This window comes from Micromonospora sp. NPDC048894 (assembly GCF_040649765.1).
GTDB lineage: Bacteria > Actinomycetota > Actinomycetes > Mycobacteriales > Micromonosporaceae > Micromonospora > Micromonospora antibiotica.
Map to the genome: position 1 here is coordinate 172280 of NZ_JBEZFY010000004.1, position 115343 is coordinate 287622.

Annotated in this window: 100 protein-coding genes, 3 tRNA genes and 1 pseudogene (2 of these 104 running past the window's edge); 43 read left to right on the forward strand and 61 right to left on the reverse strand. The window is 72.5% G+C overall.

The features are described from left to right. Together recG and AB0C22_RS10410 are read right to left on the reverse strand one after the other, a co-directional pair. A protein-coding gene (gene recG, locus AB0C22_RS10405; protein ID WP_219468245.1) for an ATP-dependent DNA helicase RecG crosses the window boundary here: on the reverse strand, positions 1–359 show its 5' portion. 1846 nt of this gene lie to the left of the window's left edge; the window shows 359 of its 2205 coding nt (coding positions 1–359); it begins with the start codon at positions 357–359; its stop codon lies beyond the left edge, outside the window. Beyond that, on the reverse strand, positions 356–1981 hold the full coding sequence (locus AB0C22_RS10410) for a DAK2 domain-containing protein (protein ID WP_219468241.1): 1626 nt from the start codon (positions 1979–1981) through the stop codon (positions 356–358). The genes recG and AB0C22_RS10410 overlap by 4 nt, the downstream gene beginning before the upstream one ends. Before the next feature lie 274 nt (positions 1982–2255). Between AB0C22_RS10410 and rpmB the strand changes: the two genes are divergently transcribed. Together rpmB and AB0C22_RS10420 are read left to right on the forward strand one after the other, a co-directional pair. Continuing rightward, the gene (gene rpmB / locus AB0C22_RS10415) at positions 2256–2447 is read left to right on the forward strand and encodes a 50S ribosomal protein L28 (protein WP_007456456.1); all 192 of its coding nucleotides are present in this window, start codon (positions 2256–2258) and stop codon (positions 2445–2447) included. 110 nt (positions 2448–2557) lie between these two features. Next, positions 2558–3811: an ATP-grasp domain-containing protein gene (locus AB0C22_RS10420; protein WP_357534594.1), complete on the forward strand. Its 1254-nt coding sequence runs from the start codon at positions 2558–2560 to the stop codon at positions 3809–3811. Between the two features lie 63 nt (positions 3812–3874). Here AB0C22_RS10420 and AB0C22_RS10425 read toward each other — a convergent pair whose 3' ends face one another. Both AB0C22_RS10425 and AB0C22_RS10430 read right to left on the reverse strand, forming a co-directional pair. Continuing rightward, positions 3875–4336, reverse strand: coding sequence for a GNAT family N-acetyltransferase (locus AB0C22_RS10425; protein WP_219468236.1), 462 nt, complete (start codon positions 4334–4336; stop codon positions 3875–3877). A 22-nt stretch (positions 4337–4358) separates the two neighbouring features. Next, positions 4359–5297: a thiamine-phosphate kinase gene (locus AB0C22_RS10430; RefSeq protein WP_219468234.1), complete on the reverse strand. Its 939-nt coding sequence runs from the start codon at positions 5295–5297 to the stop codon at positions 4359–4361. A 122-nt stretch (positions 5298–5419) separates the two neighbouring features. Here AB0C22_RS10430 and AB0C22_RS10435 point away from each other — a divergent pair, with 122 nt between their 5' ends. The 11 genes from AB0C22_RS10435 to AB0C22_RS10485 all read left to right on the forward strand — a co-directional run bounded on the left by AB0C22_RS10435 (position 5420) and on the right by AB0C22_RS10485 (position 19281). Beyond that, positions 5420–5653 (forward strand): Lrp/AsnC ligand binding domain-containing protein, encoded by a 234-nt coding sequence (locus tag AB0C22_RS10435; RefSeq protein ID WP_088646044.1) that lies wholly within the window; start codon positions 5420–5422, stop codon positions 5651–5653. A 228-nt stretch (positions 5654–5881) separates the two neighbouring features. Continuing rightward, positions 5882–6418, forward strand: a complete 537-nt coding sequence (locus AB0C22_RS10440; RefSeq protein ID WP_208567446.1) for a DUF3515 family protein — start codon at positions 5882–5884, stop codon at positions 6416–6418. Positions 6419–6631: 213 nt separating this feature from the next. After that, positions 6632–7825, forward strand: a complete 1194-nt coding sequence (locus AB0C22_RS10445) for an MFS transporter (protein ID WP_219468231.1) — start codon at positions 6632–6634, stop codon at positions 7823–7825. Between the two features lie 1055 nt (positions 7826–8880). Next, entirely contained in the window at positions 8881–11016 is a 2136-nt protein-coding gene (locus tag AB0C22_RS10450; RefSeq protein ID WP_357534597.1) for a hypothetical protein, read from the forward strand. 42 nt (positions 11017–11058) lie between these two features. Then, entirely contained in the window at positions 11059–12900 is a 1842-nt protein-coding gene (pelF, locus tag AB0C22_RS10455) for a GT4 family glycosyltransferase PelF (RefSeq protein ID WP_357534599.1), read from the forward strand. Continuing rightward, a complete protein-coding gene (locus tag AB0C22_RS10460; RefSeq protein WP_357534601.1) occupies positions 12900–14429 on the forward strand; it encodes a hypothetical protein in 1530 nt (509 codons plus the stop codon). Before pelF ends, AB0C22_RS10460 begins: the two co-directional genes overlap by 1 nt. Positions 14430–14466: 37 nt before the next feature. Then, on the forward strand, positions 14467–15306 hold the full coding sequence (locus tag AB0C22_RS10465) for a nucleotidyltransferase family protein (protein WP_357534874.1): 840 nt from the start codon (positions 14467–14469) through the stop codon (positions 15304–15306). Further along, the gene (locus AB0C22_RS10470; RefSeq protein WP_219468218.1) at positions 15303–16196 is read left to right on the forward strand and encodes an NAD(P)-dependent oxidoreductase; all 894 of its coding nucleotides are present in this window, start codon (positions 15303–15305) and stop codon (positions 16194–16196) included. The genes AB0C22_RS10465 and AB0C22_RS10470 overlap by 4 nt, the downstream gene beginning before the upstream one ends. Positions 16197–16250: 54 nt before the next feature. Next, positions 16251–17627 (forward strand): nucleotide sugar dehydrogenase, encoded by a 1377-nt coding sequence (locus tag AB0C22_RS10475; RefSeq protein WP_255597918.1) that lies wholly within the window; start codon positions 16251–16253, stop codon positions 17625–17627. Further along, positions 17624–18589 carry an NAD-dependent epimerase/dehydratase family protein gene (locus AB0C22_RS10480; protein ID WP_219468215.1) on the forward strand — a complete coding sequence of 322 codons (966 nt, stop codon included), beginning with the start codon at positions 17624–17626 and terminating at the stop codon, positions 18587–18589. Before AB0C22_RS10475 ends, AB0C22_RS10480 begins: the two co-directional genes overlap by 4 nt. Beyond that, on the forward strand, positions 18589–19281 hold the full coding sequence (locus tag AB0C22_RS10485) for a hypothetical protein (protein WP_244252298.1): 693 nt from the start codon (positions 18589–18591) through the stop codon (positions 19279–19281). Before AB0C22_RS10480 ends, AB0C22_RS10485 begins: the two co-directional genes overlap by 1 nt. 289 nt (positions 19282–19570) lie before the next feature. On the opposite strand, the gene AB0C22_RS10490 is transcribed toward AB0C22_RS10485, so the two are convergent. Beyond that, the gene (locus tag AB0C22_RS10490) at positions 19571–20197 is read right to left on the reverse strand and encodes a TetR/AcrR family transcriptional regulator (RefSeq protein ID WP_357534604.1); all 627 of its coding nucleotides are present in this window, start codon (positions 20195–20197) and stop codon (positions 19571–19573) included. A gap of 106 nt (positions 20198–20303) precedes the next feature. Here AB0C22_RS10490 and AB0C22_RS10495 point away from each other — a divergent pair, with 106 nt between their 5' ends. After that, the gene (locus tag AB0C22_RS10495; protein ID WP_357534606.1) at positions 20304–21380 is read left to right on the forward strand and encodes a hypothetical protein; all 1077 of its coding nucleotides are present in this window, start codon (positions 20304–20306) and stop codon (positions 21378–21380) included. A gap of 38 nt (positions 21381–21418) precedes the next feature. Here the strand turns inward: AB0C22_RS10495 and AB0C22_RS10500 are convergent, their stop codons facing one another. Further along, complete coding sequence (locus AB0C22_RS10500; RefSeq protein ID WP_219468208.1) at positions 21419–22015, reverse strand: TetR/AcrR family transcriptional regulator; 597 nt, start codon at positions 22013–22015, stop codon at positions 21419–21421. A gap of 220 nt (positions 22016–22235) precedes the next feature. Here AB0C22_RS10500 and AB0C22_RS10505 point away from each other — a divergent pair, with 220 nt between their 5' ends. Then, positions 22236–23255: an aldo/keto reductase gene (locus tag AB0C22_RS10505; protein WP_219468204.1), complete on the forward strand. Its 1020-nt coding sequence runs from the start codon at positions 22236–22238 to the stop codon at positions 23253–23255. A gap of 34 nt (positions 23256–23289) precedes the next feature. Here the strand turns inward: AB0C22_RS10505 and AB0C22_RS10510 are convergent, their stop codons facing one another. Together AB0C22_RS10510 and AB0C22_RS10515 are read right to left on the reverse strand one after the other, a co-directional pair. Beyond that, a complete protein-coding gene (locus AB0C22_RS10510) occupies positions 23290–23730 on the reverse strand; it encodes a VOC family protein (protein ID WP_219468202.1) in 441 nt (146 codons plus the stop codon). Positions 23731–23758: 28 nt separating this feature from the next. Continuing rightward, the gene (locus AB0C22_RS10515; protein ID WP_357534609.1) at positions 23759–23971 is read right to left on the reverse strand and encodes a hypothetical protein; all 213 of its coding nucleotides are present in this window, start codon (positions 23969–23971) and stop codon (positions 23759–23761) included. Positions 23972–24139: 168 nt separating this feature from the next. Between AB0C22_RS10515 and AB0C22_RS10520 the strand changes: the two genes are divergently transcribed. Next, on the forward strand, positions 24140–25549 hold the full coding sequence (locus AB0C22_RS10520; protein ID WP_219468196.1) for an alpha/beta fold hydrolase: 1410 nt from the start codon (positions 24140–24142) through the stop codon (positions 25547–25549). A 49-nt stretch (positions 25550–25598) separates the two neighbouring features. Here AB0C22_RS10520 and AB0C22_RS10525 read toward each other — a convergent pair whose 3' ends face one another. Continuing rightward, complete coding sequence (locus AB0C22_RS10525) at positions 25599–26501, reverse strand: oxidoreductase (protein WP_357534611.1); 903 nt, start codon at positions 26499–26501, stop codon at positions 25599–25601. Positions 26502–26568: 67 nt separating this feature from the next. On the opposite strand from AB0C22_RS10525, the gene AB0C22_RS10530 reads away from it, so the two are divergent. Both AB0C22_RS10530 and AB0C22_RS10535 read left to right on the forward strand, forming a co-directional pair. Continuing rightward, the gene (locus tag AB0C22_RS10530) at positions 26569–27150 is read left to right on the forward strand and encodes a TetR/AcrR family transcriptional regulator (protein ID WP_357534613.1); all 582 of its coding nucleotides are present in this window, start codon (positions 26569–26571) and stop codon (positions 27148–27150) included. A 115-nt stretch (positions 27151–27265) separates the two neighbouring features. Beyond that, the gene (locus AB0C22_RS10535; protein ID WP_219468190.1) at positions 27266–27739 is read left to right on the forward strand and encodes a carboxymuconolactone decarboxylase family protein; all 474 of its coding nucleotides are present in this window, start codon (positions 27266–27268) and stop codon (positions 27737–27739) included. Between the two features lie 97 nt (positions 27740–27836). Here the strand turns inward: AB0C22_RS10535 and AB0C22_RS10540 are convergent, their stop codons facing one another. The 3 genes from AB0C22_RS10540 to AB0C22_RS10550 are packed head-to-tail and all read right to left on the reverse strand — an operon-like array spanning position 27837 to position 29083. Continuing rightward, positions 27837–28028: a DUF397 domain-containing protein gene (locus AB0C22_RS10540; protein WP_357534616.1), complete on the reverse strand. Its 192-nt coding sequence runs from the start codon at positions 28026–28028 to the stop codon at positions 27837–27839. Continuing rightward, positions 28021–28215 (reverse strand): DUF397 domain-containing protein, encoded by a 195-nt coding sequence (locus tag AB0C22_RS10545; protein ID WP_357534618.1) that lies wholly within the window; start codon positions 28213–28215, stop codon positions 28021–28023. The genes AB0C22_RS10540 and AB0C22_RS10545 overlap by 8 nt, the downstream gene beginning before the upstream one ends. Continuing rightward, positions 28208–29083: a helix-turn-helix transcriptional regulator gene (locus AB0C22_RS10550; RefSeq protein ID WP_357534620.1), complete on the reverse strand. Its 876-nt coding sequence runs from the start codon at positions 29081–29083 to the stop codon at positions 28208–28210. The genes AB0C22_RS10545 and AB0C22_RS10550 overlap by 8 nt, the downstream gene beginning before the upstream one ends. Before the next feature lie 612 nt (positions 29084–29695). On the opposite strand from AB0C22_RS10550, the gene AB0C22_RS10555 reads away from it, so the two are divergent. Further along, complete coding sequence (locus AB0C22_RS10555; protein WP_219468182.1) at positions 29696–29932, forward strand: hypothetical protein; 237 nt, start codon at positions 29696–29698, stop codon at positions 29930–29932. Beyond that, a complete protein-coding gene (locus tag AB0C22_RS10560) occupies positions 29929–30216 on the forward strand; it encodes a hypothetical protein (protein WP_219468177.1) in 288 nt (95 codons plus the stop codon). Before AB0C22_RS10555 ends, AB0C22_RS10560 begins: the two co-directional genes overlap by 4 nt. A gap of 73 nt (positions 30217–30289) precedes the next feature. Here the strand turns inward: AB0C22_RS10560 and AB0C22_RS10565 are convergent, their stop codons facing one another. From AB0C22_RS10565 to AB0C22_RS10575, 3 genes are all read right to left on the reverse strand, one after another. Then, positions 30290–31267 carry a hypothetical protein gene (locus tag AB0C22_RS10565; RefSeq protein WP_308291045.1) on the reverse strand — a complete coding sequence of 326 codons (978 nt, stop codon included), beginning with the start codon at positions 31265–31267 and terminating at the stop codon, positions 30290–30292. A gap of 350 nt (positions 31268–31617) precedes the next feature. Beyond that, positions 31618–32712, reverse strand: a complete 1095-nt coding sequence (locus tag AB0C22_RS10570) for a D-alanine--D-alanine ligase family protein (RefSeq protein ID WP_357534623.1) — start codon at positions 32710–32712, stop codon at positions 31618–31620. Between the two features lie 150 nt (positions 32713–32862). Then, positions 32863–33096 carry a hypothetical protein gene (locus AB0C22_RS10575; RefSeq protein WP_208567451.1) on the reverse strand — a complete coding sequence of 78 codons (234 nt, stop codon included), beginning with the start codon at positions 33094–33096 and terminating at the stop codon, positions 32863–32865. 256 nt (positions 33097–33352) lie between these two features. Here AB0C22_RS10575 and AB0C22_RS10580 point away from each other — a divergent pair, with 256 nt between their 5' ends. Further along, a complete protein-coding gene (locus AB0C22_RS10580; RefSeq protein WP_208567244.1) occupies positions 33353–34198 on the forward strand; it encodes a helix-turn-helix transcriptional regulator in 846 nt (281 codons plus the stop codon). A 7-nt stretch (positions 34199–34205) separates the two neighbouring features. Further along, the gene (locus AB0C22_RS10585; protein ID WP_219468173.1) at positions 34206–34418 is read left to right on the forward strand and encodes a DUF397 domain-containing protein; all 213 of its coding nucleotides are present in this window, start codon (positions 34206–34208) and stop codon (positions 34416–34418) included. A gap of 43 nt (positions 34419–34461) precedes the next feature. Here AB0C22_RS10585 and AB0C22_RS10590 read toward each other — a convergent pair whose 3' ends face one another. The 5 genes from AB0C22_RS10590 to AB0C22_RS10610 form a co-directional block, all read right to left on the reverse strand. Next, complete coding sequence (locus tag AB0C22_RS10590) at positions 34462–35514, reverse strand: ROK family protein (protein ID WP_208567246.1); 1053 nt, start codon at positions 35512–35514, stop codon at positions 34462–34464. A gap of 169 nt (positions 35515–35683) precedes the next feature. After that, positions 35684–36475 (reverse strand): putative protein N(5)-glutamine methyltransferase, encoded by a 792-nt coding sequence (locus tag AB0C22_RS10595; RefSeq protein ID WP_208567247.1) that lies wholly within the window; start codon positions 36473–36475, stop codon positions 35684–35686. Positions 36476–36611: 136 nt separating this feature from the next. Beyond that, positions 36612–37772 carry a cystathionine gamma-lyase gene (locus tag AB0C22_RS10600; protein WP_219468171.1) on the reverse strand — a complete coding sequence of 387 codons (1161 nt, stop codon included), beginning with the start codon at positions 37770–37772 and terminating at the stop codon, positions 36612–36614. Further along, on the reverse strand, positions 37769–38776 hold the full coding sequence (locus AB0C22_RS10605) for an NAD(P)H-dependent glycerol-3-phosphate dehydrogenase (protein WP_208567249.1): 1008 nt from the start codon (positions 38774–38776) through the stop codon (positions 37769–37771). The genes AB0C22_RS10600 and AB0C22_RS10605 overlap by 4 nt, the downstream gene beginning before the upstream one ends. 108 nt (positions 38777–38884) lie before the next feature. Continuing rightward, positions 38885–39610 (reverse strand): lysophospholipid acyltransferase family protein, encoded by a 726-nt coding sequence (locus tag AB0C22_RS10610; protein WP_208567250.1) that lies wholly within the window; start codon positions 39608–39610, stop codon positions 38885–38887. A 129-nt stretch (positions 39611–39739) separates the two neighbouring features. On the opposite strand from AB0C22_RS10610, the gene cofC reads away from it, so the two are divergent. The 4 genes from cofC (at position 39740) to AB0C22_RS10630 (ending at position 44141) form a co-directional block, all read left to right on the forward strand. Next, the gene (cofC, locus tag AB0C22_RS10615; protein ID WP_357534626.1) at positions 39740–40474 is read left to right on the forward strand and encodes a 2-phospho-L-lactate guanylyltransferase; all 735 of its coding nucleotides are present in this window, start codon (positions 39740–39742) and stop codon (positions 40472–40474) included. A gap of 1 nt (position 40475) precedes the next feature. Further along, entirely contained in the window at positions 40476–40673 is a 198-nt protein-coding gene (locus tag AB0C22_RS10620) for a cold-shock protein (RefSeq protein ID WP_357534628.1), read from the forward strand. A gap of 54 nt (positions 40674–40727) precedes the next feature. Then, entirely contained in the window at positions 40728–43052 is a 2325-nt protein-coding gene (locus tag AB0C22_RS10625) for an RNA degradosome polyphosphate kinase (protein WP_357534630.1), read from the forward strand. A 204-nt stretch (positions 43053–43256) separates the two neighbouring features. Then, on the forward strand, positions 43257–44141 hold the full coding sequence (locus AB0C22_RS10630; RefSeq protein WP_219468161.1) for an NUDIX hydrolase: 885 nt from the start codon (positions 43257–43259) through the stop codon (positions 44139–44141). 243 nt (positions 44142–44384) lie between these two features. On the opposite strand, the gene AB0C22_RS10635 is transcribed toward AB0C22_RS10630, so the two are convergent. From AB0C22_RS10635 to leuC, 3 genes are all read right to left on the reverse strand, one after another. After that, positions 44385–45191: an HU family DNA-binding protein gene (locus AB0C22_RS10635; protein ID WP_357534632.1), complete on the reverse strand. Its 807-nt coding sequence runs from the start codon at positions 45189–45191 to the stop codon at positions 44385–44387. Between the two features lie 172 nt (positions 45192–45363). Beyond that, positions 45364–45951, reverse strand: coding sequence for a 3-isopropylmalate dehydratase small subunit (leuD, locus tag AB0C22_RS10640; RefSeq protein ID WP_219468156.1), 588 nt, complete (start codon positions 45949–45951; stop codon positions 45364–45366). A gap of 15 nt (positions 45952–45966) precedes the next feature. Further along, positions 45967–47409 carry a 3-isopropylmalate dehydratase large subunit gene (gene leuC, locus AB0C22_RS10645; protein ID WP_219468153.1) on the reverse strand — a complete coding sequence of 481 codons (1443 nt, stop codon included), beginning with the start codon at positions 47407–47409 and terminating at the stop codon, positions 45967–45969. A 49-nt stretch (positions 47410–47458) separates the two neighbouring features. Between leuC and AB0C22_RS10650 the strand changes: the two genes are divergently transcribed. Continuing rightward, complete coding sequence (locus AB0C22_RS10650) at positions 47459–48145, forward strand: IclR family transcriptional regulator (RefSeq protein WP_088646078.1); 687 nt, start codon at positions 47459–47461, stop codon at positions 48143–48145. A gap of 282 nt (positions 48146–48427) precedes the next feature. On the opposite strand, the gene AB0C22_RS10655 is transcribed toward AB0C22_RS10650, so the two are convergent. From AB0C22_RS10655 to AB0C22_RS10670, 4 genes are all read right to left on the reverse strand, one after another. Continuing rightward, positions 48428–48503: transfer RNA gene (locus AB0C22_RS10655), tRNA-Glu, on the reverse strand. Positions 48504–48918: 415 nt separating this feature from the next. Beyond that, positions 48919–48991: transfer RNA gene (locus AB0C22_RS10660), tRNA-Glu, on the reverse strand. A 140-nt stretch (positions 48992–49131) separates the two neighbouring features. Then, positions 49132–49203 (reverse strand) — tRNA-Gln (locus tag AB0C22_RS10665). A 108-nt stretch (positions 49204–49311) separates the two neighbouring features. Then, on the reverse strand, positions 49312–50115 hold the full coding sequence (locus tag AB0C22_RS10670; protein WP_208567257.1) for a fumarylacetoacetate hydrolase family protein: 804 nt from the start codon (positions 50113–50115) through the stop codon (positions 49312–49314). A 155-nt stretch (positions 50116–50270) separates the two neighbouring features. Here AB0C22_RS10670 and AB0C22_RS10675 point away from each other — a divergent pair, with 155 nt between their 5' ends. Then, complete coding sequence (locus tag AB0C22_RS10675; protein WP_357534635.1) at positions 50271–51890, forward strand: hypothetical protein; 1620 nt, start codon at positions 50271–50273, stop codon at positions 51888–51890. Positions 51891–51961: 71 nt separating this feature from the next. After that, entirely contained in the window at positions 51962–52846 is an 885-nt protein-coding gene (locus tag AB0C22_RS10680) for a 3-methyladenine DNA glycosylase (protein ID WP_219468150.1), read from the forward strand. Positions 52847–52999: 153 nt separating this feature from the next. Here the strand turns inward: AB0C22_RS10680 and AB0C22_RS10685 are convergent, their stop codons facing one another. From AB0C22_RS10685 to AB0C22_RS10720, 8 genes are all read right to left on the reverse strand, one after another. After that, positions 53000–54154: a cellulose binding domain-containing protein gene (locus AB0C22_RS10685; RefSeq protein ID WP_357534637.1), complete on the reverse strand. Its 1155-nt coding sequence runs from the start codon at positions 54152–54154 to the stop codon at positions 53000–53002. Between the two features lie 89 nt (positions 54155–54243). Next, positions 54244–54642: a DUF4180 domain-containing protein gene (locus AB0C22_RS10690; protein ID WP_219468144.1), complete on the reverse strand. Its 399-nt coding sequence runs from the start codon at positions 54640–54642 to the stop codon at positions 54244–54246. A gap of 75 nt (positions 54643–54717) precedes the next feature. Next, a complete protein-coding gene (gene arfB, locus AB0C22_RS10695; RefSeq protein ID WP_219468141.1) occupies positions 54718–55143 on the reverse strand; it encodes an alternative ribosome rescue aminoacyl-tRNA hydrolase ArfB in 426 nt (141 codons plus the stop codon). A gap of 79 nt (positions 55144–55222) precedes the next feature. Further along, positions 55223–56086, reverse strand: coding sequence for a trypsin-like peptidase domain-containing protein (locus AB0C22_RS10700; RefSeq protein ID WP_219468138.1), 864 nt, complete (start codon positions 56084–56086; stop codon positions 55223–55225). Positions 56087–56143: 57 nt separating this feature from the next. Next, positions 56144–57103 carry a VWA domain-containing protein gene (locus AB0C22_RS10705; protein ID WP_219468135.1) on the reverse strand — a complete coding sequence of 320 codons (960 nt, stop codon included), beginning with the start codon at positions 57101–57103 and terminating at the stop codon, positions 56144–56146. Further along, positions 57100–58101, reverse strand: a complete 1002-nt coding sequence (locus AB0C22_RS10710) for a DUF58 domain-containing protein (protein WP_208567265.1) — start codon at positions 58099–58101, stop codon at positions 57100–57102. Before AB0C22_RS10710 ends, AB0C22_RS10705 begins: the two co-directional genes overlap by 4 nt. Further along, positions 58098–59147 (reverse strand): AAA family ATPase, encoded by a 1050-nt coding sequence (locus tag AB0C22_RS10715; protein ID WP_219468131.1) that lies wholly within the window; start codon positions 59145–59147, stop codon positions 58098–58100. Before AB0C22_RS10715 ends, AB0C22_RS10710 begins: the two co-directional genes overlap by 4 nt. Before the next feature lie 233 nt (positions 59148–59380). Then, positions 59381–59902: a hypothetical protein gene (locus AB0C22_RS10720; protein ID WP_219468129.1), complete on the reverse strand. Its 522-nt coding sequence runs from the start codon at positions 59900–59902 to the stop codon at positions 59381–59383. Between the two features lie 395 nt (positions 59903–60297). On the opposite strand from AB0C22_RS10720, the gene AB0C22_RS10725 reads away from it, so the two are divergent. Continuing rightward, entirely contained in the window at positions 60298–61233 is a 936-nt protein-coding gene (locus AB0C22_RS10725) for an endonuclease/exonuclease/phosphatase family protein (protein ID WP_255599088.1), read from the forward strand. Positions 61234–61248: 15 nt separating this feature from the next. Here AB0C22_RS10725 and cimA read toward each other — a convergent pair whose 3' ends face one another. Further along, complete coding sequence (gene cimA, locus AB0C22_RS10730; protein ID WP_208567269.1) at positions 61249–62832, reverse strand: citramalate synthase; 1584 nt, start codon at positions 62830–62832, stop codon at positions 61249–61251. 287 nt (positions 62833–63119) lie between these two features. Between cimA and AB0C22_RS10735 the strand changes: the two genes are divergently transcribed. Together AB0C22_RS10735 and AB0C22_RS10740 are read left to right on the forward strand one after the other, a co-directional pair. Then, positions 63120–63578 carry a PRC-barrel domain-containing protein gene (locus AB0C22_RS10735; protein ID WP_219468125.1) on the forward strand — a complete coding sequence of 153 codons (459 nt, stop codon included), beginning with the start codon at positions 63120–63122 and terminating at the stop codon, positions 63576–63578. Positions 63579–63690: 112 nt separating this feature from the next. After that, on the forward strand, positions 63691–64446 hold the full coding sequence (locus tag AB0C22_RS10740) for a tyrosine-protein phosphatase (protein ID WP_357534642.1): 756 nt from the start codon (positions 63691–63693) through the stop codon (positions 64444–64446). 20 nt (positions 64447–64466) lie between these two features. On the opposite strand, the gene AB0C22_RS10745 is transcribed toward AB0C22_RS10740, so the two are convergent. After that, complete coding sequence (locus AB0C22_RS10745; protein WP_219468119.1) at positions 64467–65564, reverse strand: branched-chain amino acid aminotransferase; 1098 nt, start codon at positions 65562–65564, stop codon at positions 64467–64469. Between the two features lie 109 nt (positions 65565–65673). Then, entirely contained in the window at positions 65674–66705 is a 1032-nt protein-coding gene (locus tag AB0C22_RS10750) for a 3-isopropylmalate dehydrogenase (protein WP_219468116.1), read from the reverse strand. A gap of 220 nt (positions 66706–66925) precedes the next feature. On the opposite strand from AB0C22_RS10750, the gene AB0C22_RS10755 reads away from it, so the two are divergent. Further along, positions 66926–67801: an FAD:protein FMN transferase gene (locus AB0C22_RS10755; RefSeq protein WP_219468113.1), complete on the forward strand. Its 876-nt coding sequence runs from the start codon at positions 66926–66928 to the stop codon at positions 67799–67801. Between the two features lie 356 nt (positions 67802–68157). Continuing rightward, positions 68158–68514, forward strand: coding sequence for a hypothetical protein (locus AB0C22_RS10760; RefSeq protein ID WP_219468109.1), 357 nt, complete (start codon positions 68158–68160; stop codon positions 68512–68514). A gap of 127 nt (positions 68515–68641) precedes the next feature. Here AB0C22_RS10760 and serA read toward each other — a convergent pair whose 3' ends face one another. The 5 genes from serA to AB0C22_RS10785 all read right to left on the reverse strand — a co-directional run bounded on the left by serA (position 68642) and on the right by AB0C22_RS10785 (position 77268). Next, complete coding sequence (gene serA, locus AB0C22_RS10765; RefSeq protein WP_208567276.1) at positions 68642–70240, reverse strand: phosphoglycerate dehydrogenase; 1599 nt, start codon at positions 70238–70240, stop codon at positions 68642–68644. A gap of 824 nt (positions 70241–71064) precedes the next feature. After that, on the reverse strand, positions 71065–72078 hold the full coding sequence (gene ilvC / locus AB0C22_RS10770; protein ID WP_219468105.1) for a ketol-acid reductoisomerase: 1014 nt from the start codon (positions 72076–72078) through the stop codon (positions 71065–71067). Positions 72079–72148: 70 nt separating this feature from the next. Next, entirely contained in the window at positions 72149–72664 is a 516-nt protein-coding gene (gene ilvN / locus AB0C22_RS10775) for an acetolactate synthase small subunit (protein WP_208567278.1), read from the reverse strand. Positions 72665–72730: 66 nt separating this feature from the next. Then, a complete protein-coding gene (locus AB0C22_RS10780; RefSeq protein WP_219468102.1) occupies positions 72731–74617 on the reverse strand; it encodes an acetolactate synthase large subunit in 1887 nt (628 codons plus the stop codon). A 239-nt stretch (positions 74618–74856) separates the two neighbouring features. Then, the gene (locus AB0C22_RS10785) at positions 74857–77268 is read right to left on the reverse strand and encodes a bifunctional diguanylate cyclase/phosphodiesterase (protein ID WP_357534646.1); all 2412 of its coding nucleotides are present in this window, start codon (positions 77266–77268) and stop codon (positions 74857–74859) included. 110 nt (positions 77269–77378) lie between these two features. Between AB0C22_RS10785 and ilvD the strand changes: the two genes are divergently transcribed. Continuing rightward, the gene (gene ilvD / locus AB0C22_RS10790; protein WP_357534648.1) at positions 77379–79226 is read left to right on the forward strand and encodes a dihydroxy-acid dehydratase; all 1848 of its coding nucleotides are present in this window, start codon (positions 77379–77381) and stop codon (positions 79224–79226) included. A 192-nt stretch (positions 79227–79418) separates the two neighbouring features. Here ilvD and AB0C22_RS10795 read toward each other — a convergent pair whose 3' ends face one another. Beyond that, entirely contained in the window at positions 79419–81350 is a 1932-nt protein-coding gene (locus AB0C22_RS10795) for a hypothetical protein (RefSeq protein WP_357534650.1), read from the reverse strand. After that, positions 81347–81598 (reverse strand): hypothetical protein, encoded by a 252-nt coding sequence (locus AB0C22_RS10800; RefSeq protein ID WP_219468089.1) that lies wholly within the window; start codon positions 81596–81598, stop codon positions 81347–81349. The genes AB0C22_RS10795 and AB0C22_RS10800 overlap by 4 nt, the downstream gene beginning before the upstream one ends. A 263-nt stretch (positions 81599–81861) precedes the next feature. On the opposite strand from AB0C22_RS10800, the gene AB0C22_RS10805 reads away from it, so the two are divergent. Together AB0C22_RS10805 and AB0C22_RS10810 are read left to right on the forward strand one after the other, a co-directional pair. Continuing rightward, entirely contained in the window at positions 81862–82746 is an 885-nt protein-coding gene (locus AB0C22_RS10805) for a helix-turn-helix transcriptional regulator (protein WP_357534652.1), read from the forward strand. Further along, the gene (locus tag AB0C22_RS10810) at positions 82739–82933 is read left to right on the forward strand and encodes a DUF397 domain-containing protein (protein ID WP_219468084.1); all 195 of its coding nucleotides are present in this window, start codon (positions 82739–82741) and stop codon (positions 82931–82933) included. The genes AB0C22_RS10805 and AB0C22_RS10810 overlap by 8 nt, the downstream gene beginning before the upstream one ends. 177 nt (positions 82934–83110) lie before the next feature. Here AB0C22_RS10810 and AB0C22_RS10815 read toward each other — a convergent pair whose 3' ends face one another. The 5 genes from AB0C22_RS10815 to AB0C22_RS10835 all read right to left on the reverse strand — a co-directional run bounded on the left by AB0C22_RS10815 (position 83111) and on the right by AB0C22_RS10835 (position 91516). Further along, entirely contained in the window at positions 83111–86041 is a 2931-nt protein-coding gene (locus tag AB0C22_RS10815; RefSeq protein ID WP_357534655.1) for a type I restriction endonuclease subunit R, read from the reverse strand. Beyond that, complete coding sequence (locus tag AB0C22_RS10820; RefSeq protein ID WP_219468078.1) at positions 86038–87210, reverse strand: restriction endonuclease subunit S; 1173 nt, start codon at positions 87208–87210, stop codon at positions 86038–86040. Before AB0C22_RS10820 ends, AB0C22_RS10815 begins: the two co-directional genes overlap by 4 nt. Continuing rightward, positions 87207–88700 carry a class I SAM-dependent DNA methyltransferase gene (locus AB0C22_RS10825; RefSeq protein WP_357534657.1) on the reverse strand — a complete coding sequence of 498 codons (1494 nt, stop codon included), beginning with the start codon at positions 88698–88700 and terminating at the stop codon, positions 87207–87209. The genes AB0C22_RS10820 and AB0C22_RS10825 overlap by 4 nt, the downstream gene beginning before the upstream one ends. Next, positions 88697–90199, reverse strand: coding sequence for a class I SAM-dependent DNA methyltransferase (locus tag AB0C22_RS10830; protein ID WP_357534659.1), 1503 nt, complete (start codon positions 90197–90199; stop codon positions 88697–88699). The genes AB0C22_RS10825 and AB0C22_RS10830 overlap by 4 nt, the downstream gene beginning before the upstream one ends. 255 nt (positions 90200–90454) lie before the next feature. After that, positions 90455–91516, reverse strand: coding sequence for a helix-turn-helix domain-containing protein (locus AB0C22_RS10835; RefSeq protein ID WP_219468068.1), 1062 nt, complete (start codon positions 91514–91516; stop codon positions 90455–90457). A gap of 140 nt (positions 91517–91656) precedes the next feature. Here AB0C22_RS10835 and AB0C22_RS10840 point away from each other — a divergent pair, with 140 nt between their 5' ends. Continuing rightward, positions 91657–92127, forward strand: a complete 471-nt coding sequence (locus AB0C22_RS10840; protein ID WP_219468063.1) for a DUF2690 domain-containing protein — start codon at positions 91657–91659, stop codon at positions 92125–92127. Between the two features lie 135 nt (positions 92128–92262). Here AB0C22_RS10840 and AB0C22_RS10845 read toward each other — a convergent pair whose 3' ends face one another. The 8 genes and pseudogenes from AB0C22_RS10845 to AB0C22_RS10880 form a co-directional block, all read right to left on the reverse strand. Continuing rightward, a complete protein-coding gene (locus AB0C22_RS10845; protein ID WP_357534662.1) occupies positions 92263–93927 on the reverse strand; it encodes a SulP family inorganic anion transporter in 1665 nt (554 codons plus the stop codon). A 125-nt stretch (positions 93928–94052) separates the two neighbouring features. Then, positions 94053–94373 (reverse strand): annotated as a pseudogene (locus AB0C22_RS10850) (metalloregulator ArsR/SmtB family transcription factor); the annotation flags it as partial. A gap of 184 nt (positions 94374–94557) precedes the next feature. Further along, the gene (locus tag AB0C22_RS10855) at positions 94558–95487 is read right to left on the reverse strand and encodes an acetyltransferase (RefSeq protein ID WP_357534664.1); all 930 of its coding nucleotides are present in this window, start codon (positions 95485–95487) and stop codon (positions 94558–94560) included. Positions 95488–95727: 240 nt separating this feature from the next. Further along, entirely contained in the window at positions 95728–97770 is a 2043-nt protein-coding gene (locus tag AB0C22_RS10860; protein ID WP_357534666.1) for an FAD-dependent oxidoreductase, read from the reverse strand. Between the two features lie 194 nt (positions 97771–97964). Further along, positions 97965–100436 (reverse strand): glycoside hydrolase family 2 protein, encoded by a 2472-nt coding sequence (locus tag AB0C22_RS10865; protein WP_357534668.1) that lies wholly within the window; start codon positions 100434–100436, stop codon positions 97965–97967. Beyond that, positions 100433–101311: a carbohydrate ABC transporter permease gene (locus tag AB0C22_RS10870; RefSeq protein WP_308291043.1), complete on the reverse strand. Its 879-nt coding sequence runs from the start codon at positions 101309–101311 to the stop codon at positions 100433–100435. The genes AB0C22_RS10865 and AB0C22_RS10870 overlap by 4 nt, the downstream gene beginning before the upstream one ends. A gap of 112 nt (positions 101312–101423) precedes the next feature. Then, a complete protein-coding gene (locus AB0C22_RS10875; RefSeq protein ID WP_219470741.1) occupies positions 101424–102323 on the reverse strand; it encodes a sugar ABC transporter permease in 900 nt (299 codons plus the stop codon). A 154-nt stretch (positions 102324–102477) separates the two neighbouring features. Then, positions 102478–103758, reverse strand: coding sequence for an extracellular solute-binding protein (locus AB0C22_RS10880; protein ID WP_357534671.1), 1281 nt, complete (start codon positions 103756–103758; stop codon positions 102478–102480). Positions 103759–104144: 386 nt separating this feature from the next. Here AB0C22_RS10880 and AB0C22_RS10885 point away from each other — a divergent pair, with 386 nt between their 5' ends. Further along, a complete protein-coding gene (locus tag AB0C22_RS10885; RefSeq protein WP_219468045.1) occupies positions 104145–105164 on the forward strand; it encodes a LacI family DNA-binding transcriptional regulator in 1020 nt (339 codons plus the stop codon). Between the two features lie 30 nt (positions 105165–105194). Here AB0C22_RS10885 and AB0C22_RS10890 read toward each other — a convergent pair whose 3' ends face one another. Beyond that, positions 105195–107756: an EAL domain-containing protein gene (locus tag AB0C22_RS10890; protein ID WP_357534673.1), complete on the reverse strand. Its 2562-nt coding sequence runs from the start codon at positions 107754–107756 to the stop codon at positions 105195–105197. Between the two features lie 178 nt (positions 107757–107934). Here AB0C22_RS10890 and AB0C22_RS10895 point away from each other — a divergent pair, with 178 nt between their 5' ends. Beyond that, a complete protein-coding gene (locus AB0C22_RS10895) occupies positions 107935–108309 on the forward strand; it encodes a PH domain-containing protein (protein ID WP_357534675.1) in 375 nt (124 codons plus the stop codon). A 136-nt stretch (positions 108310–108445) separates the two neighbouring features. On the opposite strand, the gene AB0C22_RS10900 is transcribed toward AB0C22_RS10895, so the two are convergent. Beyond that, positions 108446–109372 (reverse strand): 2-hydroxyacid dehydrogenase, encoded by a 927-nt coding sequence (locus AB0C22_RS10900; protein WP_219468040.1) that lies wholly within the window; start codon positions 109370–109372, stop codon positions 108446–108448. A 165-nt stretch (positions 109373–109537) separates the two neighbouring features. Here AB0C22_RS10900 and AB0C22_RS10905 point away from each other — a divergent pair, with 165 nt between their 5' ends. From AB0C22_RS10905 to AB0C22_RS10915, 3 genes are all read left to right on the forward strand, one after another. Beyond that, positions 109538–111343: a SpoIIE family protein phosphatase gene (locus AB0C22_RS10905; protein ID WP_219468038.1), complete on the forward strand. Its 1806-nt coding sequence runs from the start codon at positions 109538–109540 to the stop codon at positions 111341–111343. A gap of 70 nt (positions 111344–111413) precedes the next feature. Next, on the forward strand, positions 111414–112577 hold the full coding sequence (locus AB0C22_RS10910; RefSeq protein WP_357534678.1) for a PQQ-dependent sugar dehydrogenase: 1164 nt from the start codon (positions 111414–111416) through the stop codon (positions 112575–112577). A 101-nt stretch (positions 112578–112678) separates the two neighbouring features. Next, positions 112679–114313 carry a metallophosphoesterase gene (locus tag AB0C22_RS10915; RefSeq protein WP_357534680.1) on the forward strand — a complete coding sequence of 545 codons (1635 nt, stop codon included), beginning with the start codon at positions 112679–112681 and terminating at the stop codon, positions 114311–114313. A 608-nt stretch (positions 114314–114921) separates the two neighbouring features. Here AB0C22_RS10915 and AB0C22_RS10920 read toward each other — a convergent pair. Beyond that, on the reverse strand, positions 114922–115343 hold the 3' portion of the coding sequence (locus tag AB0C22_RS10920) for a transketolase C-terminal domain-containing protein (RefSeq protein ID WP_219468029.1). 1936 nt of this gene lie beyond the right edge of the window; the window shows 422 of its 2358 coding nt (coding positions 1937–2358); the start codon falls outside the window, past its right edge; its stop codon occupies positions 114922–114924.

Sequence of the window (115343 nt, forward strand, 5' to 3'; positions counted from 1 at the left end):
AACAGCCCCCACCGGCCGGGGCGCAGTTCCCGCTCCCGCCACGCCTGGTTGCCGAAGAAGGTGAGCGTCAGCGTCCCGCCGGAGTTGTCGCCGACGGTCACCTCCAGCAGGTTGCCCCGCCGCTGCCGCATGGGGCGGACCGCCGTGCGCTGCACCTGGGCCAGGACGGTGACCTGCTCACCGACGTCCAACGAACGGATGTCGGTGTGCTCGCCGCGCTCGTCGTACCGGCGCGGGAAGTGGTAGATCAGGTCACCGGCGGTGTGCAGGTCGAGGTGACCGGCGAGCGCCTTGGCGGTCTTCTCCCCCACCAGCTTGGTGAGCGCGGTGTCCACCGTGGCCGGCTCGGACGTCGTCATTCGACCCCCACCAGGAGCGGATAGTGCGGTTGCCCACCCGAATACGCCTGCACCTCGACGAAGGGCCAGCGCCGGGTCACGTGCGCCCGGACCGCCTCGGCGAGGCCGGCGGGGGCGTCCGCGCCGGTGAGCAGGGTGACCAGTTCACCGCCGCCGCCGAGCATCCGGTCGACCACGGCGGCGCAGGTGTCGACCAGGTCGCTGCCGATCAGGTGGACCTCCCCCTCGACCAGGGCCAGCACGTCACCGGGGCGGCACGGGCCGGCCACGGTGAGCGCCTCCCGGCTGGCGTGGCACACCTCGGCGTACCGGCAGGCACCGGCGGCCTCGGCCATCGCGATGACGTCGTCGGCGAACCGGCGCTGCGGGTCGCGGACGGCGAGCGCGGCGAGCGCCTGCACCGGCGAGCGGGTCGGCACCACGCTCACCTCCACCCCGAGCCGGTGCGCCTCCCGGGCGGCGGCGTTCGCCACCGCCTGGGTGTTCGGGTCGTTGGGGAGCACCACCACCCGGGCGGCGGCGGTGGCCCGGATCGCGTCCAGCAGCTCGCCGGTGGACGGGTTGCCCGGCACCACCGTCGCGCCCTCCCCGCCGAACAGCTCGGCGATGCCGACGCCGGGCGCGACCACCACGGCCGCCCGGCCGTCGGCGGCGGGGCCGGGTCGCCGGGCCGGCGCGGCCTGGTCGGCGAACCGGGTCACCGATATCCGGTACGGCCGGCCGGCGGCCACCCCGGCCTCGACGGCCGCCCCGACGTCGTTGACGTGGACGTGGACGTTCCAGGTGCCGGACTCCGCCGGCGTACCGGCGTCACCTACCACCACCAGCGAGTCGCCCAGCGTGGCCAGCTCGGCGCGCATCCGGGTCACCGCCTCGTGCGGCGCGTCGAGCAGGAACTGCACCTCGTAGGCGTAGTCGGAGGAGCCGGTCTCCCGGACGGCGGTCAGCGGCCCACGGGCCGGACGGGTCACCGGCGCAGGCCCGGCCGCAGGCTCCCCCGTGACCACCTCGACCAGGGCGTCGAGCAGCAGGCAGAGTCCCCGGCCACCGGCGTCGACCACCCCGGCACGGGCCAGCGCGGGCAACTGGTCGGGGGTACGGGCCAGCGCGCGGGCCGCCTCCCCGGCGGCGGCCCGGACCACCGTGCGCAGGTCGTCGCTGTCGGCCTGCTCGGCGGCGGTCGCGGCGGCGGCGACCACGCTGAGCACCGTGCCCTCGACCGGCTGGGCCACCGCGGCGTAGGCGGCGGTGGTGGCGTCGCGCAGCGCACCGGCCAACGCCCGGCCGGCGACGGTGGGCACACCGCCGAGTGCCTCGGCGAGCCCGCGCAGGAGCTGCGAGAGGATCACCCCGGAGTTGCCCCGGGCACCGAGCAACGCACCCCTGGCCATCAGCCGCAGCGCGTGCCCGTGCGCGGTGTCGCCGTCCTCCGGCAGGGTGCCGAGGCCCACCGACAGCGCCTGCTGGGCCGAGGTGAGGGTGAGCACGAGGTTGGTGCCGGTGTCCCCGTCGGGCACGGGATAGACGTTGAGGTCGTCGATCTCACCCTGGTGCCGGCGCAGCGCGGCGAGACCGCTCGCGCACCAGCGGCGTACCGCGGCGGCGTCGAGGGTGTCCAGCACGGCCAGAAGCCTACTGGCGGCGGCCGACACCCGCCGGGGTCGGCCGGCGTGTCCCTGGGCCGGCCGGCGGCGACGCCTTCCGACGGTGGCCGGCCCGGTCCGCGCGCCGTGCGGGACGGTGACCAGCTGCCCGCCACACGGTGGCCGGCTGGCCGCCACAGGGGGCCGGGACGGGCCGGTTGGGCGGGGCGGGGGTGCATCGGGTAACCTGGCCAGGTTGTCCGGGCAGCGCCTGCCGGCGACCTCATGAACGTATCAATCTCAGGAGTATCCCGTGGCTAGCGTGTGCGACGTCTGTGGCAAGGGGCCGGGCTTCGGCCACAACGTGTCCCACTCGCACCGGCGGACCAACCGCCGCTGGAACCCGAACATCCAGTCGGTGCGTACCCCGGCCGGTGGCGGCAACACCAAGAAGCTCCAGGTCTGCACCTCGTGCATCAAGGCCGGCAAGGTCACCCGCGCCTGACCAGGTAACACCACCACCGCTCCAGCTCCGACAGTACCGGCGGGCCGTCCTGGCCCGCCGGTACTGTCGTGTCCCCGCACCCGGTGGCCGACCCGTACGGAGGACGACCGTTGGACCTTGACCTGGGCCCTGACGAGATGATCGTGGTGGGCGCCTCGATCGGCATGATGCACTGGTTCGCCGAGGAGCTGCCGCCGGGCAGCGTGGTACTCGTCGAGGAGCCGGAGATCATCGCCCGGCGGGCCGTCACCACGACGGTGACCCGCCTGCCGGTGGTCTCGCGCGTGGTGTCCGCCCGCTACCAGACCGGGTTGGACGTCGAGGAGTTGCTCGCCCGCGAGCCGGGGCTGACCACCGCCCGGCTGGTGATGCCCGGCCTGGAGTACGCGGTCGGTGCCGCCGCCCGGCTCGCCGACCGGCTGGGCCTGCCCGGGGCCGGCCCACAGGCCGCCGACGTCTTCTCCGACAAGCACCGGATGCGCCTGCTCGCCGACCGGGCCGGGCTGGCCAATCCGGCGTACGAGCTGGTCGACTCCCCGCAGCGGGCGGCGACGTTCGCGGCCCGGTTCGGTGGCCGCTGCGTGTTGAAGCCGACCCGCCGCTCCGGCAGCCTCGGCGTGCAACTGATCGCCCCCGGTGACGACGTGTCGGCGGCCTGGTCGGCGACCGCCGCCCCGGAGGAACCGGTGGAGGCGGCCAGCGACCTGCCCACCGAGGTGCTGGTCGAGCAGACCCTGGTCGGCCCGGAATACAGCGTCGAGCTGTTGGTCGCCGACGGCGAGGTGTGCTTCGGCAACGTCACCGACAAGCGGGTGCTGCCGGGTCGTCGCCCGGTGGAGACCGGGCACACGGTCCCCTCGGCGCTGCCGGCGGCCGGCCGGGCGGAACTGGTCGAGGCAGCCACCCGGCTGGCGACGGCGGCCGGTTTCCGCACCGGAGTGCTGCACAGCGAGTGGATCGTCGCCGACGGGGTGCCGACGCTTGTGGAGTGCGCCGCCCGGCTGCCCGGAGACATGATCTCCGCGTTGGTCTCGGTGGCGTACGAGTGCGGTTTCATCGACGCCTACCTGCGGACGCTGCGCGGCGAGCGGCCCCGGCTCCCGGCCCGGCCGTCCGGGGCGGCGGCGGTGGAGTTCCTGCTGCCACCGCCGGGGACGCTCACCGCGATCGACGGGCTGCGCGACGCCCGGCGGGTGCCCGGTGTGCTGGCCGTGCAGCTCGACGTGGCGGTCGGCGACCGGGTCGGTGACGTCACCTCGTCGGTGCGGCGCGGCGGGCACGTGCTGGCCTGGGGCGCCGACCCGGCGGAGGCGACCGCCACGGCCCGCGCCGGTGCCGACCGGTTCCGCTTCACCGTCGCCTGACACCGCCGCACCGGCCGGGTGGGTCGGGGATTCACCCGGTGGCACGGCCCTGCGGCGGGCGGGTCAGAGTGGCCGGCCGAACGACAGGCAGCCGGGAGCGTCGGCGTAGTAGCCGAAGTTGGCGATCCGCTCGTACCCCGCCGAGGTGTAGAGGGCGACCGCCTCGGGCTGCCGGTCGCCGCACTCCAGGATGATCCGCCGGCGACCGTGCCGGCGGGCCGACTCCTCGACGGCGGCGAGCAGGGCGCGGGCCGCACCGCGCCCCCGCACGGCCGGCACGGTGTACATCCGCTTCAGCTCCGCGGCGTCGTCGCCGTGGCTGCGCCACCCCGCGCAGCCGACCGGGGCACCGTCGAGGTGGGCGACGAGGAACTCACCGTGCGGTGGGACGAACTCGGTCGGGTCGATGGGGGTGTCGTCGCCGCTGCCGCCGTACCGGACGCCCAGGTCGGCCATGGTCGCCCGGATCAGCGTCTGCGCCACCGGCGAGTCGAAGCCGAGCGGCCGGATCTCGATCTCACTCACGGGTGAAGGGTACGACTGCCCCTTACCGGAAGTGCTCCCAGCCGGCCGGTCCGTCGTACGCGTCACCGTCGACGGTCACCCCGACGCCCTCGACCACCTGGCCCACCGTCCGCCACGACGACGGCAGGGTCACCGCCGGGGGGAAGGTGGCGACCAGGGCGTGATCGTCGCCACCGGCCAGGATCCAGGTGTACGGGTCGACGCCGAGCGCCTGGGCGGCGTCACGCATCTGCGGGGGCACCTCGAAGGCGTCCCGGCGCAGGTCGACCCCGACGCCGCTGGCCTTCGCCAGGTGACCCAGATCGGCCAGCAACCCGTCCGACACGTCGATCATGGCGGTGGCGCCGAGCCGGGCGGCCTCCGGTCCGGCCGGGTACGGCACCTCCGGCCGCCGGTACGCCTCGACCAGCAGGCGCGGGGTCCGGAACCCCCGGGAGAGCACGGTCAGCCCGGCGGCGGCCCACCCGGTCCGGCCGGCCAGCGCCACCACGTCACCCGGCCGGGCACCGGAGCGGACCACCGGTGCCCGGCCGGCCAGGTCGCCGAGGGCGGTCACCGCGATGGTCAGGGTGGGGCTGGCGGACATGTCGCCGCCGACCACGCCCGCGCCGACCAGCGCAGCCTCGGCGGCCAGCCCGTCGGCCAGCTCCTCCGCCCAGGCGGTGTCCAGGTCGGCGGGGATGCACAGGGCCACCAGCAGGGCGGTGGGGGTCGCGCCCATCGCGGCGACGTCGGCGAGGTTGGCCGCCGCCGCCCGGTGCCCGACGTCGCGGGCGCTCGACCAGTCCCGCCGGAAGTGCCGCCCCTCGACCAGCACGTCGGTGGAGGCGACCACCCGCCGGTCGGGGGCGGCCACCACGGCGGCGTCGTCACCCGGCCCGAGCAGGCATGACGCTCCGTACGTCAGCCGGGCGGTCACCCGGTCGATGAGACCGAACTCGCCCACGTCCGCGACACCCATGTCTTCCTTCCGACACGCTCGCTAGCTGCTTGACCTCGACCACCGATAGGGATCGCGCCTGCTCCGTAGGGTATTTTCACCCTTCGGGCCGCCCCTGGGCGGCGACGGACGGAGGTCGAGTCGTGGTACAGGCGTACATCCTCATCCAGACCGAGGTGGGCCGGGCGCGGGACGTGGCCGGTCTGATCGCGGACCTTGCCGGCGTGGTACGCGTCGACGCCGTCACCGGGCCGTACGACGTGGTGGTCCTCACCGAGGCGAACACCGTCGACGAGCTCGGCAAACTGATCGTCAGCAACGTGCAGATGGTGCCCGGCATCACCCGCACCCTCACGTGTTCGGTGGTGCGCCTGTAAGTGGACGAGAAGACTCCCTCCCCCGAGATCCCGACCGACGCCGCGCCCGGCACCGACCGGCCCGCCACCGGCGCACCCACCACCGACCGGCCCAGCACCGACCAGGGCAGCACCGGCCGGCCCAGCACCGACCAGGGCAGCACCGGCCGGCCCAGCACCGGCCAACCCACCAGCGACCGGGACAGCACCGACCGGCCCGCTGCGGACCGGTCGACCCGGCGGGCCGCGTTGTGGGCCACCCTGGTCGCCGTGCCGGTGACGGTGGCCGTGGCGGGGTTCACCTTCGCCAAGCTGTCCCCGGACCCGCCGGTCGCCGCGCCGAGCGCTTCGCCGACCACCCTGCGCCCCCAGTCCAGCGCCCCGGTCGAGATGGCCGCCCCGGCGTTGGCCGAGCGCCCGGGGGTGGTGTGCCGGGCGCTGGTGTCGCAGCTGCCGGCCACCGTCCGGGAACTCGCCCAGCGCCCGGTGACCGCCGGTGCCGAGCAGAACGCCGCCTACGGTGACCCGGCGTTGACCGTCGCCTGCGGTGGCCCCGAGCCGACCGTGGACGCCACCGCCGACGTGTGGACCGTCAACGGGGTCTGCTGGTATGCCGACGAACGGTCGGATGCCACGGTGCTCACCACGCTCGACCGGGAGACGGCGGTCACGGTGACGGTGCCCCGGGCGTACGAGGGGCCGTTGCAGTGGCTCACCCCGGTCTCCGACGCGGTGGTCGCCTCCGTGCCGTCCGGCGGCGACGGCCCGTCCGGGTGCCGACGCTGAGGTCCGGTCCCGGCCTGCGTGCCCGCCCGACCGGTACGTGTCCTTGCCCGCACCGGGCCGTGTGCCCGTGCCCGCATCGGTCGACCGGACCGGGGTGAGGGCGACGCGACGGTCCGGAAAATCGTTTGACGGCACCGATAATCTGATCCTCCGTACCTGCGGCTGACCGTGGGTGGCGAGGGGGCCCTGCCCCCTCACCGCCCAGGAGCCGCCATGCGTCGGACGCCCGCCCTCTCCTTCCTGCTCGTCACCGTCTTCCTGGACATGCTCGGGCTCGGCCTGATCGTGCCGACGGTGCCGGCCCTGTTGACCGCCGTCACCGCCGACGCCGCCGCCGCGGTCCGCTGGTCCGGCCTGCTCGGCTCGCTCTACGGCCTGTTGCAGTTCGTCGTCTCGCCGCTGCTCGGCCAACTCTCCGACCGGTACGGCCGGCGGCCGGTCCTGCTCGTCTCGCTGGGTTGCCTCGGCGTCGACTGGCTGGCCCACGCCAGCTCCCCCGGCCCGTGGACGCTGCTGGTGTTCCACAGCCTCGCCGGCGCCTGCGCGGGCACCTACACCGTGGTCAACGCATACCTGGCGGACGTCACGGCGCCCGAGGACCGGGCCGGTGCGTTCGGGGCGGTGGGTGCCGCGTTCGGGCTGGGTTTCGTGGCCGGGCCGGTCGTCGGCGGCCTGCTCGGCACCGTCGACGTACGCCTGCCGTTCCTCGCCGCCGCCGCGCTGTCCTTCGCCAACGTCGGGTACGGCTGGCTCGTGCTGCCCGAGTCGCGGCCCGGCGACCGCAGCACCCCGTTGACCCTGCGGACGGCGAACCCGGTCAGCGCCATCGTCGTCGTGCTGCGTCGACCGGTGCTCGGGCGGCTCGCGTACGCCCGGTTCTGCGCCGACGTCGCCCGGATGACCCACCAGTCGACCTGGACGTTCTTCCTCACCCACCAGTTCGCCTGGGGCACCGCGCGGGTCGGCGTGGTGCTGGCGGCGGGGGCCCTGGCCGGCGCGCTCTTCCAGGCCAGGGCCGTCGGGCCGATCGTGCGCCGGCTCGGGGACAAGCGGGCCGCGGTGTTCGGCGGCGTGCTCGGCGTCGCCACCCTGGCGGGTACGGCGTTCGTCTCGACGCCCTGGCTGCTCCACGTGCTCCAGGCGGTGGGTGTGCTCGCCACGGTCGGCGGCGTCGCCGCGCAGGCGTGGCTCTCCCGGATCGTGCGGGCCGACGAGCAGGGCACCGTGCAGGGGGCGTTGACCGGGATCGGGGCCGCCGCCGAGTCGGTGGTGCCGGTCCTGGCCGGCGCGGTCTTCGCCTGGTCGCTGTCCCACGCGTCGCCGGGCCTGGTCCTCGCCGGGGCGGCCGGCTGGGCGGCCGGCTCGACGCTCCTGCTGGCCACGACACCCGACCTGCACCGGCCCTGACCTGTCGACGCCGGTGTCACCCACAGGCGTCGGGCCGTCCGGAGCTGCCGGTCGGCCCACGTCGGCGGTGGCACCGGCGGGCAGCCGGGCGGCCGGGCCCGGGAGAAACTGCGCGGCCGATGGTGTCGGGCCCTGTCCACCGAGTCGCCGAGTGGGACCGCGCCGGGGATGCGCCGATCCGGCGTCTGCCGTTTCGTCCCGGCATCACCTTCGGCTCAGGACGCGCACATCTACTCCTGCATTTGCGTCCCGTGGAAGTTCCACGAAACCGATCGGATAGTAAAACGATTTGGCCCGGACGGTGCTGATAGGGGAGACAGTGGACGACTTCCAAAGGATGGGAATGGGCAACTCCTGACGCTGGGAACCGCTTCTGCCGAAACTGGCTGATTCGGCGGTCAGCGCCGTGGTATTCGCCATTTCCGGTCGAGTTCACACACCCGCAGGGTCGAGGAAACTCAACATTCTCCACTATGTGCCGCCGATCAAGCGATTGCCCGACAAAAGGCACGCCCGACCCCACCCGCACCACCGAAACAGGGATTTGAGCTGGGAAAACGTCGATCACTCCAGGTCCCGGCCCGCCGCGTACCGGCCGCACGGTGCACCGTCAACCGAAGGGATGGTCGGGTAATCGGCTGATCGGCGGGCCAGCATGGACTGATCGGCCATTCTTGCCGCACCTCAATTGCCGCAACCCGAGCGAATGGCTGAGGTAAGCCCGGTTCCACGCCCGACCACGGCCCACATTCTGGCCACCGCCGGCTACAGCGGTGTGAAGTGAACGTGAATGAGGTGTTTCGGCTCCTCTGGAAAAGAGCACGTCAGCATGGCTGGCACCGACCGGCAACACCGTCAAGATCAGCAAAAAACGCGTTACCGGAAGTCACGACCGGGTGCCCGGCACTAACACCCGACCCCGCTTGCGTCAATGGTCCACATGCGACAGGATCATGCACGGAATCCGCACCAACAATTGCTAGCCTTCGATGGCAACCCCGTCATCCATACAGGATCGGCGGCATTGTTCACATCTCCTCATCGGAGGTCACCACATGGTCCACACCGGACCTACCCGTCGTCGCGCGAACCGATTCGCCCTCGCCGGGCTGACCGCACTCACGGTCCTGCTCGGCACCCAGACCCCGGGCCTCGCCCAGCCGCCGACCGCGCCGCGCACGCTGGCCCAGCCGCCGAGCGCACCCGGCCTCGGCCAGGTCGCGAGCAAGAAGGAGTCCCGCCCCGGCCCGCTGCCCACCCGGGCCGGCACCGTCAAGGTCGCCCCGTCGTCGTCGGGTGCCCGCAGCGGCGGCGTCGGCACCCAGGCGATCAACGACAAGGTCGCGCTCCGGACGCTGATCCTGGCCACCGACCCGGCGGACTTCGGCGTGGCCACGCTCACCACCACCCTCAACCGCGTCGGCGCGAGCTACGACATCCTCTACACGACCACCCAGACGCTCTCGGCGAGCACGCTCGTCGACGGCAACGGGGTGGGCAAGTACAACGCGGTCATCCTCACCAACAGCATGCAGCTCTACGAGTCGGGCGGTAACTACCTCAGCGGCCTGACCAGCACGGAGTGGAACACCCTCTGGTCCTACGAGCGCAACTTCGAGGTGCGGCAGGTCGCCCTCTACACCAGCTACGGCACCTGGCCGGAGGACTACTGCCTCAACTCCGTCAGTGAGGGCGCGGTCGGCGAGACCCCGCTGCCCGTCTCGCTGACCAGCAGCGGCGCGGCGGTCTTCGACTACCTCAAGAGCACCGCCCAGATCCCGATCACCCAGTCGTACGTCTACCGCACCTCGATCCGGGCCGGCTGCAACGCCGAGGCCCTGATGACCAACGGCTCCGACGTGCTGGCCGTGCGCACCACCTCGACCGACGGCCGGGAGCGGATCGCGCTGACCTTCACCGCCAACCAGTACCTGTTCCACGCGGACCTGCTGGTCTACGGCCTGTTCCGGTGGGCGACCAAGGGCCTGTTCCTCGGTGAGCAGAAGCACCACCTCAACGTCGACATCGACGACTGGTTCGCCGCCTCGGCCCACTACATGGACGACGGCACCGTCGACTACGGCCCCGCGATCCGGGTCACCGGGCACGACGCGGTCAACCTCGACGCGAAGCAGACCGCGCTGCGCACCGCGCACCCGCTGGCCTCGGGCTTCACCTTCAACATCCCCTACAACGGCGCGCAGATCGACCCGTTCGCCGGCAACACGTGCAGCCCCAACGGGGATGCCAACACCCTCACCGCCACCACGAAGTGCCTGAAGAACAACTTCCGGTGGATCAACCACACGTTGAGCCACCCGGCGCTGAACACCACGGACTACGCCACCAACCACGAAGAGATCAGCGAGAACCAGACCGCGGGCACCGCCATCGGGCTGAACCCCCCGGCCACCGTGCTCAAGACCCCCGAGTACTCCGGTCTCGGGGTCTACAACAACTCCAGCGGCGTGCTCACCGACCACGGCCTCACCGCGTCCAACCCGGACCTGATCGAGGCGGCGGCGGATCTCGGCGTCACCACGGTGGCCGGCAACATGTCGTTCGCCAGCCACGTGCCGGCGAACTTCAACGGCTCCACCGCGCACCCGCTGGACCCGAGCATCGTGGTGGTGCCGTGCTGGCCGACGAACATCGCCTACCACACCACCAACCAGGCGGAGGAGGCGCACTTCTACAACTCCTTCTACGGCCCGACCGGCGCCTTCCCGTACTGGCCCACCGACCGCACCTACGCCCAGGTCCTGGACTACGAGTCCACGGTGGGCCTGCAGCACGTGTCGTCCGGCTCGATCTACTCGCACACGTTCCACATCGCCAACGTGCGTGACTACGGCTCGGGCAACACGCTGCTCACCGACTGGGTCGACGCCGTGCTGACCAAGTACGACTCGTTCTACTCGGTGCCGCTGCTCAACTCGGCGTGGACCGACATCGCCGCCTACACCAGGACCCGGACGGCCCACTTCGCGGCGCTGAGCGCCGGGGCGTCCGCGATCTACGACCGGACCACCGGGGAGATCACGGTGACCTCGCCGGCCGCCGGCTCGCTGCAACTCGGTGGCGTGACCGCGGCCACCGCCGGTGCCGGCTCGTACGGCACCGACGTCACCGTCCCGGTGACGCTGGCGGCCAACACCGCCGTGACGTTCAACGCCGCTCCCCGCGCGTAGCGCGGGACGGCTCAGCCAAGCACAGAGAAACGGGGGGAACCGGTGCGGATCGCGCTGGTCTCGGAGGGCACCTACCCGTACGCGATGGGTGGGGTGAGCATCTGGTGCGAGCAGCTCATCCGAGGAATGCCGGACTACCGGTGGGAGGTCGTGGCGCTCACCGTGGACGGCACCGAGGAGCCGGTGTTCGACCGGCCGGCGAACCTCGACCGCGTGCACTCGATCCCGTTGTGGGGCGGCCGGCCGACAGGCCGCCGCCCCCGGCGGGGGGTGCTGGTCCCCTCCGGGCGGCCCGGCGCGGAGTTCATCGAGTCCTACGAGGTGTTCCTGCGGGCGCTGGTCACCCCCCTGGAGTCGACCCGCTCCCAGGCCGGCTCGGTCAACCGCAGCACCTTCCTGCTCGCCCTGCGCGGCATGTTCGAGTACGCCTCCGGTGGCGGCGACCTGGGCGCGGCCCTGCTGTCCAACGAGGCGCTGCGGATGATGCTGGAGGCCTGGCACACCCTGCGGGTCGAGGAGACCGGGCCCGCGCCCACCGTCGCCGACGCGCTGGAGGCGGCCTGGCTCATCTCGCACATGCTGCGGCCGTTGAGCGCGCCACCGGTACGCGCCGACATCGTGCACTCGTCGATGAACGGCCTCGCCACGCTCGTCGGCATGGCGGCCACCTGGACGTACGGCACCCCGCTGGTGCTCTCGGAGCACGGCATCTACCTGCGCGAGCGCTACATCTCCTACCTGCACGACGACGCACCGCACCCGGTCCGGGTGCTGGTGCTGAGCTTCTTCCGCTCGCTGGCCGGCGCGGCCTACCTGATCACCGGCGCGCTCGCACCGCACTCGCAGTACAACCGGCGGTGGCAGCTACACAACGGCGCCGACCCCGAGCGGATGTGGACGATGTACAACGGCGTCGACCCGGACGAGTTCCCACCCGCGGCCGGCGAGCCGGACGTGCCGACCATCTCGTTCATGGGCCGGATCGACCCGCTGAAGGACCTGCACACCCTGATCCGGGCGTTCGCGCTGGTACGGGCCGAGATCCCCGAGGCCCGGCTGCGCATCTTCGGCGGGACGCCGGCCGCCAACAAGGTCTACCACGAGAGCTGCGAGGCGCTGATCGACGAACTCGGGCTCACCGGGCACGCGGTCCTGGAGGGCCGGGTCGGCAGCGCCGTCGAGGCGTACCACGCCGGCAGCCTGGTGGCGCTTACCAGCATCTCCGAGGGTTTTCCCTACACGGTGGTGGAGGCGATGGCGTGCGGCCGGCCGACGGTGTGCACCAACGTCGGCGGGGTCGCCGAGGCGGTCGGTGACACCGGGTTCGTCGTCGCGCCGCGTGACGTACCCGCGATCGCCGCCGCCTGCGTCACGATGCTCAACGACCGGGAGCTGCGGCTGCGCCTCGGGGTGGCCGCCCGGGGCCGGGTGCTGGAGCGGTTCACCCTGCAACGCTCGTTGCAGGCGTACCGCGACATCTACGAGGGACTCGCCGCGCCCCGGACCACCTCCCCCGCGCCGAAGCGGCTGCGCGGTCAGGCCCAGGGCTGGGTACGCGTCCCGAACCGGCCGACCCGCCCCGGGGTGGCGTCCGTCACCGCCCGCCCCGCCGCCGGGTTCGCCGCCCCACCCGAGGTGGCCCCCGTCGCCCGGCCCGAGCCGACGCCCGTCACCGCCCGGCCCGAGCCGACCCCGGTCACCGTCCGGCCCGAGATGTCTCCCGTGGCCGGACGGGTGCCCCGCCAGCGTGGACCCGAGCAGTACTCGTCGGCCGCATACCGGACCCACCACGACCCGAACTCGTCCGGGCCGGAGCTGCCGCAACCGACCACGCCGGGCCCGGACGACGAGCAGACGATCGCCATCCTGCGCGGTGGCCGCTGATGACCGGAGCCAACGACCCGGACGTCACCGACCCGTTGTTCCGCCCCGCCGCCACGATGACCACCGAGCCGGGGCCGTCCGACGGGCGGGCGGACAACCCCGAGCGCACGATCCTGCTGCCCCGGATCTCCACCGACCCGGTCGACGACCTGGTCGAGCGGATCCGGCCCCAGCTGACCCGGGCGGTGGACGCGCTCCAGGTCGCCGCCGCCCTGGAGGCCGACGGGCACACCGACCGGGCCGCCCAGGTCGAGTACGGCTACCGGGACGTCTTCGTCCTGGCCCTGGAGGTGTTCCGGCGGCTGGGGCCGACCCCGGAGATGGTGGACGGGCCGCGCACCACGTCGGCGACCGACCGCGACCGGTGGGCCGACCTGCGGACGATCTCGCACGGCCTGCTGTACGTGCTGCCGAGCGCCGCGTTCCCCGCCGTGTTGTCGGTCGTGGGACGACCGGGCCTGGTGGTCGGCCTGATCCTCGCCGGGACGGTCGGCTGGATCTGGTCGGGGATGGTCGCTTACGCGGCGTTCCGCCTGCTCGGCCTCGGTCGGGCCCGCTCGGCCAGCCGGGTGCTGCGGATCGCCGCGTTGACCGCTCCCCTGCTCGGCCTGACCGCCGGTGCGGTGATGCTGCCCTACGGTGGCCTGCCGCTCGCCGCGATGATGCTCTGTCAACTGACGTACCAGCTGGCCAGCACGTTGCTGATCTTCTACCGGCGGGAGGGCTGGCTGGCCGGGGCGATGGTCCCGGCCGTGCTGGGCAGCGCGGTCTTCCTGAGCACCGGCGGTGCGACCGAGCGGCGCTGGGCGGTGGGCGCGGCGGCCCTCGGCGTGCTGGTCGCCTTCGCCGCCGGGCTCTGGGCCACCCGCTCCGCCGCCCGGTCGACGGAGCCGGCGCCCCGGGACCCGCTCTGGCCACCGGTGTCCACCCTGCTCGGCGTCGCCGGTTACGGGTTCTGCTCGGCGGCGTTGCTCTTCCACGCGCAGGCGCCGTACCTGCTGGGGCAGTGGGACGTCGCGGCGTCGGCGGTGCCGCTGATCCTGTCGATGGGGTTCGTCGAGTGGCGGACCAGCCGGTTCTGGGCAGCCGGGGTGGCGTTGTCCCGGCGGGCCCGGCTCCCGCGCAGCTTCGTCGTGGGGATCTGGCGGGCGATCGGCCGGGAGGTCGCGGCGTGCCTCGCGGTGCCGGCGGCACTGGGGGTGCTGCTGCTCGCCGGGCTGACCCAGCTGGGCGTGCTCTCCACCGCCGGGGTGGTGATGACGGCCGCGCACGTCGCCCTCGCCGGGGCGTACTACCTGGCCTTCCTGCTGGCCGGGCAGGGCCGGTACGGCTGGTTGTGCCTGTCCATGACGGTCGTGGTCGCGCTGCACGTCGGCCTCGGCGCGCTGCTCGGCGTCGCCCCGCTGCTCGGGCAGGGCGGCAGCCCGGTCACCGACACCTCGCTGTACCTGGGCAGCGTGCTGCTGCTCCAGGCACTGTTCGCGCTCGGTCTGATTCCGGTGATCGGGCAGGTTCGGCACTACCGATAGTCCACTCGAGACCTATGGGGAGGTCCGGTTGCACGCGGTGATCCTTGCCGGCGGCAAAGGGGTGCGGCTGAAGCCGTACACCACGACGCTGCCGAAACCCCTGATGCCCATCGGGGACAGCCACTCGATCCTGCAGATCGTGCTCGACCAGCTCGCCTCGCGCGGGTTCACCTCGGTGACCCTGGCGATCAACCATCTCGGCCCGCTGATCCGGGCCTTCGTGGGTGACGGCAACCGGTGGGGCCTGACCATCGACTACATCGAGGAGGACAAGCCGCTGTCCACGGTGGGCCCGCTGTTCGGCCTGAAGGACCGGTTGCCCGACGAGTTCCTGGTGATGAACGGTGACGTCCTCACCGATCTGGACTACGGCGACCTGCTGCGCAGCCACCAGCTCTCCGGCGCCGGCCTGACCCTGGCGACCTCCGAGCGGGTGCACCGGATCGACTTCGGCGTGCTCGACGTGGACGCCGGCCGGGTGGTCGGGTTCCGGGAGAAGCCGGCGCTGCGCTACCCGGTCAGCATGGGCGTCTACGGAATGTCGCTGCGGACCCTGGAGCCCTATCAGGCCGGACTGGCCCTCGGCTTCGACCAACTGGTGCTGGACCTGCTCGCGGGCGGTGACCCGCCGATGACGTACCCGTTCGACGGGTTCTGGCTCGACATCGGCCGGCCGGAGGACTACGACGAGGCGAACCGCTCGTTCCCCCAGCTCAAGCCGATCCTGCTGCCCAGCCGGTCGGGGCCGGTCGAGGTCGCCATCGGCGAGGGGACGACACCGCTGGCCGTTGCCGAGGGGACCGAGCCGCTGGCCGTCGGCGACCTGTCGGGCGTCGCGGACCTGCCGGGCGTCGTGCGGGCCGGGGAGCTGACGTGACCCGGGTGCTGCTGTTCGGGGCGTCCGGCTTCATCGGCGGGCACGCCCGCGACGCGTTGGCCGCGGACCACCGGGTGACCGAGGTGATCTGCCCGGGGCGGGCCGCCCACGACCTGCTCGACGGCACGCCGGCCGCGCTCACCGGATTGCTGCGCGAGGTCGCCCCGGACGCGGTGGTCAACTGCGTGGGCGCCCTCACCGGCACCGCCGCCCAACTGGTCACGGCGAACACGCTGGTCGCGGCGAAGCTGCTGGCGGCGACCGCCGACGCGGTGCCGCAGGCCCGGCTGGTCCGGCTCGGCTCGGCCGGGGAGTACGGGCCGGTGCCGCAGCGGCTCCCGGTCACCGAGGACGCCCCGGCCCGGCCGGTCAGCGCGTACGGCGTCAGTCACCTGGCCGGAACCCGGTTGTTCCAGCTCGCCGGGGAGGCCGGCGAGGTCGACGCGGTCTCGTTGCGGGTGTTCAACCCGATCGGCCCCGGCATGTCGCAGGAGAACCTGCTCGGTCGGGCGGCGGACCGGTTGCGGGCCGCGCTGGCCGACGGGGCCACCGAGATCACCCTGGGGCCACTGTCGGCGTACCGGGACTTCGTCGACGTGCGGGACCTCGCCGCGCTGATCGTCGCGGCGACGCTCGCACCCGAACTGCCGCACCGGGTGGTCAACGCCGGCAGCGGCCGGGCGGTCACCGCCCGGGAGGCGGTCGGGTTGCTGGCCGGCGCGGCGGGCTACGACGGCCGCATCCGCGAGGTGGGCGTCGGACCGCAGCGCTCGCAGGCGGTCGACTGGATCCAGGCCGGCATCGGCCGGGCCGGCGAGCTGGGCTGGTCGCCGGTACGCGACCTGGAGACATCGATCAAGGACATCTGGGCCGCGGGCGCGGCGCGGTGAGCCGCGCCGACCGCTCCCCCGTCACGACACACCCGCACAACTGAGAGGACACGCATGAGCATGAAGATCGGGGTCGTGGGCCTGGGCTACGTGGGGCTCACCCTCACCGCCGCCCTCGCCGACAAGGGCTTCACGGTGTACGGCGCGGACGTCTCACCGGCGGTGCTGGACGCGCTCTCGCACGGCCGGCCACACATCTTCGAACCCGGCATCGACGACGTCTTCGCCGCCCACCTGGGCAAGAACATCCATGTCGCCGCCGACCTGCCGAAGGACACCGTCGACGTGGCGGTGATCAGCGTGTCGACGCCGGTGGACAACATGACCCACCGGCCCAACCTGGCGAACCTCGCCGCCGCCGCCCGGGTGGTGGCCGGCAGTTGCCGCCCGGACACCCTGGTGGTGGTGCGCAGCACCGTGCCGGTCGGCACCAGCCGCCGGGTGGTGCTGCCCGAGTTGCAGGCCGCCTGGGGTGAGCGGGTGAAGCTGGTGATGGCCCCGGAGCGCACCATCCAGGGGCAGGCGCTGCGGGAACTCGTCGAGCTGCCGCAGGTCGTCGGTGGCCTGGACGAGGAGAGCCTCGCCGCCGGGATCGCGTTCTTCAACGGGCTGGCGCGCACCGTCGTCCCGGTGTCCGGGTTGGAGACCGCCGAGCTGGTGAAGCTGTCCAACAACTGCCACACCGACCTGATCTACGCGTTCGGCAACGAGATCGCGCTGATCGCCGAGCGGCACGGCCTCGACCCGTTGGAGGTGATCCGGGCGACGAACGTCGACTACCCGCGCCCGGATCTCGCCAAGCCCGGGTACGTGGGCGGTGGCTGCCTCTCCAAGGACCCGTACATCATGATCGACAGTGCGGGTGACCGCCGGCCGTTCCTCGTCGGCAAGGCCCGCCAGCTCAACGAGTACCTGCCGATCCACGTCGGCGAGACCGTGGTCCGGATGCTGGTCGAGGCGCGGGGGCGCAGTCTCGGCGCCCGGCTGGCGGTGCTGGGGTGGGCCTACAAGGGTTGGCCGGCCACCGATGACATGCGCGGCACCCCGATCGAGCCGATGATGCGGGTCTTCTCCGCCGCCGGGGTCACCGTCCTGGGGCACGACCCGATGGTCACCGACGACGTGATCAGGCAGTACGGCGGCGAGCCGGTCAGCCTGGACAAGGCGTTCACCGAGGCGGACGCCGTGCTGATCATCAACGACCACCCCGACTACCGGGCGCTGCGGGTGCCGGAGGTGCTCGGGGCGACGCCGCCGGCCTTCGTCTACGACTCGTGGCGGGTACTCGACGGCGAAGCGGTCAGGGCTGCCGGGGTCCGCTACGCCGGACTCGGCTACCTGCCTCCCGCGCCGACCGGTCCGGGCGACGGCGGTGCGGCCGGCACTGCCGCCGGTGCGGGCACGTCGGCCGCCGGGGCGGTGTCGGCATGAGGGCCCTGCTGCTCGGCGGCGCCGGCTTCATCGGCCTGCACCTCGCCCGCCGGCTCGTCGCCGACGGTCACCAGGTCACCATCGTGGACGACTTCTCCCGGGGCCGCGACGACGCCGACCTCGACCGGTTGCGCGCCGATCCGGCCGTCCAGGTGATCTCCGGCGATCTGACCAGCCCGGACACCTGGGCCGCCCTGCCCACCGGATGGGACCAGATCTACCTGCTCGCCGCCGTGGTCGGGGTGCGCAACGTGGAGCAGGACCCGGCCCGGGTGATCCGGGTCAACACCCTGTCGGCGCTGCACCTGCTCGACTGGGTGACCCCGGGTGAGCGGGTCTTCTTCGCCTCCACCAGCGAGGTCTACGCCGGGGGCGTGACGGCCGGGGTGGTGCCGGTGCCGACGGCCGAGACGGTGCCGGCGATGATCTCCGACGTCGCGGCCCCCCGCTTCGCGTACGCGGCCAGCAAGCTGCTCGGTGAGGCCGCGTTCCTGCACACGGCCCGCGCCAAGGGCTTCGAGACGGTGGTGGGCCGGTTCCACAACGTGTACGGCCCCCGGATGGGCGCGGACCACGTCATCCCGGAGATGTCCCTGCGCGCCCTGCGGGGGGCCGACCCGTTCCCGGTCCCCGGCGCCGACCAGTACCGGGCGTTCTGCCACGTCGACGACGCGGTCGAGGCGATGCTGCGGCTGATGGGGGCACCGGCCGCCGCCGGTCAGATCGTGCACATCGGCAACGACCGGGAGGAGACCAACATCGGCGACCTGGCCAAGCTGGTCCTGCGGGTGGCCGGGGTGAGCCCCGCCATCGCACCCGAGAGCGCGCCGCCGGGATCGGTCGCCCGCCGCTGCCCGGACCTGTCCCGGCTGCGGGAGCTGACCGGTTACGAGCCGGGTGTCAGCCTGGAGGAGGGCGTCCGCAGCACGTTCGCCTGGTACCGGGAGCACGGGTGGGCGTGATGAGCCGACGTCCCATCTGCTTCTACTACGGCGACGGCCGACTGCCCGAGCTGTCCAGGTACGTGCGGGTGGTCCTGCAACCGGACTTCTACCGGCCGGCCGAACTGCGCTACCTCGCGGCGCAGGACGTGCAGACCCTCGGCTACCTGTCGCTGTCGGAGGACCAGGGGCCACCCGCGCCCTGGCAGCGGCGGGAACGCAACCCGGACTGGGGCGGCGCGTTCGTCCACGTCGACCACCCACTCTGGGTGGCGCACGTGATCGGGCAGGCGAAGCAGGCGATCGCGCAGGGATTCGCGGGGCTCTTCCTGGACACGCTCAACGTCGAGCTGACCTTCCCGGAGGACGTGCCGCACCTGCTCACCCTGGTCGCCGCCATCCGGGAGGAGGCCCGACCGGCGTACCTGCTGGCGAACCGGGGCTTCGGGATGCTGCCCCGGCTGGCCGAGATCGTCGACGGGATCGTCTTCGAGTCGTTCTCGGCCCGGTGGACCGACCAGGGCTACGCGCCGTGGCCGCCCGACGTGCTGGAGTTCCACGCCCAGATCGCCGAGCAGCTGCTCCAGTTGGAGCTGGACCTCTACAGCCTCGACTACGCCGACAGCCAGGGGCTGACCGATTTCGCGGAGCGCCGGGCCCGCCAGTTCGGGCTCCAGTCCTCGGTCAGCGACCGCGCCCTGTCCCGTACCTGATCATCCGGCGGGGGCGTCTGCCCCGCCGGTCCGGGGCCGGTCCGGTCCCACCTCGAACACCCGCCCCCGTCGGGCCGGGACCGGGTCGCGCGTCGGCACCACGCGCGACCGGCTCCGCCCGGTGGGGGCGGGCTCGCGTGACGGCAGCCCGCCCACCGCCACGGCACAGCGGATGTGGCGGTCCGCCCCCGGCGACGGCACGGCGGGTGGCTGCCAGCCACCGCCGAGGGCACAGCGGCGGCGGCCCGGCGGGGCGCGACGTCGCGGCAGGTCAGGGCGTCGCGGCAGGTCAGGGTGTCGCGGCGGCGAGGGCTGGGGTGAGCGGTGCCAGGGCGGCCCGGACGAGGTCCGGCAGCGGCCGGGACGGGACCACGAAACCGACCATCGCCGGCACCTCGTTCGTGCCGTGCAGCCACTGCCGGAGCGCCACTCTGACCGCCGCGCCGACGGCGGCGGCGAGCACCTGGGCGGTCAGCCGGTCGAGGCCAGGGCAGCGGGCGGTCAGCGCCTCGGCGAGCGGCTCCTCGATCGTGGTGACGGCGTCGACGTAGCAGGCTCGCAGCGCGGGACTGGCGGCGATCATCAGCAGCGCGGCTGGCGGGTGGTCGCCGGGGTCGGTGTAGAGACCCACGACGGCGTCGACGACCGTGTCGCCGAGGCTGACCCCGGCGGGCCGGGCGAGCACGGCGGCCGTGACCGCGACCGCGCGGTCCGCGGCGACCCCGGCGACGATCGCCTGCTCCCGGCTGGCGAAGTAGTTGTTGTAGGTCCGGGGCGACACGCCTGCGGCCTGGGCGATCTCCTCGACGCGGACGTTGTCCGGTCCGCGTTCCAGGGCGAGGCGCAGCGCCGCCGACTGGAGCGCCTCTCGGGTGGCCCGTTTCTTCCGTTCCCGCAACGTCGGTGGACCGGTCACGGTGCCACTGTCGCACACACGGTTCGTGCACGCAAAATTGCGCGCACGCAAAATTATGCTACGGTCCCCCCGAACCTCCGCAGCACCACGACGGAAAGGGACCGACATGCGTGCCAGAGGCATGGCCTACGACACCGGCTTCGTCACCGACGGCGTCAGCTCGGTGCCACACTGGGACCCCGAGGTGGTCCGGCGGGAGCTGACGATCATCCGGGACGACCTGCACTGCACCGCCGTCCACCTGGTCGGCGGGGATCCCGGGCGGCTGGAGTCCGCCGCCCGTACCGCCGCCGCGCTCGGCCTGGAGGTCTGGTTCTCGCCGTACCCGCTGGAGCTGGAGCCCGACCTGATCCGCGCCCTGTTCCTCGACTGTGCCGAGCGGGCCGAACGGCTCCGCGCGGCCGGGGCGGAGGTCGTCTTCGTCACCGGTGCCGAGCTGAGCCTCATGAACCGTGGATTCGTCGACGGGGACCGCCTCGCCGACCGCCTCGACCACCTGTTCGCCGACCCGGACGGCCGGGCCGAGCGCATCGCCGAGGCAGGCGTCCGCCTCGACCGGTTCCTACGCGCCACCGTGGCGGCGGTCCGCGAACGCTTCCACGGGCGGGTCACCTACGCCGCGATCCCGTTCGAGGGCGTCGACTGGGACCTGTTCGACGTGGTGACCCTCGAACTCATCCGCTCCGCCGAGGTCGCCGACCAGTTCCGCGCCGGCGTACGCCGGCTGGTCGACCAGGAAAAGCCGGTCGCCGTCACCGGCTTCGGCACCGCGACCTGGCGCGGCGCGGGTGACGTCGCGCCACGCAGCATGGAGATCATCGAGTACGACGCCAGCGGCGCCCCCCACCGGCTGAACGGCAGGTACGAGCGCGACGAGGAGGGGCAGGCCGCCTACCTGCGCGAACTGCTCGACATCTTTGACAGCGAGGGGGTCGACAGCGCTTTCGTCCACCTCTTCGCGCTGCCCAGCCTGCCGCACCGGCCCGACGGCGATCCCCGGTACGACCTCGACCTCGCCAGCCCCGGGATCGTCAAGGTGCTCGACGGCCGCACCGGCGAGACCTACCCCGGGCTGCCCTGGGAGCCGAAGGCCGCGTTCGCCGCCGTCGCCGAGCACTACGCGCGCCGGCCCACCGCCGCCGAGCACCATGCGCGCCGGCCCACCGCCGAGCGGCACGGCTGAGCGGACGCGGTCGCCCGAGGGGTGGCGCGTGCCACCCCTCACCGCAGGCGCAGCCCCGCGACGAGGAGCCCGACCATGCGGCGGGCGTCGTAGTAGGGGGCACGGCCGGCGCAGAGGTTGCCGACGGCGAACAACAACTCCCGGGCGTCGACGCCGGGACGGATCTCGTCGGCCGCGACGGCGGCGTCGAGCAGGCGGGTGCACGCGGGCACCAGGTGGTCGAGGAAGTAGCCGTGCAGCGTGTCGAAGGCGGCGGTGTCGGAGTTCAACGCTCCGGCCAGGCCGTGCTTGGTGACCAGGAAGTCGACGAAGAGGTCGATCCAGGCGGTCAGGGCGGCGTGCGGGGTGCCGCTGGTGGCGAGCAGGGCCGGCGCGGCCGCGGCGCACGCCTGCACCTGGTGCCGGTAGACGGCGACGATCAGGTCCGCCCGGGTCGGGAAGTGGCGGTAGATGGTGCCGACGCCGACGCCGGCCCGGGCGGCGATGTCGCGTACCGGCACGTCGACACCGGCGGCGAGGAAGGCCGCGGCGGCGGCCTCCAGCAGGGTCGCCTCGTTGCGCCGGGCGTCGGCCCGTTTCCGGGGTGCGCCGGTGCGCCCGGGTGGGGTGGGCGGCCCCGGTTCACCGTCGACCATCGCGCCATCACCTCCGGGCACCCTTGGCAAACGGAACAGCGTTCCGTATAGTTCAGAGCGGAACACCGTTCCGCTTGCCCCATGATGCCAGAGCCGGACGGCCGGCCACCAGCCCCGTCCCTCGCCACCAGCCCACGGCGCGTCCGCACGCGCCGTGGTTCCCGGCGGCACCGGCCCACCCGACCGGCCGCCACCCCGTCACCCCGTGGAGGAAACCGTCATGCAGTACCGCACCCTCGGCCGCACCGGCGTCCAGGTCAGCACCCTCGCGCTCGGCGCGATGAACTTCGGCGCCATCGGCCGCACCGGCCAGGCCGAGGCCACCGCGATCATCGACGCCGCCCTGGAGGGCGGGATCAACCTGATCGACACCGCCGACCGGTACAGCCAGGGCGAGTCGGAGGAAATGGTCGGCCTGGCCATCGCCGGCCGCCGCGACGACATCGTGCTGGCCACCAAGGCGACCATGCCGATGGGCGACGAGCGCAACCACCAGGGCAGCTCCCGACGCTGGCTGGTCACCGCGCTCGACGACAGCCTGCGTCGGCTCGGCGTCGACCACATCGACCTCTACCAGATCCACAGGTGGGACCCGACGACCAGCGACGAGGAGACGCTGTCCGCGCTCACCGACCTCCAGCGGGCCGGCAAGATCCGCTACTTCGGCTGCTCGACGTTCCCCGCGTACCGGCTCGTGCAGGCCGAGTGGGCCGCCCGGGAACACCACCTGGGTCGGTACGTCACCGAACAGCCCAGCTATTCGATCCTGCAACGCGGCATCGAGGCCCACGTCCTGCCCGTCACCGCGCAGTACGGCATGGGCGTGCTCGCCTGGAGCCCACTGGCCTCCGGGTGGCTGTCGGGCGCGGTCCGGGCGGGTCGGGAGATCACCACCCACCGCGCCGACGTCCTGCCCGAGCGCTTCGATCTCACCATCGCCGGCAACCGGGCCCGGCTCGACGCCGTCGAGCAGCTGACCAAGGTCGCCGAGGAGGCCGGGCTCACCCTGATCCAGCTCGCGCTCGGCTTCGTCACCGCACACCCCGCCGTGACCAGCGCGATCATCGGCCCCCGTACGCCGGAGCACCTGCACAGCCAACTCGCCGCCGCCGACACCGTGCTCACCGCCGACGTGCTCGACGCCATCGACGCGATCGTCGCCCCCGGCGTCGACCTCGCCCCCGGCGAGAAGCACGACACCCCGCCGGCCCTGCTCGACCCGGCGCTACGCCGCCGCTGAGCGTCGGCGCGCGCACCGGTCGACCGGCCCGGGGTCAGCTCACGCAGAACACGTTGCCCTCCGGGTCGTGCATAGTGACGTAGTAGTAGAGGTCCGCCGGGTCGTCGCCCCGGGTCCGGCGCTGCACGGTCGCGCCCAGGGCGACCAGTTCGGCCACCTTCGCCTCGACGATCTCGATCCGCCGCGCCTGGGGCAGGGCATCGTCCCGACCGGTGGGGTAGAGGTCCAGGTGGAGCCGGTTCTTCCCGGCATGCTCCTGCGGCACCCGCTGGAACCACAGCGGCGGACGCAGCCCGGCCGGGTCGAACAGCCGGTCCTCGAACGCCGCCGCCCCACCCAACCGGCCACGGAAGTGCGCGTTCCAGGTGGTCGACGGCTCGGCCGGCGGCGTCGGCTGGTAACCCAACGCCCGGGCCCAGAACCGGGCCAGCCGGGCCGGGTCGTTCGCGTCGACAGTCAGTTGCCAGAACACCATGGCCCCACCCTAACCACGCGCCGCGCGGTCACCGGGTCGACGCCACCGCTCCCGACCGGCCGGCCCGACCGGAACGCTTGAGCAGCACCGCACCCCCGACGACGAGGACGACACCGAGGACGATCCCGACGACGTTGCCCTGGGTCAGCGAGGCAAGCACCCCCAGCACACCCACCACGACCAGCAGCACACCGAGAACCCGCAGCAGACCACCGACGTTCTTCACCTGTCCGTTCGCCATACCGGCCCTGTTCCCCGGTCGGATCGTCCACAAACGACGAGAGGACTCATCCCCCCGTCGAGGTGGTCGGAGCGCAACCTCAGGGACGAGATCCGGGTTCCTCCGCATATGACTCGGGTCGGCCGGGGGGCCAGGGTGGACGGATAGCCACAGCCCGGGAGGTCCGCCGTGTTCCGTCGTACCGTGACCGTCGTCGTCGCCGTGCTCACCGTCCTCGCCGCTCTCCCGGCGGTGGCTCAGGCGCGTCCCGGGCCACCGCCGGGCCTCACCTGGGGTGAGTGTCCCGACGATCTGCCCGACGTCCCACCCGACCCGCGCGTGCGGTGCGCCCCGCTGCGCCTGCCGGTGGACTGGGCCAGGCCGGACGGGCGCACGTTCACGCTCGTCGTGGCCCGCCGGGCCGCCCGGGTGGCGCAGCAGCGGGTGGGCACGCTGGTGTTCGGACCGGGCGGCCCCGGGGACTCGGGGGTGGAACGCATCCGCCGGGGGGACCGGTTCAGCGACGAACTGCTGGACCGGTTCGACCTGGTCAGCTTCGATCCACGTACGGTGGCCCGCAGCGCCGCCCCGGTCTGCACCCCCGACCCGGAGCTGCGCAGGCCGCCCGTCGTGCTGACCGGCCAGGCCGATTTCGACGCAGCGGTGGCCTACAACCGGGCGCTGTGGAACCGGTGTCGCCCGACCAGCCCGGTGTTCGCGTACGCCGACACGCTCAGCACCGTGCACGACCTGGAGGCGCTGCGGCGTGCGCTGGGTGAGCGGCGGCTGACCTTCCACGGCAGCTCGTACGGCACGCTGCTGGGTCAGCAGTACGCCGAGCGGTATCCCGACCGGGTACGGGCCGTGGTGCTGGAGGGCGTGTTCGACCACAGCCTGGACGTGCGGTCCTTCGTCCGTACCCAGGCGGCGGCGCTCCAGGACGCCTTCGACGAATTCGTGGCCTGGTGCGACAGTTCGCCCGGGTGCGTGCTGCACGGCCGGGACGTCCGGGCGGTGTGGGCTGCGGTGCTGGCCCGCGCCGACAACGACGGGTACGCCCCGCGCACCGCCTTCGACGTCACCGCCGTGGCCCTCGGGATGCTCGCCGGCCCCCGCTTCCCGCAGCTGGCCGAGGCCGTCCGGGACATGGCCGCCGGCATGCCGCCGCCCGAGGTGAAGCTCCCGGTGGCCGTGGCGGTCTTCTGCGCGGACTGGCCGGCCACCGTCCGCGACCACCGCGAGTACGCGGCCCTGGTCAGGGCTGCCGGGGCCGTCGCGCCGGACGTCCGTTACGGTGCCGGCCTGCTGGCCGTGCACACCTGTCTGGGCTGGCAGTCCCCGGTCCGGAATCCACCGCACGAGCCACGGGTGCAGACCCGCACGCCGTTGCTGCTGCTCAATGCCCGGCACGATCCCCGCACCGGCTACGCCTGGGCCACCCACGTCGCGCGGCAACTGGGCCGGCACGGACGCCTGGTCACCTACGAGGGCTCGGGCCACGGGACCTACCTGCGCAACGCGTGCACCGTCGCCGTGGTCGACAGGTACCTCGTCGACCTGACCCTGCCCGGTGTCGACGCCCGCTGCCCCGCAGGGTGAACCGCCCCGTCGGCGACCAGCGGGTCCGGCCCGTGCCGCCGACGGTCACCTACCGGGTGGGCTGGGCGGCGAGCGGGAAGCTGACGCCGGTCAGTTCCTCGGAGACCGTCCACAGCCGACGGGCGACGGCCCCGTCCCGGGCGGCCTTCGACCGGCCGACGAGCTTGGGCGCACCACGCCCCTCGAAGAGGCCGTCCGGCCCGGCGTAGCTGCCGCCCGGCACGTCGGCCACCGCCGCGTAGAGGGTGGGCAGCGCGCCGTCGTCGCCGCTCTGCGCGAAGCGGTGGACCAGGGTCGTCTGGAGCCGGTTCCACAGGGAGCGATCCTCGTCGAGGTGCCCGAGCAGGTTGGTGGCGGCCAGACCGGGGTGGGCGGCGGTCGCCAGCACCGGCGAGCCGACCTCGGTGAGGCGGCGGTGCAGTTCGGCGGTGAACAGCAGGTTCGCCAGCTTCGACTGGGCGTACGCGGGGAACGCCCGGTAGGGCCGGCGCTCCCAGTTCAGGTCGGCGAAGTCGATCTTTCCGCCCCGGTGCGCGGAGGAGGCGACGGTGACCACCCGGCCCCGGATCTGCGGCAGCAGCAGGTTGGTGAGCGCGAAGTGCCCGAGGTGGTTGGTGCCGAACTGGAGCTCGAACCCGTCGGCGGTACGGCCGAGCGGCGGGATCATCAGCCCGGCATTGTTGATCAGCAGGTCGATCGGCCCGGTGTGACCCTCGGCGAACTCCCGCACCGAGGCTAGGTCGGCCAGGTCGAGCCGCCGCACCTCGACGTCGCCGGTCATGCCGGCGGCGGCGGACTGCCCCTTGGCCAGGTCGCGGACGGCGAGGACGACGCGGGCACCCCGGGCGGCGAGCACCCCGGCGGCGACCCGGCCGATGCCGCTGTTCGCGCCGGTGACGATGACGGTACGGCCGGTCATGGTGGGAACCTGGGCACTCCTGAATGTTGTCATGGCCAACAATGTATACGGCGACAACAATGTCGGCAACGACGACATTTTTTCGACTACCATGACCGTCGTGCCCGCGTACCACCATGGAAACCTGCGCTCGACGCTGCTCGCCGCAGCCGAGCGCAGCCTGCGCCAGCACGGCGCCGGCCAGCTCTCGCTGCGCGAACTGGCCCGGGAGGTCGGCGTCAGTCATGCCGCGCCGCGCCGGCACTTCGCCGACCGGCAGGCGCTGCTGGACGCCCTCGCCGAGGCCGGATTCGCCCGGCTGCACGCCGAACTGCACGCGGCGCTCGTCGCCGCCGGGGACGACTTCGCGCCGCGCCTGCACGCCATGGCCGCCGCCTACCTGCGGTTCGCCACCGAGGACGCCGCCCTGCTGGAGCTGATGTTCGCCGCCAAGCACCGCGAGGGGGCCGGCCATCTCGTCGCCGCCGCCGGCCCGTTCGGTCTGATGCACGATCTGATCAGCCAGGGGCAGGCCCAGGGCGTGTTGGCGCCCGGCCCGCCGGAACTCGCCGGCATCGTGCTGTTCGCCACGTTGCAGGGCATCGCCACGCTGGTCAACGGCAACATGGTCGCACCGCAACTGCTCGACGGGATCACCCGGACCGCCGTCGACCAGTTCCTCCGGGGTTCCCGCCCCCGTTAGCGGGCAACGTCAGCCGCCGAGCGGCGAGACGCGGGTCACGTTCAGCTGTGTCACGGGGAGGCGGGCCACCCCGTCCGAGGAGGTGCAGCCACGAACGACCGCAGAGGAGCACACCATGGACGCCCGACTGAACTTCCTCGCCGACCCGACCGCCGGCAAGGCCTTCAAGCACCTGATGTCGGCAGGCAGGGCGCTGAAGGAGTCAGCGCTGCCGGCCCCCACCCAGGAACTGGTGGCGCTGCGCGTGAGCCAGATCAACGGCTGTGCCTTCTGCGTCGACATGCACACCAAGGACGCCGCTGCGGCGGGTGAGACGTCGGTGCGGCTGAACCTGGTCGCGGCATGGCGGGAGGCCACGGTGTTCACCGAGGCCGAACGGGCCGCGTTGGCACTGGCCGAGGAGGGGACCCGGGTGGCGGACGCGGCCGGCGGGGTCAGCGACGAGGTGTGGGCGCACGCCGCGAAGCACTACGACGACGAGCAACTGGTCGCGCTGGTGCTCCTGGTCTCGTTCATGAACCTGGCGAACCGGATGAACATCATCACCCGGCAGCCGGCCGGCACCTACCAGCCCGGACAGTTCCACTGAACGCACCACGCCCACCGGCCCGGGGACCCTCTGGCGGGCCCCGGGCCACCGGGCCGGAGGCCCGGTCCGGCGCGGACGGGTGAGCCGGGTGGGTCGGTCAGTGGTGGCGGTCGATGGTGGCGAGGAAGCTCCGCCACGCCTGAGGGGAGAATGCCAGCACCGGGCCGGCGGCGTCCTTGCTGTCCCGGACTCCCACACCGCCACGCAGACCGTCGGCAACCTCCACGCAGTTACCCTGAGGGCTGCTGCGCCTACTCTTTCGCCAGATCAGTCCATCACACTCAGCCACGGTGATTCTCCTTTATCTCCCGCAGGAAGTTCCGCCAGGACTGGGCGGAGAACACCAGTACCGGCCCGGCCACATCCTTACTGTCCCGCACTCCCACCCCAACAGCCAGACTATCGGCAACCTCCACACACGCGCCCTCGGCACTGCGTGTGCTCTTGCGCCAGCGAGAACTTGCCAGATCATTCATCGTAGGTCTCCTTGATCACACGTCCGATGAGATCCTCGGACTCACGCTCGTCGAGGGCAAGCGCCGAGAGCGCCTGCCAGGCTTCGGAGTAGGTTTCCAACTCGTTCGGGCGGTCCAGGTAGAGACTGCCGGTGAGCGACTCACTGTAGAGAGTGGAGGGTTCGGCAGGGCGGGTGCCGAGGGCCGGAAAATCCAGAATAATGAAGGCGCTCGCGACAAAGACCATGTGCGGACCAGCCGACTGCGGAACGATGCGGACCGACACGTTGGGCGCTTGAGCGGCGTTCACGATATGCGCAAGTTGCCTGCGCCACGCCTCCACGTCGGCGATGGGTCGGCGGATGACCGCCTCGTCGATGATGGCCTCGAAGGTCGGAGCGACCGAGCGGCGTCGAGACAGCAGACGCTGCCGTTCCAGCCGAAGGGACACCTTCCTTGCCACTTCCTGGGGAGCGCGCCCCGGCCTGCTCTCGAACAACGCCGCCATGTACTCCGGAGATTGCAGCAGGCCCGGGATCAGCATCGTCTCGTAGTGACGGATCTGGCGTGCTGCCGCCTCCAACCCCACGTACAGCTCGAACCAGGCAGGGATGACCTCCCCGTAGGCGTGCCACCATCCCTTGCTCTTACTCTCCCGCGCGAGACTGACCAGCACCTCGGTCAGCTCGGCCGACATGCCGTAGTGCTGGCACATGAGAGTCACGTCGTGGGTACGCAGCGAGGTCTGGCCGCCCTCAAGCCGGTACATCTTGGCACGCGACCATTCGAGCGCTTCGGCTGCGGCTTCCAGGTTGATGCCGGCCTCCTCCCGTGCCTGCCGCAGCAACCGCCCGAGCTGCCGGCGGGGAACCGAAGATCCGTCACTCACGTTCCGCTCCCCGTCTCAACACCGTGCGTCACCTGTCTCATCTGGAACAGATTGACGGTCCAGATGAGGCATCGTCAATATCTTTTGCCAAATTTCTCGATGAGACGTTGCATTTCGATCCGTATTGAATCCATCGTGGCTGGCAGAGCGCCTGTCGACGAGCAGTGGAGGTGGCGCGTGGCCCGATGGAAGTGGTTTCAGCGAAAAGATCATCCGATTGATGGCGTGGGCCGTCCGCCCCTTGCCCGACGAACAGACCCGCCTGATCCACCGACCGGAGTGGACGCCTCGGCCGGAGCCGGCCGACCGCGATCTGCGCTGCTGCGAAACAGCGGTATCGCCGCGCCAGGAAACCGCAATATCGCCTCACGTGAGTCGATCACGCCGGACGGCCTGCCCGGCACACGGTGCGGGGAGCCCAGGAAAGGCGGGACGGGACGGCCGGCGCGGAACAGCCCGACGGTGATCTTCGCGCGGGACCGACCACTGATGACCCTGGCCGCGCGGTGGCGGGCCCGGCACGCGGTCGAGGAGCACCGCCGATGAGGCCGTCGCCCCGGCGCACATGGTCGAGCGGGGACGAGGGACGACACGTCCAGCGGGGCACCCGCCATGCTTGAGGGGCGACCCGAACCACCGTTCCGCGTCCTGATGGCCGGCTACGTGGTCGACTTCCACCACCGCAACGCCTGCCCCCGCTGCCAGCCCGACGGCTCCTGCCGCCGCCTCACCGCAGCCGCCGAGACCCTCCGCGCCTGGCGCGACCGGCCCGACCACCCACCTCGCCACCACACCGCCCCCGATGCCGGCCCCGATGCCGGTGAGCAGCAGCGGCCGGCCGCGCCGTGAAGCCCGGTGACCTGCTGCTGATCACCCGGGCGGCCAGCGTGCAGTTCATCCGCCCGATCAGGTGCCGGCTGATCCGTATCGACGACCGGCCGACGTACGACGGGTGGGTCTGGCTGGACGTCTACCAGCTCGACGCCCGGGACCGGGCGGTGGCCCGGCGGAGCATCTTCGTGCAGCGCGCCGGGGTGCGGCCGGCGGACCAGGGGCGGCAACCGCCGCAGCGCGCCACCCCGCGTCAGCCCACCCGCACGACGGCCCGCACCCGGATTACGCCGAGGCCCTGACAATTCGTATTCCGGGGGCCGCACGGCACGACAGCGCCCCGGCCGGTGGCCGGGGCGCTGTCCGGGGAGGGAATTACGCGGGAGAGCCGGCTTCTGCGTAGTCGTAGAGGCTCTTGATGTCGTCGTCGTAGTACGGGCCGTCGAATTGCCCGTTGCCGGGATTGTCGCCGTGGCTGACGGTGCTGTTGATGTAGCCGGCACCGATCGAGTCGTTGTATTCCTGCAACCACGGCCCGCCACTGGAACCGTAGGTCATGTTGCAGTACATCCGGATCTGCTGGCCGCCCGCGTCCCAGGTGGTGCTCTGGCAGTATTGCTGGCTCTCACCGCCGCCGAGGTTGGACGGATAGCCGAGGGCGGTGACCGAGACGCTGTAGCCCCAGTTCCACCGGAGCCCGTTGCCGCCGACGGTGTCGACGACCTTCGCGTTGTAGATGCCGCCGTTGGACATCACCGCGATGCCCATGTCCTCGGCATAGCTCGACGAGCTGGCCCAGGCGCCACGGGTGGAGAGGCTGTAGGCCACGAAGGTGCCGAACGGCCGCACCCCGTTGCGGTACCGGGGGACGAACTGCCAGTTGGTGTACCACTGACCACCGCCGCCCTGGTGCACGCAGTGGCCGGCGGTCACCACGAGCCGCCGCTTGGCGCTGGCGACGGTGCTGGCCGAGCAGGAGGCGGTGCCGCCGCCGGGGACCGTGAAGTAGACCTTGCCGACGGTCACCGCCTCGTTCAGCATCGTCCTGGGGCCACTGGCGACGCTCGGTGCCACCGGCGCGACCGTACCGGCCGGTCCGGTGGGCTTCGGCGCGTGGCTCGACGACGCGGCGGCCCTGCCCGACTTCGGGAAGTCCAGGTCGACGGCGGACGCCATGCGCTGCGGGGTCCAGAAGTCGGCGACCTCCTGCGCGATCTTCTCATTGGTGATCGCCCGGCCGTCCAGGGTACGGGCAATTGCCGTGATGTTTCCCTTCTGGTCGACCGTGGTCGAATTCGCCTCGGCTGCCGGCGCACCGGTCAGGATCAGGGTGAATGCCGCACCGGCACTCACGGACCAACGCAGAGCGGATTTCAAGAGGACCTCCAATTTGCCCCTTGCAGGTATCCGAACTCCGGCAGCATATTGAGTTTTCACTATTGATCACAACGCCGAACAATGGTTGTCAGGAATCCGTGCCACCCCACCAAAATTGCCATAACCACCATCGGATTTATTGCCCGTGGGATATGCCGGTGGATTACTCTCACCCATTGACAGAATGGCCCCGGCCAGGACCGCCCGAATCAGGGACCGACAACATGGTCGACCGGCGTCGGGAGGATGCCCGAACGCCGGTCTGCGGGAGGGCCGGCCGCCGCCGGTACGGAGGGCCGGCACGGAGGTCAGTGCCGGTGCAGGGGTCAGTGCCGGTGCAGGGCGGTCCGGATCAGCCGGTTGACCAGCTTGGGGTACTCCAGGCCGCTGGCCGCCCACATCCGGGGGAACATCGACGTCGGGGTGAACCCGGGCATCGTGTTGATCTCGTTGAGGTAGACGTCCAGGTCGGGGGTGACGAAGAAGTCGACCCGGGCCAGGCCGGCGCAGTCCAGCGCGGTGAAGGCGCGGGTGGCGTACTCCTGGACCTGACGGGTGACCCGGTCGGGCAGCCCGGCGGGGACGTCGTACTCGCAGACCTCGTCGGCGAAGAGGTACTTGGCCTCGAAGTCGTACCACTCGCGGTCGCCGACCATCCGCACCTCGGCCAGCACGGACGCCTCGGGCGCCCCGCCGGCCTCGCCCTCCAGCACGCCGCACTCGATTTCCCGGCCGACGATCGCGGCCTCGACCAGCACCTTGGTGTCGATCTCCCGGGCGGTGGCCACGGCGGCGTCGAGCTGCGCCCAGTCGTCGACCTTGGTGATGCCGAACGACGAGCCGGCACGGGACGGCTTGACGAAGACCGGCAGCCCCAGCCGCTGCTTGTCGGTCTCGCTCAGGGTCATCCCGTTGCGCAGCACCGCGTACGGGCCGACCGGGATGCCCTCGGCGACGCAGAGCTTCTTGGTGAATTCCTTGTCCATCGCCGCGGCGGAGGCGAAGACGTTCGCGCCGACGTACGGGATGTCGGCCATCTCCAGCATGCCCTGGATGGTGCCGTCCTCGCCGTATGCGCCGTGCAGCACCGGGAAGACGACGTCGACGTCGGCGAGTGCCCGGGGGCCCTCGGTGGGGTCGAGCACCAGCAGGCCCCCTGCGGTCGGGTCGGCCCGCAGCACGACCTCGGCCCCGGCCCCGGCGGTGATCTCCGGGAGCTTGCGGGCCCGGATCGCCAACTCGCCCGGGTCCCCGCTGGTCAGCACCCACTGGCCCTGCCGGGTGATGCCGACCGGCACCACGTCGTACTCGTCGGGGTCGAGCGCGCCGAGCACACTGCCGGCGCTGACGCAGGAGATGCCGTGTTCGGGGCTGCGGCCGCCGAAGACGATCGCCACGCGGGTCTTGCCTGGGGTGGTCACTCGGGTCACCTCTCGGTACGCGCCTGCGGAGCCGTCAGTTGCGCTCACCCGACTGACCTTACTGTGGGTGGCGACACCCCGATGGTGATACCCGGCAGGACGCGAACCGCCCTCGCAAACGGTCATCCACCCCGATACGGTACGTGACGCTCAGCCCGGGTCGGCGGGCAGGACGCGACGGCGACGCCCGACGGCGATCACCTTCACCCGCTGCCGCCCGGCCCGGACCATGCCCAGGGCCATGAACGCCCCGGCGATCCGGTCTGCCGCCTCCCGACTGTTCGCGCCGACGACCTGGCGACGGCGCTCGGGGCAGGCCCGTTCGTCGCGCACCTGCGCCTCCACCGGCCGGACGTCACTGAGCACCACCAGGAACCGCGTCATCGCCGTCATCAGGCCCCTCACAGTCCGAAGTCCTTTCCAGACGATGGATGGCGGCGGCGGCACGTGGCGATCGGGAACGGGGGAGTAAACCCGATCGCCACGCGCCTCATCCCCTCCGGTCACTCACCACCGCCGTCGCCACGACAACCGTTGGTGAGGACTCCGTTACAGATTGACAGGTGGACAGGCGTGAATGCAACTCTCATCGACGTTCTCTCATGCACAAGTTCCCAAAGACATATGCCACCATCGACGTATGGCTCCCAAGACCGCTCGGGCTCGCCGCCTGGGCATCGCCCTACGCGCCCACCGGGAAGCGGCCGGCCTCACCCTGGAGGCCGCCGCCGACGAGATCAACAGCACCCGCAGCACCCTCAGCCGCTACGAGAACGCACAGACCCTGGTCAACCCGGCCACCGTCCGCGCGCTGCTCAGCCTCTACGGGGTACGGCCCGAGGAGATCGCCGCAGCGGTCCAGCTCGCCAAGGACACCCGTAAACCCGGCTGGTGGGTGCCCTACTCACACCTGCTGGACAAACGCACGATCGACTTCATCGCGCTGGAGGCCGAAGCCACCGCGATCGCCAACTTCGAACCCTCGATCGTGCCCGGCCTGCTCCAGACCGCCGACTACATCCGGGGCGTGATGCGGGGCGGGCCGCACACCCTCACCGACGACCAGGTCGAGCAGCGGGTCAAGCTCCGGCTGGACCGGCAGCAACGGATCACCGCCGCCGAACCCCCGATCTTCGACGCGATCATCGACGAGGGCGCGCTGCTGCGTCCCGTCGGCGACCGCACGGTGATGGAGGCGCAGCTGAGCCACCTGCTCAAGACGGCGGAGCTGCCGAACGTCACCGTCCAGGTGATCCCGCTCTCCGCCGGCTACCACCGGGGCACCCGGGGCTCGCTGCACATCCTGGAGTTCGCCGACCCCGAGGACCCGCTGATCGCCTCGGTGGAGACCGTGGCCGGTCAGATGGTCCTGGACCGGCCGGGTGACCTGCGGACCTGCACCAAGATCATGGAACATCTGCGGACCGTCGCGCTCAGCCCGGCGGACAGCCGCGACCGACTGCTGCAACTGATGAAGGGACGGTAGGAGACCGATGACACCGACGATCGGCGTGGCCCTGTCCGGGGCCGCCTGGCGCAAGAGCAGCCACAGCGGGGACGAGGGGGCCTGCGTCGAGCTGGCGTCACTGCCGGGCCGGGTCGCGATCCGCGACTCCAAGGACCCGGGCGGCCCGGTGCTGCTCTTCCCACCCACGGCCTGGGCCGCCTTCGCCACCGCCCCGCCGCCGGCCCCACAGCGCCACTGACCCGGCACCGCCCCCGCACCGAAGCGGTGCGGGGGCGGACGGGTCAGTCGATCAGGGCAGCAGGCGGGGCGGCGGCAGGGCGGACCGCCTCGGCCGCGGCGATGGCCACCCCACGCGCCCCGGCCATGTCCCGATCCGGGACCAGGGCGAAGGTGACCAGCGCGGCCTGCTCCGCCCGGAGCACCGTGTGCGCCCGGACGGTGTCGAGGAACCAGTCGCGGAACTCCGGCGTCGCCTCCACCACCCCACCACCGACGAAGTACGCATGCGGGTCGGCGAAGTTCGCGGCGATGGTGAACAACCGGCCGAGTGCCGCCGCCTGCTGGGCGAAGACCTCCCGGGCCAGCGGATCACCGCGCTCGGCGTACCCCCGCAGCAGCCTGGCGGCACGCTCGGGCGGCTCCTGCGCCAACGGATGCTCCGGCTGCCGGGACAGCCGGTACGGCAGCAGGTTGCGGCCGATCGCGGTCAGCGAGGCGACGCTCTCCGCGTCCCCGACGAAGCCGCAGGCGCACCGCGGTTCGGGTTGACCGGGGGCGAGCAGCCCGGCCAGCGGGATGTGCACGTGGCCGAACTCCCCGGCCATCCCGGCCGCGCCGGTGACCACCCGGCCGTCGATCACCAGCCCGCCGCCGAGACCGGTGCCGACGATCGCCGCGACCGACGACCGGGTCGCCGCCTCGGCTCCGAAGTGGACGTGGTGGGCGTAGAGCGCGGCGGCGTTGCCGTCGTTGTGATAGATCACCGGCAGGCCGAGACGTCGCTCCAGCGCGCCCCGCACGTCGAACCCGTGCCAGGCGGGCTGGGCGAAGTTCGTCGACCCCCGGGACGAGATGACGCCGGTGGCGCTGGCCGGCCCTGGGGTGTCCAACCCCACCGCCCGGACCTGCTCGCGGGGCACACCGGTGTGGGCCAGCACCCCGTCGAACGCGTGGGCCAGCGCCTCGATCGCCACCTGCGGCCCGGCGGTCACCTCGCTGGGGGTCTCCACCAGCCCGTCGACCAGGAACCGGCCGTCCAGGCGGAGCACGGTGGCGTTGTTGCTGGTGCCACCGTTGTCGAGGCCGACCACCACCGGCACGTCCACGCCGACCATCCGCCACCTCCACCTGGGTCTGCTGCGAGGTTAGTTCCCGTTCCCGCCGCCCGTCACGCCCCCGACCGGGGCGAACCCGCCGTCGGGTCGCCCCGGTCGGACCCGACCGGCCGTTCGACCTCGGAGCGGTCGTCGGCGTCGAAGAGCACCCGGTCGGCGGCGGGGCCGCTCAGTCCGGGCGGCGGGCGAGGACCCCGGTGGCCTCCCACTCCTCGGCGCGCAGCACCGTCGGCAGCAGACCCAGCCCGGTCATCGCCTCGCACAACGCCCCGGCCTGCCCGGCGCTGACCTCCACCACCAGGTGACCGCCGGGCCGCAGCCAGTCGACCGCACCGGCCGCCACCCGGCGCAACACGGCCAGCCCGTCGCTGCCGCCGTCCAACGCCACCGACGCCTCGTGCAGCCGTGCCTCCGCCGGCATCAGAGCCACCGCCGGGGTGGGCACGTAGGGGGCGTTGGCGACCACCACGTCCAACCGGCCCCGCCACTGAAGCGGCAGCGGGTCGTACAGGTCGCCCTGCACGACGGTGACGTCCCGGCCGGCCAGGTTACGGCGGGCGCAGGCCACGGCGGCCGGGTCCACGTCGACGGCGGCGAGCCAGCGGGGGGCGAGCCGGTCGACCAGCGCGACGCTGATCGCGCCCGAGCCGCAACAGAGGTCGACCAGCGCCGGGGCCGGCCCGGCGACCGACACGGCGGCTTCCACCAGCAGCGCGGTCCGGGCCCGGGGTACGAACACCCCCGGGTCGACGGCGACCCGACGGCCACAGAACTCGGCCCAGCCGAGCAGGTGTTCCAACGGTTCACCGGCGACCCGCCGGTCGGTCAGGGCGGTCAACACCTGCGGCGAGTCGGCGGCGGAGACGAGCAGCGTCGCCTCGTCCTCGGCATAGACGCAGCCGGCGGCGCGCAGCCGGGCGACGAGGGCGGCGTGATCGTGGGGAAACAGGTCGGATGCCATGGTGATGCCTTTCGGGAGCGCACGTCGGCGCTCCCACCGTCGCTACCGCAGCGACGGGGACTCGACGGGGAGCGCCGGTCCTGATGTCTGGTGGATCGGACTCACCTCCTCCGGTCGGGGCCCGTACGGGCCGGCATCACGATAGCGGACCGGCCGCCCCCGCGCTGTCCAGTGCGGCGGCCACGTCGGCGACCAGATCGGCGGTGTCCTCCACCCCGCAGGAGAGCCGGACGAAGCCGGGGGCCGTGTCGTCGCCCCACTGCGCCCGCCGGTCGGCGCTGGTGTGCAGGCCACCGAACGAGGTCGCGGCGGTGACCAGCCGGGACGCGACGATGAACCGGGCCACCCGGTCGGCGTCCCCGAGGTCGAACGAGAGCACCCCGGGCATCCGTCGCAGCTGCCGCGACGCCACCGGGTACGCCGGGTCCTCCGGGCGGCCCGGCCAGCGCAGCCCGGTCACGTCGGCCCGGCCGGCGAGCAGCTCGACCAGTGCCGCCGCGTTGGCGGACTGCCGGGCCAACCGCAGGTCGAGGGTGGCCAGCGACCGGTGGGCCAGCCAGGCGTCGAACGCCCCGGGCACCGCACCGGTGGTGGTCCGCCACCCGGTCACCGTCTCCAGCAGTTGCGCCGACCGGGAGGCCACGTAGCCCAGCAGCAGGTCCGAGTGGCCGGTCAGCGCCTTGGTGCCGGAGGCGACCACCAGGTCGGCTCCCAGGTCCAGCGGGCGCTGCCCGAGCGGGGTGGCGGTGGTGTTGTCCACCGCGACCAGCGCGCCGGCCGCGTGCGCCGCGTCGGCCACGGCGGCGATGTCGGCCACGTCCAGGCCCGGGTTCGCCGGGGTCTCCAGCAGCACCAGCCGTACCCCGTCGAACGACGGGTACGGCCCGGCGGTGGGCACGAAGCTGACCCGTACCCCCATCCCGGCGAGGGTGTCGGTGGCGAACGCCCGGACGGGGAAGTAGCCGTCGGCGGGCAGCAGCACGGTGTCGCCGGGGCGCAGCACCGCCAGCAGCATTCCGGTGATGGCGGCCTGCCCGGAGGCGAAGACCCGGCAGTCGCCCCCTTCCAGTTCCCCGATGGCCGTCTCCAGCAGCCGGCGGGTCGGGTTGTCCGGGCGGCCGTAGCCGTTCGGCGCCCCGGCCGGCCCCTGCCACGGGTCGAGGTGATAGGGCGCGGCGAACACCGGGCCGGGCAGGAACGGCTGCCCCGGCGCCGGCTCCGGCAGCCCGGCGTGCACGCACCGGGTCCCGTCGTGCCAGTGCCCGTGCTCCCCCGGTGGGACCGGCTGGCCGCTCACTCGTACGACTCCGGCTTGGCGGTACGGCTCATCAGGGTGTCCACTGCCAGCCTCGGGTCCATCCCCTCGTGGCAGATCCGTTCGATCTGCTCGGTGATCGGCATCTCCACCCCGTGCGCGCGGGCCAGGTCCCGGATGGCCAGGCAGCTCTTCACGCCCTCGGCGGTCTGTCGGGTGGCCGCCTGCGCCTGCTCCAGGGTCTCCCCCCGGCCCAGGTGCTCGCCGAAGGTGCGGTTGCGGGCCAACGGCGACGAGCAGGACGCTACCAGGTCACCCATGCCGGCCAGGCCGGCGAAGGTGATCGGGTCGGCGCCGAGCGCCACGCCCAGGCGGGCGGTCTCGGCCAGCCCCCGGGTCATCAGCATCGCCCGGGTGTTGTCGCCGAAGCCCATCGCGGTGGCGATCCCGTAGGACAGGGCGATCACGTTCTTGACCGCCCCGCCCAGCTCGCAGCCGATCACGTCGTCGTTGGTGTAGGGCCGGAAGTACGGGGTGCGGATCGACTGCTGCACCAGTTCGGTGCGGCGGGCGTCGGTGCCGGCGACCACCGTCGCGGCCGGCTGCTCGACGGCGATCTCGGGGGCCAGGTTGGGGCCGGAGACGACCACCACCCGGTCGGCGGTGACCCGGGCGGTCTCCACGATCACCTCGCTCATCCGCCGGGTGGTGCCCAGCTCGATCCCCTTCATCAGGGAGACGAGGGTGGCGTCCGGGGCGAGGTGACCGGCCCACTCGGCGAGGTTGCCGCGCAGCGTCTGCGACGGCACCGACAGCACCACCAGCTCCGCGCCGGAGATCGCCTTGGCCGCGTCGCCGGTCGCGGTGACCCGGTCGGGCAGCCGCAGCTCCGGCAGGTAGTCGGGGTTGCGCCGGTGGGTGCGGATCGCCTCGACGACCTGTTCCCGCCGGGCCAGGATGGTCACCTCCCGGCCGGCGTCGGCGAGGATCTTGGCGAACGCCGTCCCCCAGGAACCGGCCCCCAGCACCGCCACGTGGCCACTCACGCCGTCGCCTCCCCACCGTCGGTGACGCCGTACGCCCACGCGCCGGTCCGCCCGGTCCGTCCGCTCATGCCCCTGCCGTCCGTGCGTCGTGCCGGTCGATCCACTCGCTCATTCGGTCACCTCGGGAGTACGCGGACTGACGGGACGTTCCCACAGCGGCGGCGGTGTCCCGCCCCGGATGCCGGCGAGCAGGTCACGCAGGGTCAACATGATCTGGTCGGTCATCTCCTCCAGCACCACCCGGCCGGGGGTGGCCCCCGCCCACCGGCTCAGGTCGACCGGCGGACCGGCCACCACCGTCACCGGGGTCCGGGGCCGCAACCCCACCCGGCGGGTACGCGGGTCGAAGAGCCGTTCCGGGCCCCACAGCGCGACCGGGATGACCGGTGCGCCGGTGGCCAGGGCCAGCCGGGCCGCGCCGGTCTTGCCTCGCATCGGCCACAGCTGCGGCTCCCGGGTGATGGTGCCCTCCGGGTAGATGACCACCGCGCCGCCCGCGTCCAGCGCGGCGACCAGCCGGTCCAACGACTTGACCGCGACGGACGTCTCCCGTTCCACCGGGATCTGCCGGCAGCGGTGCAGGATCCAGCCGACCACCGGGACCCGGAACACGCTGGCCTTGCCGAGGAACTGCGGCCACCGGCCGGCGTCGTAGATGAAGTGCGCGCAGACCAGCGGATCGGTGTGCGAGAGGTGGTTGGGGACGATGATGACGCCCCCCGGACGGCGCAGCTCCTCGGCCCCGTGCCAGGTGCGCCGGGTCCAGGCCAGCATCACGGGCTTGACCAGCGCCACGGCGAACCGTCGCCAGAAACCCAGCCTGCGCCGTGTCACCCCTGCCTCCTCGTCACCCCGCCCGCGCGCCGCACCCCCACCGTTGCGGCCCGCAGCGGAAATCATGCCTGCTCGTCCCCGGTACGGCCAGTGAGGGGTACCGCCGTCGGCGCTGGCAGGATTGTCGACGTGGGCCAGGCGAGGTGGGTGGTGGTGGTACCGGTGAAGCGGCTCCGTGCGGCCAAGAGCCGACTGCGGGGGGCGCTGCCGGTCGTACCCCACGAGGAGCTGGCGCTGGCGTTGACGGCCGACACGGTCGGCGCGGCGCTGGCCTGCCCGGCGGTCGCCGAGGTGCTGGTGGTCACCGCCGACCCGCAGGTGGCGGCGGCGGTCGGCGCGGCGGGCGCCCGGGTGGTGCCGGACCGCCCGGATTCCGGGCTGAACGCCGCCCTACGGCACGGCGTCGAAGTGGCGGTCACCGACGGTGACGACCCGGCCGGAGGTGGGTGCGGGACCTGGGTGGCGGCGCTCACTGCGGACCTGCCGGCGTTGCGCCCGGCCGAACTGGCCGCCGCACTGCACGCGGTCGGCACCGGCCCGGCGGGGGTACGCCGGTTCGTCTCAGACGCCCCCGGCACCGGCACCACGCTGCTCGCCGCGCCTCCCGGGGTGCCGCTGGACCCCCGGTTCGGGGTCGACTCGGCCGCCGCCCACCTGGCCTCCGGGGCGGTGCCGCTGCCGGGCGGTTGGCCGAGCCTGCGGCGCGACGTCGACACCGCCGCCGACCTGGCCGACGCGGCCCGGCTCGGCCTCGGCCCGGCCACCGGCGCGCTGACCGGCGTCGTCCCGGCCGGCCCGGCTGAACCGGCCGGCGGCCCCGGACCGACCACCCACCCCGGCGACACCACAGGTGTACGGTGCTGACATGCAGGGCACCGTGGCGACCTTCGACGCGCAGACCCGCACCGGCGTGCTGCTCCTCGACGACGGCACCGAGCTGCCCTTCCCGGCCCGCGCCTTCGACACCTCCGGGCTGCGCCTGCTCCGCCTCGGCCAGCGGCTCCGGGTGGAAACCGATCCGGACGGCGGCGTCGTCCGGGTGACATTGCCGACGATGGCCTGAACAACCCGGCCCAAGTTCATTTTGCGTTAACCGTAATCGGGTGATTATGAGCGGGTGAGCACCCCTCGCGAGCACCCCACCAACCCGTCCGCCGCCACCGACCCGACCCGCAACGGCACCCGCCGCCGGGGCGGTTCCCGCACCCGCCGCGCCCCCTCCGACGTCGCCGCCACGGCACCCGACTCCCCCGCCGCCAGCGCCGCCGGGGCCTCCGCCGGCCTGGACGAGGTGCTCGACACCGGCGACCGGCCCACCGCCGACGGCACGTCCACCGCCACGGGGTCGAGCACCGCCGACGGGGCACCCGCCGTCGAACCGCTGCCGGCGGACCGGTTCCTCAACCGGGAGCTGTCCTGGCTCGACTTCAACGGCCGGGTGCTGGCCCTGGCCGAGGACCCCGGCACGCCGCTGCTGGAACGGGCGAAGTTCCTGGCCATCTTCGCCAGCAACCTCGACGAGTTCTACATGGTGCGGGTGGCCGGGCTCAAGCGCCGCCTCTCCGCCGGTCTGCCGGTACGCGGCGGGGACCGGCTGCCGCTGCGTACCCAGCTGGAACGGATCACCGAGTGCGCCGCCGGGCTGGTCGCCCGGCAGGCCGCCTGCTTCGTCGACGACCTGCTGCCGCAACTGGCCCGGGAGGACATCCGGATCCTGCGCTGGGCGGAGCTGGACGACCCGGAACGGGAACGGCTGCGCACCTACTTCCGGGAACACATCTTCCCGGTGCTCACCCCGCTCGCGGTGGACCCCGCGCACCCGTTCCCGTACATCTCCGGGCGGTCGTTGAACCTGGCCGTGGCGGTTCGGGATCCGGACGGCGGTTCGGAGCTGTTCGCCCGGGTCAAGGTGCCCAACAACGTGCCCCGCTTCGTCCGGGTGGCCCGCGACCAGCCGGGGCTGCGGATGCTGCCCGTCGAGGAACTCATCTCGGTGCACCTTGGGCAGCTCTTCTCCGGCATGCAGGTGGTCGAGTGCCACCTGTTCCGGGTCACCCGCAACGCCGAGGTGGAGGTCGACGAGGACCGCGACGAGGACCTGCTCCAGGCGTTGGAACGGGAACTGGCCCGGCGACGCTTCGGCCCCCCGGTCCGGCTGGAGGTGGCCGCCTCCATCTCCGACCACATGCTGGAGCTGCTCGTCCGCGAGCTGGACATGGACGGGCACGACGTGCTGCGGGTGCCCGGCCTGCTGGACCTGTCGGCGCTGTGGCAGCTCTACGGCGAGGCGGACCGCCCCGACCTGAAGGACAAGCCGTTCGTGCCGGCCACCCACCCCCGGCTGGCCGAGGGCGAGGTGCCGCGCAGCGTCTTCGCCACCCTGCGCGACGGCGACGTGCTGGTGCACCACCCGTACCACTCGTTCGCCACCAGCGTGCAACGCTTCGTCGAGCAGGCCGCCGCCGACCCGAACGTGCTGGCCATCAAGCAGACCCTCTACCGCACCAGCGGCGACTCCCCGATCGTCGACGCGCTGGTCGACGCCGCCGCCGCCGGCAAGCAGGTGGTGGTGCTGGTGGAGCTGAAGGCCCGCTTCGACGAGGTGGCCAACATCGGCTGGGCGCGCACCCTGGAACGGGCCGGCTGCCACGTCGTCTACGGACTGGTCGGGCTCAAGACGCACTGCAAGACCGCCCTGGTGGTACGCCAGGAGGGCAACCAGATCCGCCGGTACTGCCACATCGGCACCGGCAACTACCACCCCAAGACCGCCCGACTGTACGAGGACTTCGGCGTGCTCACCGCCGACCCGGAGATCGGCGCCGACCTGACCGACCTGTTCAACGTGCTCACCGGCTACAGCCGGCAGACCGCGTACCGGCGGTTGCTGGTCGCCCCGCAGGGCATCCGCAGCGGCCTGATCGAGCGGATCGAACGGGAGATCGCGCACGTCCGGCTGGGCATGCCGGGGCTGGTGCAGTTCAAGGTGAACTCGCTGGTCGACGAGGAGATCACCGACGCGCTCTACCGGGCGTCGCGGGCCGGCGTGCACGTGGACCTGCTGATCCGGGGCATGTGCACGCTGCGGCCCGGGGTGCCGGGGCTGTCGGAGAACATCCGGGTCCGCTCGATCCTCGGCCGGTTCCTGGAACACTCGCGGATCTTCCGGTTCGGCAACAACGGCGACGCCGAGTTCTGGATGGGCTCCGCCGACCTGATGCACCGCAACCTCGACCGCCGGGTCGAGGCGCTGGTGCAGGTCAGTGACCCGGTCGCCCGAGCCGAACTGGACCAGGTGATGACCACCGCGATGAGCCCGGACGTGGACGCGTTCGAGCTGGCCGCCGACGGCAACTGGACCCGGCGTACCGGCAGCGCCGAGCAGCCCCTGCACGACCTGCAGGAGCTGCTGCTGCGCCGGGTGGGCAGCTCCGCCGGCTGACCGTCAGATCGCCCGTCCGGCGGGCCGGGCGGGCGGCGGGCCAGACGGGCGGCGGGCCAGACGGGCGGGCGGCGGGCCAGGCGGGCGGGCGGCGGGCCAGGCGGGCGGGCGGCGGGCCAGGCGGGCGGGCGGCGGGCCAGGCGGGCGGGCGGCGGGCCAGGCGGGCGACCGGCACGACCGATTCTCCGGACGTAGGGTGACCAGATGGTGGACGAGGAGGCGGCCGGGATCCGGGCGGCCGGTGGGGTGGCCTGGCGGCCGGCCGGTGACGGCGGGGTCGAGGTCTGCCTGGTGCACCGACCCCGCTACGGCGACTGGTCGCTGCCCAAGGGCAAGCTGGAACGCGGCGAGCACCCGCTGCTGGCCGCCGTCCGCGAGGTGGCCGAGGAGTCCGACGTGCGGGCGGTGCCGCAGGTCCGGCTGCCCACCGTGCGGTACCGCAGCGAGGGCCGGCCGAAGGTGGTCGACTACTGGTCGATGCGGGCCGTGGCCACCGGCGGGTTCCAGCCGGACACCGAGGTCGACGACGTGTGCTGGCTCGACGTCGACGCCGCCGTCCGGCGGGTCAGCTACCCGCACGACGCGCAGGTGCTGACCGCGTTCGCCGCCCTGCCCAGGGTCACCGGCACGGTGGCGCTGGTCCGGCACGCCCACGCCGGTAAGCGGGCGACCTGGTCCGGACCGGACACCGGCCGGCCGTTGGACGCCGAGGGGGTCACCCAGGCACGGGCGTTGGCCCCGCTGGTCGCCCTGGTCCGCCCGGTACGGCTGCTGTCGGCCTCGCCCCGCCGCTGCGTGCAGACCCTGGACCCGGTGGCCGACCTGCTGGATCTGCCGATCGAGGTGTGCGGGGACTTCGACGAGCCGCAGCCGGGTCAGCAGGTCGACGAGTGCGCGTTGGCCGCCGCCGGCCGGTTGGCCGAACTGGCCGCCCGTGGGCAGCCGGTCGGGGTGTGCAGCCAGGGCAAGGTGATCCCGGGGGCGTTGGCCCGGCTCGCCGGGCGCGACGACGACTTCGGCACCGCCAAGGGGGGCGGTTGGCTGCTCGCCTTCACCGCCGACCGGCTACTCGCCGCCGACCGCCTCTGAACACCCACCCCCGACCGGCCCCGGACACTCGCCGCTGCACCATCGCGGCCGACCGGGTGCAGGACCCTAACGGTCGGCCGACGCCGGACAGTCGCGGCCGGACGCCGCTGCGCCCTCGCGGCCGACCAGACGCAGGACCCTCACGACCCGGCCGACGCCGGACAGTCACGGCCGGCCCCCGGTTGGAGGTTGGAAACGGGCGCCCACCGTGACGGTGGGCGCCCGTTTCGTCGTACCGGGAAATCAGCGCTTGGCGGCGGTCCGCTTCGCCGGCGCCTTCTTCGCGGTGGTGGCCTTGGCGGTGGTGGCCTTGGCGGTGGTGGCCTTGGCGGTGGTGCTCTTGGCCGCAGCGGTCTTCTTGGCCGCCGTGCTCCGGGCGGGAGCCGACTTGGTCGCCGTGGCGGTCTTCTTCGCCGGAGCGGCCTTCTTCGTGGCCGCCTTGGTCGCGGTGGCGGCCTTGGTGGCCTTCGCCGCGGTGGTCTTGGCGGCACCGGTGGCCTTGCTGGCCGCGGTCGTCTTCTTGGCCGCGGTGGCCTTGACGCCGGTCGCCTTCGTCCCGGTCGCCTTGCTGGCCGCGGTCGTCTTCTTGGCCGTGGTCGCCTTGGCCGTGGTCGCCTTCGCGCCGGTGGCCTTGGCGCCGGCCGCCTTGGCGGCGGTGGCCTTCGTGCCGGTGGCCTTGGCGCCGGCCGCCTTGGCGGCGGTGGCCTTCGTGCCGGTGGCCTTGGCGGCCGCCGTGGTGGTGGTCTTCTTCGCCGGAGCGGCGGTCTTCGGCACCTTGCCGGTGGCCACCATCTCCTTGAAACCGGCGCCCGGCTTGAAGGCCGGCACGGATGTCTTCTTGACCTTCACCGCCTCACCGGTACGCGGGTTGCGCGCTGTTCGCGCCGCCCGGACACGCTTTTCGAACGATCCGAATCCGGTGATCGCCACTTTGTCGCCCTTGGTGACCGCCGCCTGGACCTCGGCGAGGACCGCGTCGAGCGCCGCCGTCGCCGACTTCCGGTCCCCCAGGCGAGCGGCGAGCGCCTCGATGAGCTCGGCCTTGTTCACGACTTCCTCCCGATTGTGCAACTGACTCGACGCGAGCCATTCTGCGCGCACCGTATGCCCTGTGCTGCCTGGACACAAACATTCGGTGGAAAAAAGCCCTTGTGTCGTAACGGATTCGCCCCCACCGGATGAACCGGTGGGGGCGAAAACGGTGCCGTGGCCCGGCGTACGGCTAGACCACGGCGGGGGTGAACGACGGTCGGCCGGCCTCGTACGCCTCAATGTCGGCGACGTGCCGCAGGGTGAGTCCAATGTCGTCGAGGCCCTCCATCAGCCGCCAGCGGCTGTGGTCGTCGAGCGGGAACGGCCAGGTGGAATCCCCGACCCGGACCTCACGGGTGGTCAGGTCGACCGTCACCGGCGTGGTCGGATCGGCCTCCACGAGGTCCCAGATCTGCTCGACCGCGGCCAGTTCCAATTCGACCGGGAGGAGCCCTTCCTTGAGCGCGTTGCCCCGGAAGATGTCACCGAACCGGGGCGAGACGACCGCCTGGAAACCACCGTCGCGCAGCGCCCACACAGCGTGCTCCCGGGACGACCCGGTGCCGAACTCGGGCCCCGCCACGAGGATGCTGGCCCCGGAATACGCCGGGTTGTTGAGCACGAATGCGGGATCGTCGCGCCAGGCCCGGAAGAGCCCGTCGGCGAAGCCCGTCCGGGTCACCCGCTTGAGATACACGGCCGGGATGATCTGATCGGTATCCACATTGGAACGCCGCAAAGGCGCGGCGGTGCCGGTGTGGGTGGTGAACTTGTCCATCTCTCGGCTGCCCTTCTACAGATCGGCCGGGGCGGCGAGCCGGCCGGTCACGGCGGTGGCGGCGGCGACCGGCGGCGACACCAGGTGGGTACGCCCGCCCCGGCCCTGCCGGCCCTCGAAGTTGCGGTTGGAGGTCGAGGCCGAACGCTCGCCCGGCTTCAGGGTGTCCGGGTTCATGCCCAGGCACATCGAGCAGCCGGCGAACCGCCACTCCGCTCCGGCGTCGGCGAAGACCTTGTCCAGGCCCTCCGCCTCGGCGGCCTCCCGCACGGCGGCGGAGCCGGGCACCACCAGCATGCGTACCCCGTCGGCGACCCGGTGGCCACGCAGCACGTCGGCGGCGGCCCGCAGGTCCTCCAGCCGGCCGTTGGTGCAGGAACCCACGAAGACCACGTCGACGGCGAGGTCGCGCAGCGGGGTGCCCGGGGTGAGGTCCATGTACTCCAGGGCCCGGCGCGCGGCGGTCCGCTCGGCGTCGGTGGTGAACTCCTCCGGGTCCGGCACGGCCGCGCCGAGCGGGACGCCCTGACCGGGGTTGGTGCCCCAGGTGACGAACGGGGTGATCCGGCTCGCGTCGAGGGTCACCTCGGCGTCGAAGGTCGCGTCGTCGTCGGTGGGCAGCGTCCGCCAGTAGGCAAGCGCCGCGTCCCAGTCCGCCCCGGCCGGCGCGTGCGGCCGGCCCTTGAGGTACGCGAAGGTGGTCTCGTCCGGCGCGATCAGGCCCGCCTTGGCGCCCCACTCGATGGACATGTTCGCCACCGTCATCCGGCCCTCCATCGACAGCGCCCGGATCGCCTCGCCCCGGTACTCCACGATGTGACCGCGTCCGCCGCCCGTGCCGACCTGGGCGATCAGCGCGAGGACCAGGTCCTTGGCGGTGACGCCGGGGCCGAGCTGACCGGTGACGTTGACCGCCATGGTCTTCGGGCGGGCCTGCGGCAGGGTCTGGGTGGCCAGGACGTGTTCGACCTCACTGGTGCCGATGCCGAAGGCCAGCGCGCCGAACGCGCCGTGGGTGGCGGTGTGGGAGTCGCCACAGACGATCGTCATCCCCGGCTGGGTCACGCCCAGCTGGGGGCCGATCACGTGCACGATGCCCTGGTTCTCGTCGCCCAGGGGGTGCAGCCGCAGGCCGAACTCGGCGCAGTTGCGGCGCAACGTCTCGATCTGGGTACGCGAGGTCGGGTCCGCGATCGTCAACAGGTCGCCCCGGCGCAGGCGGAACGCGGGATCGTCGTACCCGGTCGGGGTGTTGTGATCCTCGGTCGCGAGCGTGAGATCGGGGCGGCGGACCCGCCGGCCGGCCTGGCGCAGCCCGTCGAACGCCTGCGGGCTGGTCACCTCGTGCAGCAGGTGCAGGTCGATGTAGAGCAGGTCCGGTTCGCCCTGGGCGGTCCGTACGACGTGTGCGTCCCAGACCTTTTCGGCCAGGGTCCTCGGTTGAGTGACTCCCACCATCTGGACATCCTAAATTCTGGGAGGTAAATTTCGGCTTGTGGGACACAGTATGAGCGGTGTCGGCGTGCTCGACAAGGCGGTGGTCATCCTGGCCGCCTGTGTCGACGGCGCCAGCCTGGCCGAACTAGTCGAACGCACCAAGCTGCCCCGAGCCACCGCACACCGGCTGGCCCAGGCACTGGAGATCCACCGGATGCTGGTCCGGGACACCCAGGGACGATGGCGTCCCGGGCCCCGGCTCGGCGAGTTGGCCAACGCCGCCCCGGACGTCCTGCTGACCGCCGCCGAGCCACTCCTGGCCGCACTGCGCGACGCCACCGGGGAGAGCGCCCAACTCTACCTGCGCCGGGCCGACGAACGGGTCTGCGTGGCCGCCGCCGAACGGGCCAGCGGCCTACGGGACACCGTCCCGGTCGGCTCGGTGCTGCCCATGACGGCCGGCTCCGCCGCGCAGATCCTGCTCGCCTGGGAGCCCCCCGAGGCGGTCATGCCGCTGCTGCCCCGGTCCAAGTTCACCGGCCGCACCCTCGCCGAGGTACGCCGCCGGGGCTGGGCGCAGAGCGTCGCCGAACGGGAGGCCGGTGTGGCGAGCGTCTCCGCCCCCATCCGGGACCGCACCGGCCGGGTGATCGCCTCGATCAGCATCTCCGGCCCGATCGAACGCCTCGGCCGCCGCCCCGGCGAACGCCACGCCATGGCCGTCGTCCGCGCCGGCCAACGCCTCTCCGGCCTCTAACCCACCCCCACCCCCACCCCTCCCCCGCCCCGCCTCGCCCCGCCCCGCCCCGCCTCGGTGATCAAGAAGTTTGCGTCATGTTTAGAGATCAAAGTGACGCAAACTTCTTGATCAACTGACGCAAACCTCTTGATCAACTGACGCAAACCTCTTGATCACCGAGGCGAGACCGGCGGGAGCGGGGAGGGCAGGGGAGATGGCCGGGGGCGGGGCCGGGGCGGGGAGCGGGAGCGGTAGAGATGACGATCGGCCCGCCTCGCGGGGCGAGACGGGCCGATCGTGTGGTAGCCCCGACCGGATTCGAACCGGCGCTACCGCCTTGAGAGGGCGGCGTCCTGGGCCACTAGACGACGGGGCCAGGCACTTTTCCTGCTTCACCGCCCCGGGGGGCGGCGCGGGATTAGTCTAACGGCACCGACGTCCGGCCCCCAAGACGGGGGTCGGGGCCCTACGGTCGTACGCCGACCGGGCCATCGCCGGCCAGCATCGGGGACGCGGGCACCCCAGGGGCACAAGCGCCCCGGGGATGTGAGCGCCCCGGGGCAAAGTAGCGGTGCCTGGTGGCTGGGATGGCGCAACAATGCCCCACGTGCGGGTCTGCCCGGCCGGGCGGACAGGACGGCCCGGGCGGACAGGACGGCCCGGGCGGACAGGCGGGCAGGCGGGCAGGCGGGCGCGGAACGGCCGGCGGACAGGCGGCGCAGAACGGCCGGGCGGGCAGAACGGATGCGAAGAAGCCCGCCCCAGCGAGGTGGGACGGGCTGTCAGCGTTGTAGCCCCGACCGGATTCGAACCGGCGCTACCGCCTTGAGAGGGCGGCGTCCTGGGCCACTAGACGACGGGGCCAGAACATAGCTTGTGCTTCCCTGCCCTGCCGGGCGGGGAAGCTGCACTCTATCAGAGATCAACTTGACTCCCGTGGCGGGAGCGGTGTCGATCACCGTCAGAATCCAGCGTCCGCAGATTCGGGTGAACCTGTGGTTGCGCTGGGGTACCAGGACTCGAACCTAGACTAACTGAACCAGAATCAGTTGGGCTGCCAATTACCCCATACCCCATTGGCCCCTTGTGGCGCCGGGAAGGAACTTTACCCTCCCCGCGCCAACAGGCCAAATCCAATCCCCCAAACCGCCCTTGAGCTGCGGAAACATGGGGTGTCGTACGGCTCAGGCGACCGGGACCACCGAGTTGGTGAGTTCGCCGATCCCCTCGATCCGCACGGTGACCGTATCCCCGTCGGTGAGCGGACTAACCCCGGCCGGGGTGCCGGTCAGCACCACGTCCCCGGGCAGCAGCGTCATCACGTGCGAGATGTACGACACCAGCGCCGGCACGTCGAACACCATGTCCTTGGTCCGACCGAGCTGGCGTACCTCCATCTCGTCGGGGTTGCGCCCCACCTCGCAGCGGACCTCCAGGTCGGAGACGTCCAGGCCGGTGGTGATCCAGGGGCCGATGGGGCAGAACGAGTCGAAGCCCTTGGCCCGGGTCCACTGCGAGTCGGAACGCTGCAGATCCCGCGCGGTGACGTCGTTGGCGCAGGTGTAGCCGAAGATGGCCCGCTCGGCGGCGGCCCGGTCGGCCCGGCGGGCACCCGGCGCACCGATCACCACGGCCAGCTCCGCCTCGTGCTCGACGTGCTTGGAGAAGATCGGCAGCCGGATCGCGTCCCGGGGGCCGATCACCGAGGTGGACGGCTTGAGGAAGAGCAACGGCTCCTTCGGCACCTCGTTGCCGTGTTCGGCGGCGTGCTCGGCGTAGTTACGCCCGACACAGACCACCTTGCTCGGCAGGATCGGCGAGAGCAGCCGAACGTCGGAGAGCGCCCAGCGGGCGCCCGAGAACTGGATCTGCCCGAACGGGTGGCCGTCGATCTCGGCGATGGTCAGGCCCTGCGGCCCGGCCTCCGACTCGCCCTCGACGACCCCGAACGACATTCCCTTGGCATGAGCGAAACGAGCGATACGCACCCGGCCAATCTATCCCCCACGGCGGCGTCGCCCGTCGGCCACCGGGAAACGTCGGCGCAGCGTAGGCCATCGGTCGGCGCTGCGGGCGGGGTTCGGGGCTTCGTACCCGCCCGGAGGGTCCCCGCTCCTAACGTCGGCTCCGGAGGTTCGTTGGTATGCCTGCATCGAGACGACACCACAGGGCCCTCGCGGTTTTCGTGAACTGCCTGGGCATTCTCGCCGCCGTACCGGCGCTGCCCGGCACGGACCCCGCGCCCCGCGCGCCGGCGACGACCACCCCGGCCGCGGCCACCCCGGCGACGACCGGCACGCCCGTGGTCCGGGCACCGGCCGCCGAGCCCGCCACCGGGGCGGGACGTACCACGGCACCGGGCCGGGCACCGGCAGCAGACCCGGCCGGCGCGGCGGATCCGGGCCGCCGGGGCCGTGAGTTCGACCCGGCGGTCGCCGCACCGGCCCGTCTCGCCGCCTGGGCCACGCCGGTGGCGGCGGCCCGGGAGACACCACCACCGGCGGTACGCCCACGGGCCGCCCCGGCCGCACCCGGGGTGGCGGCCAGCGGCGCGGTCGTGCCGGTCACCCCGACGGCACCCGCCCCGGGGATGACCACCGCCGGCAACCCGGGCGTACCCCGACCGGCTCCGCAGGTCACCGTGGCCGTGGCACCCGCCGCGACGTCGGTGCCGGGCTACCGGATCATGGTGCGCAACACCGGCAGCGCGACGGTGCAGACCATGGTCCGGCAGGAGGTGCCGGCGGGCGCCTCGATCACCGCGGTCAGCGCGGGTGGGCTGGCCACCCGGCCGGGCGGGGCCACCGGCGGCGGGGAGGTCACCTGGCGGCTCGTCGTGCCGGCCGGGTCGACCCGGACCCTGGACACCGCCCTGGCCGCCACCGCGCCGGGCCAGGCGCTGACCGCACCGGCCTGCGCGTACACCAGCGACGGTGACCAGCCGTACGACTGCGCGACCGCCACCTGGCGCAGCGCAGCGGTCCCGGAGGCGGCGGTGCCCGCGACGCCGGCCTGGCGGCAACCGCCGATCCTGCTCGGGGCGGCCGTGGTGGTGCTGGCGCTGCTGGCCGGCGGTTCGTGGTGGTGGCTGCGGGCCCGACGACGGGTGAGCGGTGTCGAGCCGACCGGCTCCGCGCCGGTAGCCGCAGGTCACCCGTCGTACGCCGGCGGGCCGGCGGCGGCCCCGGGTGGCGGGACGGTGTACCCGCGCCCCGCCGCCCCGGGACAGCCCGCGCGACGACGTAACCCGTCGGTGTGGCTGGTGGTGGGGGTGGCCGCGACCGTGCTCGCCGGGGTGGTCTTCGCCGCCGCGTGGACGGCCACCCGGGAGGTCGCCGCGATCGACACCACCAAGCAGCCGACCGCCGGGGCCTGGACGGGCACCACCATGTCCGGTGCCGTGGGGACCCCGCTGCGGGAGAAGGCGTTCGAGTTCACCGTCTACCGGGTGGCCTGCGGCACCGCGAACGCGGCGAGCCAGCAGTGCCAGGCCACGGTCGGGGTCCGCAACGTCACAGCGGAGCAGCAGAGCTGGCACGGTCAGCTCCAGCGGGCGTACCTGCCGGGGGGCACCTGGGTCAGCACCGACGAGGACGCCACCCGGCTGGCGAACCTGGGGCGGGACGTCTTCGCCCAACCCGTGTCGGCGGGCAGCCGGGTGGTGCTGCCGCTGGTCTTCACCGTGCACGGGATGCAGAAGCCGGAGCAGTTGGAGCTGCGCAGCGGGGTGTTCTCCGCCGGTGTCCGGGTGGACGTGCCCTGACCCGGCGGGACACGCCGGACGGCAGCGACGTGCGCTGACCGGGGGCGGGCGGCGGTCGTACCCTGGTGGGTGTGACCGCCGCCCTCGCACCCGCCGCTCTCGACGCGGCCGACTGGCGGGCCCGGCGGGCGGCCCACGAGGCGCGGGTGGCCGGCTGGCTGGACCCGCACCTGGCCCGGCGTCGCACCGGCGGCCGGCACCCGGTGGAGGACTTCCTGTTCACCTACTACTCGCACCGCCCGGCGCAGCTGCGCCGCTGGCATCCGGGTGCGGGGGTGCTGCTGCGCGACGCGGACCCGGCCGAGTTCGGCCGGGACTACCGCGCCGGCCCCGCCGGGGTCACCCTCGACACCGACGGGGTACGCGACCGCCGCGCCGACTCGATCGCCTGGATCAGGGGTCTGCTGGCCGCGACCGCCGGCCGGCCGGCGCACCTGGGCTGCTTCGGGATGCACGAGTGGGCGATGGTCTACCGGCAGACCCAGGAGGAGGTACGGCACAACGCCTGGCCGTTGCGGCTCAGCCCGGACGACACCGCCGCCGTGGTACGCGAGCGGGGCGTGCGGTGCAGCCACTTCGACGCGTTCCGGTTCTTCACCGCGCCGGCCCGGCCGCTGAACCTGCTCCAGCCCACCCGGGAGACCCAGCACGCGCTGGAGCAGCCGGGCTGCCTGCACGCCAACATGGATCTCTACAAGTGGGCGTACAAGCTCTCCCCGCTGGTCGCCTCGGAGCTGGTCGCGGACTGTTTCGCGCTGGCCCGGCAGATCCGGGCGCTGGACATGCGGGCCAGCCCCTACGACCTGGCGGCCCTCGGCTATCCCCCGGTCCGGGTGGAGACCCCCGAGGGCCGGGCCGAGTACGCGGCGGCGCAGCGGGGTTTCGCCGAGCAGGCCGCCGTGCTCCGCGCCCGGCTGCTGGCCGCCCTGGACCTCGTCGGGGCTGTCCACAGCTGACCGTCCGACGCGTGCCTCGACTGCCGGCTGCCCGCCCGTCTCCTGCGTGATCACGCTCGAACCACGAAGTAGTGGCCTCCGTCGTCCGGGAGGCCACTACTTCGTGGGTTCAGCACGATGTTGCGGGTGTTCTTCGGCGCACGGGTGGGCCGGTCAACTGGCGGTGCAGGTCGCCGTGGGGGCGGTGGCGGTGCCGGTGTGGGTGCCGAGGAACCCGAAGGTGGCCTCGGCTGCCGGGGCCAGCGCGCCGTTCCAGTTGACGTTGCGGGCGGTGACCGCGCTGCCGGTCTGGGTCAGCTCGGCGTTCCAGGTCTGGGTGATCTGTTGCCCGGCGGGCAGAGTGAAGGTGACCCGCCAGCCGGTGGTCCGCACGGTGCCGGTGCTGCGCACGGTCACCTCACCCTGGTGCCCGCCCTGCCACTGGTTGGTGATCCGGTAGCTGGCGGTGCAGGCGACGCCCGCCGGCGGCGAGGTGGTCGGCGGGTCCACCGTGGGTGACCCGGTGGGGCTGACCGTGGGGCTCGCCGTCGGGGTGGGCGGGGTGGTGGGGCTGACCGTCGGGGTGGGCGAGGCGGTCGGGGTGGTGCCGCCGAGGGCGGCCACCAGCGCCGGGTACCACCGGTCGGACATCTTCTGGTCGCCGGCCGCGTTGGGGTGCACCCCGTCGTAGGTGTCGGTGCTGGTGCTGAATCCGGTCCACTGGTCGACCACCACGATCGGCGACGCGGCGGTGGTCTTCCCCGCCGCCCAGCCGTCGATCACGGCGTTCAGGGCCACCGCCCGCTGCCCGCACTCGGCGCAGCTCGACGGGGCCATCGGGATGATCTTCGCGACGATGATCCGCATCGCCGGGTTGCTGGCCCGCATCTGGTCCACCAACTTGGAGTACGCGGCCAGGATGGTGGCCGGTGCGATGTTGCTCCACACGTCGTTGGTGCCGAAGTGCATCAGCACGACGTCGGGGCGGGTGGCGGCGAGCCAGCCGGGCAGCAGGTTCTGGTTGGCGACGTTCGTCACCAGGTAACCGCCGTGGCCCTCGTTGTCCCCGTCGTACGGCTGGCCGCAGCCCTGCGGGCCGAGGGTGCCGACGAAGTCGACGTCGGTGTGACCGGTGGACTGGAGACGGTTCCAGAGGATGGACCGCCAGCAGCCGGGCGAGCCGGTGATCGAGTCGCCGAGCGGCATGACACGGACCGGGGTGGCGGCGGCGGGCCGGGCCGGGGTGGCGGCGACCAGCCCGACGAGCAGGGTGAGGGGGACCGCCGCGAACGCGGCGAGCAGGGCGGAGAGGAACGGCCTTCGGAGCATGGTGAGGGGACTCCTGTCACGTGACGACGTGCGGTCGGTGACGGCCCGGTTTGCTCCCACGGACATCCCAGCAGACCGGGTGCCCCGACTCAACGCCCTCCCGCATCCTGGCGAAGCGCTTCGACGCGCAGCCGCTCCTCCAGCGCGGCCAGGGTGTCGACGAACCACAGCTGGCCACCCCGGTTGGCTTCGACGACGAAGTCACGCAGCGCGGTACTCCGTGTGACGTGCCCGGAGATGTCACCGACCACGGCCAGCCGCAGCCGGTAGTTGACGAACTTCTGCACCACCTCGCCCGCCACCCCGGTGCGCAGCGTGAAGAACTCGACGGCGAGCCGGCGTACCGGCAGCACCACCAGGCCGACCCCGTGGCCCAGGGCCGCGCCGATCACGCCGGTGGCGTCGTCGCCGCCGCAGATCCTCGGCCCGTCGGCGGCTCCGGCGAGCGCGGTGGTGCCGGCGAGGGTGACCAGGGTGTCGGTGGACATGCCCGCCAGCCTAGGCAGCGCCGGGCCACACCGGCCCGGGTTTCGCCGTGCACGGCCGGTTCCGGTGGGGGCGGCTCAGTCGCCGTCGGCGCGGCGGTCCCGCTTGCGCTGCGACTGCCGCTTCTTGTCGGCGAGACGGCGTTCCTTGGCACCCCGCGAGGGCCGGGTGGGACGGCGGGGCGGTGGCGGTGGGGCGACGGCGGCGCGCAGCAGCGCCGCGAGGCGTTCCCGGGCCGCCTCCCGGTTGGCCAGTTGCGCCCGGTGCTCGCTCGCGGCGATGGTGAGCACCCCGTCGACCAGCCGGCCGGCGAGCCGCTCCAGCGCCCGTTCCCGCAGCACCGGGGGCAGGCTGGTGGTGCCGGCCAGGTCGAAGCTCAGCTCGACCCGGGAGTCGGTGGTGTTGACACCCTGCCCGCCGGGCCCGGACGAGCGGGAGAACCGTTCCCGCAGCTCGGCGGCGGGCACGGTCCACCGATCGGTCACCCGCAGTCCGTCGTCCACCCCGCGAGGCTAACGCCCCCGCCCGACGCCGTGCGGCGCGGTCACCGGGGGCGCGGCCCGCCGCACCCGCACGGGAGGCTCAGCCGCCCTTGCCGATGATCGTGTCGGCGGTCTGCTGCACCTGGTCGATGGGGATGGCGAAGCCGATGCCGATCGAGCCGCTGCCGTCGATGGTGGCGATCGCCGTGTTCACCCCGACCACCTCGCCCCGGGCGTTGACCAACGGGCCACCGGAGTTGCCCGGGTTGATCGACGCGTCGGTCTGCACCGCGCTGCGCCGGTTGGTGCCCAGTCGTACCTGCCGGTTGAGGGCGCTGACGATCCCGGCGGTCACCGTGCCGGCCAGGCCGAGCGGCGAGCCGACCGCGAGCACCGGCTCACCGACGCGGGTGGACCGGGGCTTGGCCAGGGGCAACGGGGCCAACCCGGCGGCCGACGGCACCTTCAGCACGGCCAGGTCGCTGCCGGGTTCCCGGCCGACCACCTCGGCGGCGTACCGGCGGCCGTCGGGCATCTCCACGGTCACCGCGCCACCACCCCCCTTGGCCAGGATGTGGTCGTTGGTGACGATGTGCTGCTCGTTGTCGATGGCGAAGCCGGAACCGGTCGCCGACTGCCCGGTGGCACCCCCGCCGACCAGCACGGACACCACCCCGGGGACGGTCTTCTGGGCGGCGGTGACCAGTTCCGCCGGCACCGGGGCGGCGGAGGCCGCCGTCGGGCCCGCCCCGCCCTGGCCGGCCACCCAACCGCCGGCCGCCGCCCCGGAGACGGTGGACAGGGCGACCACCGCCACGGCGGTCCACAACCGGCCACGCCAGCGCCGCCGGGACGGGTCCTCCCCCGGATCCGGTACGTCCCACCGGTGCCGGCCGTCCGGCCCCAGGTCGGGTGAGAGGAACCAGGGACCCCGGGGTTCCCCCAGACCGGTCTGTACTGCCATACGTCCGCTCCTCACTGTTGCGACGGATCAGGGGCAGGTGGGCCCGCGTCGTCCCCCTCAGGGCAGGCGGGAGAACCAGCGCATCGACCCGGCCGCCGCCCCCATGGCGAAGACCAGCCCGAGCCCGATAAACCGGGCGGAGATGTCCTGACGTTCCTTGCGGTAGCCGACGGACGAGCCGATGTCCTCGTAGACGTCGCGCAGTTCGGCGCTACTGCCCGCCTCGTGGAATCCGCCCCCGGTCTGGTCGGCGACCGCCCGCAGGGTCTGCCCGTCGACCGGCACCTGGATCGGGCGGCCACCCCGGTCGACGAACCCGCCCGGGGTGCCGAACGAGATGGTGTGCACCGGCACCTTCGCCTCGACGGCCGCCGAGGCCGCCTCCATCGGGTCCGCGCCGGAGGTGTTCGCCCCGTCGGAGAGCAGGATGACCCGGGCCGGCGGCGGTTGCTTGGCCGCCTTGTCGTCGAGGCTCTTGACCGCGCCGAGACAGGCGCTGATCGCCTCGCCGATGGCGGTGCCCTGCACCCCGGTGATCCCCTCGGCGAGCCGGTCGATCCCGTCGTGCAGGGCGCCCCGGTCGGTGCTCGGCGGCACCAGCACCGCCGCGCTGCCGGCGAAGGCGACAAGTCCCACGTTGAACTCGTCGGGCAGCCCGTCGACGAAGGTCCGGGCGGCCTCCTTGGCGGCGGTCAACCGGTCCGGTTCGACGTCGGTGGCGAGCATCGACGTGGACACGTCCACGGCGACCATCACGGTGGCCCGCTCGCGGGGCACCCGTACCTCGGCGGTGGGCCGGGCGAAGCCGACCACCAGCAGCGCCAGCATGGCCAGGAAGAGCCCGGCGGGCACGTGCCGCCGCCAGGCGGGCCGCTGCGGGGCGACCCGGTCGAGCAGTCGCAGGTTGGTGAAGCGGACGGCGTACCGGCTGCGTCGGCGCTGCGCCAGCAGGTAGCCGGCGGCCAGCGCGACCACCCCCAGCAGCAGCAGGAGCCGGACGGGTGACTGCCAGTTCACGCGAGACCTCCCCGGGAGGCGGCGGGCGCGGCCGCCAGCCGACGCTGGGTGTGCACGTGCCGCACGATGTCGGCGGTCCAGTCCCGGTCGGTACGCAACGCCAGGTGACCGGCTCCGCTGCGGCGCAGCGCGCGGGCCACCTGGGCGCGTTGCGCGGTGGCGGCGTCGGCGTACCGGCGGCGTAGCCCCGGGTCACCGGTCCACACCTCGCGCCGCCGGCCGGTCTCCGGGTCGACCAGGGTGATCAGGCCGACGTCGGGCAGTTCCAGTTCGCGGGGGTCGGTCACCTCGACCGCGAGCACCTGGTGCCGGGCGGCGAGCCGGCGCAGCGCCGGTTCCCAGGGTGCCGGGGTGTCGTGGTCGTCGGGGAGCCCGTCGAGGAAGTCGGAGACCACCACCACCAGCCCCCGCCGTACGGCGGTCCGTTGCACCGCCGCGAGGGCTGCCGCCAGGTCGGGGCCGACCGGCGGGGTGGCCGGTGGCTCGGCGTCCGCCCGGGGGGCGTGCAGCAGCGCACGGAGCAGGCTCAGCAGGTGGGTACGCCCACTGCGGGCGGGGAACCGGCGCAGCCCGTCGGTGCCGAGCACCTGTGCGCCGAGCCGGTTGCCGGTGCCGGCTGTGAGGAACCCGATCGCGGCGACGGCCGCCACGGAGAGTTCCCGTTTGTCCAGCTCGGCGGTGCCGTACTCCATGCTGGGGCTGGCGTCGACCAGCAGCCAGGTGGTCAACTCCCGGTCGGCGTCGACCTCGCGGACGTGCGGGACGGTGGTGCGGGCGGTGACCGCCCAGTCGATCCGGCGTACCTCGTCCTCGCCGGGGCGGTACTCGCGGCTGCCGGCGAGTTCGCTGCCGGGGCCGGGCAGCAGGCCACGCAGCTGGCCCTGGAGCAGCCCGTCCAGTCGGCGGGTGACGGTCAGTTCGAGGCGGCGCAGCCGCTGTTCGGGGGCGAGGTCGGCCAGGGTCGGGCCGGCGGGTGCCGGGGCGGTCCGGGGTCTCACGCCGCCGCCAGGTCGGGCGTGTACTCGGGGTGGCCGGTGGCGAGCACCGGCGGCGGCACCGCCTGGACCAGCCGGTGCACCACCGCCTCGGCGCTGACCCCGTCGGCGACCGCGTCGAACGAGAGCACCAGCCGGTGGGCGAGCACGTCGACGGCGAGTTCGCGGACGTCCTCGGGGAGCACGTACTCGCGGCCCCGCAGCAGCGCCTGGGCGCGGGCGGCGGCGACCAGGCCGAGGGTGGCCCGAGGGCTCGCCCCGTACGCCAGCAGCGGGGCGATCTCCGGCAGCCCGAAGCGGCCCGGGTCGCGGGTGGCCAGGATCAGCCGGACCACGTACTCGGCGAGCGCGTGGTGCACGAAGACGTGGGCGGCCCGGCGCTGGTAGTCGCGCAACCGGACCGGGTCGAGCACCCGACGGGGGCGGGGCCGGTCGCTGCTCATCCGGTAGAGGATGGCCAGCTCGTCGGCGTCGCCCGGGTAGTCGACGACGATCTTCATGAGGAACCGGTCGCGTTGTGCCTCGGGGAGCTGGTAGACCCCCTCGGACTCGATCGGGTTCTGGGTGGCCAGCACCAGGAACGGCTCCGGCACCGGCCAGCTCCGGCCGCCGATGGTGACCTGCCGTTCGGCCATCGCCTCCAGCAGCGCGGACTGCACCTTGGCCGGGGCCCGGTTGATCTCGTCGGCGAGCACCAGGTTGGCCATGATCGGGCCCAGCTCGACGTCGAACTTCTCGGTCGAGGCGCGGTAGATCCGGGTGCCGACGATGTCGGAGGGGACCAGGTCGGGGGTGAACTGGATGCGGGTGAAGGTGCCGCCGACGACGGTGGCGAGGGTCTGCGCGGCCAGCGTCTTCGCCACCCCGGGCACCCCTTCCAGGAGGCAGTGCCCGTCGGCGATCAGCGCGGTGAGCAGTCGTTCGACGAGCCGGTCCTGCCCGACGATCACGCGTCTGACCTCGAAGAGGGTCTGTTCCAACTCGGCGCCTGCCGCGTCGGCTTCGACCGGGCTGGGCAGGCTGGCCAGGGTGTCCGAGATGTCCGTCACGGTGCTTGCTTCCCAGGGCGGTGGGTAGGCAAACGTCGGAATTTCCGCCCCTGGCCGACCCTTTCCCGGCCGGACCGGGACGACCCGCCCGTAGGGGCGGCAACACCGTGGGACGGCAGGACCGGTACGTCAGGTGCCGCGCGTCGCCCCCCGCCCGGCGGCGGGAAACCTGCTCCACAACGGACGGTGCCGACCCCCGGGATGGGGGCCGGCACCGTCGACGCGGCCGCGCGTCAGTTGGCGACGAACAGGTGGAACGGCTTGTTCGAGGCCGATCCGCCGGAGCTGTACGTCTGGATGAAGACGCCGTTCGGGGTCTGGTTGCGGGGCGCGACCGAGATCTCACCGGCCGGCGGCACGTTGAACTGGTCGTTGGTGCCGATGGTGGCCTGGAACGCCTTCCCGACCACGCTGTAGTCGAGCAGCACCTGGTACTGGCCGGTGCCGTACTTGGTCGCCGAGACGACGTTGGCCGAGTGCTGGAGCAGGGTGCCGCCGCTGGTGACGACCGCCCAGGCGACCGAACCCGCAGCCGGCGGGGCGAGCGAAACCTTCAGCGCGGCGCGGGCCTGCTTGGCTTCGGCTGCCGTCACCGGCGGCTGACCGGTGGCACCGGCCAGCCGGGCCCCCGGCTGAGCCACCTCGGCCGGGGCCTTGGTCGTGGGCTGGGCGGCGGCGATCCCGCCGCCGGCCAGGGTGAGCGCCAGGACGCCGAGCGTCACCGCCGCCGCCTTACGCCTGAAGAATGTGGCCATGACAGGTCTCCCTCTTGTGACCGTGGCGATACGGCCGGCCCACCGTTCGGAGAGCCGGATGGGTCTGGTGCGGACGGGCCGGAAATGACGCGGACAGAAGAGCTCCATCCGCGTCGGAAATGTTGACCGATCAACACTCCCGACCGGCCTGAGCTGGGATTACTACGCTCTGTTGTGGCACCTCAACGAGGAGGAACCTAACACCGACAAAAGCGGAGCGTCAATAGCGGACCAACCCGTTTTGCCATCTCGAAAACGATGTTGAAAATTGCGAAAGATGAACTCTCGACCATTCACGAATGGGTGCCGGGGCGCTGCGGACGGCGTCGGTCACTAGGCTGACCGCCGTGCTCACGAGCCTGACGCCGCCCACCACCCGTCGCCCCGCAGCCACCCTGCTCTGCTGGCTGGCGGTGGCCCCCGGCCTCGCCTGGGCGGTGGTCCGCCTCGCCGGGCTGGACCGGGGCCCGCTGGTGCAGGCGCTCGCGTTCACCCCGTACGTGGCGGGGTGGAGCCTGCTGGTGTTGACGCTGACCCTCGCCCTGCGACGCCGGTGGCCGGCGGTGGCCGCGGCGGTGGCGGCACTGGCCCTGGTCGGGGCGGTGGCACCCCGCGCCCTGCCCACCGGGCAGCCGACGGTCGACGGGCCCGAGCTGCGGCTACTCACCGCCAACCTGCTCAAGGGCGGCGCCGACGCGGCCACCCTGGTCGAGCTGGTCCGCCGGCACCGGGTGGACGTGCTCACCGTGCAGGAGTTCACCCCGGCGGCGCGCGACGCCCTCGACCGGGCCGGCCTCGCCGGCCTGCTCCCCCACCGCCAGCTCAACCCGGAGGTGGGCACCACCGGCTCCGGGCTCTACGCCCGTTTCCCGCTCTCCGACGGCGGCTTCCGCCGCAACGCCGGCTTCGCGTTCACCCAGGCGTACGCGACGGTGGCGGTGCCGGACGCACCCCCGCTGCGAGTGGAGTCGGCCCACCCGGCGGCACCCTGGTCGGTCGAGGTGGTCGGCGAGTGGCGCACCGACCTGGCCGGCCAGCCGCGCGCCACCCCCGACGGGCAGCTCGGCATCCTCGCCGGGGACTTCAACGCCACCCTCGACCACGCCCCGCTGCGCGCCCTGCTGGCCAGCGGCTACGTGGACGCCGCCGACGCCGTCGGGGCCGGCCTGGTGGGCACCTGGGGCCCGTACGACGGCACCCCGATCCCGCCGGTGACCATCGACCACGTCCTGGTCGACCGCCGGATCGCCGTCAGCGCGGTCACCGTCCACCGGGTGCCCGCCACCGACCACCGTGCCGTGCTGGCCACCCTGCGGCTGCCCACCCGCTGAGGCCGGGGCGGCGGCTCAGACCCGGGCCCGGTCCAGGCCGTAGGTGAGGGCGTCGACCAGGGCGTGCCAGGAGGCTTCGACCACGTTGGGGTGCACACCGACGGTGGTCCAGTCGCGGCCGGTCCCGTCGGCGGTCTCCACCAGCACCCGGGTCACCGCCCCGGTGCCGTGGGTGCCCTCCAGGATGCGCACCTTGTAGTCGGCCAGCTCGAAGTGGCGCAGCTCCGGGTAGTACCGCAACAGCCCGACCCGCAGCGCCTCGTCGAGGGCGTTGACCGGTCCGTTGCCCTCGGCGGTGGCGATCACCCGCTCACCGCGTACCCGGATCTTCACGGTCGCCTCGGAGACCACCGCACCGTCCTCCCGGTGCTCCACCAGCACCCGGTACGACTCCAGCGCGAACGGTCGCACCGGGGCGGCGTCCGGCAGCTCGGAACGGACCAGCAGCTCGAACGACGCGTCGGCGGCCTCGAACGACCAGCCGCCCGCCTCCAACTCCTTGACCCGGGTGGTCACCTTCGACACGGCGTCCGGATGGCCGGCCAGGTCAAGACCCAGCTCGCGGCTCTTCAGCTCGATGCTGGCCCGGCCGGCCATCTCGGTCACCAGGATCCGCATGTCGTTGCCCACCACCGACGGGTCCACGTGGTTGTAGAGCAACGGGTCGACCTTGATCGCGCTCGCGTGCAGCCCCGCCTTGTGGGCGAAGGCGGCGGCCCCGGCATACGCCTGGTGGGTGTCGGGGGCGATGTTGGCGATCTCGGCGATGGCGTGCGAGACCCGCACCATCTGTTCCAGGCAGCCGTCGGGTAGGACGGGCAGCCCGAGCTTGAGTTGGAGGTTCGCCACGACGGCGAAGAGGTCGGCGTTGCCGGGGCGTTCGCCGTACCCGTTGGCGGTGCCCTGGACGTGCCGGACCCCGGCCTCGACGGCCGCGATCGTGTTGGCCACCGCGCAGGCGGTGTCGTTCTGGGCGTGCATGCCGAACAGCTCCGGGGCGATCCCGGTCCGCGCGGTCAGGTCGGCGATCGCGGCGGTCACCCGGGACGGGAGCATCCCGCCGTTGGTGTCGCAGAGCACGAACCGTTCGGCCCCGGCGGCGAGCGCGGTCTCGACCACCGAGGCGGTGTACGCCGGGTCGTGCCGGAACCCGTCGAAGAAGTGCTCACCGTCGACGAAGACCCGCCGCCCCTGCGCGACCAGGTGGGCGACCGTGTCCCGGACCATCGCCAGGTTCTCCGCGCCGGTGGTGCGCAGCGCGCGTTCGACGTGCCGGATGTCGGCCTTGGCGACCAGGGCGACGGCCGGGGTCTGCGCGTCGAGCAGCGCGCGCACCTGCGGGTCGTCGGCGACGGCGATCCCCGCCTTGCGGGTGGCACCGAACGCGACCAGCAGGGCGTGCCGCAGGTCCAGCTCGGTGCGGGCGCGGCGGAAGAACTCGGTGTCCTTCGGCACCGCGCCCGGCCACCCGCCCTCGATGAAACCGACGCCGAACTCGTCGAGCAGCCGGGCCACCGCCAGCTTGTCGATCACCGAGTAGCTGAGCCCCTCGCGCTGGGCGCCGTCGCGCAGCGTGGTGTCGTAGACCTGGAACGTCATCGCGAGTCCCTTTCTTCGGACCGTCGAACCTTGCGGGGGGCAACAAAAAGACCCCCCGCGGATGCGGGAGGTCTGCGCGCTCGGCGGAGGGGAGGCCGGCGCGCTAGCTGCCAATAATGCGGGCGGAGCTGGTCACGGTGGCCACTCTGCCACTCCCACCCGAATCTGGGAGACAGAATCCACATCCCGGGACGGGATGTGTGGGACGTCTCCCCTCGGGTACCCCAGATGCGGACACGAAGCGCTTTTCTCCGATAACGACTACCACAGTCGAGGCAGGAGTTCCGATGGACAGGCTCGATCCGCACACCGCCCACGGCACCACGGACCCGATGGTCGACGACGGTCAGGGCGCGATCGCCGGCGGCGCCCCCGGTGGGGCGTTCAACCCGTGGAGCTACCGCGACGAGGCCGGGGTCACCGACGCCGACCTGGTCGGCTACAAGGTCGAGGCGACCGACGGCGGCATCGGCAAGATCGACGAGGCGAGTCACGAGGTCGGCGGCAGCTACCTGGTCGTCGACACCGGGCCGTGGATCTTCGGCAAGAAGGTGATGCTCCCCGCCGGCACCATCAACCAGGTCGACCACGACGACCGCAAGGTCCACGTCGACCGCACCAGGGACCAGATCAAGGCCGCCCCCGAGTACGACGAGACCAGCCACAGCGACCCGGCCTACCGGGACAAGCTGGGCGGCTACTACGACGACACCTACGGCAACCTCCCCCCGGGCACCGCCCGGTAGGCGACAGGCGGGCGGTCCGACGCACCGGCAGACCCCGGACACCAGACCCGTCGATCGACGACGACGGCCGGCGGGGCGGCATCCACGCCCCGCCGGCCGTTACCGTGTCCGGGTGAACCCCACCGAGGACAGCCGCCGTATCCCGTTCTCCGCGATGTTCAACTTCCGCGACGTCGGCGGCTATCCCGGCCACGACGCCCGGACCGTCCGCTGGGGGCGCCTCTACCGGTCGGACTCCCCACACCGCATCGACGGCACCGACCGGGAGGCGTTCAGCGCCCTCGGCATCCGCACCGTGATCGACCTGCGCCGCCCGACCGAGGTGGACCGGGACGGCCGGGTGCCCGACCTGGACGGCCTGGCCTACCGGCACATCCACCCCGAACACGCCGACTGGGCGCTGACCCGCCACGAGCCGGAGTCCAGCCTGGCCCGCTACCTCGCCGACCGCTACGCCGACCTCGCCGAGACCGGCACCGCCGGGCTGGCCGAAGCCGTCGGCCTGATCGCCGACAGCGCCAACGCCCCCGTCCTGGTGCACTGTGTGGCGGGCAAGGACCGCACCGGCATCGTCTGCGCGTTGACCCTGGCGGTGCTCGGCGTCGACGACGACCGCATCGCCGAGGACTACGCGCTGAGCAGCGAGGCGTCCCAGCGGTTCAGCGCCTGGCTGGCGGCGTCCATGCCGGAGGCCGAAGCACCGCCCGCGCCCTTCCTGGGCTCCCCCGCCGAAGCGATGTCGCTCTTCCTCGTCGAGCTGCGCCGACGGCACGGCTCGGTCGAGGACTACCTGCGCCACGCCGGCGTCACCGACGCCCAGCTCGCCGCCCTGCGCGACCACCTGCTGGAGCCGCCCACGCCGCAGTGACCCCCTCGGGGGGCCGCCGGTCAGCTCAGGTGCGTCACCCAGCCGTGCGGGTCGGGGGCGTCGCCGCGCTGGACCGCCACCAACTGCTCCCGCAGCGCCGAGGTGGACCGGCCCGGCTCACCGCCGCCGATCACGAACTCGCCGCCGGGGTGCCGCACCCGGGCGACCGGGGTGATCACCGCGGCGGTGCCGCAGGCGAAGACCTCACTCAGCCGGCCGCTCTCGGCGTCGGCCTGCCACTCGTCGAAGCTCACCCGGCGTTCGACGACCCGGTGCCCGGACGCGGCGGCCAGGTCGAGCAGCGCGTCCCGGGTGATGCCCGGCAGGATCGTGCCGGTCAACGGCGGGGTGACCAGGGTGTTGTCGTCATAGACGAAGAAGACGTTCATGCCGCCGAGTTCCTCGACGTAGCGGCGCTCCACCGCGTCCAGGAAGACCACCTGGTCGCACCCGGCCTCGATCGCCTCCGCCTGGGCGGACAGCGACGCGGCGTAGTTGCCGCCGCACTTGGCCGCGCCGGTGCCGCCGGGGGCCGCCCGGGTGTAGTCCGGGGAGACCCACAGAGTGACCGGCTTGACCCCACCGGCGAAGTACCCGCCGGCCGGCGAGGCGATGACGCAGTAGAGGTATTCGTTGGCCGGGCGGACACCGAGGAAGGCCTCGCTGGCGAACATGAACGGCCGCAGGTAGAGGCTGGTGTCGGCGCCCTCGGGGATCCAGTCCCGGTCGATCTCGACCAGCTTGCGCAGTGACTCGACGAACAGCTCCGCCGGCAGCTCCGGCATGGCCAGCCGCCGGGCGGAGGCGATGAACCGGGCCGCGTTGGCCTCCGGGCGGAACATGGTGATCGAGCCGTCAGCCGTCCGGTAGGCCTTCAGCCCCTCGAAGATCTCCTGCGCGTAGTGCAGGACGGCGGTGGCCGGGTCCATCGGGATCGGCGCGCGGGCCTCGACCCGGGGGTCGTACCAGCCCTTGCCGTCGGCGTACCGGATGGTGACCATGTGGTCGGTGAAGACCCGGCCGAAGCCGGGGTCGACCAGCAGGGCGGCCCGTTCGGCGGCGGATACCGGCGCGGGATTCGGACGGATCTCGAAATCGAGCATGTCACCACCGCTCATCGCGCTGACCTCCCTGCGGGTTGACGGCACGCGGGAACCACGCACCGAGCTGCTGTCCAGAAACCTACCCCGAACGGTCGTTCAGTGGATAGGGCCGCTACCGGCGGGATCAGGCCACCGCGTGCGCGGCGAGCCGGTCCCCCACCTCGTCGGTCCGCAACGCCACACCCGGGGTCCGGGCGACCAGCTCGGCGGCGACCGCGTCGGTCACCCGGGCGGCGGCGTCGGCGTGACCCAACTGGTCGAGCAGGAGCGCGGCGGAGAGCACGGCGGCCACCGGGTCGGCGACCCCCTTGCCGGCGATGTCCGGCGCCGAGCCGTGCACCGGCTCGAACATCGACGGGTACGCCCCGGTGGGGTTGATGCAGCCACTGGCCGCCAGGCCGATCCCCCCGGTGACCGCGGCGGCGATATCGGTGAGGATGTCGCCGAACAGGTTGTCGGTGACCACCACGTCGTAGCGCTGGGGCTGGGTGACCAGGAACATGGCGGCCGCGTCGACGTGCTGGTACTCGGTGGCGACGTCGGGGTGCTCGGCGGCGACGGCCGCGAACGCCCGCGCCCACAGCGAGCCGGCGTGGGTCAGCACGTTGGTCTTGTGCACCAGGGTGACCTTGCGCCGCTCCCGGCGGGCGGCGCGGGCGAAGGCGTCCCGGATGACCCGTTCCACCCCGTGTCGGGTGTTCAGGCTCTCCTCCGTGGCCACCTCGGCCGGGGTGTCCCGGTGCAGGCTGCCGCCGGCACCGGCGTAGAGGCCCTCGGTGCCCTCCCGGACGACGACCAGGTCGACCTCACCCGGCTTGACGTTGACCAGCGGGCCGGGCACGCCGGGCCAGAGCCGGGACGGGCGCAGGTTGACGTACTGGTCGAAGGCGAAGCGGAGCTTCAGCAGCAGGCCGCGCTCCAGCACGCCCGGCGGCACGGTGGGGTCGCCCACCGCGCCGAGCAGGATGGCGTCGTGGCCGGCCAACTCGGTCAGCACCGAGTCGGGCAGCACCTCGCCCGTGCGGTGGTAGCGCGCCGCGCCGAGGTCGTACTGCGTCGCCTCGACCCCGGGGAGCACGGCGTCGAGGACCTTGAGGGCCTGCGCGACCACCTCGGGTCCGATCCCGTCCCCGGCCACCACCGCGATCCGTGCCACCTGCCGCTCCTCACCTCGTCCGCTGGGGTGAACGGTACGTCCCCGTCCCGGTTCCCGGTACGAGCCTTCCATTATCTGGGAGGGCGAAATGCTCAGCAGGCTCCCAGCCAGCATTCATGGTGCGGTCATCTCCACTGCCTAGGGTCGGTGCAGGACGGGTCGTGGGGCCCGGGACGGACCGGTCGCGACGCCGCGGCACCGTCGGTGAAGGAGCAGTGTGATGCGGACCGAGCAGCAGCGGGGGCCAGGCCGACTGGACGAGCAACCGCGCACCCGCTGGGTGGACCAGGCGACATTCTCCCGCCGCCGCCCCGACCTGCGCCTGGGCACCCGCAGCCACCGCCTCGACCGGGCCGGTGAAGCGTCCGGCGGCCGGATCGCCGTGCAGCACGCCGTCCGGACCGGCACCGCCGAATACTCGCTCCTGCTCAACGCCCCCGAGGACCTGGGCCGGCGGGTGGTCGGTGACGCGCTGCGCGACGCCGTCGCCGAGCTACGGGCCATCGACCTCACCTACGGGCCGAACCGGCCGGAGAGCCTGGTCTCCCGGCTGCGGCGCGGCGAGATCAGCCCCGAGTCGTACCCGCCGCTGACCGACCTGGTGGACCGCTGTGCGGCCATGCGGGCCGCCACCGACGGCTGGTTCGACGCCTGGGCCGTGCCCGGCGGCTTCGACCCCGGCGGCCTGCTCAACGGTTGGGCGGTGGAGCGGGCCGCGGCCCGGTTACGCGCCGCCGGCATCACCGACTACGCGGTGCTCTCCGGCGCCGACCTGACGGTACGCGGCCACGCCGCGCACGGCGGCCCGTGGCGGGTGGCGGTGCACCACCCGACCGACGGTCGACGGGCCCCGCTGGTGCTGGAGATGACGGCCGGCGCGGTGGGCACCTCCGGGGTGACCGGCCGGCAGGGGCACGTCGTCGACCCGCACACCGGTGAGTCGGCCCGGCAGTTGGTCGCCGCGACCGTCGTCGGGCCGGACCTCGCCGTCGCCGACGCCTACGCGACCGCGTTGTACGCGGCCGGGCCGGTGGGGCTGGCGTGGTTCCGCACCGACTCGGCATATCAGGCTCTCTTCGCCCACCGGCGCCGCTGAGCGGTGCCGCGGCGCGTCGGCCGACCTGTGGAGGGGGTCCATGGGGTGGCGCGGTCGACGGGCCGGCGATCGGCCCCCACGGTCTCGGCAACGACCGTGGGGGCCGGTCAGCGACGAGTGCGCGTGGCTCGCGCATTCGAGGGGTGCAGGCCGGCCGGCCGGACGTTCGGCCTCGTCACCCGAAGACGGGTCGACGTCCAACGCTGCCGGTGACCGCTCCGATACGCTAGCGAATCGACGCAACTCGACGCAAGAGTCTCCACAGCGGACCGTGTCCTCCGGACACTCGAACCACCTGCGGGAATCACGGCGGGTCAGTGTCGCCCGCAGGAGCGCGTGATGGCACGCTGTCCGCCGTGAGTTTCGATCTGAGCGTGTGGGCCCTCCACGACGGGGCCACGCCCGAGGACGTCCGGGCGGCGGTGCGGCGGTGCCGCGAAGGGCAGCACGGCGAGCGGTATCCGGACCCCCGGGTGGTGGGCTTCTACCGGGCCCTCACCGCGTCCTACCCCGACCGGCCCGCCCACCAGGGCACCCCGTGGGAGGTCTCGCCGTTGCACGCGGCGTCCGACCATGTGGCGTTGCACCTCGTCCCGACCTGCGACGACCAGGTGCTGCTCGACATCGAGCGGTTGGCCGGCGAGTACGACCTGATGCTCTTCGACCCGCAGGACGGCTCGGTCTACCCGCCACCCTCCCGCGTCACCCGCTGACCCGACGCCCGCTCCTGCCGCGACCCGGCGCACCCGCACCGGCTCGATCCCGCGCGGCAGTCCGTCGGGTGTGGACGGCGCAGGGCCCGGCCGGGTGGCCGGGCCCTGCGCCTGCGTGCGGGTGCGACTACTCGTCGCGCAGGTCCGCCGCGCTGGCGGCGGTCGCGCCGATCGAGTCGGCCGCGGAGGTGAGCAGGTCCGCGCCGAGCGCCTGGTCGACGGTGAGGGTCATCAGGGTCTCACCGCCGGCCTCCCGGCGGGCCACCTGCATCGCGGCGATGTTGATGCCGGCCTCACCGAGCAGCGTGCCGACGGTGCCGACCACGCCCGGCCGGTCGGCGTAGCGCAGGAAGAGCAGGATGCCCTCGGCGCCGATCTCCACGTCGAACCCGTCGACCTCGGTCAGCTTGAGGACGTCCCGGGCACCGGCGTGGGCGACCGTGCCGGAGACGCTGACCGTACGGCCGTCGGGCAGCGCACCCCGGATGGTGACCAGGTTCGGGTGGTCCGCCGTCTCGGCCTGGGTGACCAGGGCCACCTCGACGCCCCGCTCGGCGGCCAGGTGCGGCGCGTTGACGTAGGTGACCTGCTCCTCGACCACCGAGCTGAACAGCCCCTTGGTGGCGGCGAGCTTGAGCACCGACACGTCGTGGTTGACGATCTCGCCGCGCACCTCGACGGTGACGCTGGCGGCCACCCCGCCGGCCACGGCGGTGAACGCCCGGCCCAGCTTCTCGGCCAGCGGCAGCAGCGGCCGGACGTCCTCGGCGACGACGCCACCGGCCTGCACGTTCACCGCGTCCGGCACGAACTCGCCCTGCAACGCCAGCTTGACGCTCTTGGCCACGGCCAGGCCGGCCTTGTCCTGCGCCTCGTGGGTGGACGCGCCCAGGTGCGGGGTGGCCACCACGTTGTCGAAGGCGAACAGCGGGGACGAGGTGCACGGCTCCTTGGCGTACACGTCGACGCCGGCGCCGGCGACCCGACCCTCGGCGATCGCGTCGGCCAGGGCCTGCTCGTCGACCAGGCCACCCCGGGCGGCGTTGACGATCCGGACGCCCGGCTTGACGATCGCCAGCTCCTTCTCGCCGATCAGGCCGACCGTCTCCGGGGTCTTGGGCAGGTGGATCGAGATGAAGTCGGCCTCCCGCAGCAGCTCCTCCAGCCCCACCAGGCGGACGCCGAGCTGGGCGGCGCGGGCCGGCTGGATGTAGGGGTCGTACGCGATCAGCCGGGTGCCGAAGGCGGCGATGCGGGACGCGAAGAGCACGCCGATGCGGCCGAGGCCGACCACGCCGACGGTCTTGCCCTGCAACTCGACGCCGGTGTACTTCGACCGCTTCCACTCGCCGGCCTTGAGCGCGGCGCTGGCGCTCGCGGTGTTACGTGCGACGGCGAGCAGCAACGCGACGGCCTGCTCGGCGGCGGAGACGATGTTGGAGGTGGGAGCGTTGACGACCATGACGCCCCGCGCGGTGGCGGCCGGAACCTCGACGTTGTCCAGCCCGACGCCGGCCCGGGCGACCACCTTCAGGCGCGGCGCGGCGGAGATCGCCTCGGCGTCGATCTGCGTGGCACTGCGCACGATCACCGCGTCGGCCTCGGCCAGCGCGGAGAGCAGGGCCGGGCGGTCGGTGCCGTCGACGTGGCGCACGTCGAAGTCGTGCGCGAGCACCTCGATGGCGGCGGGGGCGAGTTCTTCGGCGATCAGTACGACAGGATTCATCGGTCCTCGTAGACGTCGTATTTTAGGTCGGCCGGGGCGACCGGGCGCCGCGATGCGCCCTGCGCCGATCCGTGCCATGGCCGTCAGGTGCCGGTCACGCACCTCACCAAGGATCGTAGGGGGCACCCCGGTCGGCATGTCCCGGTCTGCGGGGTGAGGGCCCTCACACAGCGTTGTCGCACGCCTGTCATCCCCCGTTCATCCGGCCCGGAGCGCGTAATGCCGCCCGATTCGGCCCGATGAGGCGTCGCTCACCCCATCCCGCCAGGTGAACCCGGCACTACACACGGCGCACGGCGGCGCGGGCGACGTCACCCGGGCGGCACGCGTCGGTGGCGGGGTGGCAACGACGGTCGCGGCGGCAGCAACGACAGTGGTGGTGGCGGCGGCGGTGGCGGCGGCGGTGGCGGCGGCGGCCACTCGACTCTGTTTACCCAGAAAGCGTTATGACTGGGCGGCATAAATATGCCACCCAGTCATAACGCTTCACTCGACAACATAGCCAGCCTGCGACACACCCGGCGGAGTCGACGGCCCCCAGCGGCCCCACCGCAAGTTCGACGCCGTCGAAGGCTCAGCCCACCGGAAACCCCGCACCGTCGGAGCCTCAGCCACGGCACCTCAGCCCACCGGCCGCTCAGCCCACCGGCCGCTCAGCGCCGCTGGAGGCCCTGGCCGCACCGGCCGGATCGGCGACCGGGACGACCCCAGCCGGCCGGCCCGCCGGGGACGGCCAGAGACGGCCAGCGACACCCGGGACCACCCGGAGACCGCCCGGGGACCACCCGGAGACCGGACGATCCCCGGTGCGGGGCGGGTGCGGGTCAGGCGGTCTCGGTGAGCGGGCGGTCCACCCAGCTCATCATCGAACGCAGCTTCTGCCCGGTCTCCTCGATCGGGTGCGCCGCGCCCTCGGCACGCCACTTGGCGAAGTTCGGCCGGCCGGCCTCGTCCTCGGCCACCCACTCGCGGGCGAACTCGCCGGACTGGATCTCGCCGAGGATCTTGCGCATCTCCTCCTTGACCCGGGAGTCGACCACACGCGGGCCCCGGGAGAGGTCGCCGTACTCGGCGGTGTCGGAGATGCTGTAGCGCATCCTGGCGATGCCGCCCTCGTACATGAGGTCGACGATGAGCTTCAGCTCGTGCAGGCACTCGAAGTAGGCCACCTCGGGGGCGTAGCCGGCCTCGGTGAGCACCTCGAAACCGGTCTGCACCAGGGCCGCCGCGCCGCCGCAGAGGACCGCCTGCTCGCCGAAGAGGTCGGTCTCGGTCTCCTCGGTGAAGGTGGTCTTGATGGCGCCGGCCCGGGTGCCGCCGATGCCCTTGGCGTACGCCAGGGCGAGCGGGAAGGCGTTGCCGCTGGCGTCCTGCTCGACGGCGACCAGGCAGGGCACGCCCTTGCCGTCGACGTACTGGCGGCGGACCAGGTGGCCGGGGCCCTTCGGGGCGACCATCGCCACGTCCACGTCGGCCGGCGGGGTGATCAGGCCGTAGCGGATGTTGAAGCCGTGACCGAAGAAGACGGCCTTGCCGGGGGCGAGGTTGGGGGCGATCGACTCGGCGTAGATGGACCGCTGGGCGGTGTCCGGCGCCAGAATCATGATCACGTCGGCCTCGGCCGACGCCTCGGCCGGGGTGAGCACCCGCAGGCCCTGCTCCTCGGCCTTGGGCCGGCTCTTGGAGCCCGCCGGCAGGCCGATCACCACGTCGACACCGGAGTCGCGCAGCGACAACGCGTGGGCGTGGCCCTGGCTGCCGTACCCGATCACGGCGACCTTGCGGCCCTGGATCAGGCCCAGGTCGGCGTCGTCGTCGTAGTACACCTCAACGCTCATTGACTTCCCTTTCGTACGGCGGTCTCGTCGGACCGTCGTGGACTGTGTGCGGTGGCGGGTGGGCGCGCGGTCAGGCCGCGCGCAACGAGGGGCCGGCGGTGATCGACCGCGAGCCGCGCCCGATCGCCACCGTGCCCGACTGGACCATCTCCTTGATCCCGAACGGCTCCAGGTCGCGCAGCAGCGCGTCGAGCTTGTCGGGGGTGCCGGTGGCCTCGACGGTGAGGGTGTCCGGTGCCACGTCGACCACCCGGGCCCGGAACAGGGCAACCGTCTCCAGCACCTGCGCGCGGGCCGCGCGGTCCGCGCGCACCTTGACCAGCAGCAGTTCCCGGGCCACCGAGACCTGCGGGTCCAACTCGACGATCTTGAGTACGTTGACCAGCTTGTTGAGCTGCTTGGTGACCTGCTCCAGCGGCGACGAGTCGGCGTTGACCACGATGGTGATCCGGGAGACGTCGGGGTTCTCGGTCTCACCGACGGCCAGGCTGTCGATGTTGAACCCGCGCCGGGAGAACAGGCCGGAGACCCGGGCCAGGACACCGGGCTTGTTCTCCACCAGCACGGACAGGGTGTGCAGGGTCATGCCGCCGTCTCGCTTCGCTCGGTCGGGCCGTGCCACCGCACGGTCCCGGGGATTCGGGCACTCATCTCAGATGTCGTCCTCGTCGAACGCCGGGCGGACACCCCGGGCGAACATGATCTCGTCGTTGCTGGTGCCGGCGGCGACCATCGGCCAGACCATCGCGTCCTTGCCGACCGTGAAGTCGATGACCACCGGGGCGTCGGTGATCGCCATCGCCGCCTCGATCGTCTTGTCGACGTCGGCGGCGTTCTCGCAGCGTAGGCCGATGCAGCCGAGCGCCTCGGCCAGCTTGACGAAATCCGGGATGCGGTGCTTGTGGGTGCCCAGCTCCGTGTTGGAGTAGCGCCCCTCGTAGAACAGGGTCTGCCACTGCCGGACCATGCCCAGGTTGCCGTTGTTGATCACGGCGATCTTGACCGGGATGCCCTCCAGGGCACAGGTGGCCAGCTCCTGGTTGGTCATCTGGAAGCAGCCGTCGCCGTCCACCGCCCAGACCACCGTGTCCGGCCGGCCGACCTTGGCGCCCATCGCCGCCGGGACGGCGTACCCCATGGTGCCGAGGCCGCCGGAGTTGAGCCAGGTGCCCGGCTTCTCGTACGAGATGAACTGGCTGGCCCACATCTGGTGCTGGCCGACCCCCGCCACGTAGATCGCGTCCGGACCGGCGATCTCGCCCAGCCGCTTGATCACGTACTGCGGGGACAGGGTGCCGTCGGCGGGCTCGTCGTAGCCCAGCGGGTAACGCTCGCGCAGGTCGTCGAGCTGGTGCCACCAGTCGCCGAGGTCGGTGCGGCGGCCGGCCTTCTGGTCGGTCGTCACCGCCGCGATCAGCTCCTCGATGACGTGCTTGGCGTCGCCCACGATCGGGACGTCGGCGTGCCGGTTCTTGCCGATCTCGGCCGGGTCGATGTCGGCGTGCACCACCGTCGCGTCCGGGGCGAACGAGTCGAGCTGGCCGGTCACCCGGTCGTCGAACCGGGCCCCCAGCGCCACGATCAGGTCGGCCTTCTGCAGGCCGTAGACCGCGGCGACGGTGCCGTGCATGCCGGGCATCCCCAGGTGCTGGCGGTGCGAGTCGGGGAACGCGCCCAACGCCATCAGCGTGGTCACCACCGGGATGCCGGTCAGCTCGGCGAGCTGGCGCAGCGCCTCGGTCGCGCCGGCCTTGAGCACCCCGCCGCCGACGTAGAGCACCGGCCGGCGGGCGCCGCTCATCAGCCGGGCCGCCTCGCGGATCTGCTTGCCGTGCGGGTGCAGGGTCGGCCGGTAACCGGGCAGGTCCAGCGTCGGCGGCCAGGAGAAGGTCGTCGCCGCCTGGAGGACGTCCTTGGGGATGTCCACCAGCACCGGCCCCGGACGCCCGGTGGCGGCCAGGTGGAACGCCTCGGCGAGGACCTGCGGGATCTCCTCGGCGGTCTGCACCAGGAAGTTGTGCTTGGTGATCGGCAGGGTGATGCCCTGGATGTCCGCCTCCTGGAAGGCGTCGGTGCCGATCGACGGCCGGGCCACCTGGCCGGTGATCGCGACGATCGGGACGGAGTCCATGTAGGCGTCGGCGATCGGGGTGACCAGGTTCGTCGCGCCCGGCCCGGAGGTGGCGATGCAGACGCCGACCCGGCCGGTGGCCTGCGCGTAGCCGGTGGCGGCGTGCCCGGCGCCCTGCTCGTGCCGGACCAGGATGTGCCGCACCGACGAGTCGTAGAGCGGGTCGTAGGCGGGCAGGATCGCGCCGCCGGGGATGCCGAAGACGACGTCGACGCCGAGGGCCTCCAGCGACCGCACCAGTGAACCGGCGCCGGAGACCGGGACCGGCCCGGACGGCCGTACGGCCGGGGTGGCCGCGGCGGCGGTGCCTCGCGGCGTGGTGGTGGGGTCGGCGTCGCCGGCCGGCTCGGTGACGGTGCGGGCCCGCCGGGCGGAGTGGGCGAGGGTCTCTGGCGTGGGTCTCGTCATGGCGGTTCAGGCCTTCGGCTGGAGTTGGGTGGAGCTGCTACGGCAGGTGCGACAGGGGCGACTACGCGCCCCGGTGGTTCCGACGGCAATAAAAACGGCCCTCGTGCAGATGCACGGGGCCAGCGCACTCTCGACAGCAGGAGAGTGCGCTCAGGTAAGTACTCGCAGCGACCGGTTCGACGACATGGGCCAAGCCTGACGCATCTCACGCGATGAGTCAACTGATCCCACATGTTGGTTCACGAACGGGGGACGCCGTCCCCGGTGGGGGTCTCGTCAACCGGCCCGGCCTGCGCGGACTCCTCGTACGCGGGGCGTGGTGCGGGCACCGGCGGCGTCGCCGGTGGGTGGGATCGCAGCCGGGGCAGCAGCGGCGAGGGGGTGGGTCGACGCGGGGCGGGCGGCGGGGCCGGCGGGGCCGACGCGGGGCGGGCCCCCGGCGAGGTGGCCGCCTCCAGCATCGCCTCCAGGTGCTCGGCCGGCACCCCCCAGCCGAAGAGCGCCCCCTGGCCGAACCGGCACCCGGCGGCGACCACCGCGGCCAGCTCCGTCGGGGTGGTGACCCCCTCGGCGATCACCTCCATGCCCAGCTGGTGGCCCAGCCGCATGACGATGTCGACCATCGGGGCGAAGGCCGGCCCGTCCCGCCCCACCGGGCGGACCGGCTCGTGTTCGGCGACCAGACTGTGGTCGATCTTGAGGATGTCGATCGGCAACCGGCGTAGCTGCCCCAGCGACGAGTAGCCCGCCCCGAAGTCGTCCAGCGCGATGCGTACCCCGGTCAGCCGCAGCGCGGTCAGCCGACGGATCAGCTCGTCGAGGTCGGTGGCGACGGCGTGCTCGGTGACCTCCAGCACCAGTCGCTGCGGCGGTACGTGGTGGGCGCGCAGCGCCTCGGCGACCTGCACCACGTACTCCGGGGCGTGCAGCTCGCGCGGGGAGACGTTGACCGAGACCCAGACGTCGTGGCCGTCGGCGAGCCACCGGGACAGCTGCCAGCACGCCTGGTGCAGCACCCAGGCTCCCAGCTTGGCGATCATCCCGCACTCCTCGGCCAGCGGGATGAACTCGTCCGGCCGGATGTTGCCCAGCTCGGGGTGGTGCCAGCGCAGCAGGGCCTCGGCGCCCACCGGCCGGACCGAGGGCAGCGAGGCCACCGGCTGGAAGGCCAGCCGCAACTCGTCGCGCTCGATCGCGCCGCGCATCTCGTGCTCCAGCCGGGTTCGCCGGGTCAGCAGCCGGTCGTAGCTGCCGTCGTAGCGCTCGATGCGGTTCTTGCCGCGTTGCTTGGCGTAGCGCAGGGCCAGGTCGGCGTGGCGCAGCAGGCCGACCACGTCCGGGTCGCCGCCCTGGCCGGCCACCCCGATGCTGACCGAGAGGAAGACCGCCCCGCCCGCCTGGTCGTACGGCCGGCCGAGGACCCCCAGCAACCGCTCGGCCACCACGTCCGCGTCGGCCGGGCGGCCCCGCATCAGCACCGCGAACTCGTCCCCACCGAGCCGGGCGGCCAGGTCACCGGGGCGCAGGTTGCTCCGCAGCCGCCGCCCCACCTCGGCGAGCACCATGTCGCCGACGTCGTGGCCGCGCATGTCGTTGACGTTCTTGAAACCGTCCAGGTCGAGCCCGAGCAGCACGCAGTCGCCCCCCTCGGCGGCGCAGCGCTGCATCTCCCGCAGCAGGCCACGCCGGTTGGCGAGGGTGGTCAGCGGGTCGGTGTGGGCCAGTTCACGAAAATGCGCCTCCCGTTCGGCCAGCCGGCCGGCATAGCGGCGCACGTCGTTGAGGGTGAGGTACTGCCGGGTGACCAGCGCGAACCCCTCCAGGCTGCCGGCGACGATGCCCAGCGCGTCGAACCGGCCCCCCTGCATCAGGTGGTACATCGCCGAGCCGGCCATCGCGACCATCGGGATGAAGGCGTACTCCCCGTCGCGGCGGATCAGGTCGATGTCGACCTGGCCGGGGGCGTCGACCCGGTGCACGGCGAACGCCCCGGCGAGCAGGCCCACGGCGAGCAGCGCCATCCCGGTCACCGCCATCGCCGAGCCGCCCTGGCAGACCCCGGCGGCCACCACGAGACCACCGGTGGCGGTCGCGGTGATGCCGGTGCCGAGCACGGCCAGGCGGGTCCGGGGGCCGTCGGCGCGGGCCACCACCATGCCGGTGAGGCCGGCGGTGATCGCCGCGGTCACCGAGGCGAGCAGGATCGCCGGGCAGGCGCTCGGCGTTGCCGGCCCGAGCAGGCGGGTCGGCTCCGACAGGAGCACCCAGCCGACGAACCAGATCGAGGTGGCCACGACCAGCCCGTCGAGCAGCAGCCGGGCGGCGGCGGCCCGGGCCACCATCGCGCCGGGCAGCCGGAGCAGCCCGGCGCAGAACGCCAGCCCGGTCAGCGCGGTGCCGCCGGCGATCACCGACGCCCAGCCCGGGTGCCGCCCGCGCTGGTGCGCCCCGTGCTCGGTCGCGCCGAGCAGCGCGACGCCGCCGGCGACCAGGGTGGCCAGGGCGACGGCGGCGGCCAGGGCGAACAGCAGGTGGGCCTGGCGGTGCGGCCCGCCGCGACGCCGGGCCGAATCGGCCAGCAGTGCGGTGGCGGCGGCGGCCAGCAGGCCACTCAACACCGCCACGGCGACCATGCCCGGGGGTAAACGCACGACCACAACTGTGCCGGATCGGCGTCGGCCACGGGGTACCGGGTGTGCAACTGTTGGGACACGGCGCGCGCGGTGGTTGCCGCCCGCCGGACGGTGCAAGACTGGTACCCATGCCTGAGCTGCGGTCGAGGACCTCCACCCACGGTCGGACGATGGCCGGCGCCCGGGCCCTCTGGCGGGCCACCGGGATGACCGACGACGACTTCGGTAAGCCGATCGTCGCCATCGCGAACAGTTTCACCCAGTTCGTCCCCGGCCACGTACACCTCAAGGACATGGGTGGCCTGGTCGCGGACGCGGTGGCCGAGGCCGGCGGGGTGGGGCGCGAGTTCAACACCATCGCCGTGGACGACGGCATCGCCATGGGCCACGGCGGGATGCTCTACTCGCTGCCCAGCCGGGAGCTGATCGCCGACGCGGTCGAATACATGGTCAACGCGCACTGCGCCGACGCCCTGGTCTGCATCTCCAACTGCGACAAGATCACCCCGGGGATGCTGCTGGCCGCGCTGCGGCTCAACATCCCGACGGTCTTCGTCTCCGGCGGCCCGATGGAAGCCGGCAAGACGGTCGCGATCGAGGGCGTGGTGCACTCCAAGATCGACCTGATCGACGCCATGATCGCCTCCTCCAACGAGGCCGTCACCGACGACCAGCTCGGCGAGATCGAGCGCTCCGCCTGCCCGACCTGCGGCTCCTGCTCCGGCATGTTCACCGCCAACTCGATGAACTGCCTCACCGAGGCGATCGGCCTGGCCCTGCCCGGCAACGGCTCGACGCTGGCCACCCACGCCGCACGCCGGTCGCTCTTCGTCGAGGCCGGCCGCACCGTCGTCGACATCGCCAAGCGGTGGTACGACCACGACGACGCCTCCGTGCTGCCCCGCAACGTCGCCAACCGCAAGGCGTTCGACAACGCGGTCGCCCTCGACGTGGCGATGGGCGGATCGACCAACACGATCCTGCACCTGCTCGCCGCCGCCCGTGAGGCCGAACTCGACTTCACCGTCGCCGACATCGACGCCGTCTCCCGCCGGGTGCCCTGCCTGGCCAAGGTCGCCCCGAACTCGCCGAACTACCACATGGAGGACGTGCACCGGGCGGGCGGCATCCCGGCCATCCTCGGTGAGCTGGACCGCGCCGGCCTGCTGCACCGCGACGTGCACGCCGTGCACTCCCCCTCGCTGGCCCAGTGGCTCACCGACTGGGACGTCCGGAGCGGCTCCCCCACCCCGGAGGCGGTCGAGCTGTTCCACGCCGCGCCCGGCGGGGTGCGCACCGTCGAGCCGTTCTCCACCACCAACCGCTGGTCCACCCTGGACACCGACGCCGCGCAGGGGTGCGTGCGGGACCGGGCGCACGCCTACAGCGCCGACGGTGGGCTGGCCATCCTGCACGGCAACCTCGCGCCCGACGGCTGCGTGGTCAAGACCGCCGGGGTGCCCGACGAGTGCCTGACCTTCCGGGGCCCGGCCAAGGTCTACGAGTCGCAGGACGACGCGGTCGCGGCGATCCTCGCCAAGGAGATCGTCGCCGGGGACGTCGTGGTGATCCGCTACGAGGGCCCCAAGGGCGGGCCCGGCATGCAGGAGATGCTCTACCCCACCTCGTTCCTCAAGGGGCGCGGGCTGGGCCGGTCGTGTGCGCTGCTCACCGACGGCCGGTTCTCCGGCGGCACCTCCGGGCTGTCCATCGGGCACGCCTCCCCCGAGGCGGCCTCCGGTGGGCTGATCGCGCTTGTCGAGCCCGGCGACGAGATCGTCATCGACATCCCGGCCCGGTCGATCGCGCTGAACGTGCCTGACGACGTGCTGGAGGCCCGCCGGGTGGCGCAGGAGAAGCGGGACCGGCCCTACACCCCGCTCGACCGGCAACGCCCGGTGTCCGCCGCCCTGCGCGCGTACGCCTCGATGGCGACCTCGGCCAGCGACGGCGCGTACCGCCGCGTCCCGGAGTGACCGGCCGGGCGGCTTGATCGTCTCCACGTCAGCGATGTAGCGGTATCCGACGACCGGGACACCGCTACATCGCCACCGATGAGTGGATCAACCGCCGGTCGCGCACGGCCTGCTGGGCAGGCAGCGGCGCGGCGGCGGCCCGGTCGGCTCCGACTCCCTCCGGCACGCGTCGAACATATGTTCTCCGGCAGGTCACGTCAATCGGGGAACGCGCAGGTCGTCGTCCTCGGCGATCAGGCAGGGGCCGTCGTCGTCATGACCATGGACGGTGCGGCCGGCCCGGGTGAAGCGGACGCTGAGCGGGCGGCCGTGATGCCGGGCGGCCAGCCGCCGCAGCCCCGGCACCGGGTCGGGCGGCAGCGGACGGGACGTTGACCGGGGCACCGGGACCGGCGTCCGGGGGTCGGCCGGCACGGTCTGCGGGAGGGTGACGTCGAGACATTCCAGGCAGTGCGCCACGGCCGCCGCGAGGCTGGGGCGGTCGGGCAGGTCGTCGGGGCGTACCGGGGTGGCCGGCGGGCGCAGGTCGACCGACCAGAGCACCCCGTGCGTCCGCAGCGGCGCGACCGGGTGCCGTCGCAGGTCCAGCACGTTCACGAGCAGGGCCAGGTCCAGACCGTAGGCGAGCCGGAGCAGCTCGGCCAGCGGCGGCGCGTCGGGGCGTACGGCGGTGATCAGCAGGCGAGCGGCGGGCAGTGCCGGGCCGACGGAGGCCACCTGCTCCCCTACCGGGTCCGCGCCGGCCCAGGGCAGGGCGACGTAGCCGTCGCGCACGTCCGGCGGGAGGGCGTGGCCGCCGTCGGCCTCGGCGAGATCCTCCGGGCGTACGCCGAACACGGTCGCCCAGGCACCCAGCCGGTAGCGGTCGGGGAGCCGGACAACCGACCGGCCGCCCGGCCTCACGCTGGCCGTCGACACGGGTTCCGGTGTGCCGGCCCGCCACGCGAGGTGGACCACCCGGCACCGTAGGTCGGTCAGGGTGATCAGGGCGGCCCGGTGCACCCGGCCGGTGCCGGCGCAGGTGGCGCAGGGCAGCACCGATGCCACCGGGCGGCGGGCGGGGCGGCAGGTCGGGCAGGGCCGTGACGGCACCGGCTCGCCGAGCCACGGCGGGTCCGGTGGTTCGGCGGCCCGGTGCAGCGGCGTCCCACCACGGTGCGCGCCGTCGGGACGACGCGTCCGGTCGCTGCTCGCGCCGTCGGGCCGGGGTGTCGTGCCACGGCCCGGGCCGTCGGGCTGCTGCGGCCGGTCGCGGCGCAGGCCGGTGGGCCTGCCGACCGGGTCGTCGTGCGCCGGGGCGTCGGGGCGCAGTGCGGTGTGCCACCAGCGGCCGTCCCGCCACACGGCCTGCGCGCCGGGCGGCCGGCCGCCGCCCACTCGGCCCGCGCAGTCGGCGCGCACCCGCCGGGCGACCCGCGCCACGCTGATGGTCGCCGCCGGGGCCGACGCCCGCAGCGGGTCGGGGCGGAGCAGCCGCGCGGGGGCGTGCCGGCCGCGCTCGCCGAGCCCGGTCAGCGCGTCGGCCACGTCGGTGCCGGCCAGGGCCGCCGTCAGGTCGGCGTAGCCCGGCTCCGGTGGCAGGCCGGGCACCGGGGAGCCGGGCACCTCGTACCGGACGGCCCAGCGCAGGGTGTCGCCGTACCGGCGGGCCTCCACGACCAGGTCGAGCAGGAGCAGGTCGGCCAGCGCGCAGAGCCGGACCAGCCGCTGTGCCGGGTCGACCGGGGGCGGGGCAGTCGACCGGCCCACCCACACCCGCCACCCCGGCCGGGCCGCCCCGGCGAGGGCCCGCGCCGCAAGCTCCTGCCGCTCGGCCGCCGGCAGGTCGGGCCGCCAGCCCGTCGGCACCGGTACGACCACCGGGTCCACGGTGACGGCGACGCCGGCCTCGGCTGCCAGGTCGCGTACCCGGGAGGTCAGGTCGACCGCCCAGCCGCCCGCCGCCTGTGGACGGGGTTCGAGGCCGGCGGGCAGCACCTCGTGGGAGGCGACCGCGCCGGTGTCGAGGTTGGCCACGGTCAGCACGAGCTGGGCCCGCCGCCGACCCCGCCACCCGCAGCGGTGGCAGCCGACCGGGGCGGTGCCGTCGCAGTCCGGGCAGGCCACGGTGGGTGCGCCGGTCACCGGGGCGGCCGGGCCGTGCAGGGCCCGTCGTGGTCGACGCGGCGCACGCAGCGCGGCCCGCCGGGCAGCGGCAGGTCGCAGAAGACCCGATGGCGTACGCCCTGTTCGTCCTCGGCCGAGACGGTCGCCTCACCGGCGTCCACCTGCGACAGGAACGTCACCGACCGGGCCAGCGCCGCCGCGAACCGGTGGGCGGCGGGCAGGTCGGCGGCGGTGAACGGCAGGTGCGCCACCCAGCGCCCGCTCACCGGCGTGCCGCCAGGTGGGTGCCGGTGGGGCGGACCTGATGGGGAATCACGCGCACGGCGCACCTCCTCGACGACCATTCGATGCGGCAATTAGTGGGCCGTGGAAATTCCACGACCATCGCCTTTGACAACGCCATCTTGTAAGGTCGGAGGCGCTATCTCAATGAATGTCCCCGCACACTGTTCCGCTAATCTCCGGCAACATTCGGTGTTTCAGTATGGAGCGTCGGGATGTTGCAAAATGCAACGGACAAGGAGGCCGGATGGCCGAGGACATGGGATCGACGGTGCCCCGTCGCCGACTCGGCAGGGCGCTGCGTGACCTGCGCACCGAGGCCGGGATCACGCTGGACGCCGCCGCCGAGGCGCTGGAGTGCAGCCGGCAGAAGGTGTGGCGCATCGAGAGCGGGCTCGGCTCGGCGCGCAGCATCGACGTGCGGGCCATGTGCGAGCTGTACCGGGCGAAGAACGAGCTGACCCGGGCGCTGATCGCACTGGCCGGTGAGACGAGGGCGAAGGGCTGGTGGCACGCGTACGGCGACGCCATTCCCGACTGGTTCGAGCTGTACGTCGGCCTCGAATCCGCCGCGTCGAGGCTACGCTTCTACAAGAACAGTCTCGTGCCGGGCATTCTGCAAAGCCGGGACTATGCGCTGGGCATCTATCGGATCGACCAGCCGGAGATGAGCCAGGAAGATCGGGAGCTGGCGGTCGAGCTGCGGTCGCAGCGGCAATCGCTGCTCACCCGCCGTCTGCCGAAGGCCCCGCAGGTCGAGGTCGTGCTCTGCGAGTCCGTGCTGCTCCGCCCGGTCGACAGCTCGGCCACGATGGCGGACCAACTCCGGAGGCTGCTTCAGCTCAGCGAGCAACCCAACATCTCGATCCGCGTCATGCCCCTGATCGCCGGCCCCCACCACGGCACGGTTGCTGGCGAGTTCGTCCTGCTCGACTTCCCGCTCGGAAACCGGAGCACCCCAGATCCATCGGTGGTCTACAGCGAGGCCATCACCGGCGCTCTCTACCTCGACCGACCAGGTGAGTTCGCCGCCTATGAGAAGGTCTGGTCGAGCCTGCTAACTCTTACCCTCGATGAGGAACAATCGAGGCAACTGATCAACAAGATCATCGGGGAGGTCCACCATGGTTGATCTGAGCGGTGCGCGCTGGCGCAAGAGCACCCGCAGCGCAGGAAACGGCGGCGAGTGCGTCGAGGTCGCCGACAACCTGCCCGGCATCGTCGCCGTACGCGACAGCAAGGACCCGGCGGGGCCGGTGCTCACCTTCACCCCAGCCGCCTGGACTTCTTTCACCCACACCACCAAGCGAAACGTGTGACCCCGGCCGGTTGATCCACTCCATGGCGGCGATGTAGCGGTATCCCACAATCAGGACACCGCTATGTCGCCGCCAACGAGTCGATCAATCAGCCACGAGCGATCCCGAGACCGGCAGCAACGGCCCGTGCGCGAGTCAAGGTGACTGCCAGGGTGCCCGCACACCCGTGAACCGCCGTCAGTAGTACTCGCGGATGTAGCCGAGGGCCCGCTCGTACACGTCGGGGTCACGGATCTTGAATTTGATGTAGAGCGTCTTGCGGAGGGCCTGCTGGACCAGGCGGTCGCCGTCGCGGGTGTCCTGCCAGCCCGTGAAGCGCACCGCCCGCACGACCTCGTCGACCTCGGCGACGATCCGTTCGGCGATGATCGGGGTTCCGTTGCCCCTGAGGGACTGGAACAGCTCCGTCAGGGCCGCCTTGCCCTGCTCCTCGCGGGGGACCTCGGCGGCTTCCTTCTCTGCGGCCACGGTGTCCTTGGCCAGGAGGAACAGCTCCTTGAGAAACTCCAGGCTGGCCTGCTGGGAGTGCGCGTACTTCTCCCGCAGTGCCGTGAGCCGCTTGCCGAGTTCGATGAAGACAGGATTACCCAGGTGCCTGGCGATGCGGGCGGTAATCCACTTTTCGACCTCGATGGGGTCGACGTCCGTTGGCCGGCCCGACATCAGGTCCTCGATCACCTGGGCGTCCAGGACGATCGTGTCGAGGTCGGTGCGGGGCACCTCCACGGTGACGTGCGCGTTGATGAGTTCCAGGGTTTTCGCGCCGAGGGTGTGCCATACCAGCCGGCCGGCGACGTCCGCCGGCCGCACCGACTCGTAGACGTCGGTGAGCCACCGGTAGTCGGCCTGGTGGGTCGAGAGGACCGGGTCGGGGCTGAGGGTCTCCCAGAGTTGGGCGACGACGCTGAATGCCTGGCCGAAGGCGTCGCGGGCCGCGTCGCCGCTGATCGCGGTCTGCGCGGCGATGAGCCCCTCGTAGCCGCCCACGGTCCGGTCGACGCCGGGAAAGAAGGCCAGCGCGGCCTGGATGGCCGGGCCGAGCTGACCGCGCAGCACGTCGATGTTGCTGATGACCTGCTGGACGCTCTTCTCGTCGAAGGCGAACGCCTTGGCGACGTCGTCGAAGATGCCCAGGTAGTCGACGATCAGACCGTGTGTCTTGGCCGGCGGGTAGACCCGGTTGGTGCGGGTGATCGCCTGGAGCAGGTTGTGCTCCTTGAGCGGCTTGTCGACGTACTGCGCGTAGAGGATCGGCGCGTCGAACCCGGTGAGCAGCTTGGCAGTCACGATGATGATCTTCAGCGGGTCGGCCGGGTCGTTGAACCGGGCGGTGATCCGCTCCAACTCGACCCGGTCGGGGGTGTATTCCTTCCATCCCTTCGGGTCCCGCGCGCTGTGGCTCATGACGACGGTGCAGGCGTCGGGGCCGAGGAGCTTGTCGAGTTCCGCCTTGTAGGCGACGCAGGTCGGCTTGTCGTAGACCACCACCTGAGCCTTGAAGCCCTGCGGCTCGACCTTCGCCCGGAAGTGCCCGGCGATGTCGGCGGCAATCCGGCGAACCCGCCCGTCGGCCTTGATCAGCGACTCCAACGAGGCGGCCCGCCGTGACAGCGTGCTCTTGTCGGCCTCGGTCAGCCCATGCTGCTCGGCCAGCTCGGCGAACGCGGCGTCGATCGCCGCCGCGTCGAGGTGGATCTCCGACAGGCGCGGCTCGAAGTGCAGCGGCAGCGTCGCCCCGTCCCGGATCGAATCCTGGAACGAGTACCGCGACAGGTAGCCACCGTCGTCCAAAGTGGACCCAAACCACATGAAAGTGTTGCGGTCGCGCCTGTTGATGGGAGTGCCGGTCAGACCGAACAGGAACGCGTTCGGCAGGGCCTCGCGCATCTTGCGGCCATAGTCGCCCTCCTGGGAACGGTGGGCCTCGTCGACCATGACGATGATGTTGTCGCGGTCGTCCAGCACCCCGGGTGCCTCGCCGAACTTGTGCACCGTGGTGATGATGACCTTGCGCGCGCCCGTACCGAGGAGGGCTTGCAGCTCACGGCGACTGTCGGTGGAGACCAGGTTCGGCACGTCCGAGGCGTTGAACGTGCCGGTGATCTGGGTGTCCAGGTCGATCCGGTCGACCACGATGATCACCGTGGGGTTCGTCAGCCCGGCCGTGGCACGCAGCTTCTGCGCGGTGAACACCATGAGCAGCGACTTGCCCGAACCCTGGAAGTGCCAGATCAGGCCCTGCTTGATCTCGCCGGTCAGCACCCGCGCCACGATGAGGTTCGTCGCCTGGAACTGCTGGAAGCGGGCAATGATCTTGATCTTGCGATGCTTCTTGTCCGTGGCAAAGACCGTGAAGAAGCGCAGGAAGTCCAGCACCGCCGCTGGTGACAGCACGCCCGCGACGGCCGCGCGCACCGCCGCCAGGCCGCTCGGCGTCGGGGCGTCATCGGCGGTCTCCTCGCGCCACGGGCCCCACAGGTCGACCGTCATGCCGACCGAGCCGTAGCGGAAGCCCTTGCCCTCGGTGGCGAAGTTGAACACGTTCGGCACGAAGAAGGCTGGGACGTTGACCTCGTAGTCCTCGTTGATCTGCGCCGCCGCGTCGATCCACGTGTACGCCGGCCGGACCGGGGACTTCGCCTCACCCACGACCAACGGGAAGCCGTTGCACCACAGCACCAGGTCGAAACGGCGCTCCACCCGCCCGACCTTGTACGTCACCTCCGTGGAGATCATCCACTGGTTGGCGCTCGGCTCCGGGTTGTCGAAGTCGATGAGCCGGATCGTGACGTGCTCCCCCGACGGGCCGAACGGCATCGACTTCTGCCCGGTCAGCCACGCGGCGAACTCCTCGTTCGCCACCACCGGATTCGGCGTACGCCGGGCAGCCAGGATGATCGCCCGCAGGTGATGGATGACCTCGTCCGCCCGTCGGGGGTCGGCCTCGATCGCCGGGTTCAACCGCCGCAGCGCCTCCGTGACCGGCCCCTCCAGCAACACCTCGTCCACCCGACGCGGCAGATCCTTGCCAGCCACGAACTGAACGGCGGTGCAGGCGACAACATCCCGCACCAAGTCCCGCACCGTATTTGCCTCGGTGAAGGTCACCGCTCACCTCCGAAGATCGCCCGGCTGAGAGTCGCATAAAGCGCGCCAGCGGCAGAGACATGCCTCACCGCCGCATCCCGCTGCTCACTGAGGGTCTCGATTCGATCGACAATCTTGCGCTGTTCCGCCAGATTGGGCAGCGGCAGGGTGACCAACTTGAGCTTGCTCGCGCTGATATTCGCCTGCTGAACACCTTTTGAAATATGCATCCGAATGCGCTTCTGGCCGAGCCTCGAATTAATGAAATAGTTGAGGAATCTCGAATCCAGAACACTTGGATCGGGCCGAAGTCTCACCAAATACGATGCGAAAACGAAATCGCCATCCAACCCAAAAAGACCCGACCGCCCAACGTGCTCAAAGCTGTTCGTCCGATTGAATAGCACGTCACCCTTGGCAACGCGATAGGCGGCGAGTTCGGCATCACCAAGCTCGCAGTACTTGAGATCACGACCCACCACCACACCCGCATCCAGATTCGTCATGCGGAGCATGGGATAGGTGCCATTTTCGGCAGCCCGCACGGATAGTCCATACTGACATATCCCAAGGACTTCAGAGATGCGACGCTGAGGGAAGACTGGCTCTGCGAGAAGTGCATCAACTACTTCTTCTGCGACTCGGCCAACAGTCGAGACCACACGAGTCGCCGCACGGCGGTCACGCTCAACACTCCAGAGGAGTTCGGCGAGACGCCCCTGCTCGTCAAGCGGCGGAAGTTCGAAATCGTAACGCGCAATGTCAGACCAGTTGAGGTATGGATTCACAGACCCCTTCGACTCACGAACAGCGAAAGCATGAAACGCATCCGATTTCATCACGAAGGGCAGAAAACTCTGCAAAAGCTGGCCGGAGTCCCTAGTCTCAACGACAAATGTCGTGTTGGCGGTAATGCCGCTAAAATCAGCGACCGCCACTTTGCGCAGGTAAGCCCTACGGGAACCATAGAGCACCTGACCCGGATGGAACCGCCGATGGAAGGCAGGCCCGAGGTATCCGTCGCCCACTTGACCCCAACGGTGGATCTTCAGGTCGTCCGTATCCATGTGCTCGCCAGCAACGTACCGATCAACGACGCCCGAGCCAGGATCCACCTTTTCCCTCGAAGGTGCCGCAACGTCCCCCAAGGCGACACGCCCCCAACTACTCTTGTCAAGGCTGAGCGTCACCGAGACAGCTCCTTTCGCACGAAGGCGAGCACACCGTCAATCGCGATGTCGGCATCGGTAGCCGCAGCTAGCCACAGGGTTGCCGCTGCGGGAACGCTCATCTGACCAGCCTCATCAGCGGCAGCGTCAGCTGCTACATGGAGCGGAATCGCTAGACTGTACTGCTGATTGGCGATCTCGTCGAGGGTAGCGACGGCAGCGAATCCGTCATCATCGGCGAACGCCTCGTATGCCGCCAGGATCCTCTTCTGGTGATGCTCACGCAGGAACGACTGTGCCTGCTCGCGGGCGACCTCGTTGACCGCGTTGATGAAGAGAACTTTGCCGCGTTGCTCGGCGGACTTACTGGCGCGCAGCGTGACCACCACGGCCTCCATGGGCGAGTTGTAGAACAGCCCGGCTCCGAGTCCGATGACGGCTTCCAGCAGGTCGGACCGCACCAACTTCTCGCGCAGAGCCGCCTCTTCCCGGCGGAACAGCACGCCGTGCGGGAAGAGGATCGCGGCGCGGCCGGTCCTCTGGTCGAGGCTGGCGGCGATGTGCTGGAAGAAGGCATAGTCGGCGCGGCCCTGCGGCGGAACGCCCCACATGTTTCGGCCGTACGGGTCGTTGGTGAACGCGGTGCGGTTCCACGCCTTGATGGAGTACGGGGGGTTGGCCAGCACCACGTCGAAGGTTCTCAGTTGACCGCCGCGATCGAGGAAGGCGGGCCTGGTGAGCGTGTCGCCGTGCGCGACGTGGCCGTCGGCGATGCCGTGCAGGAACAGGTTCATCCGGGCGATGGCCGACGTGCCGTAGTTGAGTTCCTGCCCGTACAGGCGCAGGTTGCGCCACTCCTTGCCCTGGCGGCGCAGCTCGGCGGCGGTGGAGATGAGCATGCCACCGGTGCCGCAGGTCGGGTCGTAGACCGACTCCCCCGGCTCGGGCCTGAGCATCATCGTCATCAGGTGGACGAGGGTGCGGTTGGTGTAGAACTCCTGCGCGGTGTGGCCGGAGTCGTCGGCGAACTTCTTGATGAGGTACTCGTACCCCTGACCGAGTTCGTCCTCGGGCAGGTTGGCCACCGTGAGCGTCTTGGTGGAGAAGTGCTCGACGAGCTGCTTGATGGTCGCGTCGGGGAGCAGATTCTTGTTGCCCCAGTCGCCGTCGCCGAAGACACCGGCCAGGGTGTCCGGGTTGGCCGACTCGATCGCCCGCATGGCGGTGAGGATCGCCGTGCCCACGTCGCTCGCGACCTTGCGGACGTCCTGCCAGTGGGCACCGTCGGGGATGGCGAAACGGTGGTTCTCCGGCAGGTCGGCCAACTCGTCGTCACCGTAGACCTTCAGCGCGGCTGCATGCTCCTCGTCGTAGACGTCGGAGAGCCGCTTGAGGAAGACCAGCGGGAAGATGTACTGCTTGTAGTCGCCGGCATCGATGAGGCCGCGCAGCACGACGGCTGCGCCCCACAGGTACGACTCCAGTTCGCGCTGGGTGATGCGGGCGTTCACGCCGTCACCTCCGCCGGGGCGAGGCCCCACCGGGCGAGTTCGGCTTCCAACGCGGCGCGGGTCTCCCGGGCAGCGGCGTGGGCCGCTTCGAGGTCGGTCAGGGCCTGCTCCAGGGTCGGCTGGTCGCCCCCGTCGGCCGGGGCGACGTACAGCGGGATGTTGAGGTTGAAGCCGTGCCCCCGGATGTCGTCGAGCGTGGCGACCGCCGCCAGGCCGGGCGCCTCGGCGAACTCCCGGCAGGCGCGCAGCAGGGCGTCGGCGTGCTCGGGTTCGAGGGTGTTCTGGTTACGGCCGCGCTTGAACAGCGTCTCGCCGTTGACGAACAGCACCCTGCCTTTGCGCTCGTCGGCCTTGCGGCGGCGCAGGATGAGCACGCAGGCGGCGAGGCCGGTGCCATAGAAGAGATTCGGTGCGAGACCGATCACGGCCTCGACCAGGTCCGCCTTCAAGACGAACTCACGGATGCGCCCCTCGGCACCCTGGCGGAACAACGCGCCCTGCGGCAGCACGACGGCGACCCGACCGGTCCCGGGCGATGCCGAGTCGATCATGTGCTGGACCCAGGCCCAGTCGGCATAACCCTTGGGCGGTACTCCCCCCAGGCGGTTGCGGCCCCACGGGTCGGTGCCCCAGGCCACGTCGCCCCAGTTCTTGAGGGAGAACGGCGGGTTGGCGATGACACAGTCGAACTGGGCGAGGCGCGAGCCGTCGTAGAAGGCCGGCGACCGGAGGGTGTCCTCCTGGGCGATCTTGAAGTCCTCGACGCCGTGCAGGAGCAGGTTCATCTTGGCGAGGCCGGAGGTGGCGAGCACCTTCTCCTGGCCGAACAGCCTGCCCCAGAGGGTCTGCGGCCGACCGCCCTGGCGCTTCACGTGCTCGATGACCTCGATGAGCATGCCGCCCGTGCCGCACGCCGGGTCGTAGACCGTCTCACCCTCCTGCGGATCCAGGATGTCGACGAGCAGCTTCACCACCGGGCGCGGGGTGTAGTACTCACCGGCCTTCTTGTTGGACTGGTCCGCGAACCGCTTGATGAGATATTCGTACGCCTGCCCGAACACATCCGGTGCGACGACCGCATTGCTCAACGTCCTGGTCGAGAAGTGCTCGATGAGGTCACGCAGCTTGGCGTCGGGCAGCTTGTCCTTGTTCGTCCAGGCAGCGCTGCCGAAGATGCCGTACAGCACGTCCGGGTTGGCCTTCTCGATCGCCCGGAAGGCGGTCACCAGGGCCTGCCCCACATTCTGGGTGCGGGCACGCACGTCCTCCCACAGGCTGCCCTCCGGAATGCCGAAACGGTGGTTCTCGGCGAACGACGCGTACTCGTGGTCACCGTCCGACTCCGCGAGCGCCCGCTCATACTCCTCGGTGTAGGCGTCGCTGATCCGCTTGAAGAACACCAGCGGGAAGATGTACGCCTTGAAGTCCGCCTGGTCGATGCTGCCGCGCAGCAGATCAGCAGCCCTGGCCAGATATTGCTCCAGCTCAGACAGGCTCAACGGGACGGCCAGTGTGTCCCGGGCGGACGCGGGGGGTCGCGCGAATCGGTCGATCATGACAGGTACCCGTTCACGGTCATACTCGGTGGTGTCTCCTCACGGGCCGCGTGCTGGCGCTCGCGCCGGTCCCACCGTAGTCGCAACTATGCACAGCGAGAGTTCCCGCCCGAGCGAGTTCTGCGTTCTGTCAGGCGGCTCCCGCGTTCCCATCATCGGCCAGCCGGGGGAATGACCGGGACGGCTGCCGGGGCGGGTTCAGGGGATCGGGCGGACCTGGGTGGCGCCCCGGTAGCAGCCGGTCCGGGCCGGCGGTGACGTCCAGCCCGCGCCGGTGATCCGCACTTCGGCCCAGACGCAGGTCCGGGTGCTGGTGAGCAGGTTGCCGTAGGCGGAGATGCCGGCGTAGTCGATGGTGAAGTCGTGGCTGCGGGCCGGGGTGTCCCCGTCGGTGACGGCGAGCACCACCCGGGCCGGCCGGGGCACGGTCGGGGTGCCCGCCGGGGCCGGCATGAACCGGGGCCAGCTCGCCCCGCAGACCGGTGAGTATCTCAGCTCCACCAGGCCGATCACCCGCTCGTCGATCAGCACCGCAGCGCTGTCGACGGTGGTGACGGCGGGGTCGGCGGCACACCCGGCGTCCTTGGGGTCCGCCCCGTCGTGCACCCGCAGGGCGGAAGCGGACCCGGTGGGTGTCGGGTCGGGCACCCCGGCGGGTGGGCCGGACGTGGCCGAGGTGACCGGCGGTTGGTCGACGGAGCGCCAGCCGATCGAGGCCAGGCCGACGGCGAGCACCATGAGCAGGCCCGCCCCGGCAGCGGGGAGCAGCAGCCGACGATCGGACCGACCGGCCGGCGCCGCAAGCGCCGGTCGGCCGCCGGGCGAGGACTCGGCAGCAGGCGGGGGCTCAGTAGCAGGCGAGGACCCGACGGCGGGCCGAGGCTCGACGGTAGGCGGGGAACCAGCGACGGGCGAGGGCTCGACGGCGGGCAGGGAATCGGCAGCGGGCGGGGACTCGGCGGTGCCGGGTGCGCGGTCGTCGGCCGCCGGATCGGGGGTGCTCGCGGCGACCCGGTGCCAGCGCCGGGCCCAGGCCGTCTCGTCGCCGCCGAGCGCCCGGACGTACGCCAGGGTGGTGTCCAGGGTGGGTAGCTTCCGGCCGCCGGCCGCCTCGGACAGCGAGCTGGACGACCGGTGGGCCCGGCGGGCCATCGCCTGGTACGTCGGCCGGCCGGCCCGGTCGCGCAGGCTGCGCAGCTCGGCGGCGAACGCCTGCACCGGGTCGGCGTCGGGATCGAGCGGGCGCTCCGTCCGGGCCACCGTGACTCCTCGGGTTGATTGACCAGCGCCGGCTATTGATTGTCCAACGCCACACAGCGTAGAGACGACTGTCGACGGAAGGTAGAGATGGGAGTCGACCCAACCCGGTCCGAAAGTCGACCATCCACATCGGAGGAACGATGACCACCGCACCCCGAACGTCGAGGGCTGTCCACCGGACGTTGGCCACCCTGGCCGCCAGCGCCCTGGTCGCCGCGAGCCTGCTCGTGGCGAGCCCGGCGAGCGCCGGCTGCCCCACCACCGGCTGCGACGGCACCGACCCGATCAACACCCAGTGCTCGGCCGACGCCCGCAACGCGACCAGCCAGCCGGCGTACATCATGAAGGGCGCGACCACGCTGGCCGTGGTGGAGCTGCGGTACAGCGCCACCTGCGGCACCAACTGGGGCAAGATCAGTAACCGGGTGACCCCGAACCGGGTCCAGGTCACCGCCTACCGGGACAGCCCGCGCAAGTCGACGCCGTGGTACGGCGGCACCGGTGCCCAGTACTACGGCGACCAGCTTGACGGCCAGAACTCGACGATCTGCGCGGTCGGCGAGGTCGTCTACAACGGCACCACGTACACCAGCACGCCGCTCTGCGCCTGACCGCTACGGCTCCGGCCTGACCGGGGAGGCTGCGGGCCGGCCGGGGCGCCGAGGGGGCGGCGAGGTGCGCGCCGCCCACCGGGCGGCGGTGGGTGACGGTGGTCGCCCACCGCCGCGTGAGCCGGCCGACCACCGTCAGGTGGTGACGGTGCCCCGCAGCAGGTCCCGGGCGTGGGCGATGGCCGCCGGGGTGTCGGCGAAGACCAGCCCGTCGCGGCGCAGCTCGTCGGCCACCCCGAGGGTCGCCAACACCTGGTCGTGGTCGGGGGTGATGCCGGAGAGCAGCACAGTGATCCCCCGGCCCCGCAGTCGCCGGACGGCGTCGCCGAGCACGTGCGCGCCGGTGGCGTCCAGCGCCGACACCCGCGACATCCGCAGGATGACCACCCGGACGTCGGCGACCTCGGACAGCTCCAGCAGGAAGGTGTGCGCGGCGGCGAAGAACAGCGGCCCGTCCAGCCGGTAGGCCACGATGTGCTCGGCCAGCAGGGCGTGCTCCTCGGCGCTGTGCTCCCCCCGGTCGAGCGGGACCTGTTCCAGCCGGGCGCTGCGGGCCACCGCGCGCAGCGCGATCACCACCGCCACGGCCACCCCGACGGCGACGGCGGTGACCAGGTCCCAGGCGACCGTGACGACGAAGGTGAGCACCAGCACCAGGGCGTCGCCCCGGGTGGCGCGGGCCAACGCCCACAGCGACCCGGCCTCGACCATGCGTACCGTGGTGGCGAGCAGCACCCCGGCCAGCGCGGCGAGCGGAATCCGGCCGACCAGCGGGGCGGCGGCGAGGACGATCGCGGCGAGCGCCACCGCGTGGGTGAGCGCGGCCAGTTTCGACGACGCCCCGGCGCGGACGTTGACCGCCGTGCGGGCGATCGCGGCGGTGGCCGGGATGCCGCCGAACAGCGGCGAGGCGAGGTTGGCCAGGCCCTGACCGAACAGTTCCCGGTCCGGGTCGTGCCGTTGCCCGACGGTCATCCCGTCGGCGACGGTGGCCGACAGCAGGCTCTCCAGCGCGGCGAGCGCGGCCACCGCCAGCGCCGACGGCAGCAGCACGCCGACCGCGCCGGGGTCGAGGAAGCCCAGCGACGGCGTGGGCAACCCCTGCGGCAGCGCACCGATCCGGACCAGCTCGACCGGGGCGGTCTCGGCGAACACCGTGGCGGCGGCCACCCCGAGCAGCGAGAAGGGTACGCCGGGCCGGAAGCGTGCGCCGAGCAGCATCAGCGCCGCCACCCCGAGCGCGACGGCCAACGCCACCGGCCGGGGGTGCACGACGAACCGGGCGACCGCGTCGGCGGCGACGGCCCAGACCCGGTCGCCGTGCGCGTCGGTCACCCCGAGCGCGGCGGGGAGTTGTTGCAGGGCGATGACCACGGCGATGCCGGCGGTGAAGCCCTCGATGACGGGGGTAGGCAGGTAGCGGACGTACCGCCCGAGGCGGGCCAGGGCGAGGGCGATCAGCAGCAGCCCGGCCAGTGCGCCGACCATCAGCACCCCGGTCGGGCCGAACTGCTGCACCACCGGCACCAGCACCACGGTCATCGCCCCGGTGGGGCCGGAGACCTGGAGGTGGGAGCCGCCGAACACGGCCGCCACCGCCCCGGCGACGACGGCGGTGACCAACCCGGCCTGCGCCCCCAGCCCGGAGGTGACGCCGAAGGCGAGGGCGAGCGGCAGGGCCACCACGGCCACGGTCAGCCCGGCGACCAGGTCCCGGCGGGGTGCCCGGCGTACCGCCTGCCAGTCGGCGCGGTCGGGCAGCAGGCCGAGGACCCGGTCGGCGACGGCGGCGACGCTCACCGGCCGGGCCGGGTCGGTGGGCCGTTCGTGACGGGGGTACGGGGCCCGTCGCCGGCCACGACGGGACCGGACGGTCCGGCGGCGGGTACGGCTGCGGTGCTGCCGGCGACCGGGTCGGCGGTGCCGGCGCGGAGTTCGTCGAGGAGGGCGTCGCGGTCGGTGAGGACGGTGCCGAGGATGCGTCGGCCGGCGGCCAGCAGGTCGGCCACGTCGGGGGTGCTCAGCGAGTACATGACCAGCGGGCCGTCCCGGTAGGAGGTGACCATGCCGGCCCGGCGCAGCACGGCGAGCTGCTGGGACAGGTTGGACGGCTCGACCTCGATGACGGCGAGCAGGTCGCGGACCGGCTTCGGCCCGTCCTGGAGGAGTTCGAGCACCCGGATGCGTACGGGGTGACCGAGGGTGCGGAACAGCTCCGCCTTGGCCTGGTACAGCGGCACCGACACCGGCGACCTTCTTCCCGTTCGACGACGTGAAGACTTTAGCACTTGCACAATTCTTCAATTCACCTGTCGCGTGGTTCGTGACTCCCGCTTCGGGGCGGATCGCGCGGTGTGCCCCCGGCGAACCTGCCGGGGGCACACCGCAAGGGTCAGTCGACGCCCTGCCGACCAAGCACGGCCGCAGTGGTCAGCGTGGCCGCCCCGGATCGCTGGTCGACGCCGAGAGCGCACCGTCGGCCGGCGCGAAGATCAACCGGGAGCGCAACTGCCGGAAACCGGTGCGTTCCAGCTCGGCGACCACCGCCACCCGGTGGGCGTCCACGTCGGCCACCACCTCCCGGGCGCCGTCGGCCGCCAACGCCGCGACCGAGTCGGCCAGCAGGTCGCCGCGCGCCGACGGGTCGAGCACGCCGACGTAGCCGAGCATCGGGAAACAGGCATCCCCGGCCGCCCCGGCCAACCCCACCGGCTCCCCGGCGGCCAGGGCGACCCGCCAGGTCGTGGCCGGGCCGGCCAGCCAGGCCCGTGGATCCCTGGCCAGGTCCACCCCGGCCACCGCCTGGGCGATCTCGCGGCCGGTCAGCACGTCCGGCTCGGCGATCCGGCCGACGAGGGAGTCGATCTCCGTGCTGTCGGTGGCCGGCCGAAAGGCGTAACGGCCCGAGGCCGCCGGCAGTGGGGTGCCCGCCCACGAGCACCGGAGTCGCTCACCCCGCTCGACCAGCCCGGCGAGCCGGGCCGCCGCCAGCGGTGCCCGGACCACGGCCAGCACCTCCGGCCGACGCCGCCAGTGCGCCGGCAAGCCGGCGTAGTACCGGTGCGGACCACCGAGCGCCTCGTGGGCCGCGCGCAGCAGTGCCGCACCCACCTCCGGCCCGGCGGCCAGGTCGAAGCGGTCCAGCCAGGGCGCACCGACAGCTCCGGGTGGCAGGAGCCACGCGGCCCGGCCCACCACCCGGCCACCCCGCAGGGCGATCCAGGTGCGCTCGGGCCGGTAGCCACCCCCGGCGACACCGTCGGCGTAACCGACCTTGCGCAGTTGGGGCAGCGGGTCGGGCATGGACTCGAACAGATCTTCCTCGCCCGCGACGAGCGGGCGGATGACCAGGTCGGTCATGGGGAATCCTCCGGAAAGCGAACGCCCCGGTCAGATCCGCGTGGACGCCGGGACGCGGAGGGGGCGCAGAACATCGGACATTGTTCTGACCTCCTTCCGGCTCGACGGCGTGCCGCGAAAACGTACTCTACGCGTACTCCATGATCCGCCGTGGCAACCAGCACGGGCTGCGGATCGTCGGCACCCTGAAGTCCGGGCCGGGGCTCAACGTCCTCGCCGTCTTCGAGAAGTGAGCACGGGTCAGGCCGGCAGGAAGCGGACCGCGTCGGCGACGACGTACCCGTCGGTGCCCTCGGTGCGGATCAGCACGCTGCCGGCCGTCCCCGCCGGAAACTGGTACGTCCCCAGCGACACCCACTGCCCGCCCGACGCGCGCTGGTCGACCACCCGGGTGGTCACCCCACCGCCGTGCACCACGTCGACCGGGACGTTGCCGGCCCGGTTCGGGTCCGCCGTCCAGCGCAACTGGACCGCCCAACTCCCGGCCGTCGGCAGGGCAGGGGTGAACCGCAGCCGGTTGACACCCTTGCCGGTGTTGCCGTCGTGCTCGTAGTCCGACCCCCAGTAACCGCCGATGGCGGTGCTGCTCACCCAGACCCCGGCCCGGGTGACCCCGGCTGCCCGGTTGTCCACCACGATCTCGCCGTCGGCGGTGGGCGGCCAGCTCAGGATCTGCCCGTCCCGGCGCAACCGGGCCTGGAGGGCGGCGACGTCGACCTGCTGCACCGGCGCCCCGGCATCCACCGCCAGCAGCGCCGCCGTCGCCGCGGACTGGGCGAGGATCATGAAGACCGGTTCCATCCGGATCGAGCCGTAGGCGATGTGGCTGGCCGACAGGCAGACCGGGACGAGGAGGTTGGCGCACTGCCCGGTGGTCGGCACGATCGACCGGTAGCTGATCGGGTACGGGCCGGGCACCCCGACCTGCACGTCGCCCTCGTTCTTCACCAACCCGTCGACCACCACCCGCTGGCAGTTGTGCGAGTCCATGGTGTAGCTGGCCAACCCGACCGAGTCGGCGGCCCGCACGCTGCCCCGGCAGTCCCGCTCGGTCATCACGTACGCCGACACCATCCGGCGGGCCTCGCGGACGTAGAGCTGCGGGGGCCACCCGCCGGTGGCGGTGAACTCGTCGGCGGCCAGGCCCCAGCGGGCCACCCCCGCCCGGACCGACGCCGGCAGCCGGGGGTCGTTGGCCAGGAACCACATCAGCCCCTGCTGGTACGTCAGGTGGTCGGCGACCATGCTGTCCCGCTGCGCCCGGGTCGCCGTCGGGTAGGCGTAGTTCACGCCGATGAAGTCGGTGGAGAACGCCCCGGTGTTGTTCGAGTCGGTCTTCCCGCCACCGACGCTCTGCGTGGTGAAGAACGGCCCGGTATACCCGGCCTGCACGTACCGCAGCAGCAGTTCGTAGTCGGCCGGGTCGTAGCCGGCCGGCTGCGGGAACGGGACCCGACCGGCGGCCTGGGTCAGGCACATCCGGAAGTTGTACGCCTGGATCCGGTCGTCACCGGTGCCGTTGCCCGCGACCGGGGCGGCGGAGATGCCGGGGAGCAGCCCGCTGGCCGGGCTGCCCGGCACCACGTACGGGTCGACCGGCAGGGTGAACTGGTGTGCCCCGCGCAGCTGCACCCCGTTGATCGTCTCGCCGTACGCGGTGTTGGCCTCCCGCCCGACCGTGTACGCCACCCCGGCGGCGGCCATCAGGTCACCCTCGTAGGTCGCGTCGACGAACATCGGGCCGGTGAAGAGCTGCCCGTTGTCGGTGACCAGGCCGGTGATCCGGTCCCCACTGCGCTGCACGGTGGTCAGCCGCGCGTTCAGGTAGACCGGCACCCCGTGCTCGGTGAGCAGCTCGTCGAAGACCCCGGCGGCCACGTGCGGCTCGAAGACCAGCCGCATCGGCGAATCGGGGGTGACCGGGACACCCTGGTACCTGGCGTACACCCGGCGGTAGAACTCCCCGGCGAGACCACCGATGGCGGCGCTGGTGCCGCTGTCGGTGTAGCCGAGCCCACCGGTGGTGAGCCCGCCGACGTGGCTGCCCGGTTCGACGATCACGGCGGTGCGCCCCAACCGGTGTGCCTGCACGGCGGCGACGATGCCGGCCGAGGTGGCCCCGTAGACCACCAGGTCGGCGGTGACGGTGCCGGCGGCCAGGGCCGGCAGGCCGAAGCCAGTGCCGGCGGCCAGGGCGGGAAGCCCGTTACCGGTGCCGGCGACGACGACGAGGGTGGCCCCGCCGAGGCGGATCAGCTGACGGCGGGTGAACGCAGGCGACATCACGGCTGCCCTTCGCAGACGAGGGGAGGAGCGCGCCGCCGCACCCGGAACGCATCGACCCTCGCTGATCAGGTCAGAGCTGTCAAGGGCCCCTCCTGCCCCACACCCGACGGGAAGGAGGGCTCGGGCTGCCGACCGGCGTGGGTCGGGGCGGCCGGGCCGGACCCGTGGCACGGGCACCCCGGGCCGTCCCGTCAGCCCCCCGGGGCCGGGGCCGCGTCGTCGAGCAGGTCGTTGACGCAGCGCAGCACCGGCCGGGCGGTCAACGCCGCCGGGTCCAGCGGCGCACCGCAGGTCACCGTGAACGTCACCGACTCCCCCGGCAGCAGGGTGACCAGCGCCGCGTCGACCTCGGCGGCCGGGTCGAGCCGGTCCGGGAAGAGCGTCAGGTCACGCAGCACGGTCCGCGCGGTGACCCGGACCCGCTGCCCGCCGACGACCGGCTCCACCGTCGCGTCGAAACGGGCCGCCGGCCACTGCGCGTCCCGGTCCTCGGCGAAGAACCACAACGCCCGCTCGGCGCTGGCACCGGCCTCGGCGACCAGCAGTTCCCGGCGCTCCTCCTCCGCCACCGCCAGGTCCGCCGGCAACGGCACCGCCACCGCCGCGTACGCCGGCACGTCGAGCGGGTACGACGTCTTCGCCCTCGGCTCGCCGGTCAACGTCGACCGGGTCACCGTCACCGGGGCCCGCCACGGGGTGCCGGTCTCGTTCACCGCGATCAGGGCCAGCCCACCGTCGCGGGGCTGGACGGTGAGCAACCGGTCGGCGTACGCCCGGCGCAGCGCGTACCACAGGGGTTTGCGGCGACCGTCACCGTCGACCGCCGACCACGAGGTGACCGGCCAGCAGTCGTTGAGCTGCCAGACGATGGTGCCGGAGCAGACGTCCCGGTGCGACCGGAAGTGCTCCACCCCCAGCTGGATGGCCCGCGCCTGGTTGAGCTGGGTCAGGTAGTGCCAGTCGTCGAAGTCGGCCGGAGCGGGCAGGTGCGCGTCGAGACCCCGTCGCAGCTTGGCGTCCCCGTCGGCCGCCTTCTGGTGGTGGGCCATCCCCGGCGAGTCGTGCGCCAGCGGCTCGTCGGACAACGCCCGGCGCAGCGTCGCGTACGCCGGGGGCGCCTGGTAGCCGAACTCGGCGACGAACCGGGGGACGTACTCGCGGTACTTCGTGTAGTCGTCGGTGTTCCAGACGTCCCAGATGTGGGTGGTGCCGTGCGCCGGGTCGTTGGGGTGGATGTCCTCGACACCCGACCACGGGCTGCCCGGCCAGTACGGGCGGGTCGGGTCCAGCTCGCCCACCACCCGGGGCAGCAGGTCCAGATAGAAGCCCCGCCCCCAGGTGCGCCCGGCCAGCGGCTCCTGCCAATCCCAGTCGTGCCAGCCCCAGATGTTCTCGTTGTTGCCGGTCCACAGCACCAGCGACGGGTGCCCGGCCAGCCGGGTCACCTGCTCCCGCGCCTCCGCCTCGACCTCCGTGCCGAACGGCTCCTCCTCCGGGTAGGCCGCGCAGGCGAACAGGAAGTCCTGCTGCACCAGCAGGCCCCGCTCGTCGGCGAGGGAATAGAAGTCGCCCGACTCGTAACGTCCGCCGCCCCAGACCCGCAGCAGGTTGACGTTGGCGTCGGCGGCCTGGGTGAACCGGTGCGCCAGCCGGTCCCGGGTGACTCGGGTGGGAAACGCGTCGTCGGGGATCCAGTTGACCCCCCGCACCAGCACCGGCACGTCGTTGACGTGCAGGGTGAACGGGGTGCCGTGGGCGTCGGGGGTGGTGTCCAGGCGTACCGAACGGAACCCGATCCGCTGTGACCAGGTGTCCAACGGGGTGCCGTCGGGCGACGCCAGGGTCACCACCAGCGGGTGCAGCGGCTGTGCGCCGTACCCCCGGGGCCACCACAGTTCGGGGTCGGCGACGGTGAGGGTCAGCGCGGCCGTACGCCGCCCGGCCGCGACGGTCGCCTCGCCGGTCACCCCGGCGACCTCGGCGCGGACGGTCAGTGGCACGTCGGCCACCCGCTCGACCTCGACGTGCAGCTCGACCCGGCCCCAGCCGTCGACGACCGTCACCAGTGGACGGACGGTGCCGAGCCGGGCGGTGGACCAGGCGTGCAACCCGATCTCCTGCCAGATCCCGGCGGTCACCAGCGTCGGCCCCCAGTCCCAGCCGAAGTTGCAGGCCATCTTGCGGATGAACGCGAACGGCTCCGGGTAGGCGTTGGGCCGGTCACCGAGCCGTTCCTGCTGCTCCCCGGCATAGCGGTACGCCGAGTCGAACCGGACAGCGAGGGTGTTCTCCCCCGGCCGCAACGCCGAGGCCACGTCGAACCGGTACGACCGGTGCATGTTCGCGGTGCGGCCGACCTCGACGCCGTTGAGGGTGATCGTGGCGACCGTGTCCAACCCGGCGCAGACCAGATCGACCCGGTCGTCGTCGCCGGGCCGGTGCACGAACGTGGCCGCGTACTCCCAGTCGGTGCGGCCGATCCAGGCCGACGCCGTCTCGTTGTCGTCGAGGTAGGGGTCGTCGATCAGGCCGGCGGCGAGCAGGTCGGTGTGCACACACCCCGGCACGGTGGCGGGTATCGACCGCCCGGCGACGGCGTCGGGCACCTGCGGCCCGGACACCGCGCGCAACTGCCAACCCTCGTGCAACGCCAGACGGTTCACGATTTCACCGCGCCTTCCATGATTCCCCGGACGATCTGCCGGCCGCCGACGAAGAGCATCACCAGCAGCGGCACCGTGGCGATGAACGCCCCCGCGAGCACCCGACGGTAGATGACGTAGTTGCCACTCGCCAGATCGGAGACGGCCACCATCGAGGTCGGGTAGTCGGTGCCGCTGAGCGTGATCAGTGGCCACTGGAAGTCGTTCCAGGTCGCCACGAAGGTGAGCAGGCCCAGCACGGCCAGGGCCGGGCGGATCGCCGGCAGCACGATGCTGCGGTAGATCCGCATGGTGGTAGCCCCGTCGACCCGGGCCGACTCGACCAGCTCGTCCGGGACGCCGTTGACGATGAACTGCCGCATGTAGAACACCCCGAACGCGGTGACCAGACCGGGCGCGATCACCGCCAGCAGGGTGCCGTTCCAGCCGAGCCGGCCCATCACGATGTAGAGCGCGACGATGCCGAGCTGGTTGGGGACGGTGAGGGTGAGCACCACCAGGAGCATCAGCGTGTCGCTGCCCCGGAACCGCAGCTTGGCGAAGGCGAACCCGGCCAGCGAGCAGAAGAACAGCACCGAGGCGGTCACCACGGTCGACACGATGACGCTGTTGACCAGGGAGGCGGCGAAGTAGACGTCCTGGAGCGAGAAGACCTCCTCCAGGTTGGCCAGGAACCGGTTGCCGGGGACGACCGCCGGGGGCAGCTTCGCCAGCGCCTCGTCGTCGCTGGTGGCGATGACGAACATCCAGTACAGCGGGAACGCGGCGAACAGAAAGGTCAACGACAGCAGCAGGTACGTGCCGAGACCGGCCGGGGTGTCCTGCGGCGCGCGCCCCGACAGCGCGGGCCGGCGCACTGCGTTCCTCGCGCTCACCGATCCCCTTCCGCTCGCGACTGCGGGACTCCGCTGCGCTGCGTTCCTCGCGCTCACCGGTGTCCCCTTCCGTTCGCGACTGCGGGACTCCGCTGCGCTGCGTTCCTCGCGCTCACCGGCGACCGCCCGACAGGCGGTTGGTCAGCAGGGTGTTGAGGCCGGTCACCAGCAGGATGATCAGGAACAGCGCCCAGGACATCGCGGCGGCGTAGCCGAGGTTGAGGTCCTTCCAGCCGACCTTGTAGATGAGCTGGGCGATGGTCTGCCACTCGCCGTTCGGTCCGCCGGTGGCGGCCTGCGCGTTCAGGTCGAACAGCATCGGCTCGGTGAACAGTTGCAGCCCGCCGATGGTGGACAACACCACCGTGAAGACGATCACCGGTTGGATCATCGGTACGGTGATCCGCCACAGCTGCCGCCACGGGCCGGCCCCGTCGATCGCCGACGCCTCGTAGACGTCACGCGGGATGGACTGCATGGCGGCCAGGTAGAGCAGGGCGTTGTAGCCGATCCACTTCCAGTTGACCATGGTGGCGATGGCGATCCAGGCGTGCGGCTTGTCGGCCCGCCAGTCGATCGCCGCGTCCCCCGTGGCGCCGATGCCCACCTCGGCGAGCAGCCAGTTCGCCATCCCGAAACTGCGGGAGAAGAACGCGCTGAACACCATCGTCGAGGCGACGATCGGGGTGACGTACGGCAGCAGCACCCCGACCCGCCACCAGGTCTGCGCCCGCAGTTTGCGGTTGAGCAGCGACGCGACCACCAGCGCCAGCAGCAACTGGGGCACCGAAGAGAGCAGGAAGATGCCGAAGGTGTTGTAGAGCGCGTTCCAGAAGTCCTCGTCGCCGAGCAGCCGGGTGAAGTTCGCGACGCCGGCCCAGTAGGGCAGGGTCGGGTCGTCGAGCCGGTAGTTGCGCAGCGCGACGACCCCGTTGAACAGCAACGGGAACAGCCCGAACACCCCGAAGAGCAGGAAGAACGGCGCGATCATCAGGTACGGCAGGTAGCGCATGTCGAAGCGGTACAGCCGGTCGCGCCAGCCGGACGGGCGACCCGTCCCGGCGGCGGATGCCGACCCGGGGCGGTGACTCGACGGCGGCGCGGCTCGGGTGGTGGGCACGGGACACCTCCGGGGCCGGGACGGGACGGGACGGGGCTGCGGACGGTCAGGACCTGCCGGCCTTCTCGGCCTCCTTGACCGCCTCGGCCCAGGCGGCATCCGGCTTCAGGGTCTTGTTCTGCACGCGGTTGATGACGTTCTCCACGGCCACCCGGGTCGGGCCGTTCTTCCTGCCCAGGTACTGCGGGGTCAGCCCCTGCGCCATCCTGGGGAAGATCTGCCCGACCGGCGCGTCGTTGAAGAACGGGTTCTTGAACTCGGCGATCGCCGGGTCGGCGTAGAGCGCGGGTTGCGAGGGCAGGTTGCCGACCTTCTTGAAGATCTCGATCTGCTGCTCCGGCTGGACCAGCCACTCCAGCAGCTGGTACGCCTCGTCGACGTGCCTGCCCCGCTTGGGGATGGTGAGGAACGAGCCACCCCAGTTGCCGCCGCCACCGGGCACCGCGGCGATGTCCCACTTGCCCTGGGTGCCGGGCGCGGTGTCCTTGATGTGGCCGAGCATCCACGCCGGGCAGGCGAGGACAGCGAACGAGCCGGCGGTGAAGCCCTTGTCCCAGTCGGCCTGGAAGCTGGCCAGGTTGGCCGACAGTCCGGCCTGGACCGCCGTGATCGTGTAGTCGAAGGCGACCTTGGGACCCTGCTCCATCCGGAGCTGTTCCTGTTCGTCGTAGAAGCCGACGGGCTGCTGCCCCAGGATCGGGTTGAACAGGTTGGTGCCGGAGTCGAGGAACTTCTTCTTCGTCCGGCCGGTGTAGTCCTGGCCGACCTGGATGAACCTGTCCCAGGTGGGCCAGAGGGCGGAGACCTGGTCCCGCCCGGTGGGCAGCCCGGCGGCGGCGAACAGGTCGGTGCGGTAGCACATGGCCAGGCCGCCGACGTCGGTGCCGAGGCCGATCTGGGTCTTGCCGTCTGCCGACAACGACTGCTTCCACTTCCACGGCAGGTACTTGCTCTCGTAGGAGCCGGCGCCCTTGTCGAGCAGGTTGACGAACTTGTCGGACTGGCTACGGAACTGGACCATGAAGCCTTCGTCGATGGCGGCGATGTCGGCCGCGCCGGAACCGGCGACGAGCTTCTTCTGGAGATCCTCGTGCTGGGCGTTGTACTCGCCCGAGTTGAGTTGGATCTTGACGTTGGGGTGGTCGGCCTCGTAGCGGGTCTTGAGGTCCTGGAGACCGAAGTCGCCCCAGAAATTGATCTTCAGGGTGACCTGGCCGCCTCCGCCGCCCGAGTCGGTGGCGCTCCGGCCGCTGCACGCGGCGATCATCGTCAGGCTGACGACGCCGACCGCCGCCGCGCGCGCCCAGTGGGTCCAGGACCGTCTCATCTCATCCTCCGCGCACACATCGGGGACGCCCATGACATCGACAGGCGTTGACTGAACCGGATAAGTGAGGCCACCGTACGGGCCACCCCACACGGTGTCAACGGCCGGTCAACAGCGCCTCGAACCGGCAACCTGGGCGTGCCCATCGAACCGCGAGGGCAGGGCCGGAGTGCCTCCCCGCCCTGCTCGGCGCGCTGGTATACCGCCACCACGCACCTCCCGCCGCGTACACTTAACCGGGCAAGCGAATCCCGCTCAGCGGTAATGGCGGAGCACCCCGGCCGGGAGCGTCGACCGGACCAGGCACCGGTAGCGTGGGCACCGCCGGTGATTCCGGCCCCCGTCGACGGCCCACCCAGGCCGTGAGAAGTGGAGGAGACACACCGGTGAAGCGGCCGACCATCGCCGACGTCGCCCGACGCGCCGGAGTGTCCAAGGGCGCGGTGTCGTACGCGCTCAACGGGCAACCGGGGGTCTCGGAGGCCACCCGGCAACGCATCCTGGCGATCGCCGCCGAGATCGGCTTCAGCCCCAGCAGCGCCGCCCGCGCACTCTCCGGCGCCACCGCCGACGCGGTCGGCCTGGCCCTGTGCCGACCGGCCCGGATACTCGGCATCGAACCGTTCTTCATGGAGCTGATCAGCGGTGTCGAGGCCGAACTCTCCGCCCGGTCGTACGCCCTGACCCTCCAGGTGGTCGCCGACCAGGAGGCGGAGATCGCGGTCTACCGACGCTGGTGGGCCGAGCGGCGCGTCGACGGCGTCCTCGTCTGCGACCTGCGGACCAACGACATCCGGGTGCCCGCCCTGGAGGAGTTGCAACTACCCGCCGTGGTGATCGGCGGGCCGGGGCACACCGGCACCCTGGCCCACGTCTGGGCCGACGACGCGGCGGCGCTGGCCGAGGCGGTGGAATACCTGGTCGCCCTCGGCCACCGACGGATCGCCCGGGTCGGTGGGCTGCCCTCGCTGCTGCACACCGAGATCCGCACCGACGCCTTCGCCGAGGTGTGCGGCCGGCTCGGCCTCACCGACGCGGCGACCGTGTGGTCCGACTACACCGGCGAGGAGGGCGCCCGCGCCACCCGGCGGCTACTCAGCTCCGCCCGACGCCCGACCGCGGTGATCTACGACAACGACGTGATGGCGATCGCCGGGCTCTCCGTGGCGCAGGAGATGGGCCTCGGCGTACCCGCCGATCTGTCCATCGTGGCCTGGGACGACTCGCCCCTGTGCCAACTGGTGCACCCGCCGCTGACCGCGCTCGGCCGGGACATTCCCGCCTACGGCGCGCACGCGGCCCGCCAACTGCTCGCCGTCATCGCCGGGGAGTCGGTGGGCGGGCTCCAGGACGAGACGGCGCACCTGACCCCGCGCGGCAGCACCGCACCGCCCCAGGTCAGGTGAACCGGTTAAGTCAACTCGTACCGGCGCAGGTCACCGGGAGGACGTGGGGAACTCCTCGAAGTACGCCTCGACCCGCTCGGCGGTGGCCGGACGGGCCAACGCGAAGCCCTGGCCGTACCGGCAGCCGGCCCGGGTCGCCCGGTCGACCTCCGGCTCCGACTCCAGGTCCGCCATCACCACGGTCACCCCCAACCGCTCCCCCAGGCCCACCACCACGTCGATCAGCGGGCGGGTCTCCGCATCCGGCCCGGCCGGCCGGGGCTGCACCTTGAGCAGGTCGATCGGCAGCCGACGCAGCTGCGCCAGGGAGGCGTGCTCCGCCCGGAAACTGTCCAACGCGACACGCACCCCCATCGACCGGAGCCCGGCCAACCGGGCCACCACCGTCGGCAGGTCCGCGCCCAGCCTCGACTCGGCGATCTCCAGCACCAGCCGTTCCGCCGGCAAGCCGTGCCCGGCCAGGACCGCCTCCACCCGGGGCACCAGATCCGGGGCCAACAGCTCGGCCAACGTCAGGTTGACCGCCAACCACAGCTCCCGCCCCCCGGTCGACCAGTCGGCGAGCTGCCGACAGGCCCGGTCCAGCACCCACCGCCCCAACTCACCGAGCAGACCCAGATCCTCGGCGACCGGCAGCAACTCGGCCGGCAGCACCGTGCCGAGCACCGGGCTGCGCCACCGCAGCAACGCCTCGATGCCGGCCGGCCGCCGATCAGCCAACGCCAACACCGGCTGGTAGACCAGGTCCAGCTCACCCCGGGCCGCCGCACCGGGCAGTTCCCGCTCCAGGTCCAGCCGACGGACCAGCTGTTCCTCCAGGCAGGCGTCGTACCACTCGATCCGGTTGCGCCCCAGCTGCACGGCCCGGCGACGGGCCAGGTCGGCCTGGCGCAGCACGTCCTGCGGTGCCGCCCCGGTCAGCTCGGTCAGGCCCACGCCGACCCGCAACCGGGCCATCCCGGTCGGTGCCAGGCACGGTTCGGTCAATGCGGCCAGCAGCCGTTCGCCCAACGCGTACGCCGGCACCGACCCGGCGTCGGTGACCACCGCGAACTCCTCCGCGGACAACCGGGCGACCAGGTCCCGGGGGCCGACCACGTCGCGCAGCCGGCGGGCGGTGGTGACCAGGAGGGCGTCGCTGCCCACCGGCGCCGGACCACCCTGCGTCGGGACGGGCACGTGCACGTCGACCAGCAGCAGGGCACCGGGTGGGCCACCCCGCGCGCCGAGCACACGCAGCAGCTCCTGCCGGTCGGCCAACCCGGTGAGCGGGTCGGTGGCCGCGACCCGCCGCAGCTCCCGCTCCAGTCGGCGACGGTCCCCGACGTCGCGGACGTGCAGCACCACCGCGGCCCCCTCCGGCACCGCACGCTGGTCGCTCACCGTCGACTCGATCTCCCGCCAGCCGCCGTCGCCGGTACGCATCCGGGCCACCAGCAGCGGCGGCGCACCGCCGTCGGACCGGGCGGCCAGTCGGGCCAGGACCCCCGGCGCGTCGTCGGGGTGCAGCAACCCGGCCAGCGGCAGCCCGCACACGTCGTCCTGGCGCAGCCCGAACCAGCGCTCACCGGCCGCCGAGAGCCACTGCACCCGCAGCCCGTCGTCGAGGACCACCACCAGGTCACGGCCCCCGGAGACCAACGTCCGGAAGTACGCCTCCCGGGCGGCCAGCCGCCCGGCCCACCGGCGGTTGTCGGTCACGGAGATCAACTCCCGGGCCACCAGCGACGGGATCACCGCCAGCCCCAGCAGGACAGCGGTCGGGGTGAACCCGTCGGCGAACGCCAGATGCCCGCCCGCCGCCACGGTGGCCACCACCGCCGGTGCCGTCACCCGGGGCCAGGCCGGCGGCGCACCCGCCGGGTCGGCCGGGTCGCCCGCCGCGACCCGGGCCATCCCCGCCGCGGTCAGCAACGCCCCACCGACCAGCAGCGGCACCACCGTCAGCAGCGACACCTCCGACGCCCGGTAGGCGAACAGCCCCACCAGGACGGCCAGCCCGAGCAGGACGGCCGCCACCCCGACCCGGCAGCGGGCCGCCCCCGGGCGACGACGGCGGTCGGCCAGCGCGCTCACCAGCAGCCCGGCCAGTCCGACCGCGCCGACCACGGTGACCACCCGGACCACCGGTGGCACCGGGCCGGGCGGGACCAGCACCCAGCCGGCGAAGAGCAGGGCGGTGCCGGACCCGAGCACGTCCACCCCACGGCGCAGCCGGGCCCGGGAGCTCAACCGGACATGGCCGGGCAGCAGGAGCAGCCCGATCGCACCGGCCAGGGCGACCGCGCCGAACCCGGTCGCCACGACCCCGGCCCGCCAGGACGTCGGCACCAGTGGCAACACCGCCACGGTCAGCCCGGCCACCGTCACCGCGACGTTGAGCGGGGCGGCGGCCCGGCGGGACCGCCGGGAGGTGGCGGCCGACCGGAACAGCCGGACGGTGGCCAGGGCACAACCGACCGCGCCGGCCATGGTGGTCGCCGCCAGTGGCCGGAGGAGACCGGCCAGGCTGGCACCGGCCAGGAGCGCGACCAGCACCGACAGCGTGGTCGGCGCGGACGGGAAGCGACGGAGGAGGTGAGCGACGGTCACGGCGGTCGCCTTCGTGAGGGGGAAACACGGGGCGGTATGACGGGGGTTAGCGGTTCAACGATTCGCCACCACACGGGTTATGCCCGCCGACCATGATCCGCGTCACCAGCCGCGGTCGTCCCCGGCTGGTCGACCGCCCGGCCGGAACCAGCCCGGTCAGGGGTGGGATCATCGGGGGGTGAGTCGCGCCGACACCATCCGTTTCCGGCACAACCAGGCCATCCTGGTCGCGGCCGTCATCGCCACCATCGGCGCGCTGCCCCTGGCCGCCGCCCGGTGGTACCTGCTGCCGGTGCTGCTGATCCCGTTGACCGTCGCGATCTGGGCCTGGCGTTCCGGCACCGACGCCGACCCGCGTGAGCTGCGCCTGCGGGCGCTGGCCGGGGGGCGACGCATCCCCTGGGAGCAGGTCGTCGAGCTGGCCGCCGACCCGCGCGGCCGGGCCGTCGTCCGGCTCGCCGACGGGCAGCACCTGCCCCTGCCTGCGGTCCGGGGCGTCGACCTGCCCCGCCTGATCTCGATCACCGGCCAGTCCCTGCCCGAGGCCCACTGACCCCGGGGTCCACGCCGGGCCGGCCGGCCCGGCCGGTCCCGACCGGGCCGCGACCACCACCGGCCCGCGACCACCTCCGGTCCGCCGCGACCACCACCGGTCCGCGACCACCACCGGTCCGTCGCGACCGACGGCGTCAGTAGCCGTCGACCACCGTGTTGACCAGCGGTTCCCCGGCGACGAACCGCCGCAACTGCTCCCCCACCAGCCGGTACGCCCGGGGCAGCAGCCCCCGTACCGAGCCGGCGACGTGCGGGGTGAGCAGCACGTTCGGCAACTCCCAGAGCGGATGGTCAGCGGGCAGCGGCTCCGGGTCGGTCACGTCCAACGCCGCCCGCAACCGGCCGGAGGTCAGCTCCGCGACCAGCGCCGACGTGTCCGCCACCGGGCCCCTGGCGGCGTTGACCAGCAGCGCCCCGTCCGGCATGGCGGCCAGGAAACCCGCGTCGACCAGCCCCCGGGTGGCCTCGGTCAACGGCACCAGCAGCACCACCACGTCGGCCTCGGGCAGCAGCCGGGGCAGTTCGGTCACCGGGTGCACCCCCTCCGCCGGCCGTGCGGTCCGGGCGACCAGGGTGAAGGTGACGTCGAACGGGGCCAGCCGGGCCCGGACCGCCGCACCGATCGAACCGGCCCCCACGATCAGCACCCGCTTGCCGGTCAGCTCGTCGGTCGGCGCGACCCGGTCGTACGCCCACTCCCGCCGCGACTGGGCGCGGGCCAGCTCCGGGAAGCCCCGCAGCTGGGCCAGGATCGCCGTGACCACCCACTCGGCGGTACCGGCGTCGTGCACCCCCCGGGCGTCGCACAGGGTCACCCCGGGGGGCACCCGGCCGGACCAGGCGTCCGCCCCGGCGGAGAGCAGCTGCACCACCGCCAGCTCCGGCAGCCGGCCCAGCATCGCCGTGGTGTCCACCCCGGCCAGGAACGGCGGCACCCAGAACCGGACGCCGGTCGGGTCGCCGGGCGGATTCTCCGGATCGGTCCACGGCTGTACGGTGACACCGGCCGGCACCGCCCCGAGCAGCTCGACACCGACAGGATGCGGAATCCATACCTTCACGCGTGCCGACGATAGCCCTCCGTCGGCAGGCTGTTCCGAGGGGCCGGCCCACCGACGCCGCACCGGGCGATGTCGCCCACCTCCCCGGGCGCGCGACGGTCGGGGCGGGTATAACCGGGGGTCGGACGTCGATCGGCGTCCCCCATCCAGGCAGACAGGTGGTCGATGACCGAGCGCAGCGAACGGCCAGCCGTCGGGATCGCCGCGCTGGCCGACCCGGCCCGACTGCGGTCACTGACCGACACCGGGCTGGACGCCGCGCCGGACGAGGCGTTCGACCGGTTCGCCCGGCTGGTCAGCGACCTGCTCGACGTGCCGGTGGCGCTGGTCTCCCTGGTCACCGAGACCCGGCAGTTCTTTCCCGGCGCGGTCGGGCTGCCCGACCCGTGGGCCGCCCGCCGGCAGACCCCGTTGAGCCACTCGTTCTGCCAACACGTGATCGACACCGAGATCCCACTGGTGCTGCCGGACGCCCGGCTCTACCCCCGGGTCCGGGACAACCTGGCCGTGCCGGAACTGGGTGTCGTCGCGTACGCCGGGATGCCGTTGACCGACCTGGACGGCAGGGTGCTCGGCTCGCTGTGCGCGATCGACAGCAAACCCCGGGCGTGGACGAAGGCGCAGCTGCGGACGCTTGCCGACCTGGCGGCGGCCTGCTCCTCGGAGCTGCGGCTGCGGATCGCCCTGGACGCCGCCCAGCAGGCCCGCCGGCTGGTCGAACACGCGCACGACCGGCTCAACCTGCTCGCCTCGCTGAGCGAAACCCTGGCCGGCACGCTCGACGTCGAGACGGCCGTGGCGCGGCTGGCCGACGCGGTGGTGCCGCTGCTGGCCGACTGGGCCATGGTGACCCTGGTCGACCAGGCTGGCACCCCCCGGTGGGTGAACACCGTGCACCGCGATCCGGCCCGCGCCGCCGAGGCCGCCCGGTTCGGCGAGCTGGCGCTGCGCCGGCTCGGCCCGGCCTCGATCACCCGGACGGTGCTGCGGACCGGCCAGCCGGTGCTGCGCCACGTCGCCGACCTGGACGACGTCCGGCAGGCGAGCGACGAGCCGGAGCTGGTGACCCTCGCCGAGCGGCTGGGCTTCGCCTCACACCTGACCGTGCCGGTGCCGGCCCCCGGCCGGGGTACGGCGATGGGCGCGGTCACCCTGGTCGCCGGGCCCGACCGGCGGGCCTTCGACGACGACGACCTCGGCACCGCGCTGGAGATCGGCCGGCGTGCGGGGCAGGCGGTCGGCAACGGCTGGATCTACGGCGAGCAACGGCACGTCGCCGAGGTGCTGCAGCACAGCATGCTCCCGCAGTTGCCGCAGAGCCCGTGGGTCGAGCTGGTGGCCCGCTACCAGCCGGCCGCCGACCGGGTGGAGGTGGGCGGCGACTGGTACGACGCCTTCGTGCAGCCCGACGGCGATCTGGTCGCGGCGATCGGGGACGTCGCCGGCCACGACATCGAGGCCGCCGCGACCATGGGTCAGCTGCGCAACCTCGTCCGGGGCAACGCGTACGGGCGCACCGATCCGGTCGACGAGCTGATGCGGCGGTTGGACGCCACCATCTCCGGGCTGCGCATCCCGACCGCCGCCACGGCGGTGCTGGCCCGACTGCGGCCGGTCCCCGACGGGGTGGCGGTCACCTGGTGCAACGCCGGCCATCCCGCGCCGCTGCTGGTCACCGCCGACGGCACGGTACGGCTGCTCGACGGTCGGCGGGAACCGCTGCTGGGGTTGACCCGGCCGGTCCCCCGCACCGGGGCACGGGTGCTCCTCGCCCCCGGGGACACCCTGCTGCTCTACACCGACGGGCTGGTGGAGCGGCGGGACCAGCCGATCGACGAGGGCATGGCGCAGTTGTGCGAACGGGTCACCGCCGCCGGGGTCCGACCCGCCGCCGACCTGTGCGACCTGCTGCTCGGTTCGGAGGAGCGGCGTGAGGACGACGTGGCGTTGCTGGCCGTACGGGCCCGCTGAGGCGGTCGCCGACCGGTGGGCCGTTCCCGGTGGCCCGGCGGGCCCCGATTCGCGGGCTAGGCTGGGCCGGGTGAGCGCCCGTCTCCCGTACCCCCGCACCGCCCGGGTCCGCGCGGCCCTGGCGACGTCCGGTGTCGCGCTGCTGCTGACCGGGTGCAGTCTAGGCCCGCCGGATCCCGATCCGGCCGGTGAACCACCCAACCTGCCGACCCCGTCGGCGTCGGCGAACACCCCCGAGCAGCAGGTGGTGGCCACGGTGCTGGCCAAGGGGTTGCGGGTGCCGTGGGGGATGGCGTTCCTGCCCGACGGGGCGGCGCTGGTCACCGAACGGGACAGCGGCCGGATCCTCAAGGTCGGGCCGGAGTCGGGGCCGCAGGGGTTGACCGTCACCCCGGCGCAGACCGTGCCGGGGGTGGCCGCGTCCGGCGAGGCGGGGCTGCTCGGCATCGCCGTCTCCCCGGCGTACGCGCAGGACCGGTCGGTGTTCGTCTACTACACCACCGAGCAGGACAACCGGGTGGCGCGGTTGACGCTGGGTGGCGCACCCACGCCGATCCTGACCGGCATCCCGAAGGCCGGCAACCACAACGGCGGTGGGCTCGCCTTCGGCCCGGACGGGCAGCTCTACGTCAGCACCGGCGACGCCGGTGACCGGGCCGCCGCGCAGGACCGGGCCACCCTGGCCGGCAAGATCCTGCGGATCACCCCGGACGGCAAGCCGGCCCCGGGCAACCCGTTCCCCGGCTCGCCGGTCTGGTCGCTGGGGCACCGCAACGTGCAGGGACTGGCCTGGGACGCGGGCAAGCGGATGTACGCCACCGAGTTCGGACAGAACACCTGGGACGAGATCAACCGGATCGACAAGGGCGCCAACTACGGCTGGCCGACGGTGGAGGGTCAGGCGGGTGACGGCAGGTTCGTTGACCCGATCGTGCAGTGGGGCACCGACGAGGCGTCCTGCTCGGGGCTGGCCGCGACGGGCCGGCTGTTGGCCGCCGCCTGCCTGCGCGGCGAGCGGCTCTGGCTGGTGGAGTTGACCGACACGGGCACCGTGCTGGGCGCACCCCGGGAACTGCTCACCGGGAAGTACGGTCGGCTGCGGGCGGTCGCCGCCGCCCCGGACGGTTCGCTCTGGGTCTCCACCTCCAACCACGACGGGCGGGGCCAGCCGGTGCCGGAGGACGACCGGCTGCTGCGGTTGGTCTTCGCCGACGGTGGTGCCGGCCGGAGCTGACGACACGCCGACGGTCGGACAGCAGGGCAGGTACCGGGCGGATCGGCTGCCCGTCCGCCAGGTTTGCCAAGATCTTTCAGTGGGCAGGTCAGAATCTCAGCATGGACGGTCAGGAGAACGAGCAGCGCGGGCCCGGGGACGACGACACCCCCGCCCGGCGTGAGCGGCGCTGGTCGCCCCGGTGGCCCACCGGCCGGTCAAGGGGGACGCGCCGGGCCGGCGTGGTGCTGGCGGTGCTGCTGGTCGCGCTGACCGGAACGGTCATCGGGGTGTTCGCCGGTGGTCGGGTCAGCACCGACATCGGCCCGTTCCGCGCCGACCTGACCCTCGCGCCGGCCGTGCGGGGCGGCACCACCGTCGACATCCCCCCGCTGGGGGCGCTACAGCTCGACAGCCACCAGGGTCCGACCCACCTGACGGTGGGCCTGGGGGCGCTGGACCAGCGTAAGACCGAGGCGTTGATCGACGACCCGGCCAGCATCAGCCGGGCCAGCCAGTCGGCGGTGACGGACGTCCGTAACGGGGTGCTGCGGCTCGGTCTGCGTACCCTCGGCGCGGCGGTGCTGGTCACCCTGATCCTGGCGGCTCTGGTCTTCCGGGACACCCGGCGGACCGCCTGGGCCGGTGGGGTGGCCCTGGTGGTCACCGTCGGCAGCCTCGGGCTCGCGGCGGGCACCCTGCGCCCGCAGGCCATCGAGGAGCCACGGTACGAGGGGCTGCTGGTCAACGCCCCGGCGATCGTCGGTGACGCCCGGCGGATCGCCAACGACTACAGCCGTTACGCCGAGCAGTTGCAACGGTTGGTCGGCAACGTCAGCCAGCTCTACACCACGGTCTCGGCCCTGCCGGTGTACGAGCCGGCACCGGGCACCACCCGGGTGCTGCACGTCTCCGACATGCACCTCAACCCGACCGGCTGGCAGTTGATCCGCACCGTGGTCGAGCAGTTCGGCATCGACGTGGTGATCGATACCGGTGACCTGACCGACTGGGGCAGCGAACCCGAGGCGTCGTACGTCGGGTCGATCGGCCTGCTCAAGAAGCCGTACGTCTACATCCGGGGCAACCACGACTCACCCAGGACGGCGGCGGCGGTGGCCCGGCAACCCAACGCGGTGGTGTTGAACAACTCGACCACCACCGTCGCCGGGCTGACCATCGCCGGCATCGGGGACCCCCGGTTCACCCCGGACAAGGAGACCTCGCCGGCCGGCAGCGGCCTCACCGCCCAGGTCGCCGACCAGGTCATCGGGGCCGGCGAGACGCTCGCCGGCACGATCCGCAGCTCGCCGCGACCGGTGAACATCGCCCTGGTGCACGATCCGGCGTCGGCCGGGCCGCTCTCCGGCACCTGCCCCCTGGTGCTGGCCGGGCACACCCACGCCCGCCAGATGTCGAAGTTGCCGCAGGTGGACGGCCAGCAGCCGACCCAGCTGATGGTGGAGGGCTCCACCGGCGGTGCCGGCCTACGCGGGCTGGAGGGCGAGAAGCCGACCCCGCTGTCGATGTCGGTGCTCTACTTCGACCAGCAGAAGCTGCTCCAGGCCTACGACGACATCACGGTCGGCGGCACCGGGCAGGCCCAGGTGAACCTGGAACGTCACGTGATCCGCGATCCGGCGAAGGGCGCCGACGTCCCGGTCACCCCGACCCCGACCCGGGGCGCGTCGGAGTCGGCGTCCCCCTCCGGGAGCGCCCCGACCCCCACCTCGCCGGCCCCCACCCCGACCAGCTGACCCCCGACAGGCAGACCGCCGACACACCGTGGTCAGGCAGGCGGCTGGGACAGGCGGCTGGGGCAGGAGCCGGCAGCCGGGGCACGGGCCGGCGGCCGGGGCAGGCGGCGGCGCACAGCCGACGTCCGCCAGGCGACCGGCGCACAGCCGACGTCAGCGGGTGGACCGCCGCCACGCCACCGCCGCTGCCGGCGCATTGCCGATGGCTGCACGCCCACTGCCAGGGCCTCTGATGCGCGAACGCCCCACCCACCACCTCCACCAATGTCACCAAGCGTCACCTCCAGGCCGCACCCACCTATGCACACCCGCATCCTTTGCTCTGCTGCCCTCACCGCGACAGTTACCTTCCGTCAGGAAGCTGCCAATAGTCCCCAGTCGCAGCGTTCTACATTCTCCCTGTTCAAAGCCGTGTCGCCTCTATGGCAGCAGAGCAAAGGATGCAGACCCACATCACGAGGATCGCCAGGAAGAACACTCAGAGTGACCCAGAGCGGCACCAGCCACAACAATCACAGAGGGTAATCAGACAGGTGGCCTGCCCCGCTGAGGGGTGGGTTTCCCGAACCGGAGATGGCCCGGACCACGCGAGGCACCATCGCGACCCGTCAGCGTAGGGACAGGGCGGCCAGGGCGGCGTTGACGATGCTGCCGGGGAGCAGGTCGTGCAGCTCGTACAGCTCGCGGACGCTGCCGGACTGGCCGAACTCGTCCACCCCGAGCGGCACCGCCGGCACACCCAGCGCCGAGCCGAGCCAGGCCATCGCGTGCGAGGCCGCGTCGTGCACGGTCACCAGGGGGGTACGGTCCCCGAAGGCGGCCCGCAACGCGCCCGGCACGCTCGGCACGGTCGCCGTACGCACGCCCTGGCGCAGGGTGCGCTGCCACGCCCGGTAGAGGCGGTCCAGGCTCGTCACGTCGACCACGTGCGCGGCGATGCCCTCGTCGGCCAGTTCGGCGGCGGCGGCCAGCACCTCCGGCAGCACCGCCCCCGAGGCGGCCAGGGTCACCACCGGCGCGTCGGCCAGCT

Bases quoted from the DNA above. Each gene is read 5' to 3' on its own strand.
- AB0C22_RS10430 (WP_219468234.1), bottom strand. From the start codon at position 5,297: ATGGGTGTCGCGGACGTGGGCGAGTTCGGTCTCATCGACCGGGTGACC.
- AB0C22_RS10445 (WP_219468231.1), top strand. From the start codon at position 6,632: ATGCGTCGGACGCCCGCCCTCTCCTTCCTGCTCGTCACCGTCTTCCTG.
- AB0C22_RS10450 (WP_357534597.1), top strand. From the start codon at position 8,881: ATGGTCCACACCGGACCTACCCGTCGTCGCGCGAACCGATTCGCCCTC.
- AB0C22_RS10460 (WP_357534601.1), top strand. From the start codon at position 12,900: ATGACCGGAGCCAACGACCCGGACGTCACCGACCCGTTGTTCCGCCCC.
- AB0C22_RS10475 (WP_255597918.1), top strand. From the start codon at position 16,251: ATGAGCATGAAGATCGGGGTCGTGGGCCTGGGCTACGTGGGGCTCACC.
- AB0C22_RS10480 (WP_219468215.1), top strand. From the start codon at position 17,624: ATGAGGGCCCTGCTGCTCGGCGGCGCCGGCTTCATCGGCCTGCACCTC.
- AB0C22_RS10485 (WP_244252298.1), top strand. From the start codon at position 18,589: ATGAGCCGACGTCCCATCTGCTTCTACTACGGCGACGGCCGACTGCCC.
- AB0C22_RS10495 (WP_357534606.1), top strand. From the start codon at position 20,304: ATGCGTGCCAGAGGCATGGCCTACGACACCGGCTTCGTCACCGACGGC.
- AB0C22_RS10500 (WP_219468208.1), bottom strand. From the start codon at position 22,015: ATGGTCGACGGTGAACCGGGGCCGCCCACCCCACCCGGGCGCACCGGC.
- AB0C22_RS10505 (WP_219468204.1), top strand. From the start codon at position 22,236: ATGCAGTACCGCACCCTCGGCCGCACCGGCGTCCAGGTCAGCACCCTC.
- AB0C22_RS10510 (WP_219468202.1), bottom strand. From the start codon at position 23,730: ATGGTGTTCTGGCAACTGACTGTCGACGCGAACGACCCGGCCCGGCTG.
- AB0C22_RS10515 (WP_357534609.1), bottom strand. From the start codon at position 23,971: ATGGCGAACGGACAGGTGAAGAACGTCGGTGGTCTGCTGCGGGTTCTC.
- AB0C22_RS10525 (WP_357534611.1), bottom strand. From the start codon at position 26,501: ATGACAACATTCAGGAGTGCCCAGGTTCCCACCATGACCGGCCGTACC.
- AB0C22_RS10535 (WP_219468190.1), top strand. From the start codon at position 27,266: ATGGACGCCCGACTGAACTTCCTCGCCGACCCGACCGCCGGCAAGGCC.
- AB0C22_RS10545 (WP_357534618.1), bottom strand. From the start codon at position 28,215: ATGAATGATCTGGCAAGTTCTCGCTGGCGCAAGAGCACACGCAGTGCC.
- AB0C22_RS10555 (WP_219468182.1), top strand. From the start codon at position 29,696: ATGCTTGAGGGGCGACCCGAACCACCGTTCCGCGTCCTGATGGCCGGC.
- AB0C22_RS10575 (WP_208567451.1), bottom strand. From the start codon at position 33,096: ATGACGCGGTTCCTGGTGGTGCTCAGTGACGTCCGGCCGGTGGAGGCG.
- AB0C22_RS10580 (WP_208567244.1), top strand. From the start codon at position 33,353: ATGGCTCCCAAGACCGCTCGGGCTCGCCGCCTGGGCATCGCCCTACGC.
- AB0C22_RS10585 (WP_219468173.1), top strand. From the start codon at position 34,206: ATGACACCGACGATCGGCGTGGCCCTGTCCGGGGCCGCCTGGCGCAAG.
- AB0C22_RS10590 (WP_208567246.1), bottom strand. From the start codon at position 35,514: ATGGTCGGCGTGGACGTGCCGGTGGTGGTCGGCCTCGACAACGGTGGC.
- AB0C22_RS10595 (WP_208567247.1), bottom strand. From the start codon at position 36,475: ATGGCATCCGACCTGTTTCCCCACGATCACGCCGCCCTCGTCGCCCGG.
- AB0C22_RS10620 (WP_357534628.1), top strand. From the start codon at position 40,476: ATGCAGGGCACCGTGGCGACCTTCGACGCGCAGACCCGCACCGGCGTG.
- AB0C22_RS10630 (WP_219468161.1), top strand. From the start codon at position 43,257: ATGGTGGACGAGGAGGCGGCCGGGATCCGGGCGGCCGGTGGGGTGGCC.
- leuD (WP_219468156.1), bottom strand. From the start codon at position 45,951: ATGGACAAGTTCACCACCCACACCGGCACCGCCGCGCCTTTGCGGCGT.
- leuC (WP_219468153.1), bottom strand. From the start codon at position 47,409: ATGGTGGGAGTCACTCAACCGAGGACCCTGGCCGAAAAGGTCTGGGAC.
- AB0C22_RS10650 (WP_088646078.1), top strand. From the start codon at position 47,459: ATGAGCGGTGTCGGCGTGCTCGACAAGGCGGTGGTCATCCTGGCCGCC.
- AB0C22_RS10675 (WP_357534635.1), top strand. From the start codon at position 50,271: ATGCCTGCATCGAGACGACACCACAGGGCCCTCGCGGTTTTCGTGAAC.
- AB0C22_RS10685 (WP_357534637.1), bottom strand. From the start codon at position 54,154: ATGCTCCGAAGGCCGTTCCTCTCCGCCCTGCTCGCCGCGTTCGCGGCG.
- AB0C22_RS10690 (WP_219468144.1), bottom strand. From the start codon at position 54,642: ATGTCCACCGACACCCTGGTCACCCTCGCCGGCACCACCGCGCTCGCC.
- AB0C22_RS10700 (WP_219468138.1), bottom strand. From the start codon at position 56,086: ATGGCAGTACAGACCGGTCTGGGGGAACCCCGGGGTCCCTGGTTCCTC.
- AB0C22_RS10720 (WP_219468129.1), bottom strand. From the start codon at position 59,902: ATGGCCACATTCTTCAGGCGTAAGGCGGCGGCGGTGACGCTCGGCGTC.
- cimA (WP_208567269.1), bottom strand. From the start codon at position 62,832: ATGACGTTCCAGGTCTACGACACCACGCTGCGCGACGGCGCCCAGCGC.
- AB0C22_RS10735 (WP_219468125.1), top strand. From the start codon at position 63,120: ATGGACAGGCTCGATCCGCACACCGCCCACGGCACCACGGACCCGATG.
- AB0C22_RS10745 (WP_219468119.1), bottom strand. From the start codon at position 65,564: ATGAGCGGTGGTGACATGCTCGATTTCGAGATCCGTCCGAATCCCGCG.
- AB0C22_RS10755 (WP_219468113.1), top strand. From the start codon at position 66,926: ATGCGGACCGAGCAGCAGCGGGGGCCAGGCCGACTGGACGAGCAACCG.
- serA (WP_208567276.1), bottom strand. From the start codon at position 70,240: ATGAATCCTGTCGTACTGATCGCCGAAGAACTCGCCCCCGCCGCCATC.
- ilvC (WP_219468105.1), bottom strand. From the start codon at position 72,078: ATGAGCGTTGAGGTGTACTACGACGACGACGCCGACCTGGGCCTGATC.
- ilvN (WP_208567278.1), bottom strand. From the start codon at position 72,664: ATGACCCTGCACACCCTGTCCGTGCTGGTGGAGAACAAGCCCGGTGTC.
- AB0C22_RS10780 (WP_219468102.1), bottom strand. From the start codon at position 74,617: ATGACGAGACCCACGCCAGAGACCCTCGCCCACTCCGCCCGGCGGGCC.
- ilvD (WP_357534648.1), top strand. From the start codon at position 77,379: ATGCCTGAGCTGCGGTCGAGGACCTCCACCCACGGTCGGACGATGGCC.
- AB0C22_RS10805 (WP_357534652.1), top strand. From the start codon at position 81,862: ATGGCCGAGGACATGGGATCGACGGTGCCCCGTCGCCGACTCGGCAGG.
- AB0C22_RS10810 (WP_219468084.1), top strand. From the start codon at position 82,739: ATGGTTGATCTGAGCGGTGCGCGCTGGCGCAAGAGCACCCGCAGCGCA.
- AB0C22_RS10840 (WP_219468063.1), top strand. From the start codon at position 91,657: ATGACCACCGCACCCCGAACGTCGAGGGCTGTCCACCGGACGTTGGCC.
- AB0C22_RS10855 (WP_357534664.1), bottom strand. From the start codon at position 95,487: ATGACCGACCTGGTCATCCGCCCGCTCGTCGCGGGCGAGGAAGATCTG.
- AB0C22_RS10860 (WP_357534666.1), bottom strand. From the start codon at position 97,770: ATGTCGCCTGCGTTCACCCGCCGTCAGCTGATCCGCCTCGGCGGGGCC.
- AB0C22_RS10875 (WP_219470741.1), bottom strand. From the start codon at position 102,323: ATGCGCTACCTGCCGTACCTGATGATCGCGCCGTTCTTCCTGCTCTTC.
- AB0C22_RS10880 (WP_357534671.1), bottom strand. From the start codon at position 103,758: ATGAGACGGTCCTGGACCCACTGGGCGCGCGCGGCGGCGGTCGGCGTC.
- AB0C22_RS10905 (WP_219468038.1), top strand. From the start codon at position 109,538: ATGACCGAGCGCAGCGAACGGCCAGCCGTCGGGATCGCCGCGCTGGCC.
- AB0C22_RS10915 (WP_357534680.1), top strand. From the start codon at position 112,679: ATGGACGGTCAGGAGAACGAGCAGCGCGGGCCCGGGGACGACGACACC.